Below are 113,731 nucleotides of genomic sequence, written 5' to 3'. Positions count from 1 at the left end.
TCATGCACTCCATGATGCGATTCATCCCGTTGCCGCACATCAGTCCAGGGATGTAACCGTGCCGGGCCGCCGGTCGTCCGCCGGGCCGAGCCGCTCCGCCGCGAGCCCACCCGGCGGATGACCGGGCGGGAGCCCGTCCCGTAGGGGGCGGAAGGCACGGAGGCGGGGGGAGGTGCGGGTGGGGGTTACGTCCCGGCCCCGGCCCCAGCCCCCGGCCCCGGCTCCGCTGGCGCCCCGCGCGGCCGGCCCACGTCCCGGCACCGGCGCGCAACCCCGGCGCGCAGGCCACCGCGCAAGCCGTCACCGTCGCGCCACCGGTCTGTCCGGGCCAGAGTCGGGCCGGGGCTGGAGCCTGGGCCGGGCCGGGCTGGGCCGGGACCAAAGCCGGGCCGGGCCCAACCCCAGGGCCGGCGCCGGGCCGGGGGCCAGGAGCAGCCGGGGAAAAGCGTTCGCGCGCCCGGTCGCCGCTGGCTACAATCGCCGGTCTGCCCGCCTCCCGCAGCGCGTCGCCGCAGCGCTCGCCGCACCGGTTCCGCCGCGCCGGGAGAGCCGCCGCCCGGACGGAAACCGGCCGGTTCCCCCGCTACGTCACCCGCAGCGCCGGAGTGCGCCGCGCCACCGCGCGCTGCCCGTTACGTCTCGTCGTCCCGTCCCGTCCCACCGGAGGCTTCGCCGTGCCCGCGCAACCGTCATCGGCCGATCTCGTCGATCCAGTCGAACCGAGGGACACCCGGGGCCCCGGAGATCCCCCCATTCCGGCAACCCCCGCCCCCCAAAGGGCCGCGCGGCCCGCGGAGCCCGTGGAACCCGTGCGTACCCGGGACACCACCGGCCCCGCGTCGCCCGGGGTCCGCGAAGAGCCCGGCCGGGCGACGGGGCCGGCGAGAGCGGCGGAAACGCCGCAGCCGACGGACGCCACGCCCTCCGCGGACACCACACCCCCCGCAGATGCCGCGCCCTCCGCATGCCCCGCAGACACCGCACTCCCCGCGGACGCCGCGCCCCCCGCGGACCCCGGTGGTCCGCTCCGCCGCGAGCAGGCCCATCTCGCCGCCTCCCGGGCCGCGCTGCGGGCCATGCGCGCGGACGTCGAGGCCCTCGACATCTCCGACGTCACCGCGAACTGGGTCAACGCCGCGGTCCTCCAGTCCCAGATCGACAACCGGATCAAAGCCCTCGCCGACCACGCCGGCACCCCGCTGTTCTTCGGCCGGCTGGACTATCTCCGCGAGCCCGGGCCCGAGCCCCGGCCCCACCACGGGCCGGAGCCCGGACACGAGGCCCGGTCGGAGGCGGAGACCGCGGCGCGAGAGACCGCGGCAGACGGCACGGCGGCATCCGCCGCGGCGGCGGAGACCAGCGCCGGGACGGCGGCCGGCGGCGCGGCGCGCTACTACATCGGCCGCCGCCATGTGCACGACGCCGACGGCGACCCCATGGTCGTCGACTGGCGCGCCCCCGTCTCCCAGCCCTTCTACCGGGCCTCCAAGAAGGAGCCGATGGGGGTCGCACTCCGCCGCCGCTTCGGTTACACCGGCGGCGAGCTGACCGCCTACGAGGACGAGCGGCTCTCCGACCCGGCCGCGGCCGAGACCGTCAGCCGGCTGCTCCAGACGGAGATCGAGCGGCCCCGCGTCGGCCCGATGCGCGACATCGTGGCCACGATCCAGCCCGAGCAGGACGAGATCGTCCGCGCCGGCCTGGGCGGCACCCTGTGCGTGCAGGGCGCGCCCGGCACCGGCAAGACGGCCGTCGGCCTGCACCGGGTCGCGTATCTGCTCTACGCCCACCGGGAACGGCTCTCCCGCGCGGGCACGCTCGTCGTCGGCCCGAACCGGTCCTTCCTCCGCTACATCGAGCAGGTGCTGCCCGCCCTCGGCGAGTTGGAGGTGGCGCAGGCGACCGTCGACGACCTGGTGGCGCACGTCCCGGTGAGCGGTACGGACACTCCCGGGGCGGCCCGGCTCAAGGGCGACGCCCGGATGGCGGAGGTCCTGCGCCGCGCCGTCCGCTCCGGGGTGAATCCGCCCGGGGAGGGGCTGGTCGTCGTCCGCGGTTCCCGGCGCTGGCGGGTGCCCGCCGGTGAACTGCGCCGGATCGTGGACGAGTTGCTCGACCGGGGCATCCGCTACGGCGCCGCCCGCGAGGCCCTGCCGCAGCGGATCGCGCACGCCGTGCTGGTGCGGATGGAGGCCGCGGGCGAGGCCCCGGACGACCGGACGCAGAACGCGGTGGCCCGCGACCGGGCCGTGAAGGCGGCGGTCAAGGCGATCTGGCCGCCGGTCGATCCGGCGAAGCTGGTCCTGCGGCTGCTCTCCGACGCGGCGTTCCTCGCCGAGCAGGCCGAGGGCGTGCTGAGCGCGGACGAGCAGGCGCTGCTGCTCTGGCCGAAGCCGCCGCGGAGCGTGCGGTCGGCGGCGTGGTCGGCGGCCGACGCCGTGCTGATCGACGAGGTGCGGGACCTCGTCGAGCGCACCCAGTCCCTCGGACACGTCGTCCTGGACGAGGCGCAGGACCTCTCCCCCATGCAGTACCGGGCGGTGGGCCGCCGCTGCACCACCGGCTCCGCGACCGTCCTCGGCGACCTCGCCCAGGGCACCACCCCGTGGTCCACCGCGGCCTGGGCCGAGGCCCTGTCGCACCTGGGCAAGCCGGACGGGCGGATCGAGGAGCTGACGGAGGGCTTCCGGGTGCCGCGCGACGTCATCGCGTACGCCTCGCGCTTGCTGCCCGCCATCGCGCCCGGACTGAAGGAGGCCACCTCCGTACGGGAGGCGGCGGGCGCCCTGGAGGTCCGGCGGGTGGGGGCGGCCGGGGCCGGGGGCGGAGCCGCGGGCGAAGCCCGGGCCGGAAACGAAGCCGGAGCCGGAGCCGCGGGGTACGGTCCCCGGCCCGGTCTCGACGCGGCCGTCGCGGAGGCGTGCCGCCAAGCGCTGGAGCACGAGGGTTCCGTGGGCCTGATCGCGGCCGACGCGCGCGTCCCGGCGCTGGCCGGGGCCCTGGCGGCGGCCGGGCTGCCGTACCTGTCACCGGGTGAGGAGACGACGGCGGACGCGCGGCTCACGCTCGTCCCGGCCTCGCTCGCCAAGGGTCTGGAGTACGACTACGTGGTGCTGGACGAGCCGGCCGCGGTCGTCGCCGCCGAGCCCGACCGGCGCACGGGGCTGCGCCGGCTGTACGTGGCCCTCACCCGCGCGGTCTCGGGCCTGACGGTGCTCCACGCGGAGGACCTTCCGCCCGAACTGGCGTGACGACAGGGTGAGTCGGTTCCCCGCGCCGACCGCCACGCGTCACCGTCACCGCCACGCTCCACCGTCACCGTCACCGTCACCGTCGCCACCGCACTCGCCGGCTCGGTCGGCATCAGCCACGCAGGCAGGGCAGGCCGCCCGGCACGGACCGCCAACGGTCCCGTGCGCCCGCCCCGGAGCGGACGGCTGGGCGGGGCCGCGTGATCCGGCGTCCGGCGGGACGCCCCGGGGCGCCTGTGAGGCGCGCCCCGAACAGGGGCGGCATGGCGCGCCGGCGGCGCAGCGGTGCCCGGCGGCACCCGGGCCGGGGCTCGGGGCCGTTGAAGTGCTGTTTCCCCGGCGGTCATTGACGCTCCGCTTGGGGCGCGGCCGATACGGCTCGGCCGGCGCTCAGGGGGCGCCCCTTGGTGGCGTCCGGGGGCTCGCCGCAGGTCCGGCCGGGCTCGCGGTTGGCCCGGCGGGGCCGGATCCCGTACCGCACAATGGGCCCATGCCCGTCCCCCTTCTCGACCGCTGGTCCGAGCTGCTGCGCCGCTGCCAGGAGGGCCCCGGCCCGCTTCCGGACCCGCGTCCGTACGGCGAGAACCTGCTCGCCCGCTGGGCCGAGCCGCAGCGGCACTACCACACCACCGGCCACCTGGCGGCCGTCCTCGACCGGATCGACGAGCTGGCCGGCCACTGTGCGGACCCGGACGCGGTCCGGCTGGCCGCCTGGTTCCACGACGCCGTCTACCGCCCGGACCGCTCGGAGAACGAGGAGCGCAGCGCCCGGCTCGCCGAACTGGCCCTGCCCGAGGCTGGAGTGCCCCCTGCCCGCACGGCGGAGACAGCCCGGCTCGTCCGCCTCACCGTCACCCACGACCCGGCGCCCGGCGACACCAACGGCGAGGTGCTGTGCGACGCGGACCTGGCCGTCCTCGCGGGCCCGCCCGAGGAGTACGCGGCCTACGCGGCGGCGGTCCGCGAGGAGTACGGGTTCGTACCGGACGAGGAGTTCCGCGAGGGGCGTGCCGAGGTGCTGCGGTCGCTGCTCGCACTGCCGCGGCTGTTCCGCACCCCGGGCGGCGAGCGCTGGGAGCGGACCGCCCGGCACAACATGGCCACGGAGCTGAGCCTGCTCACGGGGTGAGGTGTGCGGAGGGCGGCTGGGGGCCCGGGGGCCGAGGCCTCGGGGACCGGGGCCCGGGGTCCGGTGCTTGCGGTCCGGGGCCCGGGGTTGGCCCGGGGGCCGGGGCCACGGTCCGGGATCTCCGGGGCCCGGGGTCCCCGAAGGGCCGGGTCCGGCTGGGCACCCCGGTCCGCAGTCCAGGATGTCCGTGGCCTGAGGCCCCGGCGGGACCGGGGTCGGCCGGGGGTCCGGGGTCGGCCGGGGGTCCGGGGTCGGCCGGGGGTCCGGGGTCGGCCGGGGGTCCGAGCCGGACTTTCCCGGACACCGGCACTCCGCTCCCGTGCCGCCCGCCCCGTTTCCCCCGAGCCCGAGCCCGAGCCCGGAGCCAGAGCCCGGAGCCAGAGCCCCGGGCGCCCAAGGGCACCACGGCTCCGGTTCACCCGCCCGGTACTCCCGAGCCGGGCACCATGCGGCAGGTGCCGCGCCGAAGAAGCCAAGGGAAAGCCTGGTGGAAAGCCGGGGAAAGCCAACCGAGGAGACCTTCGACACCCCGATTCCGGGAATGGCGTGCCCACCGCCGCTGTTGGTCCGAGGCATGCCGACCGATCGCTCCCGCATGCCCCTCGCCGTGTACGTCCTGGGCCTCTCGGTCTTCGCCCTGGGGACGTCCGAGTTCATGCTCACGGGCCTGCTGCCGCCGATCGCGGAGGACATGGACGTCAGCATTCCGAGAGCCGGGCTGCTGATCTCGGCGTTCGCCGTCGGCATGGTCGTCGGCGCCCCGCTGCTCGCCATGGCGACGCTCCGGCTCCCCCGGCGCGCCACGCTCATCGCCCTGATCTCGGTCTTCGGCCTGGGGCAGGTCGCGGGCGCGCTGGCCCCCTCGTACGGATGGCTGTTCGCGTCCCGGGTCGTCAGCGCCCTCGCGTGCGCGGGCTTCTGGGCGCTGGGCGCGGCGGTGGCCGTCGCGATGGTCCCGGTGACCGTACGGGCCCGCGCCATGGCCGTGATGCTCGGCGGGCTCAGCATCGCCAACGTCCTCGGCGTACCGGCCGGGGCGTTCCTCGGCGAACACTTCGGCTGGCGCTCGGCGTTCTGGGCGGTCGGCGCGGCCTCCGCGGTGGCCCTGGCCGGGGTGATCGCGCTGATCCCCCGGATTCCGCGCCCCGCCGAACTGCCGCGGCTCGGCAAGGAGCTGCGCGTCTACCGCGACGGGCAGGTCTGGCTGGCCGTCGTCACCACCGCGCTCGTGGGCGGCGGCGTCTTCTGCTTCTTCAGCTATCTGGCGCCGCTGCTGACGGACGTCGCCGGCCTCGACGCCGGCTGGGTGCCCACGGTGCTCATGCTGTTCGGTTTCGGCGCCCTGCTGGGTACGGCGCTGGGCGGCCGGTTCGCGGACGCCCACCTCTTCGGGGTGCTGCTCAGCGGCGCGGTGGCCTCGGTGGTTCTGCTGGCCGTCGTGGGGCTCACCGCGACCGTGCCGTTCGCCGCGGTGACGCTCTCGTTCCTGCTGGGCGTCTCGGCCTTCTACACGGCGCCCGCCCTCAACGCCCGGATGTTCGAGGTGGCGGGAGCGGCGCCGACGCTGGCCGGTGCCACCGTCACGGCCGCCTTCAACCTCGGCAACACGACGGGCCCGTGGCTCGGCGGAACGGTCATCGACGCGGGCTTCGGCTACACCTCGACGGCGTGGGCGGGGGCCGGGCTGACCCTGCTGGCGATCCCGGCGATCGTCCTCGCGTCCCGGACGCGCCGCCGCGGGCCGAGCGCCGTGGTCGCCGCCTCCGGCCGCACCCAGGAACACGCACACCGCGCGGGTTGACCGGGGCGGGGCGGCAGGGGCGGGGGTTCGGTGATCCGGTGGCCGGTTGGCCCGATGGTTGGTTGGCCCGGTGGGTCCAGTGCCGGTGGCCCGGTGCGCGAGGGCTCAGCGTCTGGTGGGGGTCCGGCTCAGTGTGCCCGGGGCGGAGGCCAGTCGGCCCAGTGAGCCGGTGGCCCGGTACGCGGGGGCTCAGTGCCCGGTGGCGGCTCCGGCTCCGTGTGCCCGGGACAAGGGTCGGCCGGCCCGGTGACCCGGTGGCCCGGTACGCCGGGGCTCAGCGGCCGGTGGGGGCTCCGTGTGCCTGAGGCGGCACCGGGGCGGGCCGCCCCTTGGGGCGGCGCAGCCCTGCGGCCGTGAGCCGCCGCACCAGCTCCTTGGAGCCGATCTCCACGGCCCCGAGCGCCACCGCCGCCCGGTAGCGCTCGGCCGGTACGTCGTAGTGGTCGCGGTCGAAGGCCCGCCGGGGCGAACCCAGTCGCGCGGCGAAGGCGTGCAGCTCCTCGTACGAGACGTCGCTCACCAGGTGCGACCACATCCGCCCGTGCCCCGGCCAGATCGGCGGGTCGATGTAGACGGTCATCGCGTCCTCCCCGCCGCGCCCCGTGCCACCCTCCGCACGGCGCTCCGTAGCGCCCTCCGCGCCGCGCCCCGTGCCCCACCGCATGCCGCCCTCAACGCCGCACGCCGTGCCCCACCGCATGCCTCACCAGGTGCCGAGGTCCGTTCCGGAGCCCCTTCCGCCCCCCGCTCCGCTGGTATCGCCGTCGCCGCCGCCACGCGTCCCGCTCTCCGTACTGTCATGCGTTCCGCCCCTCCGGAGCCCGCGCTCCCCGCCGTCCGGCCGGTCCCGCTTCCGGCCGGTCTCACTTGCCCAGCACCGAGCCGAGCTTGCCGACCGCGGCGACCGAGACCGCCGTCTTGGGGCACACCCAGTGCGGGTCCGTGCCGAGCTCCGGCTCGATGTCGAGGGCATGCGGATCACCGCGCTCCACGCAGACGGGGCAGAGCGGCCACCGTCCGTACCGTTCCAGCAGCGCGTCCTGAACGTCCTGGGCGACCAGCCCGATGACGAACCCGGCGCCCTCCGGCCACTGCTCCACCCACCAGCGCCGGTGCGTCACGGAGTCCTCCACCAGGGAGACGACGTCGGCGTCGGCGACCTCGCCGGACGCCAGGTCGGCGATCACCAGGGCCCGCGCGGCGTGCAGTGCGTGTTCGAGGTCCATGTGGTCCATTCTCCCGCCTTTGGCCGTTCACGCACCGCCACGGCCGACCGCGGCCGTCGCCGGCGGTGGTCGGCGCTCCGGGCGAGCGGTAACGGGCGGGGGGCGCTCCGGGCGAGGGGCAACGGGCGGGTGGGAGGGCCGCACCCGCGCGCAGCGCGGGAAAGAACTCCGGGCAGCACCCGGCCACCCGCGCCGGAGGCGCCCCCGCGCCCCCTGGCCAGGGGTTGACGACGCCGAAGGGCTGAAAATACCTTTCAGGAGTGAGCAGTAGCGTGAAGGAAACTTTCACCACTCCGGAGCCCGCCGGCCCATCCCGGCATGCCCAACCGGCGCGACCCGCGCAACCCGCGCAACCCGCGCAGCCCGGCGGGGCCGTCGGCCCCGTCGGCCCCGCTCCGGCCGCCCTCGCCGCGAAGGTCAGAATGCTCGGGCCGACGATGACTCGTTCCATGCAGCGCGTCGCGGAGGCCGTCGCCGGCGACCCGGCAGGCTGTGCCGCGCTCACCGTCACGGGCCTGGCCGAGCGCACGGGCACCAGCGAGGCCACGGTCGTCCGCACGGCCCGCACCCTCGGCTACCCCGGCTACCGGGACCTGCGGCTGGCCCTCGCGGGCCTCGCCGCCCAGCAGGAGTCCGGTGCCGCCCCGGCCGTGACGGCCGACATCACGGTGGACGACCCGCTGCCGGACGTCATCGCCAAACTGGCCCGCGAGGAGCAGCAGTGCCTCGCCGACACCGCGGCGGGCCTGGACGCGGCGCAGCTCGACGCGGCGGTCACCGCCCTGTCCGGCGCCCGCCGGATCGACGTCTACGGCATCGGGGCGTCCAACCTCGTCGCCCAGGACCTGGCGCAGAAGCTGCTCCGCATCGGCCTGTCGGCACACGCGCACGCCGATCCGCACCTCGCCATGACGGGCGCGGTCCAGCTGCGCACCGGGGACGCCGCCGTGGCCATCAGCCACTCCGGCCGCACGGTCGACGTCATCGAGCCGCTCCGTACGGCCTTCGACCGCGGCGCGACGACCGTCGCCGTCACCGGCCGCCCGGACGGCGCGATCGCCCAGTACGCCGACCACGTGCTGACCACCTCCCCGGCCCGGGAGAGCGAGCTGCGGCCGGCGGCGATGTCGAGCCGCACCAGCCAACTGCTGGTGGTGGACTGCCTGTTCATAGGCGTGGCGCAGCGGACCCACGACACCGCGGCGCCCGCCCTGGCCGCCTCGTACGAGGCCCTGGCCCATCGCCACAACCCCCGCGGCTGACGGCGGCCCGGGCCCCTCGGCCCCGCCGCATCCGCCGCGTCGCCACCACCCACCGCACCGCACCGCCCGCCGGGCCACGCCGACCGCCGGGCCGCACCGGCCGGCCCACACACCAGCTCGCCCCCGAGGAACGCGTTCCACCCCGCCCGACCGATCGCACCGCTCACCCGACCGACCGGCCCGCCGAACGCACCACCCGCCGACCCGGCCCGCACACCACCCCCGGCCCGGCACACTCTCCACCCCGCGCCCTTCCCGACCGCACCGCCCGCCGACCGGTCCACCGACCGCACCACCCGCCACGCCGGCCCGCACACCAACCAATTCACCCCGCGCAACGCCCCGCCCCGCTCCCAACGGCACCATCCGCCGACCGACCGGTCCGCCAACCGCAGCACCCGCCGGCCGAACCACCGCATCGTCCTCCCCGAGAGAGCGGCAGCCATGCCCCCCACCCCCTCGTCCCAGCCGCCCCAGTCGCCAGAGCCGCCCGAGCCACCCCAGTCGCCCGGCCCGCCCGAGCCACCCCAGCGGCCCGAGCCACCCGAACAGCCCGGCTCGACCGGCTCGACCGGCTCCCCCGGCCGACCGCCCACGCGCCCGCCCTCCGAAGACCTCCGCGCCCAGCTCGACACCCTGGCCACGGAGGCGTTCCGCGGCGAACTGGCCGAGATCGACCGGCTGTCCACGCTCGAGATCGCCGAGATCATGAACCGCGAGGACTCCGGTGTCCCCGCCGCCGTGGCCGCGCAACTGCCGCGGATCGCCGCGGCCGTCGACGGCATCGCCGCCCGGATGGCCCGCGGCGGCCGGCTGGTCTACGCGGGCGCGGGCACCGCCGGACGCCTCGGCGTCCTGGACGCCAGTGAGTGCCCGCCGACGTTCAACTCCGCGCCCGGTCAGGTCGTCGGCCTGATCGCGGGCGGCCCGTCCGCCGTGGTGCACTCGGCCGAGGGTGCCGAGGACGACGGGGAACAGGCGGCCGCGGACCTCGACGCCCTCGCCCTGAGCCCGGACGACACGGTGGTCGGCGTCTCCGCCTCCGGCCGCACCCCGTACGCCGTCGCAGCCGTCGAACACGCCCGTTCCCGGGGCGCCCTGACCGTCGGGCTGTCCTGCAACCCGGGCTCGCCCCTCGCGGCCGCCGCCGAGCACGGTATCGAGGTGGTCACCGGCCCGGAGCTGCTGACCGGTTCGACCCGGCTCAAGGCCGGCACGGCGCAGAAGCTGGTCCTCAACATGCTCTCGACGATCACCATGATCCGGCTGGGCAAGACCTACGGGAATCTCATGGTCGACGTGCGGGCCTCGAACGAGAAGCTGCGCGCCCGCTCGCGGCGGATCGTGGCGCTCGCCACCGGCGCCGGCGAGGAGGAAATCGAGGCCGCGCTGGCCGCCGCGGACGGTGAGGTGAAGAACGCCGTCCTGATGCTGCTCGGCGGCGTGGACGCCGCCACGGCGGCCCGTCTGCTGGACGAGGCGGACGGCCGCCTCCGCACGGCCCTGGAGGCGGCCGCCCGGCTCTGACCCGGCCTCACAGCCCCCGGCCGCGGGCCCCGACCCGGCGCACAACGCCCGGAGTACGCCGAGGCCCGGAGAACGCCGAACGGCCCGGAGCACGGCCCGGAAACGCCGAAGGGCGGCACCCCGCGAGGGAGTGCCGCCCTCCGTACCGGAGGATCGACGTGACCGGCCGGGGCCGATCAGAAGTCCATGTCACCGCCGGGCATGCCACCCGGAGCGGCCGCGGCGGCCTTCTCCGGCTTGTCGGCGATGACGGCCTCGGTGGTGAGGAACAGCGCGGCGATCGACGCGGCGTTCTGCAGCGCGGAGCGCGTGACCTTCGCCGGGTCGATGACGCCCTCGGCCATCAGGTCGGTGTACTCACCGGTCGCGGCGTTGAGGCCGTGGCCCGGGGTGAGGTTGCGCACCTTCTCGACCACGACGCCGCCCTCGAGACCGGCGTTGACCGCGATCTGCTTGAGCGGGGCCTCCAGCGCGAGCTTGACGGCCTGCGCACCGGTCGCCTCGTCACCCGAGAGGTCCAGCTTGTCGAAGACGGAGACGGTCTGCAGCAGGGCCACGCCACCACCGGCGACGATGCCCTCCTCGACGGCGGCCTTGGCGTTGCGCACCGCGTCCTCGATGCGGTGCTTGCGCTCCTTCAGCTCGACCTCGGTGGCGGCACCGGCCTTGATGACGGCCACGCCGCCGGCCAGCTTCGCCAGACGCTCCTGGAGCTTCTCGCGGTCGTAGTCCGAGTCGGAGTTCTCGATCTCGGCGCGGATCTGGTTGACGCGGCCCTGGACCTGCTCGCTGTCACCGGCGCCGTCGACGATCGTCGTCTCGTCCTTGGTGATGACGACCTTGCGGGCGCGGCCCAGCAGCTCCAGACCGGCGTTCTCCAGCTTGAGGCCGACCTCCTCGGAGATGACGGTGCCACCGGTGAGGATGGCGATGTCGCCGAGCATGGCCTTGCGGCGGTCACCGAAGCCGGGCGCCTTGACCGCGACGGACTTGAAGGTGCCGCGGATCTTGTTGACGACCAGGGTCGACAGGGCCTCGCCCTCGACGTCCTCGGCGATGATCAGCAGCGGCTTGCCCGACTGCATGACCTTCTCCAGCAGCGGGAGAAGGTCCTTCACCGCGCTGACCTTGGAGTTGACGATCAGGATGTACGGGTCGTCGAGCGCCGCCTCCATCCGCTCCATGTCGGTGGCGAAGTAGGCGGAGATGTAGCCCTTGTCGAAGCGCATGCCCTCGGTGAGCTCCAGCTCCAGCCCGAAGGTCTGCGACTCCTCGACGGTGATGACGCCTTCCTTGCCGACCTTGTCCATGGCCTCGGCGATGAGCTCGCCGATCTGGGGGTCGCCGGCGGAGATGGAGGCCGTGGAGGCGATCTGCTCCTTGGTCTCGACGTCCTTCGCCTGCTCCAGCAGGGCGGCGGAGACGGCCTCGACGGCCTTCTCGATACCGCGCTTCAGAGCCATCGGGTTGGCGCCGGCGGCGACGTTGCGGAGGCCCTCGCGGACCAGCGCCTGGGCCAGGACGGTCGCGGTTGTCGTGCCGTCACCGGCGACGTCGTCGGTCTTCTTCGCGACTTCCTTGACCAGCTCGGCGCCGATCTTCTCGTACGGGTCCTCGAGCTCGATCTCCTTGGCGATGGAGACGCCGTCGTTGGTGATCGTGGGCGCGCCCCACTTCTTCTCGAGGACGACGTTCCGGCCCTTGGGGCCGAGAGTGACCTTGACGGCGTCGGCGAGCTGGTTCATTCCGCGCTCGAGGCCGCGCCGCGCCTCCTCGTCGAACGCGATGGTCTTGGCCATGTGAAGTGGTCCTCCCAGGACTTCGGGGTCCCCCCGGCCTGCGGCTGGGGGAGGATTTCTCCGGACCGCGCTGGCGCCCGCGACGGACGGCCTGCCGGCCTCGCGGTTCCTTGCCCCGCTTGGCCTGCGGGCCTCACCGACCCGGTCCTTCTGTCACTCTCCGGGGGAGAGTGCTAACGCCAATGATTAGCACTCTCCCCCTTCGAGTGCAAGCGCCCACCGGAGCCGCCGGTCCGGCGCGGCCTCCCGCGGCGAGGAGCCGGCGGCGCGGACGGAAGCGGTCCGGATACGGGGTGACGGACACTCGGCGCCGGCGGAGGCGCGAGGGACAGGCGGCGCCGCGCGGGCACGGCGACGGGCACGGCGACGGGCACGGCGAAGGGCCCGCACCCCCGGTGACGAGGATGCGGGCCCCTGGCGAGGTTTCGGCCGGTCGGCGCTCAGCCGGCGACGCGGACCATGTCCGCCTGCGGCCCCTTCTGGCCCTGCGAGATCTCGAACTCCACCCGCTGGCCTTCTTCGAGGGTGCGGTAGCCGTCCATCTGGATCGCGCTGTAGTGCACGAAGACGTCCGCACCACCGTCGACCGCGATGAAGCCGTATCCCTTCTCCGCGTTGAACCACTTGACGGTGCCCTGAGCCATTCCTAACTCCCCTATTACTGGCCCTTGCGCAGGACCGCACTCCGCGGACCCGGGTCAGACCTCACGACCCGGCGATCCCTTGGCCGTCGGCATGGGGGGACCACCGGGAAGTGTGCGCCGGAACGCGTCGACCGCGGCCGAATGTATCTGCCCAACTGCCCTCTGCAACAGGTCAATCGGACGAGAAATCAGCCGCGGCCGCAAAGGAGGTTTCCGGGGATTCACGGAAGATCCGGGGCAATCCGGGCCGGGCATGACGGACCAACGCGACAAATCGCCCTCGTCCTTCGGACACAGGTTGTCGCGTTCTCGTATGCAGTCGGCGGGTGCCGGAAGGGAATCGGACCAACTCTACCGCGCTCAACGACACGGAATTACCCCCTCCGCTTCTTTGACGGAGGGGGCAATCGCGATGACGCAGGGTGGATCCCACCGGGTGATCCGCTTCCGGATCACGGGGCCGGGACGCTCGGCCGGACGGGGGCCGCTCAGCCGCCGCCCGGCCGGACCGGGGCCGTTCAGCCGCCGGCGACCGCCGGGATGATGGAGATGCCCGCGCCGTCCGGCGTGGCCGTCTCCAGGCCCTCGGCGAAGCGGACGTCGTCGTCGTTGACGTAGACGTTGACGAAGCGGCGCAGCTTGCCGGTGTCGTCCAGCACGCGGGCGCCGATGCCCTGGTGGTTCTTCTCCAGGTCGGCGAGCACCTCGGCGAGCGTCGCGCCCTCCGCCTCCACCTCGGCCTTGCCGCCGGTGTAGGTCCGCAGGATGGTCGGGATTCGGACGGTGACGCTCATGCGAGGCCTGCCTCTCGGAACGATGCCAGGGTGGGACGGATGGTGGCGGACGGGCCGGTGGTGGGGGCCACCGCGTCCAGGGTCTTGAGGCCGTCGCCGGTGTTGAGCACGACGGTCTCACCGGCCGGGTCGAGCTGCCCGGTCTCGATGAGCTTCTTCAGCACGCCGACGGTGACACCGCCCGCGGTCTCGGCGAAGACGCCCTCGGTGCGGGCCAGCAGCTTGATGGCGTCGACGATCTGCTCGTCGTTCACGTCCTCGACGGCGCCTCCCGTGCGGCGGGCGATGTCCAGGACGTACGGGCCGTCGGCCGGGTTGCCGATCGCCAGGGACTTGGCGATGGTGTCCGGCTTCACGGGGCGGACCACGTCGTGCCCGTCCTTGAAGGCGCGGGACACCGGGGAGCAGCCCTCGGCCTGGGCGCCGAAGATCTTGTACGGCTTGTCCTCGACCAGGCCGAGCGCGATCAGCTCCTTCAGCCCCTTGTCGATCTTCGTGAGCTGGGAGCCGGAGGCGATGGGGATGACGAGGTTGTCCGGCAGCCGCCAGCCGAGCTGCTCGCAGATCTCGTAGGCCAGGGTCTTGGAGCCCTCGCCGTAGTACGGGCGAAGATTGACGTTGACGAAGCCCCAGCCCTCGCCGATCGGGTCGCCGATCAGCTCCGAGCAGAAGCGGTTCACGTCGTCGTAGGTGCCCTCGATGCCGACGAGGTCGCCGCCGTAGACCGCGGCCATGACGACCTTGCCGGCCTCCAGGTCGTGCGGGATGAAGACGCAGGAGCGGAAGCCCGAGCGGGCCGCCGCGGCGCCCACCGCGCCGGCGAGGTTGCCGGTGGAGGAGCAGGAGAGGGTCGTGAAGCCGAAGGCGCGCGCGGCCTCGACGGCGATGGCGACGACCCGGTCCTTGAAGGAGTGCGTCGGGTTGCCGGAGTCGTCCTTGACGTGCAGGCCGCCGGTGACGCCCAGCTCGCGGGCGAGCCGGTCGGCCTTGATCAGCTTGGTGAAGCCGGGGTTGAGGTTCGGCTTCTCCGCGACGTCCGCCGGGACGGGCAGCAGCGGAGCGTAGCGCCAGATGTTGTCGGGACCCGCCTCGATCCGCTCGCGGAGCGCCTCCGGGTCACCGGCGGGCAGCTCGTAGGCGACCTCCAGCGGGCCGAAACACTCGGCACAGGCGAAGACCGGGCCGAGCGGTGTGCGGTGGCCGCACTCGCGGCAGGAGAGGGCGGCGGCGGGGCCCAGATCGACCTGGCCGGCCCGGCCGTCCTGCTGGGGGTGTCCGGGGTTCCCGGCGGCGGAGCCGGTGTTCTCGGTGGTTTCGGTGGTGTCCGTTTTTCCAACGGTGTGCACAGCCATGCAGGCGAGGCCCTTTCTCCTCATCTTCCTCACGGCGTACCTCGCCGCGAGCCGGAATTGGCACCTTCCCCACCGGGAGCCTCGCTCCGGACGCTGTGCGTCGGAGGACCGAGACCGGCGGGAGGGTTGCCGGGGCTTCAACGGGCCGTTCCCTCTGCCCCTCTGGATGAGCGGTATGGCACCGGGCGGAACCCGGGCGTTTATGGGCGCCGACCACCCCCGAGATGCGGTGGTCACGCGTGTTGTTCAAGACTGTAACCGAAGGCTCGGACTGTGGAGGAAGGCGTCCGAACCGCGAGATGCGGCCGCCGAGGGGCGGTGGTATCCCCGACCAGGCAGGGAGACGATCACGTGCTGGAAGAGGTGGAGCTCTGGCTGGACCGGCACTCCTGGTCCGCCTCCGAACGTCCGCTCGACATGCTTCTCGCCGCGAAACAGGCGGCCGGAACCTCCGGGACGGTCAGCGTCGTTCTCCCCGCCCTCAACGAGGAGGCCACGGTCGGGGAGATCGTCGAGACGATACGCGGCGAACTGATGTCCGGGGAGACCCCGCTCGTCGACGAGCTCGTCGTCATCGACTCCGGGTCCACGGACGACACCTCCCGGGTCGCCGCCGAGGCCGGGGCCCGGGTCGTGCACCGCGACTCCGTCCTGCCGCGGATACCCGTCGCGGCGGGCAAGGGCGAGGTGCTGTGGCGGTCACTGCTGGTGACCGAGGGGGAGATCGTCTGCTTCATCGACGCGGACCTGCGGGAGTTCCGCTCCCGCTTCGTCTCCGGCATCGTCGGGCCGCTGCTGACCGATCCCGGCCTGCACCTGGTCAAGGCGATGTACGACCGGCCGATGAGCAGTGGCGGCGAGCGCGGCGGCCGGGTCACGGAGCTGGTGGCGCGCCCGCTGCTCAATCTGCACTGGCCGCAGCTCGCCGGCTTCGTCCAGCCCCTGGGCGGCGAGTACGCGGCCCGCAGATCGCTGCTGGAGCGGCTGCCGTTCCCCGTCGGCTACGGCGTCGAGCTGGGCATGCTCGTCGACACGCTGGAGCTGGCCGGGCTCGAGGCGCTCGCGCAGGTGGACGTGGGCGTCCGGCACCACCGCAACCAGGACGGCCAGGCGCTCGGGCGGATGGCCGCCACGATCTACAGCACGGCCCAGCGGCGGCTGGACCGCGGCCATCTCGTGCGCCCCGTGCTGACCCAGTTCGACCGCGGCGCGGACCGGCTCTTCAGCCCCACCGTGCACGACGTGGCCACGGAGGAGCGGCCTCCGATGTGCTCGATCCCGGAGTACACGGCCCGGCGCCGCCGGAGGGCGGCGTGAGGCCGGCGCGGGGCGGCACCGGCCGGGCGCGGCCTGGGGCGGCCGGCCTCTCCCCGGCGGTGGCGGCCCGGGCGCCGCGGGACCCGGTGGCGGCGGTCCGGGCGCCCGTGCCCGTGCCGCCCGTGCCGGTGCCGGTGCGGCCGGTGCCGGTTCCCGTGCCGGTGCCGCCGCCCGCCCCGGTGCGGCCCGTGCCCGTGCCGCCGGTGCCCCCGGCCCCGGTGCGGCCGGCTCCGCGACGCTCGGCCCCGTCCGGCCCGGCCCGGGCGGGACGGGCGCCTTTCGGCCGGAGTCCGGCGGGGTACGGAAACGCACGTTTGAGCGGATCAGGTGCGGGCTAGGCTCGCGTCATGGTCGCTGAGCAGGCAGCCCGCATACTCGTCGCGTCCAACCGCGGCCCCGTCTCGTACACCCTCACCGAGCCGGGCCCACCAGGTCACGGCGGTGACGGCGGTGACGGCGGGTCCGGGGCGCAGGGCGCCCCCGCGCTCGTCGCCAAACGCGGCGGCGGCGGTCTCGTCTCCGGGCTCTCGGCGGTCGAGGGCGACGCCGTCTGGGTCTGCGCGGCCCTCGGGGACGGCGACCGCGAGGCCGTGCGCCGCACCGGCGGGCGTCTCGACCCCGCCGACACCGGCGGCCAGACGGTGCGGATGCTGGACATCGACCCGGACGTCTTCGCCACCGCGTACAACGGCGTGGCCAACTCGGTGCTGTGGTTCGTGCACCACATGCTCTACCAGACGCCCCTCGAACCGGTGTTCGACACCGAGTTCCGCCGCCAGTGGGCGGCCTACGAGGCCTACAACGCGGCCTTCGCCGACGCGCTGGCCGAGGAGGCCGCCGAGGGCGCCGCCGTCCTCGTGCAGGACTACCACCTCTGCCTCGTCCCCGGGATGCTCCGCGAGCGCCGGCCCGATCTGCGGATCGGCCACTTCTCGCACACCCCCTGGGCCCCGCCGGAGTACTTCCGGCTGCTGCCCGACGACATCGGGCGGCAGCTGCTGCGCGGCATCCTCGGCGCCGACCGCGCCGCCTTCCTCACCCGCCGCTGGGCCGACGCCTTCACCGCCTGCTGCACCGAGCTCCTCGGCGAACCGCCGGCCACCCGGATCGGGGTGCACGGCCTGGGCGCCGACGCGGACTTCCTGCGCGAGCGCTCACGGAAGCCCGATGTCGACGAGCGGCTCGCGGCCCTGCGCGAACAGATCGGCCCCGGCCGGAAGACGATCGTCCGGGTCGACCGGACCGAGCTGTCGAAGAACATCGTCCGCGGCCTGCTCGCCTACCGCGAGCTGCTGGCCGAGCGCCCGGAGTGGCGAGGGCGCGTGGTGCACGTCGCGTTCGCCTACCCGTCCCGGCAGGATCTGGCCGTCTACCGCGACTACACGGCCGAGGTCGCCCGGGTCGCCGGGGAGATCAACGAAACCTACGGGACGGACGACTGGCGGCCGGTGATCCTCCACGTCGAGGACGACTTCGCCCGCTCGCTGGCCGCGTACCGGCTCGCGGACGTGGCCCTCGTCAACCCGATCCGGGACGGCATGAACCTCGTCGCCAAGGAGATCCCGCTCGTCTCGGACGAGGGCTGCGCACTGGTGCTCTCCCGGGAGGCCGGGGCATACGAGGAGCTCGGCGAGGACGCGGTGACGGTCAACCCGTACGACGTGTCCGGCACGGCGCGGGCGCTGGACACCGCGCTGGGCATGAGCACGGCGGAACGGGCCGAACGCACCAAGCGGCTCGCCGCCGCGGCGTCCGCGCTGCCGCCGCAGCGGTGGTTCCTGGACCAGCTGGGCGCGCTGTAGCGCGGGGCGCGCGGGCGGCGCGGGGTTCCGCGCGGCCCGGGGTGCGCCCGGGCGGGGCCCGGGGTGCGCCGGTACCAGGGCCCGGTGCGCTCCGGCGCGGGTGGCGGTTGTCCGGCGTCCGCGGCGCCGTTGTCCCGCGCTCCGCGCGGGATGCGCGGGGTTCCGCGCGAAGTGCGGTCCGGGTTCACGCGGGTTGCCCGACGTGACGGGCCCGGGGCGCGGGGTGCGCGGGGTACCGGAGCGCGGGGCCTCCGGCCCGGGTGAGGTTGTCCGGCGTCCGCGACGCCGTTGTCCCGCGCTGCGCGCGGGATGCGACCCTCCCACCCGCCCGTTGCTGTCCACCCGTCCGGCAGGGAGGAAACGGAGGCGTGCGGCCCGCGGTCCAGGGCCACCGGTCACCCGTGCCTGCGGCCCGACGCCCGGGACCACCGGTCACCCGCCGACCGGGACGGCGTCAGCCCTGCCGTCGTCCGGTCACCGAAGCGGCCAGGGCGTCGAGGAGGTTCACGACCCCCTCCGGGCCGTCGACCACCACATCGGCCCGCTCCGCCAGTTCCTCGGCGCCCTCGCCGTCGGCGGCTGCGCTGCACACCAGCAGTCCGGGCACGCCGTCGGACCGCAGCTTGTCCACCGCCGCGTAGGCGGCGAGATCCCCGAGGTCGTCCCCGGCGTACAGCACCGCGCCGGCCCCCGTCTCCCGTACGTACTCGGTCAGGGCCACGCCCTTGTCGATGCCCGGCGGGCGCAGCTCCAGCACCATGCGGCCGGGTTCGACGATCAGTCCGTGCCGCTCGGCCAGGGCCGTGAGCGGTTCGCGCAACCGCTCGAAGGCGGCCTGGGGGTCGGCGGCCCGGCGGGTGTGCACCGCCACGGCGCGGCCCTTGTCCTCGACCCAGATGCCGGTCCGGGCCTCGTCGTGTTCGAGCACCGCGGGCAGTTCCGCGCGGACGGCGGCGACGCCCGGATGCGGGTCGGGGGCCGTCACGGTGGCGCTGACGGCGTCCCAGCGCTCGGCACCGTAGTGGCCCAGGACCACGAGGTGCTCCAGACCGGGGACTCCACTGAAACCACCATTCCGTACCGCGACGTCGGCGGGGCGGCCGGTGATCACGGCGACGGAGCGGACGAGCGGCGCGAGCCGGGCGAGCGCCGGTACGGCGCCGGGGTGGGCGCGGGCCTGTTCCGGGTCGGACACGATCGGCGCGAGGGTGCCGTCGAAGTCGAGGGCCACGACGGCCCGTTCGGGCCGTTCCAGGAGCGCGGCGAGGCCGTCGCGCCCGGCATCGGTGACAGGGGCCGGCAGGGGATGCGGATGACTGCCCATGCGGCCGAGCCTACCGGGGCCGGCCCCCGCCCCGACGCCCCGCCTTTCCGGCCATTCCGGCTTCTCGACGACCGCCGTACGGGTCGGGCGCCCGGGGCTCCTCGTCCTCCTCCTCCGGTCCGGCGGACGGTGAGCAGTAACGGGCGGGTGGGAGGGTCGCATCCCGCGCGGAGCGCGGGACAACGGCGCCGCGGACGCCGGACGACCGCCACCCCGGGCCGGGAGGGGACGGACCGGGAAGGCACACCGCCCCCGGGCGGGCGAAGACCTCAGCGCCGCGCGCGCCGCTGATCGCGGAGGCGGCGGAGGCGGTTGACCGTGACCGGGTCGTGGGCCAGCGCCCGCGGATCGTCGATGAGGGCGTTGAGGAACTGGTAGTAGCGGGTCGGGGAGAGCCCGAGCTGCTCCCGGATCGCCCGTTCCTTCGCTCCGGGCCCCCGCCAGGAGCGGCGTTCGACGGCGAGGACGGCCCGGTCGCGGTCGGTCAGCCCCTGGGCACCGCCCTGGTCATCGCCGCCCTCCCGCACCGCCCCGTCGTCTCCGCTCTCGTTCACACCGTCCAACATAACGGCCCCCGCCGACGCCCGGTCCGGCCCGGTCCAGCGGGCCTCACGAGCCCCGCGCGGCGGGCAGGCAGGCCGGTCGTCCGTCCGGCAGGACCACAGACACGCCGGGCCGGAACAGGCAGGAGCAAGGCGGGAACAGGGCCGGGCGGGACCGGGGCCGGACCAGGCCGAGCCGGCAAAGGCCGAGGGCCGGACCAAGCCGGGCCGGGATGACGCCGGGCAGGACCGAGCCGGGCCGGGCAAGGCCGGGGACCCGGGGCCGGGCAAGGCCGGGGACCCGGGGCCGGGCAAGGCCCAGGGCCCCCGGGGCCGGGCCGGGACCGGGACCGGGCCGAGTAGCCGGCCCGGCCCGCCGCGGCGGGGGAACCCTCAGCGGGAGGCGTTCTCCGTGGCGAAGGCGTCGCGCTGGATCCGCGAGAGCACCCCGCCCGGGTCGCCGCCGCGCTCCACCGCCGTGCCGATCTGCTCCTTGATCGCCTTGCTGACGTAGGCCCAGGTCGTCTTGTCCGACGGATAGTGCACGGCCTCCGGCAGCTCGTCGAGGAACTCACGGAGCGGCTCGTGCTTCTCGTCCGCGCGCATCGCCTCCGAGGCGGAGCGGGTGACCGGAAGGATGTCGTACCGGTCCGCGAACTCCAGCACGTTCGGCTCGCTGTACACGTAGTCGAGGAAGTCGCCGATCTCCTTCCGGTGGCCGTTCTTCTTGAAGGCCATCATCCAGTCGTTGACGCCCATCGTCGCCTCGGCCGGGCCGGTCCTGCCGGGGAGGGGCGCCGTCCCGAACTCCACTCCCTCCTTCTCCGCCTGCCGCATCAGGGTGGGATGGCCGTTGAGCATGCCGACCTCTCCCCGGGTGAAGGCGTCGAACGCGTCCTGGCGGTTGAGCGCGGCCGGGTCGCCGGGGCCGGTGAGGCCCTTGGTGACCAGTTCGTCGCGGAGCCACTCGAACGCCCGTATGTTCTCGGGTGCGTCGAGCGTGTACGAGCCGATGCCGTCGGTGAAACCCCCGCCTCCGCTGATGGACCACAGCATCGACTCGGCCTGCGCCTCCTCCGGGCCGAGCGGCAGCGCGTACGGGATCCGCACGCCGGCGTCCTTCAACGCCTCGGCGGCGTCCCGCAGTTCGGCCCAGCTCCGCGGCGGCTCCTCGATGCCGGCCTCGGCGAAGAGGTCCTTGTTGTAGAAGAACAGCCGGGTGCTGGCGGCGAACGGCAGTCCGTACTGCACCCGGCGGAACTCGCCGCCCTCGGCGAGCTTGGGGAGGAAGTCGGCCTGGGTGGGGATGGAGAGGACTTCGTCGGCCCGGTAGAGCTTGTCGCGGTCGGCGTAGTCGGCGTAGGAGCCGATCTGCGCGAGGTCCGGTTCCTCGCCCCGCTTGACCATGGCGGCGACCTTCTTGTCGACCTCCGCCCAGCTGTAGACGCTGACGTCGATCGAGACGCCGGGATGGCTGGACTCGTAGTCCGCCGCGAGCTGATCCCAGTACTTCCGGGAGGTGTTGGCCTCGCTGTCGCCGTAGTCGGCGGCGACGAGGCGGAGGGTGACCTCCTCGCCGGAGCCGCCGCAACCGGAGAGGGTGAGGGCCATGGCCGTCGCGACAGCCGCCGCCAGGGATCCCGAGTACCGCCGTCGCACTACCGATACCGCCTTCTGTCTTGCTTCTCGTTCATTCGCTTCTCGTCCGGTTCCCGCCGGATTCCTGTCCGGTCCCGGCCGGATGCCGGCCGGGTCCTGCCCGGCGCCGTCCAGGGACCGTTCGGCTGCCGGCCCGGTCCACGGCCGGTCCACGGCCGGTTCCGTCCGGTCCTCGCCCGTCCCCGCCGGTCCTCGTACGGGCGCCGCGCCGGGTTTCCCGCTCCGGCCGAGCCGCCCGCCGCGGCTTCGCGCTCCGGATGCCCGTCCGGCGGCGGCCTGCCGGGCTCGCTCGCCCCGCCCGGGATCCGACGGTTCCTCTCCCGTCCCGCCCGCGCCGTTCGCGGCTCTCCCCGCACCCTGCCGGTGGCCTGCCGGTTCTGCCAGATCTCTTCCCGGTGTCCACTCGGTCTCTTCGCACGGTCTTCATGCCGTGCCGATCCGGTGCGCCCCGGCCGTCAGGTCCCTCGCGGGCGGCTGGGGCTTCCGCGCCGACGGACGGACCCGGGCACGGGACACCGCATCGAGGCCCGGACTGAAGCCCTGTGTCCGCTATGCGAACGCTCTTACTCTACGAGAGTAAGTGGACTAGACCTGTCGGGGCCATCCGGGCGAGACTGTAACCGTGAGACATGCCATCGCCCCCGCTCCGCCCGCCACCGGGGCGGAAGCCCCTCCGTCCGGGGCCGGGACCAGGGCCGGGACCGGGACCGGGACGCCGGACCGCGTCCGGGACCGGTCCGGCCGGAGACCGTTCCCCCGTATCGTCCCGGCGGCCCGGGGGAACGCCGCGGGCCGCCCGGATGCGGGCCCGCCCGCCCGCACCCCCCACTCCGCGGAGGTAACCACCTGATGGCAACTCAACAGCACGTACTCACCGGCGCCCGCGTGGTGCTGCCGTCCGGCGTCGTCGAGCACGGCCGGCTGATCGTGGAGGGCACCGTCATCGCCGAACCGGTGACGGCCGCGTCCGCGGAGCCCTTCCCCCAGGGCACCGCGGACGCCGCGCCGGACGGGCCGGTCGGGTCGGTCGGCGGGTCGGTCGGGCGGCACACGCCGCACGCGCCGGACGGCAGCCCCGGCCCCGCCCGCGGCACCTCCGCCCCTGAAAGCGCCCTCGCCGGCCTGGATCTGACCGGGCACTGGATCGTTCCGGGCTTCGTCGACATGCACGTCCACGGCGGCGGCGGTGCCTCCTTCTCCGCCGGCACCGCCGAGGAGGCGCTGGCTGTGGCCGCCACCCACCGGCGGCACGGCACCACCACCATGGCCGCCTCCACCGTCACCGACCGTCTCGACGACCTCGCCCGGCAGGCCGCCGTCCTCTCCGAGCTCGTCGAGCAGGGCGAACTGGCGGGGATTCACTTCGAGGGGCCGTTCATCGCCCCCTGCCGCCGCGGCGCCCACGACGCGGCGCTGCTCCGCGACCCCGACCCGGGGGACGTCAAGCGGCTGATCGACGCCGCCCGCGGCGCCGCCCGGATGGTGACCCTCGCGCCCGAACTGCCGGGCGGCCTGGACTCCGTACGGCTCCTCGCCGACCTGGGCGTGATCGCGGCCGTCGGCCACACCGACGCCGGATACGAGGCGACGGCCGAGGCCGTCGACGCGGGCGCCACCGTGGCCACCCACCTCTTCAACGCCATGCCCGGCCTGCACCACCGCACCCCCGGCCCCGTCGCCGCGCTCCTGGAGGACGAGCGGGTCACCGTCGAACTCGTCAACGACGGCGTCCATCTCCACCCCGCCGTCGTCGACCTCGCCTTCCGGCGGGCGGGCGCCGAGCGCGTCGCCTTCATCACCGACGCCATGGCGGCGGCCGGCAAGGGCGACGGCCGCTACCCGCTCGGCGGGCTGGAGGTCGAGGTACGGGACGGCGTGGCCCGACTGGTGGAGGGCGGCGCGATCGCCGGCTCGACGCTCACCCTCGACACCGCGTTCCGGCGGGCCGTCACCCTCGGCGGCCTTCCCGTCGAGCACGTCGTCCGGGCCCTGTCGGAGAACCCGGCCCGGCTGCTGGGTGTCGCGGACCGCGTGGGCTCCCTGGAGGCCGGGAAGGACGCCGATCTGGTCGTTCTCGACGCGGAGTTCGCGGTGGCCGGCGTCATGCGGCGCGGAGCATGGGTGGTCGAGCCCGAAGTGGGCTGACGACCATTGCTGCTGAGGGCCCGGCACCGCTGACGGCCCGGCACCGTTCACGGCTTCGGCACCGCTGACGGACCGGCACCGTTCACGGCTTCGGCACCGCTGACGGCCCGGCACCGTTCACGGCTTCGGCACCGCTGACGGACCGGCGCCGTTGACGCCCCCGGCACCGTTGACGGCCCGGCATCGGTCGTCCAGGCTGCGGCGAGCGGCTGGGCACACTGGGCCGGCCGCCGCTGTTTTGGCATGATCACCCCCGCACGAGTGAGCGACCGGCTCGACTCGGCCGGCCGGGCCCGCCATCCGCAGCGCGCGTCGGCACCCGGAGAAGAGAAGGGGGACCAGGTGATCGTCACCGTCACGCTCAACACCGCCCTGGACATCACCCACCGCGTCCCCCGCTTCACCCCCCGCACCGCGCACCGGGTCACCGAGACCGTCGAACGCCCCGGCGGCACGGGCGTCACCGTGGCCCGGCTGCTCGCCGCCCTCGGCCACCGCACCGTCGTCACGGGCTTCGCGGGCGGCCCCACCGGCGAGGTCCTGCGCCGGCTGCTCGCGGAGGAGCACGGCCCCGCCCCGTCAACCGGTGGCGGAGCGATCGAGGACGCGCTCACCCCCGTCTCCGGCGCCACCCGCCGCACGATCGGCGTCGTGGACTCCGCCACCGGCGGCATCACCCGCCTCAAGGAAGCCGGCCCGGTCATCACCCGCGCCGAGTGGGACGCCTTCCACGCGACCTTCACCGGACTGCTTCCCGGCGCGGACGCCGTCGCGCTCTGCGGCAGCCTGCCCCCGGGCCTCCCGGTCGGCAGCTACGCCACCCTGGTCCGGGCCGCGCAGGCCGCCGGCGTCCCCGTGCTGCTCGACACGCACGGCGAACCGCTGCGCCGGGGCATCGCCGCACGCCCCGACCTCGTCGCGACGACCGCGGAGGAGCTGACCGGGCTCACCGGCTTCGCCGAACCCGTACGCGCCGCGCACGAGACCCGGCGCCGCGGCGCCCGTGCCGTGGCCGCCTCGCTCGGCGAGGACGGCGTGCTCGTCGTCACGGCGGACAGCGGCTGGCGTGCCGCCCCGCCCCGCCCGCCGGGCGGCGACCCCACGCGCGCCTGCGAGGCGGCCGTGGCCGGGCTGCTCTCCGCCCTCGCCGAAGGACTGCCCTGGCCGGAGCGGCTGACCCGCGCCGTCGCCCTCTCGACGGCGGCCGCGACCGCCCAGGGCCCCGGGGAGTTCGACCACGCCGCGTACACGGGGCTGCTGCCGGACATCGAGGTCACCGAACGCGCCCTGTGACGGGCCTGAGCGGGCCGGAGCGGGCCGGAGCGGGCCGGGCACCGGCCGGCACCGCTCCCAGTCCCGCTACGGTACGGGCCACGGCACCAGCCTTGGTCGGCCCGCACCCGCGCCCGGCAGGGGGCTCCACGTCGGAGTCCCCGTCACGGTGTCCGGCGGTCCGTGTCCGCCGCAGCCCGTCCGCACGTCCCCCGGACACCGCCCGCACACCACACCGGCCGCCCCGGATCGGATTCCGGGACAGCCGGTGCGACGGAAGCCCTGAGAGCCCTGAGACAGGAAGGACGAGCCACGGGGGCGGGCGGCGGAGCGGTCTCAGTCCTTGACCTGACCCTCCTTGAGCTGCACCCAGTCGAGGTTGAACTCGCAGCCCTGGCCCTCACCGCAGGTGAGGTCAATGGTGTTGGTGCCCTTGGTGAGATTGACGTAGGAGTACGTGGTGGTCCACCCCTTGTCCCACTCGCCCTCCTTGGCGTTGGCCCAGTTCTTCAGCTCCTGCTCGCGGTCCTTGCCGTTGACGAGGAGCGTGGCCTTGGTGTCCTTGCCGGGCACGCCGTAGCCGATGAAGAAGGTGTACTCGCCCGCCTTGGGCACGTCGATCCGCCAGGTGGCCGTCGCCCCGGGCTGGTTCATGCCCGCGATGTAGGCCCCGCCCTTGGAGCGGGCGCCCTGCACCTCGTTGGCGACGGTCGCACCGCCGGCGGTCTTCATCCCCACCGCGTCGAACTTGGCGGAGGAGAAGGGCTTGGACTTGTCCTTGTTCTCGCCCTGGTCCTTGCCCTCGTCGGCCGGCTTCTCCTGCTCACCGCCGTCCGCGGGCGCCGACTGGGAGCTGCCCGCCTCCTGCTTGTCCTCGCCGTCCCCGTCGCCGTTGGTCAGCATCGCGATGACGATGCCGATGACGACCACGGCGACCACGGCGATCGCCCCGATCAGCAGCCCCTGGTTGTTGGGGCCCCGGCCACCGCCGCCGCGGCCGCGGCTTCCGTGGCCGGCGGGCGCGGCGCGACGGGGCGGGGCGCCGCCGGGCAGGGTCTCGGGGGCGGCGTAGGAGGTGCTGGGGCTCTGCGCGTAGGCGGCGGCCGGCTGGTCCGCCGGCGCGGCGCCGGGCCCGTACCCGGGCCGCTGAGCGGCCTGCTGGCCGCCGTACTGGCGTTCCCCGACCCGGTGCACCTGGTTGTACGAGGTGCGGGGGACCCCGGGCTGCGCGGGCCGGCCGTACTGCGCGGCACCGCCGTCGCCCGCCGCGCCGTTCGCGCCCCCGTCCCCGCCCTCCGAGCGGTAGAGGTAGGCGAACGGGTCGTCGTTCTCGGGCGTGCCCGCACCGTTGTTGCCGGCCGTCATCCCCTGTCACTCCCCAACTGGTTCCCGGACCACCGGCGCCGCGTCCACAGCGCCTGGACAGCTCCTATCAGCGGCGGGGCGGCCTCGATAAGGCCTGTGCTGTCCGTATGGTCAATGTTCACGATCGCGTTACCTCGGCCCTCGGCCGATCGATCGAGCCTACCCGCTCACCACGGCCGCTGTTCCCGGTCCGCCGCGGCCGGCCGGGGCGCCCCGGAGGGAGCCCCGCAAAAGCCCCGCTCGGGGGCGCGCGATGCCGTCCCGATGTGTCCAGTACCACCCGGACCGGCCCCTTCCGTACCGGCGCGGCGGGACACCGGAAAGCCAGGGGAACGGGGACGGAGCCCGCGGGCCGGGAGCAGGGCAGGGGCTGGGCCGGGGACAGGGACAGGGCCGGAACCGTGCGGACCGGCCGGCCGGCCCCGCCTCCCCCGGATCACCCCGCGCGGCGGTGGGCGCGTCCGGCGGCCCGGGAGCGCTTCTCGACGTACATCCGCTGGTCGGCGGATTGCAGGACTTCCTCGGCGGACATCCCGCAGCCCGCCCAGCCGATGCCGAAGCTCGCCCCGACCCGCACCGCGCGCCCGTCCACCCGGATCGGCGGGATGATCGCGTTGCGCAGCCGGACGGCCAGGTCCTGGGCGTCCGCGCGGCCGAGGCCGTCGGCCAGGACGACGAACTCGTCCCCGCCGAGGCGGGCGACCGTGTCACCGTCCCGCACCCCGTTGGTCAGCCGCCGGGCGACCTCGATGAGGACGGCGTCCCCGGTGTGGTGCCCGAAGCGGTCGTTGATCGACTTGAAGCCGTCGAGGTCGCAGAAGAGCACCGCGAGCCCCTTGGTGCCGTCGTCCGGCCGGTCCTCGGCCGGGGCGACGGTGTGGACGTGGCCGTCGAAGGCGCCGCTCCCCGGCGGGCCGAAGGGGGCGTCGAAGCCGTCGGTCCGGAAGCCGTTCTCGTCCGTCTCGACGCCCGGGGCCGGCCCGTACGCGCTGCTGACCATCCCGTCCGGCGCGCCGGCCTCCCCGTCCCGGGAGGGCGGGCGGTCGCAGAGCCGGGCGGAGAGCCGGCTGCGCAGCTCCGCGCTGTTGGGGAGGCCGGTGAGGGAGTCGTGGCTGGCGCGGTGGGCGAGCTGCAGTTCGTGCCGCTTGCGCTCCTCGATGTCCTCGACGTGGGTGAGCAGGAAGCGCGGCCCGTCGGCGGCGTCGGCGACGACGGAGTTGCGCAGCGAGACCCAGACGTAGCTGTTGTCGCGCCGGGCCAGCCGCAGTTCGGCCCGGCCGCCCTCGGCGGAGGTGCGGAGCAGCAGCCCGAGGTCCTCGGGGTGGACGAGGTCGGAGAAGGAGTAGCGGCGCATGGCGGAGGCGGGGCGGCCCAGCAGCCGGCACAGGGCGTCGTTGGCGCGGAGCAGCCGGCCGTGCTGGTCGCCGCCCATCTCGGCGATGGCCATGCCGCTGGGCGCGTACTCGAACGCCTGCCGGAAGCTCTCCTCGCTGGCGCGCAGGGCCTGCTGTTCCCGCTCCAGCCGGACGAGGGCGCGCTGCATATTGGCGCGCAGCCGGGCGTTGCTGATGGCGATGGCGGCCTGGAAGGCGTACATCTGCAGGGCCTCGCGGCCCCAGGGGCCGGGCCGGCGGCCGTTGCGGGGCCGGTCGACGGCGATGACGCCGAGGAGGTCGTCGCTGGAGGAGTACATCGGGGCGAGCAGCCGGTCGCCGGGGTGCCACTCGTCGGCGAAGCGCGGCTGGGGGCCGCCGCTGTGCCACTGCGGGACGTCGTCGTCGTCGAGGATCCAGCCCTCGGTGTGCGGTATGAACCGCAGCTCGCCCCAGCGGGTGCCCATGGAGAGGCGGCGCTCCCAGGCGGTGCGCGAGCCGACGCGGCCGGCCAGCAGCGCCTCGGCGCCGGCGCTGCCCGCGACGGCGGCGACCACGAGGTCACCGTCGGGCTGTACGAGGTTGACGGCGGCCAGTTCGTAGCCGAGGCCGGTGATGACTCCGTCGGCGACGGACTGCAGGGTGTCGGCCAGACTGCGGGCGGTGTTCAGGTCCGCGACGACACGGTGGAGCTGCCGCAGGGTCGCAAGACGGACGTACGGTTCCGACTCGGCCTCCATCGATTGCACTCCCCGAGACCTCGACAGCAACTCCAGGATCTTGTCGTCTGATTGCCACGGCCACTGAATCACAGCGAGCTGCCCACCCGGTACACAGGGTCAACAATTCCCGGGTGCTGTGACTCAAGTCACAAGATCTTTGGGTGTATTGACGCTTGCGCCGGTGCGGACCGCCTGCCCTGCCGTTTCCTTCCTGAACGCAAATCCCCGGACCGGCTTCCGCCCGGCGACCTAGGTCCCGGACGGTCCCCGCGCCCGATGTGGGCGCCACGGGCGCCCGGATAGCGTGCGCACGTGCAGCAGACTCCTTCATCCCCCGCAGCGATCATCCCCCATCCTGGAAGGGTGAGTGACGACGAGTTCCGTGCGGCCATGGCCCGCCTGGCGGCCGGCGTGGTGCTGGTGACGGCCCGCGACCCGGAGGACGGCCCCCGCGGGGAGGACGTGGGCATGACAGCGACGGCGTTCATGTCGGTGTCACTTGACCCACCGCTCGCGATGGTGAGCGTTCGCAACGACTCACGGATGGAGGAGCTGCTGGACCGGCAGCCGCTCTGGGCGGCGTCCGTGCTCTCCGAGAGCCAGCGGCAGACAGCCGGGCGATTCGCGATGAAAGGCCGCATCAGCGACAAGTTGCTCTTCCGGGACGCGCCGCACACGCGCGGCGAGGCCTCCGGAGCCCTGCTCGTCGACGGCGCGCTGGCCGCCGTGGAGTGCCGTACGGAACAGCGCGTCCGGGCCGGGGACCACACGCTGGTGATCGGCCGGGTGATCGGCACCCGGCTGGGGCCCGACGACGCCGGGCCGCTGACCTATTTCCGGGGACGCTACCGGCGGCTGGGCTGAACGGGGCGGCTTCCCGGCGCGGGGCACGAACCGCGGGTTGCGGCCGGGGAATTCCCCGCGACGCATCGGCACTCTTCGCGGGGGCGGACGACCGGGCCGGAATTCACTGCGGCCGTGGATTTGCGCGCGGAATTCACTCGTCCGGCCGGGCCGGGACGGAAGAGCTGGAAACGCATTCCGGCGTGGACGCCAGGAGAGGCGTCCACGCCGGAATGCGTTATTGCGGGGTTACTACTTGTCACGGCGCCACGGGGGCAACCGGGGTGAGGAGCCCGATCAGCGCGAGCAGGACCTCGTCGCCGGCACCGGTGGTGACGGTCTCGGTCTCGGTCTCCGGGGCGTAGTTGACGGCGATGTTCTCCTCGCCGATCTGGCAGATGGTCTGGTTCTGGCCGGACGTCTGCTCGAAGTCCCCGGGCGGGAACGGAGCCAGCTGCGCGGAGTTGCCGCACTCCTGCGCGAAGGCCACCACGTCCTTGATCTTGTAGCCGTCGTGGCCGCTGTTGGCGGCGGCAGACGTCGCGGAGCCCGCGATCATGGCAGCCGCGGCAAGCGACAGGAACGACAGCTTGGCTGTTGTACGCATATTGTTCTCCACTTTCCGCCTTCCCCGTTGGAAGGGCCGATCGAGTTCTATCACTGCCTCGGCAGCTCTTCCGCTTAACCGACACAGGGAAATTCGACATCGACCGAGGACTTCATGCGGATGGCCGAACGCCTGCCCGGAGGTCCCGCGCCAGGCTTCTTCACCCTTTTCATTCAAGGTATTCAACCACCCTCAACCGGCCTTTATCCGGGCGGAATCAGGGCAGGCGGGCACCCGCGGATCCGCCGATTCCTTCGGCCGATCGGCGGCATACACGGGAATTCCCGGGGTGCGCGTCGCCCCGCGCCGCGCGAGGGTGGGCCCGGCGCTGCCGGGACGGAGGCGGTGCCGCCGGGCGGCGGTGCGAACGGTCCTCGGGCTGCCTCCGGGAACCCATGAGGGCCGCCGCGGACCACGGAGACGGAGGCGGAGGAGGCCGGCCGCGCCGGGGCCGGGGCCGGGCGGACGGCCCGCGGGGTCAGTCCCAGCCGCGGCCGCTGCGGCCGCGCTTCGTGTCGCCGCGCTGCTTCTTGGTGCGCAGCCGGCGCTCGTTGACGCCACGCGGGATCTTCGTCTTCCGGCGCGGCCGGGGCGGGGGCGCGGTGGCCTCGGCGAGGAGGGACGCCATCCGGACGGCCGCGGTCTCCCGGTTGCGCCACTGCGAGCGGTGCTCGGAGGCCCGTACGGTGAGCACGCCGTCCGTCAGGCGGTCGGCGAGGCGCTCCAGGGCCCGCTCCTTCCACACCGGCGGCAGCGCTTCCGTCGCCGCCAGGTCGAAGCGGAGTTCCACCTGGCTGTCGCTGGTGTTCACATGCTGGCCGCCCGGTCCCGAGGAGCGGGAGAAACGCCACTTGAGCTCGGCCTCCGGGAGGGAGACCGAACCGCGGATGACATGGGGCCCGGACATGTGTGCCATGATCCCGCGCCCGGCCGCGGCCGTCACCTCCATTTCGCGCCCCCGCCCGCGGTCTTCCCGTCGCCGGGCGCGGAACCGTAACGAAGCGGGGGCGGATGGAACCCGGCGGGGCCGTCCCCGCGTTGTGGAGGATGACGGTGGCTTCACCTCTGGACGAAGCCCGACATACTTCAAGGAAAGGGACATCCCATGGCTGTAAGCCTGTCCAAGGGCGGCAACGTATCGCTCACCAAGGAGGCACCGGGCCTGACCGCCGTCACGGTCGGCCTCGGCTGGGACGTCCGCACCACGACCGGCACCGACTTCGACCTCGACGCGAGCGCCATCGCGGTCAACGCGGGCGGCCGGGTCGTCTCCGACGGCCACTTCGTGTTCTTCAACAACAAGGCCACGCCGGACCAGACCATCGTCCACACCGGTGACAACCGCACCGGCGCGGGCGAGGGCGACGACGAGCAGATCAACGTCAACCTCGCCGGGCTCCCGGCCGAGGTCGAGAAGATCGTGTTCCCGGTGTCGGTCTACGACGCCGAGGCCCGCAGCCAGAACTTCGGCCAGGTGCGCAACGCCTACATCCGCGTGCTCAACCAGGCCGGCGGCGCCGAGATCGCCCGCTACGACCTGAGCGAGGACGCCGCGACCGAGACCGCCATGGTCTTCGGTGAGCTGTACCGCAACGGCGCCGAGTGGAAGTTCCGTGCCGTCGGCCAGGGTTACGCCTCCGGCCTCACCGGCATCGCGCAGGACTTCGGCGTCAACGTCTGACCGTCCGATCCACTTCCGCGTCCGGCCGCTCCCCGGCCGGCGCCGGTGGCGGGCCCGCCGAAGCGGGCGGACGCGGAGAACGCAGCGGCCCCCGGCCGGGTCACCGGCCCCGGGGGCCGCTTCGCATGCGGCGCACTCCGTTCCGCCGGGCCCGCACCGCGCGCCCCGCACCCACCGCCCCGGCCCCGGCTCGGCTCCGCCCCGGCCCCGGCCCGGCTCCCGTACGGCCGTCCGGCCGGACGCCGTCCGCCGGGCCGTTGGCCGCCCCTGCCGCCGGGTAGGGGTGGAAGGGCGGGGCAGCCGAACGGTGGAGAGAGAGGCGGTTACATGGCTCAGGAAGTGCGCGGCGTCGTGGCTCATGCCAAGGGAGAGCCGGTCCGGGTCGAGACGGTTCTGGTGCCGGACCCGGGGCCCGGCGAGGCGGTGGTGCGGGTGCAGGCCTGCGGGGTCTGCCACACCGATCTGCACTACCGCGACGGCGGCATCAACGACGAGTTCCCGTTCCTCCTCGGGCACGAGGCGGCCGGGATCGTGGAGACGGTGGGCGAGGGCGTCACCGATGTGGCCCCGGGCGACTTCGTGATCCTCAACTGGCGCGCGGTGTGCGGCACCTGCCGGTCCTGCAAGCGCGGCCGGCCCTGGTACTGCTTCAACACCCACACCGCCGCGCAGCCGATGAAGCTCGCCGACGGCACCGTGCTCACGGCCGCGCTGGGCATCGGCTCCTTCGCCGAGAAGACCCTCGTCGCGGCCGGCCAGTGCACCAAGGTCGATCCCGCGGCCTCCCCCGCCGCCGCCGGACTGCTCGGCTGCGGCGTCATGGCGGGCCTCGGCGCCGCCCTCAACACCGGGCAGGTGGGACGCGGCGACACGGTCGCCGTCATCGGCTGCGGCGGGGTCGGCAGCGCCGCCGTCGCGGGGGCCCGGCTGGCCGGCGCCTCGAAGATCATCGCGGTGGACCTGGACGAACGGAAGCTGGAGTGGGCGACCGGCCTCGGCGCCACCCACACCGTGCACGCCGGCACGGCGGATGTCGTCAAGAGCGTCCAGGAGCTGACCGGCGGCTTCGGAGCGGATGTCGTCATCGACGCGGTGGGCCGCCCGGAGACGTACCACCAGGCCTTCTACGCCCGCGATCTGGCCGGGACCGTCGTCCTGGTCGGGGTGCCCACGCCGGAGATGGTGCTGCAACTGCCGCTGCTCGACGTCTTCGGACGCGGCGGCTCCCTCAAGTCGTCCTGGTACGGGGACTGCCTGCCGGAGCGCGACTTCCCGATGCTCATCGATCTCTATCTGCAGGGGCGGCTCGATCTGGACGCGTTCGTCAGCGAGACGATCGGACTGGACGACGTCGAGGCCGCGTTCGACAAGATGCACCGCGGTGACGTGCTGCGCTCGGTGGTGGTGTTCTGATGACCGCTGCCTCCGGTTCCGCCGGTTCCGCCGGTTCTTCCGGTTCCGCTGACGGCGGGGTGCGGATCGGTCACCTCGTGACCTCCGGCACCTTCTCCCTCGACGGCTCCACGTGGGAAGTGGACAACAACGTCTGGCTGGTCGGCGACGACCGCGAGGTGTACGTCATCGACGCGGCGCACGACGCGGAGGCGATCGTGGCCGCGGTCGGCGGCCGCCGCCTGCTCGGGGTGGTCTGCACGCACGGGCACGACGACCACATCGACGCGGCGCCCGAGGTGGCGGACCGCACCGGCGCCCCGGTCCTGCTGCACCCCGACGACCGGGTGCTGTGGGAGATGAGGCACCCGGACCGCCGGCCCGACGGCACCCTGGCCGAGGGGGACACCCTCACCGTCGGCGGCACGGAGTTGCGCGTGCTGCACACCCCGGGGCACAGCCCCGGAGCGGTCTGCCTGTACGCGGCCGGGCTGGGCACCGTCTTCTCCGGCGACACCCTGTTCCGGGGCGGGCCGGGCGCCACCGGGCGCTCGTACTCCTCGTTCCCGGTGATCATCGACTCGATCCGGGAGCGGCTGCTGACCCTGCCGCCGGAGACGGTGGTCCGCACCGGGCACGGCGATTCGACCACCGTGGGGGACGAGGCTCCGCACCTGGAGGAGTGGATCGCGCGCGGCCACTGAGCCGCCGCGCGACTGCGGGCGGCGGGACGCAGGCGCGGCGGGGAGGCAGGAAGCGGGAGACGGGACGGGCCGGGAGGCGGCAGCCGGCTGCGGGCGGGGCCCGTGGTGAGGAACGACGCGGGCGGGGCCCATGGCAGCGGCGAGCGCGAGGCAGGAGCAAGCGCGAGGCGGTGCGGGGCACGCGGGCTGCGCGCGTCGTGCGCGTCCGGGTCCGGCCTCCCGGCCCGGCGGCCGCCGAGGCTTGGCGTCCTACAGGCCGGGCCCGGGGGGCCGGACCCGGGAGGCCGGGCCCGGACGGGCAGGTCCGGCGCCGTGGGACCATCGACCATGTGATCGACCTCGGCTACTCCCTCTCCCGCCGCTTCCCGGACCCCCCGCAGACGGACTACCGCACCGCCGATGTGCGGGCTCTGCGGCACGATCTGTTCTGCGGCGATGTCTACATCGCCGACACCAAGGCGGACCGGGAGCTGTCCACAGCCTGGGGATGGGTGCCCGTGCTGGACTTCGCCTGGGCGCTCTGCGACATCGTCGAGCAGCTCGACCGCGATCCGCGCGGCAGCCGTTCGCACCGCCGTCAGCATGCCGAGCTGGACTTCACCGAGTCCGCGGACCGGCTGCTCTTCGAGCGGCGGTTCGGCTGGGTCGACATCAGCGCCGACTGGCAGCCGGCCGGTGAACCGCCGCTGACCTTCGGCCACTCGGCGTTGCGCCGGGAGGCCCGGGACTTCCTCCAGGACGTCATCGCGGACCTCACGGATCTGCACGAAGGGCTCGCGGACAACCCCGTGGTCTGGGACCTGCTGGCGCGCTTCCCGCGCGTCTGAGCACGCGTCCTCCCGCCCGGCGCCGGGACGGGAGCCGGGTGCGGCGAGGCCGTACCGGGCGCGGTGCGGCCGGGCACGGTACGGCGGACCGGGCGGTACGGCGGACCGGACGCGGACGCGGACGCGGACACGGGCGCGGCCGGGCGCGGCCGCGCGGGGCACCGTCGTCCGGCCGGGCAGGCGCCGGAACCCCCGCGCGGGGCTCGCGCTCGCGGCTCCCCGAGCGCCGCTGGGAGCCGCCGGCAGCGGCGGTGAGCGGCCGGCTCAGCCGGCGGTGCGAGCGACTGCACGCCGCTGCCGCTCACCGCTACGCGTTGACGCCGATCGTCAGCGTCGCCGCGTAGCCCGCGGTCAGCGAGCCGCCGAGCGGGGTGAGCGTGAGGAGGCCGGAGGCCGAGCCGCCACCGTCGTAGACGCCGTCGTCGTACAGGTGCGTCTCGGGGGTGGTGTTCTCCCGGTACGGATCCGCCGACTGCACGCGGTCGTTGATCTCCGGGTCGAAGTAAAGCTGGCCGGTGTGCACGATCTCGCCGCCGGTGTACGAGCCGTCGGCGCGCGTGATGTCCGTGTGCACGCGCAGATGGGCGTGGACGGCGCGGGCTGTGTAGTGGCCGGGCCAGATGGAGACCAGTTCGACCTGGCCGTTCTCATCGGTCACCGCACCGCCGCGGCAGAAGGTGCCGTTGTCCTCGCCGGGGTGGCCGTTGCGGCCGACGAAGCCGGAGTACTCCCCGAGGTGGTCGGCGTGCCAGAGCTCGACCAGGGCGTCCGTGAGCGGGGCGCAGCCGGCGGACTGGTCGACGACGGTGAGCAGATAGTGCACCGGGAAGCCGGGCCTGCCCTCGCCGATGTCCTGGCGGATCAGCGCGCCGGGCAGCGCGTACGGGCCTTCGGTGACCTCCGCGGTGAGCGAGCAGACGCCCAGACCGGAGGCGTCGCCGGCCGCGGTCCCCGCGCCGGTGCCGCCGCCGGTGGCCCCGCCCCCTGCCGAGGCCATACCGGCCAGGCCGAGACCCGTGGCGGCCGCGGCGGCGGAACCACCGATGATGACCCGGCGGCGGCTGACCGGGCTCTTCCGCCGGTGCTTGCCCGTGTTCGCCCGCCGGGGGAACGGGAGTTGAGGGTTGTCTGTCATGGGCACGAAAGTAGAGCACGCCCGTGAGCGGCGTGCACCGTCCCCCCGGCTTGTGGGCAACAGCACGGCCGGACGCGGGCACGGCCGCCGTCGGCCGCCGCGGCAGGACACCGGCTGCGTTGCGCCGGACGGTGCCTGCCGGAGGGGGTGCGGGACGACACTGGCCCCGTCCCGCCGGACGGAGTACGGGACGACGCGAAGCCCTGAGCCGGGCCACGGTTCGCCGACGGGCACGGAGCTGCCGTGCGCCGAAGGGCACGGGCCGCGGGTGCGCCCGGCCCGGGCGGCATGCGCGGGGCCCCGCGGGGCCCGGGACCGGAACACACCGGGATCGGCGCCGGGACGGGCCCGCCGGACGGGTGCGGGATGAGACGGAGAACGCTGAGCAGGGCGACGGTTCACCAGCGGCCGGACTGCGGTCCGCATACGCGCCCGTCCGACGGTTCACCGCAGAACGCGCGCCCCTGCGACCAAACCGTGTTGCGCTCGGCGCCAGGACCGGCCGGCCAGAGGGGGTACGGGACGACCCGGAGCCGTGATCCGGACGACGGTTCGCGACGGGCGTGAGCCGCGGTTCGCCGAGGGGCGGGCGAGAGGCGCCGGCACGGGGCTGCACCTCACGCGCCGGCACGGGGCTGCACCTCACGCGCCGGCACGGGGCTGCACCTCACGCGCCGGCACGGGGCTGCGGTTCACGGGCGGGCACGGACCCTGGCTACCGGACCGGAGCCGGACCGGCGGCGGTGGGCGCGCCGGTCGCGGCCTGTTCGGCGTAGAGGGCGCCGGCCAGCAGGGGCAGGCTTCCGGCGGGGGTCAGCCCGTGCGTACGGAGGTCGGCGTCGAAGGCGGACAGTGCCGCCCGTCCCGCCTCGGCCGCCGTACCGCCCGCTTCCAGGACGGCGCGGGCGCCCGACTGGACGCGGCGCAGGCCGTGCGGGCCGGCCTCGTACAGCACGTGGGTGTCCTGCAGGGTGGACATGACGGTGAGCAGCGCGTCGAGCCGGGCGCCGGCCTCGTCCGCGCCGGCGTTCCGGGCCGTGTGGAGCGCGTCGAGCGCCCGGCGCACATGGGGCAGACCGGCGCGCGCCTCCCCCCGCGCGCCCGCCGCGCCGTAGCGCACCGAAACGGTCGAGCCCCGGGAGGGGCGGAGGGGTGCGGCCCGGTCGCGGTGGGCGGCGAGGCGTTTGACCACGGCGCCGAGTTCGCCGGGCGCGGCCCCCGGCTCCAGCGCCGACGCCGCCACCAGCAGCCCCAGCACCCAGATCGCCCCGTGGTGGGCGCGGGTGCCGCAGGCGGCGCGCCGGACGGTCCACTCCGTGGAGCGGCCGATGGCGCCCAGCTCGGCGCGGAGCTCCGGGGTGGGTTCACCGGTGCGGCGCGCGGCGGCGGCCATGGCCGTGAGCCCGGGTGCGAGGGCCCGGGCGGCCCAGCGGAGGGTGCCCGGGTCCGGGGCGGCGGGGCGGGCACCGGGGGCGCGGACGGCGGACTCCGTCCGGGGAGCGGAGGCACCGGGCGGGGGGCGGCCCGGCGCGGGGTGACCCGGCACGGGGTGACCCGGCACGGGGTGACCCAGCGCGGGGTGACCCAGCGCGGGGTGACCCAGCGCGGGGTGACCCGGCACGGGGTGGCCCGGCACGGGGTGACCCGGCACGGGGTGACCCGACGTGGGTTGGCCCGGCACGGGGCGGCCCGACGTGGGTTGGCCCGGCACGGGGTGGCCCGGCACGGGGCGGCCCGGCACGGGGCGGCCCGGCGCGGGTTGGCCCAACGCGGGTTGCCCCGGTACGGGTTGACCCGGCGCAGGGCGACCCGGCGCAGGGTGACGAGTGTCGGTGAGCCCCGGTTTCGGGGTGAGCTCCGTCACCGCCAGCACCGCCCGGATCGCCGTCTCCGCGAGGCGCGCGTCCAGCGCGTCGGCGAAGCGGCCGCGCCGTCCGCTCGGTCCGCGCCGTCCGCCCGTCGTCCCGGCTGCCGACAACGTCATGCCCCTCCCGCCCCTCGACCCGGCCCGGCGGGCTCCCACCGGTGAAGCGATCTTGGGGTTCGGCGCGCGTCCCGGCAACTCCTGGGCGGAAGAAGCTGCTCGAAGCGACTTGACCTCATCTTTGGTTGAGGTCGAAGAGTGGCCCCGTGGGCACGGCGGAGTCGCCGTTCCCGCCACCGACCCTTCACCGCCGCCGCCGGGAGTGCCCATGCTCGCGATCCGTCAGTACGCCTTCGGCCCCGCCGGAAATCTTCTCCCCGAGCGGGCCCCGGACCCCGCCCCCGGGCCGGGGCAGGTCCGTATCGCCGTCGAGGCCGCCGGGGTCCATCTGCTCGACACCGCGATTCGCTCCGGCGCGCAGGGCGGCCCCTTCCCGCTGCCCGAACTGCCCATGACTCCGGGGCGCGAGGTGGCGGGCACCGTCGACGCCCTGGGTGAGGAGACGGACCCGGACCTGCTCGGCCGCCGGGTCGTCGCGCATCTCGGCCGCTCCTCGGGCGGTTACGCCGAGCTGGCCGTGGCCCCCGCCACGGCGCTGCACACGCTCCCGGACACGCTGACGGCCGAGCGGGCCGTCGCCATGATCGGCACGGGACGTACGGCCATGGGCGTGCTGGAGACAGCCGCACCGACGGCCTCCGACACCGTGCTGATCACCGGCGCCGCGGGCGGTCTCGGCACCCTGCTGGTCCAGGCGGTGCGCCGCCGGGGCGCCACCGTGGCCGGTGTCGCGAGCGGCACCGCCAAGGCCGACGCCGTGCTCGCGGGCGGCGCGGACGCCGCCGCCGACCACACCGCCCCCGGCTGGCCCGAGCGGCTGCGGAAGGAGCTCGGCGATCGCGAGGTGACCCTCGTCCTCGCGGGCACCGGCGGCGAAGTGGGCCGGGCCGCCTTCGAGTTGCTGGGACGCGGCGGCCGGCAGTTCACCTACGGCTGGATGCCGGACGACCCGCTGTACCCGACGCCGGAGGAGCTGGCCGCGCGGGGCGTCACCTCGGAGGCCGCCGTCGGGCCACGGCTGCTGAACCGGCCCGGCGGGCTGCGCCCGCTGGAGACCGCCGCCCTGGAGGCGGCCGCCGCCGGGCACCTCGTGCCGGCCGTCCAGCTCTTCCCGCTCACCGAGGCCGCGGCCGCCCACCGGGCGCTGGAGAACCACGCCACGCTGGGGAAGGTCGTCCTGATTCCGGACGCCGGACGGCCGCGCCGCCCCCGCACCGGCTGAAAGGGGACGGGGTGACGTCGAACGGGGCCGGGGCGGCGAGTGGGTGATGTCCGCGGCCCGGCGCGAGCGGGCGATCCGCCGGGCGCCGAGGCCGGCTTGAGGCCGGCTTCGCTCCAGCGGGGTCCTACGACGCCGCTCCTCGACGGGCCAACGGCGCCTGCCGCGGTACTAGCCGGCTGCCCGGGCCTCCCTGGTCGCCTTCGCCGCGGCCAGGTCGTCCAGAGCGTCGCCGGTCAGGCGGTAGCCCGTCCACTCCCGCATCGGAATCGCGCCCATCGCCTCGTAGAAGTCGATCGACGGTGTGTTCCAGTTCAGTACGGACCACTCCAGGCGGCCGTAACCGCGCTCGGCGCAGATGCGGGCGAGCTCGGCGAGGAGTGCCTTGCCGTGGCCCCGGCCGCGTGCCTCCGGACGGACGTACAGGTCTTCGAGGTAGATCCCGTGCACGCCCTGCCAGGTGGAGAAGTTGAGGAACCACAGCGCGAAGCCCTCCGCCACGCCGTCCGTCTCCGCGATGTGCGCGTAGGCGGCGGGGCGGTCGCCGAAGAGCGCCTCGTGCAGGTGCTTCTCGGTGGCCCGCACCTCGTGCTCCGCCTTCTCGTAGACGGCCAGCTCACGGATCATGGCGGCGATGGCCGGGACGTCGCCGGCCGTGGCGGTACGAATCATGGGAACCAACTTACGGGCCCGGCCGGCGGGTCACCGGTCCGTCGCCCTCCGTCGCCGCCGGGTGAAGGACTTCGGTGCCGCACGCCCCCGGCGGGTTGCGGCCACTCCGGGCCGATCGGCTCCGGGAGAACAGGGCCCGGGGAGAGCGGAGTCCGGGCAGGAACGGGACCGGGAAGAACGGGGGCCCGCTGCGGCACCGGCGGCGGACGGAACCCGAGGCCGGCCAACCACGTCCCACACTGCGTGACTTCTCCCCGGGAGGACGCCGGCGGACGGCGCACCGACGCCGGCCGGGCGCAGCCCGAGTCGGCAGCCGGCACAGCCCACGCCGCGGGCGCCGAACGGAACCTGCCGGCGCAGCGCACGGCATCGGCCGCGCCACGGGCGCCGGACGCACCGGCCGCGCCAACCACCCCGACCGCGCCGGCTTCACCGACCGCACCCGTTCCACCGACCGCGCCGGCCGCGCCGACCGCACGGACCTCACCGACTGCCCCCATCCCACCGGCCACACCGGTGCTCCCCTCCCCGGGGCCCGCGCCACCGCCCGAGCCCTCGTCACCCCCGGCGCCCGGCAGCGGCACCGCCCACGTCACCGCGGAGGCCGCCCCGGCCGGCGCTCCCGCACGCGCCCCCGTCTCCTCCCCCGGCGCCACCGCGCCGCGCGGGCCGGCCCGCGACCTGCGCGTCCGGACGGCGGCGGCCCTGGCCTTCCCGGCCGCCGTGGCCCTGCTGCTCGGCCTCTGGGGCATCCGCCGGGAGAACAGCATGTGGCGGGACGAGTCGGTGACGTACCAGGTCGCCCACCGCGAACTACCCGAGATCTGGAGGCTGCTGGGCGAGGTGGACGCCGTCCACGGCCTGTACTACCTGCTGATGAAGGCCGTGTTCACCGTCTGGGACGGCGGGCTCGTCGCGCTGCGCCTGCCGTCCGTCCTGGCGACGGCCCTCGCCGCCGCCGGTGTCGCCGCGATCGCTCTCCGGCTCGCGGGAGCGCGGGCCGCCGTGTTCTCCGGGACGGCGTTCGCCCTCGTACCGATGGTGCAGCACTACGCGCAGGAGGGCCGTTCCTACGCCCTGGTCTGCGCCGCGGTCGTCTGGGCCTGCCATCTCCTGCTCCGGGGCCTGGAGGGTGGCGGTGCCCGGGTCTGGGCGGCGTACGCGGGCACGGTGCTGGCCGCCGCCTGGCTGCACGAGTTCGCCGTCCTGGTCCTGGCCGCCCACGGCGTGACGCTGCTCCGGTCCGCCGCGCCCCCGGCCGCGCGCCGGGCCTGGCTGCTCGCCTCCCTGGCCGTCGTGGCGGGAGTCCTGCCGCTGGCCGTGGTGAGCGCCGGGCAGGCCGAGCGGCAGCTCGGCTGGCTGGGCCGGCCGGGACTCGGCGCGTGGCTGCTGTTCCTCGCGCTGTCCGCGGTGGGCTGGGCGTGCGCGCGGGCGCTGTCGGTGATGCCGGCGGGCGGCCGCGCACAGCCGGTGCGACGGGAACCGGGGCAGGGGCCGGGGCCGCGGCCGGGGTCGATGCCGGACCCCGGGCCGGGATCGGGATCGGGATCGGGATCGGGATCGGGACAAGGTCTGCCACACCCGGCCCGCCCCGCGCCTGAACGATCAGAACAACCGGCCCGCCCCATGAAGCCGGAGCCGGACCGGCCCCAGGATTCGGAGCAACCGGGGCAACCAGGCCCACCGGAAAGACCCGGGAAACCGCGCCGGCCCCGGGGACCCGGCCGGCCGCCGTTCCCCCTGCGACAGGCACGGGCACCCATCCCCCCACCGCCTCCGCGACCCGCCGTCGGCCCGGCAGCCCTGGCGCTGCCGCTCCTCGTCGTCCCGGCCGGTCTGCTGATGACGGTCTCCCTGATCAAGCCGTGGTACGTCGACCGCTACGTCCTTTACGGCATGGCCGGCCTCGCCCTTCTCCTGGGCCTCTGCCTGGACCGCGCAGCGGACCCGGCGGTCCTCGGCCGGCTGCTCCCCCGGCGCCCCGTCCGGATCACGGTCGTGTGCGGCTGTGCCGCCGGGCTGGCCGCCGCCCTCCTCCCCTGGTCGCTGCTCATCCGCTCCCCGGAGAGCCGCAAGGACGACGCGGTGGCGGTGGCGGAAGCCGTACGGGAGTCGGCGGCCCCCGGTGACGCCGTGCTGTTCATGCCGTCCCGGCGCCGGGAGTGGCTGCTCTCGTTCCCCGGCATCCACGCCGATGTCGAGGACCTGGCGCTGCGGCGGAGCCCCGCCGACTCCGCGACCCTCCAGGGCACGGAGGTCCCGGCCGACGAGATCCGCCGGCGCATCCTGGCCGCGGACCGGGTCATCGCCCTCACCGACCCGGAGGGGCAGCCACTCGACGCGTTCCGCGCTGAGGCCGTGAAGCGCGAGACGCTGAACGCCCACTTCCGCAGGTGCGGTCCGGTCCGGGTGCACGGCGCGCAGGTCGTCGTCTATGTGCGCTCGGGGGCGTGCGGCTCCCGGGACTGACGCGGTGCTCGGGTGCGTGCGGCGCCGCGGACCGACGCGGCGCTCCGGAACCGACGCGGCTCCGGACCGATCCGGCGGAACGCGGCCGCGGAGGATCTCGACGAGGCCGCTGCCGCCCGCCGGGTGGACGGACGGGTGGCCGGACGGGTGTTCCACGTCACTGACGCACGACCGCTGTCCGGGGTATTCAGCTCAGGGGCGCAGCCGCGCTCCCGTCACGCGCGGAGCCCGCCGGGGCCCGTGGACCCGGCCTCGTACCGTGGCCGGCGCACGGGCATGCCGGCCGGGCAGCCCGTTGTCCGGACCCGCCGTCCGGGCTCGCGGGCGGCGGGAAGAGGGGGGCCGGCCGGCGTCGGCCTGCCGGACCCGGCTCTCCCGGAGCTGCCCGGGACGGACCGCCCGGGAGGAGGGTCGTCATGCCGCAACCACCCCAACCACCGCGCCGCCGGCGGGTGGTGAGCCGCGGCGAAGTGGTACGGGGCGCCTGCCACTACTTCCTCCGGCACGGCACCGTGGACATGGACGCGCTGGCGCCCGCCCTCGCCGTCAGCCGGGCGACCCTGTACCGGGTGGCGGGCAGCCGGGACGCGCTTCTCGGCGACGTGCTCTGGCGGCTGGCCGACGGTCTGCTGGCACGGGCCCGCCGGAGCCGGAGGAGCACCGGGGTGGACGGCGTTCTGGAGGTCACCCGCCGCTTCACCGCCGAACTGCGCGGGGCCACGCCCTTCCGGCACTTCCTCCGTACCGACCCGGAGACGGCAACGCGGCTGCTGACCTCGGGCGTTGTGCACCGGCGAGCCGTCCTGGCGCAACGGGCCATCCTGCTGGAAGCGGGCGGCGTCGGCTCTGCGGGCTCACCGGCCGGCCTCGCCGAACTGGACGAACTGGCCTACCTCTACGTGCGGGTGGTGGAGTCCGCCCTGTACGCCGAACTCCTCAGCGGCCGCCCGCCGGACTTCGTCCGCGCGGAGCGCGCGGCCCGCGCGGTGCTGCTGCACGGACGCTGAGCGGGGCGCGGGGGCCGCCGGGAAGCGGTGCCGCAGGGACGCTCATGAGCGGTGCGGCCGTTGACGGGCAGTGCCGCACGGCCCCTGAGCGGCGGTGCGGCACGAGCACGGGGCGGCGGTGCCGCACGGTGCGCGGCCGCCGCAACCGGCCTCTCCAGAGCTGAGACGGCTGTCTCAGAAGCGCTGCCGGGTCTGGTGCGCTCGCGCCGACGGTCGTAGGAAGGGACCGGTCTCACGCAACCCGCCGGTTCGCACAGCCATGCGGGGCAGCGGTGGCGCTCCCGGCTCTCCGGCCTGTTCGCTGTTCGCTTCGCTGTCCCTGTGCGCTGTTCGGCTCGCTGTACGGCTCGCTGTTCGTGTCAGCCTGCGTCCGCTTGCCTGACTTGTCCGCCGTCCCCTGTCCGCGCCCTGCTGTCCTGCCGTCCACCGTCCCGTCCAGCCGGTCCGCCGGCCGGCCTGCCCGCCGGCCCGCACCGAATGACGTACAGGGCGCCGGACATACGGGCCGCGGGGCGCACCCGGCGGCCGTCGCCGCCCGAGGCCGCTGTCACGGCCGGGGCGGCCGGGCACCGCCGGCGGGCGGCGACGGGCGCGGCGACGGGCGGCGGGTCGTGGGGACCGCTGTTCCCGGACGCCGGCCCCGGCTCCGGGCAGAAGACCTCGGAGGTGATCACGGTGGGTTCCGTCCCGTCCAGATCAGCAAAAGCCTTACTACCGACGGCCGTTGCGGCCTTGTGCGCGACGCTCATGGCCCTGCCGGCGCCGGTGCGGGCCGCGGAGGGACCGGCCGGGCCGGAATCCGCGCGGGCGGAGGCAGGAGCGGCGCGGACAGCGCTGCCGGAGCCGGCGCCGCCGGAGGCCGCGGAGGCGGAGAAGACGGCCGAAGCCGCGAAGGCGACGGCAGGGCGATCGAACACCCGGATGATCCCGGTGGTGTTCGTTCACGGTCACGAGGGATCGGCGCAGCAGTGGCAGTCCCAGGCGAAGCGGTTCTCGGGCAACGGCTACCCGGACCGCCTGCTGCACGCGTTCGAGTACAACACCCGCGTGGCGACCGACGACCACGCGATCGCGGGGCTGGAGGAGTTCATCGACGGCGTCCGGTCCCGGACCGGGGCGTCCGAGGTCGACGTCATCGCACACTCGCGCGGGACCCGCGTGCTGCACCGGTACCTCTCCGTCCCCGAACGGGCGGCCGAGGTGCGCAAGTACGTGAACCTGGACGGCGCTTCCAGCGACGAACAGCCCGGCGGCGTCCCCACCCTGGCCATCTGGGGCAGCGCCCAGCCGAACGGATCGATCGGCGGCGCCGTCAACGTCCACGCGGCGGACCTGGGGCACACGGAGACCGCGACGTCCGCCCGCAGCTTCGCCCACATCCACGCGTTCCTCCGCGGCCGGGCGCCGGCCACGGCGAAGGTGCTTCCCGAGCCTCCCAGACGGGTGGAGATCGCGGGGCGGGCCCTGCACTTCCCGCTCAACGCCGGGCTCGAAGGCCGCCTCGAGGTCTGGCGGCTGGACCCGGCCACCGGCGCCCGGGCGGACCGCCACCCGCGGCATGTCGTACGGACGGGAGCGGACGGGGCCTTCGGCCCGCTCGCCGTCAACGGACGCCACGTCTACGAACTGGTGCTCGTCCGCCCCGGTGAGCGCGTGAACCACTTCTACCCCGAGCCGTTCGAACGCAGCGACCGCTTCGTGCGGCTCCTCGTCTCCGCGCCGGGCGGCGTGGCGGACCGGGCCGACGCCTGCCCGGGGCACACGTCCGTCACCGTCGTCCGCAACCGGGAGTGGTGGGCGGACACCACCGCCCCGGACACCGACCGCCTCGAACTGAACGGCGTCCAGGTGCTCAACCCGGCGGTGTCTCCCGCCTTCCGCCAGATCCTGGGCGTCTTCGCGTTCGACCGCGACTGTGACGGGGTCTCGCACACGGAGGCGCCGCCGCCCCCGTTCGACAGGATTCCGTTCCTGACGGCCACGGACCTCCACCTCCCCGCCTCACCGGCAGCCGACGGCACGATCGCCGTCACCCAGACCATGCGCGGGACCGGCGGCGAGACGCGCACCCTCGCCGTCCGGAACTGGCCCTCGGACGGCCACACCGTGTCGGTGCTCTACAAGGACTACGCCGACACTGCGTTCGGAAAGGCCGCTCACCGATGACGCCGACCGGCCGACCGCCCGGCCGCACCCGGCACACCCGGCACACCGGACACCACGCCCCGGACTCGATCCCGCATCCCGGACACACCCCCGGCTCCGTCCTGCATCCCGGGACCACCCGGCGCGGCCTCGCAGCGGCGGCCGGTGCCGTCCTCCTCACCGCCCTTGCCGCCTGCTCCCCCGGCAGGCGGACCCACGGCGGCCCCGCCGCCCCAGCCGGTGGCACCGGCACCCCGAGCCCCGAGGAGCGGGCCGCGCACTGGGGATACGAAGGCGGGGCCGGCCCCGCCCACTGGGATGAACTGGCCCCGGAGAACAGAACGTGCGCCACGGGGCGCCGGCAGTCCCCGATAGACCTCGGCGCGGCCGGAACCCTTCCCACCAGCGGCGGCTTCACGGCCGGCTACCGCCCTTCGAAGATCCGGCTGAGCAACACCGGCCACACCGTCCAGGCCGACTTGGCGGCAGGCTGCGAACTCATCGTCGGCGGCACGCGCTACTCGCTCAAGCAGTTCCACTTCCACCTGCCGAGCGAGCACACCGTGAAGGGGCGCGGGACGGCGATGGAACTCCACCTGGTGCACCGGAGTTCCCGGGGCGACCTGGCCGTTCTCGGCGTCCTCCTCACCGCCGCGGCCCGGGGCGGCTCCCCCCTCGACCGGATACTCGGCGAGGGACTCCCCACCACACCGGGGAGTTCCTCGCCGCGTGTCCTGACCGTCGACCCCGGCACGTTCCTGCCGAGGGCCGGGGGCTTCTACCGTTACCGGGGATCGCTCACCACTCCACCCTGCTCGGAGGACGTGCTGTGGATCGTCCACCGCACTCCGATGCCGGTCTCCGAACGATCGGTCGAGGCCTTCCGCGCCCTGTTCCCCCACAACAACCGCCCCGTGCAACCCCGCAACGGCCGCACCGTCTCCCACTCCCGCTGACACCCGCGGGCACCCCCGCTGACACCCGCGGGCCCCTGCGCGACTACGGCACAGGGGCCCGCGGGCCGGGAGTGGGAGTCCGATGCGGCACTGCGGACTGAGCGACTCCCGACCGGTCCGGAAAGAGGAACTGGCGGTCGCGCCAGGCAAGGGGCACGCCTACCGCTGGACGAGGAGCACGGCACCGGTGATGGCGCATGCGGTGCCCACGATCGCGAAGATCCATCCCACGAGCTTGGTGATAACGCGTCTCGCTTTGCGCGCTTCCGCGCTCGGCGGGCCCCCGAGACCGTAGGCGCTGTGGAAATCCTGCTGCATCTGATCGCCCGCGGCTGCCACCGCCTCGGCATACCCGGTCCTCTTGAGCGCCGAGAACCATCCGATCAGGCCTGCTCCCGTACCCCAGAGCAGTAGGAAGACGGCTTCGCCTTGGGGTGACATGGCCCGGCCGGCCAGATGCGCGAGCACGTGCACAGCAGTTCCCCCTGGTCATGGCCAATGGGCGCGCACCGTACCGCACGGTCGAGGCGGCGACTTCCACCGGGACGGCTTCGGCACGCAGCAGGAAGGGACCAGCCGCGTGTACCACTGCCGAAGCGCGGGGTTGATCGGGGCTGACCGCCCCGGTTGATGTCACCTGTGAATGTCAAACGCCCCGGACGATCAACCGTCCGGGGCGTTCCCGCTGTTCAGGGCTGGAGCCGACTGTCGGGTTCGAACCGACGACCTTCGCTTTACAAGAGCGGTGCTCTACCAGCTGAGCTAAGTCGGCGTTGCGCGTTGCCGCGCGAAAGCGGCTCCACTGTACACAGAGGGCCGCTTCACCGGCCACGCCATTGGGGCGCGGCGGTCGGCCGGCGGGCACCGGCCCGGCAGGCTTTGGCGGCGGTCGCCCGGACCCCGGCCGGGCCTTCGCCGGCCCCGGCGGGCAGTCGTTCGCCGGGGGACGGCTCTCCGGCCGTCGGCCCGCGGCAGTCGGCTCACCGCTCCCGGTGGGTGGTCGGCGCATCGGCGGGTGGCTCGCCGCAGGGGTGGCCCCGCCACGGTGCCGGGGATTTCGCAACCCAATCGATACTGACAAAGGCTGGTCATACGGATAGCGTCAGGCCAGCGGTCCGCAATCTCGCGGGCCCGACATCACCTTTACTCGGATCGTCCGGCACGTTCCTGCCGGTGAAGGGACACATCACCATGGCTACGGTCACGTTCGACAACGCGACGCGCGTCTACCCGGGCTCGGAGAAGCCGGCCGTCGACAAGCTCAACATCGACATCCAGGACGGCGAGTTCCTCGTCCTCGTCGGCCCCTCCGGCTGCGGAAAGTCGACCTCCCTGCGGATGCTGGCCGGCCTGGAGGACGTCAACAGCGGCGCCATCCGCATCGGCGAGCGCGACGTCACCCACCTCCCGCCGAAGGACCGGGACATCGCCATGGTGTTCCAGAACTACGCGCTCTACCCGCACATGACCGTCGCCGACAACATGGGCTTCGCGCTCAAGATCGCGGGCGTCAACAAGACGGAGATCCGCAAGAAGGTCGAGGACGCCGCCAAGATCCTCGACCTCACCGAGTACCTGGGCCGCAAGCCGAAGGCGCTCTCCGGCGGTCAGCGGCAGCGTGTGGCGATGGGCCGCGCCATCGTGCGCGAGCCGCAGGTGTTCCTCATGGACGAGCCGCTGTCGAACCTCGACGCCAAGCTCCGCGTCTCCACCCGCACCCAGATCGCCGGCCTGCAGCGCCGCCTCGGCATCACCACGGTCTACGTCACCCACGACCAGGTCGAGGCCATGACCATGGGCGACCGGGTCGCGGTCCTCAAGGACGGTCTGCTCCAGCAGGTCGACTCCCCGCGCAACATGTACGACCGCCCGGCCAACCTCTTCGTCGCCGGCTTCATCGGCTCCCCCGCCATGAACCTCATCGAGGTGCCCATCACCGACGGCGGCGTCAAGTTCGGCAACAGCGTCGTGCCGGTCTCCCGCGAGGCCCTGAGCGCCGCCTCCGCCCGCGGCGACCGCACGGTGACCGTCGGCGTGCGCCCCGAGCACTTCGACGTCGTCGAGCACAACGGCGGCGCCGCACAGGCGCTCACCAAGGCGTCGGACGCCGCTCCGGCCGGGCTCGCGGTCGACGTGAACGTCGTCGAGGAGACCGGCGCCGACGGCTACATCTACGGCACCGTGGACGTCGGCGGCGAGTCCAAGGACCTCGTCGTCCGGGTCAGCAGCCGCGCGGTCCCGGAGAAGGGCTCCACGGTCCACGTCGTGCCGCGTCCGGGCGAGATCCACGTCTTCGCGACCTCCACCGGCGAGCGCCTCGCCGACTGAGTCCCGCAGCCCGCTGCTTGACGGCGGCGGTGCCGTGGCCCCGGCGAGGGGTGCGGCACCGCCGCCGTTTTCCGGTGTACGGGGCTCCCCGGCTCCGGGGCTTCGGGACTCCGGGACGCCGGAGCACCGGCGGGGCCCGGGAGTTGGCCGGCTCGGGCTGCGGGGGCGACGGGCGCGGCGGGTGCCCGGGGGCGGGGCGCAGCGGTCCCGGGCGTCAACCGGGCGCGGGCGGACTCGCCTGTGCCGTCACTCACCGGAGTGACCGAATGTCGCCATGTCATCACTCGTGGCTACCATCGCAGCGTGAACACCGTAGCTCGCCGAATCGGCCGCAGTCTCGCCCTCGTTCTGCCCGTCGTGCTCGTCCTCTCCGGGACGCTCGCCGTCACGAGCGTCGCCTGGTCGACCCACGAACCGGAGTCCGTGCTCGCCGCCTCCTCGGCGCGGGCGTCCACCGCCGCGGTGCCCCGTCCCGCCCATGAAGCGCTGCGCGACCGGCTCGTCGCCGAACTCCGGGAGGAAGACCCGGGCGTGGCGCTCACCCACCTCCAGGAGGAGGTCAACCGGCGCCCGTCGCTGGCCGCGCACTGCGCCTCCCTCGCGCGGACGCTGGGGCGCGCGGCCGTCGCCAAGTACGGGCCCCGGGAAGCGCAGAAGTTCTCCCGGCCGGTGTGCGACACGGCGTTCGCCTCCGGCGTGGCCCAGCAGGCGCACCGAGGACGCTGACAGGGCGGCGGGGCCCTGCTGCGGACGCCGCTCCGCGTGCGGGCGCGGCCGGGCGCCCCCGCACCTCGCATATCGTGCGCCCATGACTCTCCCCACCCAAGCCGTGGTCCTGGCCGGCGGCCAGGGGACACGGCTGCGTCCGTACACCGACGACCGGCCCAAGCCCATGGTCGAGATCCCCGGCACCGGGACGCCGATCATCGGCCACCAACTCGCCTGGCTCGCCGAGGAGGGCGTCACGGACGTGGTCGTCTCCTGCGGCCATCTCGCCGAGGTCCTCCAGGACTGGCTGGCCGCCTCCGCCGGCCGGCTTCCGCTGCGCGTCACCACCGTCGTCGAGAAGGAGCCGCTCGGCCGCGGCGGCGGGCTCAAGTACGCCGCCGCCTCGCTCCCCCATCCCGACCGGCCCTGGTACGCCGCCAACGCGGACGTCTGGACGCGCTTCCCGCTCCGCGACATGGCCGCCTTCCACCAGGAGCGCGACGCCGAGGCCACCCTCGCGCTGGCCCGGCCGCGCATCCCCTGGGGCGTGGTGGAAACCGACGCGTTCGGACACGTCCTCGACTTCATCGAGGCTCCGCCGTCGCCCTACCCCGTCAACGCCGGGATCTACGTCTTCTCGCCCTCCTTCGCCGCCCTGCTGCCCGACCGGGGCGACCACGAGCGCACCACCTTCCCCCGGCTCGCCCGGCAGCGGCGGCTGGCCGGCTATCCCCTGCCGCAGGGCGTGTACTGGCGCGCCATCGACACGGCGAAGGACCTGGAGAAGGCCGCGGAGGAACTGGCCGCCGTACGCGGGGCCGCCTCCGGCGAGGGTTCCGTCTGACGCCCGGGCCCGCACCGGCGCTTTCATCACCGGTGCCGGGCTCCCGGCAGGGGCACTCCAACTCGGGTGCCCGGCACGCAAGCTCCGGCGCAGAGGCTCTGACCGGGGCGCGCCGCCAGGTCGGGGCATGGCCCCGTACTCCGCTCCGGTCGCCTCGCGCAGCGTGGCCGCCGCGGGCCACACCGCACCGAGTGGCCGACGCGGCGGTGCCGCTCCCCGCGGACCGGCCTCACGGTCCGCCCGCAGCGCGGAGCCGCCCGGCGGGACCCGTGGCACTGCACGGGGCCCTCGCCGGGCCGCACGCGTCGTCCTCCGCCAGGGCAGCGCCGGCCGAGTTCCCGCGGCAGCGCCGCGTCAGCCCAGCAGGCCGCCCAGGGCTCCGCGGCCGCCGCCCGAGGAACCGCCCTCGGACCCGCCGCTCGTCGAGCCACCGCCCGTCGAGCCACCGCCCGCACCGCCGCCGGAGCCGCCCGACGCGTCGCCGCCGGACGGGCCGGCGTCCGGTGCGCCTCCGGCGCCGCCCGTCGTGGACGGGCCCGTCGTCCCGGCCGCCGGGGGTTCCGGAGCGAACGTCGGCTGGGACGGCGCCTGCCCGCCACCCTCCGCCGTTCCCTGCGTCGGCTGCGTGCCGTCGTTCCCGCTCTCGGCCGCGTCGGCCGAGTCCGGCGCCGACGGAGCGGTGGACGGGTCCGTCGACCGCGCGCCCTCCCGCCGGCCCGGGCCCTCCGTCGCCCCGTCCCCGGACGGGCTCTCCGGGTCGGAGCGGTCCGGCAGCGGCGAACCGGGCAGATGATTGCGCGGGGTCTCGCCGGGGCCGCTGGGCACGGTCGTCAGGTCCGTGGACCGCACCGCACCGCCCAGCGCCGCGCCCGTGATCAGCGAACCGCCCACGACGACGGCCGCCATCACCGAACCGCGCCGCAGCACCCGCCTGCGCAGCTCCCGGACCTCCACCCGCGGCCCCAGCCGCCGCCAGGCCTCGCTCGCCAGCCGGCCGTCCAGGGAGTAGACCGGGGCGCCCGCGATGACCAGCGGGCTCCAGGCGGCGAGATACAGCATGTCGGGGGCCTCGTAGCCCACGGCACCGCGCCAGCTGACGGTCAGCAGCAGAGCCGCCGACAGCAGGGCGCCGACGGACGCGGCGAGCCGCTGCCACAGCCCGCAGACGGTGAGCACCCCCACCACGATCTGCAGGAACGCCACCGTGAGCCCGGAGCCGACCGGGTGCGCCAGCGCGAAGTCGTGCAGCGGGGCCGCGACGCCCGAAGGCTCCAGCTTGCGCAGCCAGTTGACGAGGGAGCCGCGCTCACCGCCGTCGAAGTAGACCGGATCGCAGAGCTTGCCCATCCCCGCGTAGACGGAGATGAAGCCGAGCAGGATGCGCAGCGGGAGCAGGACGACGCCCAGGTTCATCCGGCGGCCGGGGTAGTACGCGTGCCGCACCGCGTCGGCGCCGCCCGGCCGGTGCCCCTCGCACGGCTCCTCCTCGCCGGGGGCGTGGTGCTCGTCCTCGTACGGTCCGGCCGTGCCGTACGGGTCGGTGTTCTCGCCGTACGGGTCGGTGCTCTCGTAGGCGAGGGTGGTCCTGTCCCGGGAGCCGTACGGGCCCTGCGGGTGGTAGGGGCCGTGCGGGCTGTGCGGGGTGTTCGCGTCGTGCGAGGCGTCGTCCCGGCCGTGCGCGTCGTCCGGGCCCTCCGGGGGGCGGTGGCCGTACGGCAGCGGGTACGGCGGTGTCGGCGGCGTGGGGGCGAAGGCGCCGCGCGCCGGCTCGGCTCCGCCCGGCGGCCCGCCCGGCAGCCGGGGGGTGCGCTGCCCGTGGACGGCCGGTTGGGGCCCTGTGCCGTCCCCGGGACGGACCCCGGGAATGAGCTGGGTCGTGTCCTCGGGACGGGCCCCGTGCAGGAGTTGGGTCGTGTCCCCGGAACGGACCCCGGGGACGAGCTGGGTCGTGTCCTCGGGACGGGCCCCGTGGAGAAGCCGGGTGGCCTCGGGACGGGCCCCGGGCATGAGCTGGGTCGTGTCCTCGGGGCCGGTCCGGGCCCGCGGGCCGGGACCGGCCCCGCGCGGGACGCTCCGGGCGCCCGGGGCCTCGCCGCCGCGCGGGTCGCGCCCCGTCGCGTCGAGGGGGCGTGTGACCGCCCCGCCCGCGTAGTGGTGGCCCGTGAGACCGGTGCCTCCGAACTCGGCCGCAGCAGGCTTGCCTGCCCGGGGACGACGCCCTCCGGGACGCTCCGCCGGCTGCTCGGTGGTGCGGCCGTCCCACACCGTCGGGGCCCGGCCGCCCGCCGCGGGAACGGGGACGGGGCCGGGGCCGGCAGCGGGGACCGGCGTCACCCGCGTGAAGCGGGCCGGGGCCGGAGCCCGCAGACGGGTCGGCGGCGCGGCGAGCTGCACCCGGAAGCTGGCCTGGTTGACGGCGACCCGAGCCGGGTCGGACGGCACCTTCACCGTGTTCCACGGCGACTCTTCGTCGAACCCCTGCGAGCGTCCCCCGGGAGGGCGGTGTGTTGTGGTCTCCACACTCATCTAACCGAGTGACAGCCGGTTAAGACACTGCCGCCCTCGCCCCGCCCCGATCCGTCCGGGGCCGGTCGGGGTCCGCACCGCCCCGCGGGGCCGGTGGGGTGTTCAACTGGCCCCGCCCGGCGAGCAGTCGGCTCCGGTCCGGACCCGTAGGCCGCACCCCGTTCCGGTCCGCAGGCGATACCCCGCTCAGGCCCGGCGGCTCGCCGCCTCGTAGAGGACCACACCGGCCGCCACACCGGCGTTGAGGGATTCCGCGCCGCCCGGCATCGGGATGCGCACCAGCAGGTCGCAGGTCTCGCCGACCAGCCGCGACAGGCCCTTCCCCTCGCTGCCGATCACGATCACGACCGGGCCGTCGAGGGCCTCGACCTCGCCGAGTTCCGTGTCGCCGTCACCGGCCAGGCCGACGACCATGAGCCCGGCCTTCTGGTACGACTCCAGCACTCGCGTCATGTTCGCGGCGCGCGCCACGGGCGTACGGGCCGCGGTCCCCGCCGACGTCTTCCAGGCCCCGGCGGTCATCCCGGCCGCGCGCCGCTCCGGCACGACGACGCCGTGGCCGCCGAAGGCGGAGACCGAGCGGACGATGGCGCCCAGGTTGCGCGGGTCGGTGATGCCGTCGAGGACGACGATCAGCGGGTCCTCACCGGCGTCGTGCGCCGCGGCGATCAGGTCGTCCGGATGCGCGTAGTCGTACGGCGGGACCTGGAGGACGAGACCCTGGTGGTTGAGGCCGTTCGTCATCCGGTCGAGCTCGGGGCGCGGCGCCTCCATGAGGTTCATGCCGCCCTCGGTGGCGAGCTGGATCGCCTCGCGCACGCGCTCGTCGCTGTCGATGTACTGCTGGACGTAGAGCGTGTTGGCGGGGACCCCCTCGCGCAGCGCCTCGGCGACCGAGTTGCGGCCGACGACCAGCTCATTGGTGCCCTTGGGGCCACCGCGCCGGGGCGCGGGGCGGCGGGCGGACTGCTTGGCCTTGGCGTTGGCGATGCGGTTCTTCACATGCCCCTTGCGGGCGGAGGCGGGCGGGGTCGGGCCCCTGCCCTCCAGCCCCTTGCGGCGCTGGCCTCCGCTGCCGACCTGCTGGCCCTTCTTGTTGCTGGTACGACGGTTCCTGCGCTGGCTGTTGCCGGCCATGGTTCACCTGGTCTTTCCTCGGCCGTCCTGGCGACTGCCTGCTCGGATCGTGTGTACGTGAGTACGCGGGTGTGGTGCGTGGTGCTGCGTGCGTGGTGCTGCGTCTGTGGTGCGTGTGTGCGGGGCGTTGTGCCCGCGGGGTGGTGCCTGGTGTCTCGTACGGGGTGAGCCGACGAGGCGGGCGCGGGCGGGCGTCCCCCGTCAAGCATGCCAAGAGCCGCGCGAAGCGCCCCCGGCGGTCCGGGTCCGGGGCGGCCCGGCTCAGCGGCCCAGCCGATCCGGACCGCGTCCCCCGCCCGTACGGACCGGCGGCCCGTGCGGCCGCACACGCGTCCGCCGGGCCGTCCCCGGCCACCCCGTGCCGGACGCCCGGGCTCCCCTCAGCGGGAGCCGAGGCTCCAGCGGGGGCCCGACGGGGTGTCCTCGATGCTGAGGCCGGACTCCTGGAGCCGGTCCCGGATGGCGTCGGCGGTCGCGTAGTCCTTGCGGGACCGGGCTGCCTGCCGCTGTTCGAGCACGAGGTGGACGAGGGAGTCCACCACGCCGTGCAGATCGGCGGCCGACTCACCGGCGCCGCCCGCGCCCGCCCCGGACCACCGGGGATCCAGCGGGTCGAGGCCCAGCACACCGAGCATCGCACGGAGCTCGGCGAGCCGGGCGGCCACCGCCTCCTTGTCCCCGTCCGCCAGCGCTGTGTTCCCGTTGCGGACGGTGGTGTGGACGATGGCCATGGCCTGCGGCACGCCCAGGTCGTCGTCCATGGCCTCGGCGAAGTCCCGCGGCACCTCGGCGGCCGGCTCGACCGGGCCGCCCGCCAGCTCCACCGCCCGCTGCACGAAGCCCTCGATCCGCCCGAAGGCCGACTCGGCCTCCCGCAGCGCCTCGTCGGCGTACTCGATGGTGGAGCGGTAGTGCGGGGTGCCGAGGTAGTAGCGGAGCACGATGGGGCGCCAGCGCTTGACCATCTCGGAGACCAGCACCGAATTGCCCAGCGACTTGGCCATCTTCTCGCCGCTGATCGTCACCCAGGCGTTGTGGGCCCAGTACCCGGCGAACTCGTCGCCGTACGCCTTGGCCTGGGCGATCTCGTTCTCGTGGTGCGGGAAGACGAGGTCGACGCCGCCGCCGTGGATGTCGAAGGCCGCGCCGAGGTACTTGTGCGCCATGGCCGAGCACTCCAGGTGCCAGCCGGGCCTGCCGCGGCCCCACGGGGTCTCCCAGCTCGGCTCACCGGGCTTGACGGCCTTCCACATGGCGAAGTCACGCGGGTCCCGCTTGCCGGTCTCGCCCTCGCCGGAGGGCTGGAGGAGGTTGTCCAACTGCTGGTTGGAGAGCGTGAGATAGCCCTCGAAGCTGCGGACGTCGAAGTAGACGTTGCCGTCGGCGGCGTAGGCGTGGCCCCGGTCGATGAGGCCGCGCATCATCTCGATCATCTCGGGGATGTGACCGGTGGCGCGGGGCTCGTAGGTCGGGGGGAGGCAGCCGAGGGCGTCGTACGCGGCGTTGAAGGCGCGCTCGTTGCGGTAGCCGATCGCCCACCAGGGCTCGCCGGACTCCGCCGCCTTCGCGATGATCTTGTCGTCGATGTCGGTGACGTTGCGGACGAACGTCACCTCGTAGCCGCGGTACTCCAGCCACCGGCGCATGATGTCGAAATTGAGCCCCGAGCGGATGTGCCCGATGTGCGGGGGCGCCTGCACGGTCGCGCCGCACAGGTAGATCGAAACCCGGCCCGGACTGAGCGGGGTGAAGTCACGGATCTGCCGGGCGCCGGTGTCGTACAGCCGAATAGTCACCCGCCCAGGGTACTGAGTTTTGCGGGCCCTTCCGGACAGGTTTCCGCGGGCCGCGGGACGGTTCCGCGGCCCGCGGTTCCCCCGGCGCGCCGCGCGGGTGCGGGGCGGGGGAGGCCGGTGAGCCGGGGAGCCCCGGGCCTCCGCCTCCGGCCGTCGGCCGGGCGGCCTGTCCGGGCGGCGCGCCCGGAAGCTCAGAGCCGGCCGGCGACCTTGCGGGGTGTGACGCGGACGACGACCCGGGGTGCGTCCTCGCCGGCCCGGGGGTTGAACTCGGCGTACGTCTTGCCGGTGTACTTGAGCGACAGCTCGTCGATCAGCTCCTGGCCGCCCTCCTCCGTGATGGTCACCTCGCCGCGGATCTCGCCGTAGAGGTACGGGTCCTCGGGGTGGGTGACCAGCACGCTGACCCGCGGGTCGCGGCGGAGGTTCTTCTCCTTGCGGCGGCCGACGGTGGTCGAGATCAGCACGTCCTCGCCGTCGCGCTTCACCCAGACCACCGAGACCTGCGGGCTGCCGTCGGGCTGGACCGTGGCCACGGAGGCGAAGACCGGGGAGTCGAGGACCTGCTTGAGTTCGTCGGAGAGTGCGGTCGGCACCGGGTTTCCTTCCCTCGGGACGTACGGATGGACGGACGGGCGGGGTGTGCGCCCCGGCCCGGCCCGGCCCGGCCGAGAGACCGTTGCGAGATGCCTACGGGCCTGCCGGACTACGGCCATGCGGGGCGCACAGGTGTACGGGGCGTAGGCGGCAAGGGTCGCCGCCACTGCCGTTGATCCCGCCCGGTGATCCCTTCCCTCGCGCGCAACCGGGACACCTGACGGCCCGGGAGAGGCATCCGTCCGGCGGCCCGGCCGAGTGCGGCGGGCCGTGCCGGCGCAGGGCGCGACGGGCGGCCGGAGCGGACGGACCGGGGCGGGCGACGGCCCGGCGGAGGCAGAGGAGAGACGAAGACGAGAGGCGGGAGGCAGCGCGGCGTGACGAGAGGGGGGCGACGGGCGGCCGGGGCGGACGGCCCGGAGCGGGGCGGGCGGCGGCCCGGCGAAGGCAGAGGGAGAGGCGAGGACGACAGGCGGGAGGCGCGGGGAGCGGGGACGGGGAGGCGGCCCGGCGGTCGACGGCCGGCCGCCTCCCCCGGTCAGCCCGCGTCCGGGTGCGCGTCCGGGTGCGCGTCCGTGCCGGGGTACGCGTCCGCGTCCGGGAACACCAGGGCCGTCGCCAGGGCGGCCAGCCCCTCGGCGCGCCCCGTCAGCCCGAGCCCGTCCGTCGTCGTACCGGAGACGGAGACCGGCGCGCCGACCGCCGCGGAGAGCACCTTCTGGGCCTCCTCGCGCCGCTTGCCGATCTTCGGCCGTACGCCGATGACCTGGATCGCCACATTGCCGATGCCGAAGCCCGCCTCCCGGACGATCCGGGCCGCCTCGCCCAGCAGCGTCAGACCGGAGGCGCCGGACCACTCGGGCCGGCCGGTGCCGAAGTGGGCTCCGAGATCGCCGAGTCCGGCCGCCGAGAAGAGGGCATCGCAGGCCGCGTGGGCGGCGACGTCGCCGTCGGAGTGCCCGGCGAGGCCGTCTCCGGCGTCCTCCCAGAGCAGGCCGGCGCACCACAGCTCGCGGCCGGCCTCGAAGGCGTGCACATCGGTGCCCACGCCGACCAGCGGCAGCCGGAAGGCGGGGGTCCCCGGCGGCACGGGCGGCAGGGGATCAGAAGCCATCGGTGGCCCTCCTGCGGGCGAGTACGGCCTCGGCGAGGACGAGGTCCAGCGGGCGGGTCACCTTGAACGCCTCCTCGTGGCCCGGCACGACCACGACCGGCAGCCCGAGCCGTTCGACGAGCCCGGCGTCGTCCGTCGCGCCCTCCCCCTCGGGCGCGCTCTTCTCGTGCGCCCGGGCGAGGGTCTCGCGGTCGAAGCCCTGCGGGGTCTGCACGGCGCGCAGCCGGGCGCGCTCGGGCGTGCCGAGGACGGTCTCCGGGCCGCCGTCGGTGCGGGGCTCGACCTCCTTGACGGTGTCGGCGAGCGGCAGCGCCGGTACGACGGCGGGCGCGCCGCCCCGTACGGCGGCCGCGACGGCGTCGACGGTCTCCACGGGCACGAGCGGGCGCGCCGCGTCGTGGACGAGGACGGCGGTGATGTCGGCGGGCAGGGCGGCGAGGCCGAGGCTCACGGACTCCTGGCGGGTGGCGCCGCCCGGGACGACCGCGACCTCGGTGGCGGTGGGCAGCGCGTGGTCGTCGAGGAGGGTGCGGACCTCGGCGGCGCCGTCCGGCGGTGCCACCACGACGACCAGCGAGACGGCGCGCGAGCGGGCCATGGCGCGGACGGCGTGGACGAGCATCGGCGTGCCGCCCAGGGTCCGCAGCGCCTTGGGGGCACCGGGCCCGAGGCGTACGCCGCGGCCTGCCGCGGGAATGACCGCGGCGGTGCGGTGCGCGGGCCGCGGGGGCCCGGTCTCGGGGCGCGGGTCCGGGCCCGGCCGGAATGGGGTGGCGGGAGAAGTCGTTGAAGAGGACATCGGATTGGCGTTCAGGTTTGCTTCCTCGGCCGACGTGGGTATGGCCACAGCGTGCCAGGCTCGATGCCTCGGTCGGTCCCTTCCGTGACAACCGATCGGGGAAGCCGCCCGGGCCCGGCACGCCTTGAGCGGTCCGGTGGCGTCAACGCCCGGCGATCGCGTCGGCGGCACGGTGGGGATTCTTTTTTCGGGCTGTGAGGCCTGTCGTGGCTGTGGGGTTGCTGTGCGCCCCGGGTTGCTGAGCGGTTATTGAGCTGCTGCGCGGGCGCCGTGGCTGTACGGTACGGGAACCGTGTGAGCCCGGGGCAGAGGGCGCGGGGGCGGGCATGCCGCAGCGCCCGGCGACGGACATACGTCACTCGGGCACCACGGCATTGCTGTTCCGCCGTTGCCGGACGGATGCGCATCACCGGCTGATGCGTTCCGATCCCGGCGGGGGCGGCCCCGTTTCAGGACGCGAGGACCTCGTCGAGCAGAGCCTCGGCCTTGTCCTCGTTCGTGTTCTCCGCGAGAGCGAGCTCGCTCACCAGGATCTGGCGGGCCTTGGCGAGCATCCTCTTCTCACCGGCGGAGAGTCCGCGCTCACGCTCACGGCGCCAGAGGTCGCGAACGACCTCGGCGACCTTGATCACATCGCCGGACGCGAGCTTCTCGAGATTTGCCTTGTAGCGCCGGGACCAGTTGGTCGGTTCTTCCGCGTAAGGTGCGCGCAGCACCTCGAAGACCCGGTCCAGCCCGTCCTGGCCGACCACGTCGCGGACACCGACGAACTCCGCGTTGTCCGCCGGAACGCGGACCGTCAGATCACCCTGGGCGACCTTCAGCACCAAGTAGGTCTTGTCCACGCCTTTGATCTGGCGAGTTTCGATGGCCTCGATCAGCGCGGCCCCGTGATGGGGATAGACCACGGTGTCGCCAACCTTGAACGTCATGTGACAGGTACCCCTTCCGTGGCTATCCAGAGTAACACGGGAACGAGGTGTTCTGAATGGCGTTTTCGCAGGTCAGGGCGCATCTCGGGGCTTGACAACACCGGCCGGGACGTGCTGCGGAGGGCCCGGAAAAGCGGGTATTCGCAGGTCGGGACGGCTCTCCGGGCGGCGCGAAACCCGCCGGCCGCACGCCCCCGAAGTTCTGCACACCCGGCAGAACATCCCGAAATGTCGGAATCCAGGTGGAGGATTTCCGCTACTCCGTTCGGCTCTGGGGGAGCTGATCCCGGCCGGTTTCGGAATTGATCAACACGGCGTGCCCGGCGGCCGCGCCGCGCCGGGGGCCGCCGGAATTCCGGACCCCCGCACATTCCCCGCCGATAACCGCGGCGGCGGGTGCCGGACCGGTATTCCGCGGCACCGCAGGTGACCACCGGTTCCGGACGGCGCGGCCCCTGAAGCGGGTCGGGTGCGGAAGCGAAGGGGCGGATCGGTAATCTGGCCCCGCTGACACACCCCGGGTGGCCCCGCCGGCCGCCTCCGCCGTCCATCCGCGTCCGGGCGAAGCCGTTCGGCCGCCGTAGCTCGTCCTAGGAGAAGCCGCCGCCGTGAGCCGCAGCCTTCGACGCGGCATCCTCGCCGCCACCGCCGTCGCGTTCTCGCTCCTCACCGTCTCCGCGTGCGGAGCCGGGAACGAGGCCGACACCAACAAAGTCAGGCCCGACAACGCCGGCGCGTCCGTCGGCGAGATCAAGATCCAGAACGTCAACGTGATCACCCAGGCGGAGGGCGCCGAGGGGCCGGCCGTCGTCTCGGCCAAGATCTTCAACACCGGCGGCACCGCCCAGACCCTGGAGTCCGTCACGGTCTCCGAGGAAGGCGTCAAGGCCGAACTGTCCCCCGCCAAGGGCTCCGGTCCGGTGACCATCCCGGCCCACGGCTCGGTGATCCTCGCGGGCAAGGGCAACGCCGCCGCGGAGCTCGAGAGCCCCGAGGTCGAGGAAGGCGGCGTCACCCCGGTCGTCTTCACCCTCAGCGGCACCGGCGAGATCGAGGTCAACGCCTTGGTCATGCCCGCGGACGGCTACTACGAGCGCTTCGGCCCGAGCTCGCAGCCGTCGCAGTCGCCCACGGCCTCGCCGAGCAAGTCGCCGGAGGACACGGAGAGCCCGTCGGCCTCCGAGACCGCCATGGAGTCCCCGGCCGGCGACGAGGAGGCCGAGGACGGCGCTCTGGAGGACGTGTCGAACGGCGACGAGGAGCCGGAGGGCGCCGCGGGTCATTGACCCGTACGGCCGGGCGGCCGGGCGGCACGGGTTCCGGCCACACCGGCCGGAACGGCCGCACCCGCCGCACCGGGCTTCCGCGAACGACACCGCCGCCGTTCTCGCGTCGCGACGGGCAGCGGGCGGTGGTCTACCGGGGGGCGTCTACGGCTCGAACTTGTAGCCGAGGCCTCTCACGGTCACGAGATAGCGCGGAGCCCCCGGGTCGGGCTCGATCTTGGCGCGCAGCCGCTTGACGTGGACGTCGAGGGTCTTGGTGTCCCCCACGTAGTCCGCGCCCCAGACGCGGTCGATGAGCTGCATGCGGGTGAGGACGCGGCCGGCGTTCCGCAGGAGCATCTCCAGCAGGTCGAACTCCTTGAGCGGCAGGTCGACCTTGGCGCCGGAGACCGTGACCACGTGCCGGTCGACGTCCATCCGTACCGGCCCGGCCTCCAGGGCCGCCGGGACGACCTCCTCCGGCTCCCCGCGGCGGCGCAGCACGGCCCGGATGCGGGCGACCAGTTCGCGGGAGGAGAAGGGCTTCGTGACGTAGTCGTCGGCTCCTATCTCCAGGCCGACGACCTTGTCGATCTCGCTGTCCTTGGCGGTCACCATGATGACCGGGACGTTGGAGCGCCCGCGCAGCTGGCGGCAGACCTCGGTACCGGGGAGCCCGGGCAGCATCAGGTCGAGCAGCACCAGGTCGGCGCCGTTGCGCTCGAACTCGTCCAGCCCGTCGGGCCCGGTGGCCGCGACGGCGACCTCGAAGCCCTCCTTGCGGAGCATGTAGGACAACGCGTCGCTGAACGATTCCTCGTCCTCGACGACGAGCACTCGGGTCACGAAGGGACCTCCGGTCTGTTCTGCGAGCGGCGCTGCTCGGCGCCACTCCGGCTTGGGTCGGCTCCCCCGCGTCGGGCGGGGGTGCGGGGGGTTGGCGCGGCCCCGGGGCACACGGCCCCGGGGGCAGCGGTGGTGTGGGTGTCGGTGGTGTCAGGGGGGTCGGCGGTGGCTGCGGTGCCGGGCCGGGGAAGGCCGGCCGGGGTCACGGGAGGGTCTCCGGGGCGGAGAACGAGGCCCGTGTGAAGGGCTGGAAGGAGGCGTCGTCCTCGTCGAGGTCGTCCTCCGGCTCGGTGAAGGGCCGGTCCGGGGCATGGGGAGCGCGGGAGGTGCCGTGCGCGCCGGGGGCGTGCGCGTCGGGCTCCGGCGCGCCGGGGCCGTCCCCGTCGCGCACGGGCTCCCCAAGCCCGGCCTCGCCGCGGTCCCTGCCGTGCCCGGCCTCGGGGAGCCGGAGGGTGAAGGTGGAGCCCTGGCCCTCGGCGCTCCACACCGTCACCTCCCCGCCGTGGGAGGCGGCCACGTGCTTGACGATGGCCAGGCCGAGGCCCGTCCCGCCGGTGGCGCGCGAGCGCGCCGGGTCGACGCGGTAGAAGCGCTCGAAGATGCGTTCCCGGTCCTTCTCGGAGATCCCGATGCCCTGGTCGGTGACGGCTATCTCGATCATGTCCCCGCCGGTGCCGGCGATGCGCCGGGCGGCGATGCCGACCCGGGTGTGCGCCGCGCTGTAGTTGACGGCGTTCTCCACGAGGTTGCCGAGGGCCGCGGCGAGCTGGCCGCGGTTGCCCCAGATGGCGAGGTGGGCGGTGCCGCCCGAGGCGATGGTGATCTGCTTGGTGCCCGCTTGGTGGCGGCAGCGGTCGATGGCCTCGGCGACCAGCTCGTCCACCCGTACCGGCTCGGCGTCCTCCAGCGGGTTGTCGTTCTGCACCCGGGAGAGGTCGATCAGCTCCTGGACGAGGTTGGTGAGACGGGTGGCCTCCTTCTGCATCCGCCCGGCGAAGCGGACGACCGCCTCGGGGTCGTCGGAGGCGTCCATGACGGCCTCCGACAGCAGGGAGAGGGCTCCGACCGGGGTCTTGAGCTCATGGCTGACGTTGGCCACGAAGTCGCGGCGGACGGCCTCTATCCGGCGCGCCTCGGTGAGGTCCTCCACCAGCAGCAGCACGAGCCGGGAGCCGAGGGGGGCCACTCTGGCGGAGACGGCGAGGGCCTCGCCGCGACCGGTGCCGCGCCGGGGCAGATCCAGCTCGACCTGGCGTATCTCGCCGTCCCGGCGGGTGTCCCTGGCCATCTTCAGCATGGGTTCCACGGCGAGCTTCCCGCCCCGCACGAGTCCGAGGGCGTAGGCGGCGGAGCTGGCCTTGACGACGCTGTCGGCCTCGTCGAGCACGACGGCCGAGGAGCGGAGCACAGAGAGGACGGTGTCCACGCCCGGTGGCAGCACGGCCTCGGTGTGGAGGGAGGTGCGGGTGGGTTTGGCCTGCTCCCGCTCGCTCCAGCGGAACGCGAGCATGGCGATGACACCGGTACAGACCCCGGCGATCGCTGCCGTGGCGGCTACCGCCGCGTTCACGTCCATGAGTCCAGATTAAGCGGGTCCGGAGACACCTCCACAGCCGTCCGGGGACCGTCTCGGACACTGGTCGCCGAGAGTTCACCGGCACGTCGGCACCGGTTCATTCCGGCGGACCGGCCGGCGTCGCGCGAGGTGGGACGGGGGCGCGCGGCGAACCGTACGCGCTGTAGCCGGTTCCGCACGCCGCCCCCCGGGGGCGGTTCCGGGCCGCGGGACCGGGGGCGGCGCGGAAACGAGCCGTTGCCGAGAGTTCACCCCGGCGCCCACGGTGGTTCATCCGGGATGCCGGAAGCCGACGCGTGGGCCCACCAGCGTGGCACCGTGGGGGCCGGCAGCTCTCGCCGGGACGGACGAGTGGTCCGGACCGGCGGACGGCCCGACGCGGGATATACACAGGATTCGCAGGTATCGCAGGATTTCGATGGAAGGAAAGCGCGATGCGGGACGCATACCACGAGGAACTGGACTCGATCGGTGACGACCTGGTGGAGATGGCCCGGCTCGTCGGCTCCGCGATCGGCCGGGCCACGACGGCCATCCTCGACGCCGACCTCAAGCTCGCCGAGAGCGTGATCGCCGCCGACGAGAAAGTCGACACGCTCCAGCACGAGCTGGAGGCGAAGGCGATCACCCTGCTCGCGCGCCAGCAGCCGGTCGCCACCGATCTGCGGATCGTCGTCACCAGTCTGCGGATGAGCGCGGACCTGGAGCGCTCCGGCGACCTGGCGCAGCACGTGGCCAAGCTGGCCAGGCTGCGGTTCCCGGAGACCGCCGTGCCGCGTGACCTGCACTCCACGATCCTGGAGATGGGGCAGCTGGCGCAGCGGCTGATGGCCAAGGCCGCCGAGGTCATCATCACCAAGGACGTGGACCTGGCCCTCCAGCTGGAGCAGGACGACGACGCGATGGACCTCTACCACCGCAGCCTCTTCCAGCACCTGATGGACGACCGCTGGAAGCACGGCATCGAGACGGCCGTCGACGTGACGCTGCTCGGCCGCTACTACGAGCGGTTCGCCGACCACGCGGTGTCGGTCGCGAAGCGCGTCGTCTACCTGGTCACCGGAGAGCACGCGGACGAGCTCACGGCGGAGACGCAGGACGAGGGGGCGTAAGGGCCCGACGGCACCGGCCGGGGGCCGGGCGCTGAGTCCCTCGGACGGGGGCCGGGCGCTGGCTCCCGTCCGGGGGCCGGGGGCTCGGCGCCGGGTCCCCCGGACGGGTGCCGGGCGAGGCCGTCCCTGGGTGTGGCCCGCCGCCTGCGGGACGACTGGCCGGGAGAAGGCAAGGGGGCGTGCGGGGCGGCCGCGGACGGCGCGAGGGCATCGCGCGGGGCGCCCGTGCTCCGGAGGCGGCGCGAGTGCTCTCACGCGCCGTTGCCGCGCCCGTCGCGGCGGGTGTCCAGTGGTCGGTGCAGGACCGCCGCGGGTCCGCCGCGGACCCGCCGCGGGGCAGGTCCAGCGCCGTCGAGGAAGGGTACTCATGGCCGATTTCCCGACCACACCGTCACCGTCACCGACCGTTCGCGAGCCACGCGTCACCGAGATCCCGCTGCCACTGCTGGGAGCCTGCGGCTGCGGCTCCGGGTGCAGCTGCGGCTGCCAGAGCGGCGGCTCCTGCCAGTGCGGCGGCAGCTGCGGCTGAGCGTCCCGGACGCCCCGCCGTACCCCTGTGAACCCCCGCGCGCCGGGGCCTCCCGGCGACCGCAGCGATGGGTCGCGCGCGGTCGCAGAAAGGGACGGCCGTGTCGCGCGGGCCCTCGCCGGACCGCGACGCGCGGACACGCCTCCTTGAGTCCGTGACGCGCGGACCCCCGGCGAACACCGGGCAGGCACGGGTGCGCGAGCACACGGCGCGGGTCCCGGCCGGAGGAGGAACCGGCCGGGGCCCGCGCCTGGACGGGAGCCCCCTCAGCCGGTCCGCACCGCCTCCGTTCCCGTGGTCCGGCCGGCGCGGCCCAGTATCAGCCCCGACGTTCCGGCGACCAGCAGCCCGAGCAGCATCGCCAGCAGTGACAGGGCGGGCCCGGAGGCCCAGTCCACCGGGCCCGGCCGGATCGCGAGCACGAGACCGGCGGCCAGTGCCACCCCGGGCACCGACAGCACGGCGGCGCGGCTGCGCCGCAGGTCGTTCTCGGCCAGCGTGCCCAGGACGCCCACTCCGAGGGTGAGCGCCCACACCCCGAGCGCCTGTGCGTCCGCCCGGTTCACCTCCCAGGGCACGAAGCCGCCGCAGTAGCCGGGCAGGAAGAGCAGCCCCGCGCCGACGCCGGACCAGGAGAAGCCGAGCACCGCCAGCAGCGGCTTGGACCAGCCCGGCACCGGCACCCGTTCCCCGTCCGGGAGCTGCCGCGGCTGCCGCGGCTGCCGTACGGCGCAGGCGACGGCCCACAGTGCCAGCGCGGTGGTCACCAGGAGCCAGCCGGGGGAGTACAGGAAGCTGACGATGTTCCCGCCCCGGTTCATCACCAGGGAATCCCAGTTGAGGAACGTCACCGCGCTGAGGCCGGCCAGGGCCACGACGGCCGGCCACACCATGGTGCGCGCCTCCTCCCAGGTGTGGCACCGGGCCAGGGCGAACAGCCCGGGCGCGGTGCCGAGCATCACCGCCCCCACCATGCCCTGGCCGAGCGGTTCGGGGGACACCCAGGGGCCCAGCAGGTTGCCGGTCGCGTTGACGGCGGCCAGCAGCAGCCCGTTCAGCAGGCTCACCACCCCCACCACAGTGCCCAGCAGTGCGGTGCCGGGACTCAGTTCGCGTGTGCCGCCCGCGCCTCGAACGGTGCTCATGCGGGTTGCCTCTCCCGTGTGGTGGGTGCGGCGGCAGGGCTGCCGGCCGCTGTCCTTCGGGTCGTCTCGCGGGCGAGCATCACCCGCACGGTGACCGTCAGCACACCGGCGAACGCGGTCATGCCGCAGCTCACCGCGATCCCGGCGGTCAGCGCGACGGACCGGTCCAGCCCCAGCGCGGTGGAGAACAGCGGCGTGAGCCCCACCGCCAGCACCGGAGCCGCGCACAGGGCGACCAGATGGATGCGCCACTCCTCCCGCGGCCAGCCCCGCGTGGCGGTCGCCCTGTGCAGCAGCACCGCGTACACGAGGGCGAACGGGAGAAGGAGGCCGAGCAGGAGACGTGTCCGGGTGTCGCCCCACGCGGAGGAGTGCGAGACGATCCACGTGAGCGCGGCCGCACCCGCCAGGTGGGCCGCCGCGAGCACCGGCCAGGGCGCCCAGCTGCCCCGCAGCCCGCCGATCCGGCTCCGCCGGTCCATGGCGCGGGAGGCCAGCAGTGCCCCGAACGCGACGACCATGCCCAGGTGCATGATGGCGACCCGGTTGACCTCGGCCAGCGACGCCCCGGGCATCAGCGCGGGCAGGACGCTCCACTCCAGACGCAGCAGCGGCGCGGTCATCAGGAAGCCGTAGCCGAGCAGCAGCCACCGCTGGTGGAGGTCGGGAAAGCCGCCGAGCACGGCCATCACGCCGAACGTCACGCTCAGCACCGTGCCGACCAGGATGGTGGCGAGCACGAGCCAGAACGCCGGCCCGCTGAACGCGTCGGCGGGAGCGGTCCGGGCCAGATAGACCCCGGCGCCCGCCATGGACCCGTAGACGGTGAGGACGTAGAGGACGCCGAGCCCCCGGTGCAGCCCGGTCCGCCGGCGCACCGCGGTGAGCAGCTGCGCGGGGCCGAGCAGCATCAGCAGTCCGCCGAGCACGGAGTGCACGATCATCGCGACGAGGCTGCGGCCGTAGGGGCCGAGCCGGGTGGCGAAGGCGTCGGCCACGTACGACGGAGAGACCGTCGCGGCCAGCAGCCGCTTGCCAATCGCCGGGGCGTCGGGGTCCGCGTAGGGCCAGAGCTCGGTCATCGCGAGGGGTGCGTAGGCCACGGAGGCCGTGATCACCGTGATCAGGGCGGCGCGCCGCCAGGGACGTACTCGGTCACGGGGCATGGGGCCTCCAGCGGGATCGTCTCCCATAGTCCACTTTGGACTATGGGGAAGGTAGTGGCGACCCCACGCCGCGTCAACGGGCGGCGCGCAGATAGGATTTGGGGGCTATTCCTTCCGGATGCCGGGGTCGGAGCCGAGGCCGGGATCGGAGCTGGGGCCGGGGTCGGGGCCGGGGCCGGAGCCGGGGTGGGGGCCGCCTCCGTCGTCATTTCCGCCGTCGGCCGGGCGGGCGCCGCTCTCCACCCACTCCCAGAACTCGGTCATCATCCGCTCGTAGCGAATGCCGTACTCGAGCGCCTGACGCTGGCCCAGCGTCAGCAGCGCCCCCACGTCGGCGGCGAGCGTCAGGTACTCCTCCAGGGTGCGGCGGTGTTCCCGAACCTGGGTCGGGGCGACGAGGTCGTGCCGGGCGCCGAACCACAGTTTCAGAATGTTGCGTTCACGGGCCTCGACGGGCACGAAGGCGTCGTCGGCCAGCCACCGGCCGAGGGCTTCCCGGCCGGTCTCGGTCAGCCGCATAACCCGGCGGTTGCGCCCTCCGTCCTGCCGGGTCTGGGAGAGCAGGCCGGCCGCGAGCAGCCGGTCGCACTGCGCGTACACCTGCGCGTGCGGCACCTGCCAGAACGGCGCCACCGTCCGGGACGCCTCCACCTTCACGTCGTAGGGACTGGCCTCGCCCAACTGCCCGATGATTCCGAGGACGAGGTACGAGGTGGACGTCAGGCGTGTCTCCGGCATGGGCCCGACGGTATAGCGAGGCGCGCATGCGGTGAAACGGCCCGGTGCGGCGGCAACCGGCCCCCGCGCGCATACGCCGCGCTCCGACCCGCACGGGCCGGGTGTACGGGCCCCCGGTCCTCCCGCCCGGCGTAGAACCGGCGTTGCTGTACCCGCCGCCCGCGTCGTCCAGGTAGTACGGGTTGATCGAGGAAGGCGAACGGCGCACGCAGCAGGTGATCGACAACGAGCCCGTGCTGTCGTTCATGCTGCGTCTGCGCGATCAACCGGAGCCACGAGGTCTACCGGGGTCGACGGCGCACATTCCCGTCCCCGCAGCGAAACGAACGCACAGCTTACGAGCGGACATTGGTCTGGGGGTGTGTCCAAGGAGATCGCTTCAGCGACGATCCCCCAGATCCCCTCGCCTCGCTGCTGGCCAAGGTCAACAACGGGGACACATTCCGACTCCTGGAGACAACGCGGGCGGCGAAGACCGCCACCCCCACGACGAGGAATGGCGGGAACATGATCGCCACGGCCCTTATGCGCAGGGGCGTCGCCGGAGGAACTAACCCACAGAGCGGAGTCCCGGTCTGCGGCAGCGCAGGCGGGGACTTGCCGTGAGGGCTGCTCACGCGAGCTGGAGCGGGGCGGCTTGCGAATCGACGAGCAGACAGCGCGCGCGCCGACCGACAGCTCGCCGCTGTACGGGCACCCGTGGCCGGACTGTCTCAACGCGGTGGCCGACCCTTGCGACGTGACACGTCACTTCATGCTCGCGCGACGGAGGAACGTGGAGCTCGCCGGACTGCTGCGCGGGCTGTTCGATCAGTGCGCGCTCGAAGTGGTGGCCCGCGCCGGCGATCTTCTGGAGGGAGTACCCAATGTGTACGGCCCGCCTGGGCAGTCCCAGACGGGCCATCACGAAACACCCTCTGAATAGGCGTTTCCCTTGGGCCCCGGCAGGATTCAAACCTGCGGCACCCGCTTTGGGAGTGATGTAGGGCGTCGTTGGCGTGGCTTGCGTGCCTGCTACCTGAGCCGTGGTTCGCTCCGCGCCCGCTGTTCGCCTCGATTCGCCGTGGTTTCGCTCTCGTTCAGGCAGGAGGAGGCGGCATACGGAGGGTTGTCCGACCAGGTTGGTGTAGCGACTTCGGGCTGGAGCCGGCATGGGGTGAGAGATCGGGGACCCGTAAGCTTCCCGTGACTCGGGCAGTTCCCAGCCTGCCCGCAGTGGCCCAAGGTGGTCCCCCGATCTTCGAGGCTCGTCTCATGGTGGCTGCTTGAAGTCGTGGAGCCGGCCGGCCCTCGCCGGCGCCTTCCTCTCTTCCGGCCCGCGTCCGCGCGCGGGCCGGCGGCCGGGCCGGAGCGGGAGGTGCGACCGTTCGTGGATGCGAAGTGCCGGAGTGCTTCAGGCCTTCGGCTGGGTGAAGCGGATGCGGTTGCCGAAGGGGTCACGCAGACCGCAGTCGATCCCGTACGGACGCTCGGTGGGCTCCTCGGTGAACTCCACCCCCTTCTCGAGCAGCGTCTCGTAGGTCTTGCGGCAGTCATCCGTGGTGAGGACGAGCCAGCCGCCCATGGCCCCCTTGGTCACCAGCTCGCGCACCTGTTCCGCCGTCTCCTCCGACATCGCCGGCGCACCCGGCTTCTCCAGAAGAATCTGTCGCTCGGGGTGACCCGGTACACCGACGGTCAGCCAGCGCATGAAACCCAGGTCGACGTCTGCGGTGATCTCCAGGCCCAGCTTGCCGACGTAGAAGTCGATGGCCTCGTTCTGGTCGAGGACGTATATCTGTGACTGCGTGATGGCGTTGAACATGACACTGACACTAGCTATCAGCCAGGACGAAAACTTATCCAAAACTGCTCAGCGGACAAGACGTTCTGTCGGCCGGTCAGGCATGCGGTCGAGTCCACGCCATCGTGAAGCACGTCGGCACGCCCACAGCAACCGCTTCTTTGCGGTACGCCCGGGGCGACCGGCCGACGATGTCGCGGAACGTTCGGCTGAAGGTGCCCGGGCTGGTGAAGCCGACCTCATAACTGATGTCCGTCACGCTGCGGTCGGTCTCCCGTAGCAGGAACATCGCCCGTTCCACGCGGCGACGCTGCAGGTAGCGGTGCGGTGTCTCACCGAACGTGGCCCGGAAGGTACGCGTGAAGTGGGCCTGCGACACGTGTGCGACGCGGGCCAGGGCGGGGACGTCCAGCAGCTGCGCGTAGTCGCGGTCCATCACGTCACGCGCTCGAAGCATACGGCGGTTGGTCTCTTCTGCAGCGCGGCTCACGGCACCATCTCACCACGGTCCGCCCGGACAGGACCCGGGACGGCGGACCTTCCAGGACTTGCCAGGCCACCACTCACCCCATCTCCCGTCTCGTCTGCCGTCGACCCACACATCGTGGAACAGGTACGGTGCCGGGCGTCCGGGTGTAGCGCGCCACTATACGAACGACCTGGACGCCCGGTGCCGTGTCTGCTCGGCTCTGCCTGAGTCGTCGGCAGGCGGGATAGAAGCCCCCCGCGCTCGTCACCTTCGGCCGGCACTCGCCCGCGGCGCCCCCGCCATCTCGGAGCCCGCCCCCACCGGAGGCATGTCCTTCACCGCGGCCCGGGTCGTGCGGTACTCGCCTCACAGTCCCGGCCCCATCTCCTCGTGGGCGCGCGTCGGCGGAGCGGAGCGCAGCCGGGCTTGAAACCCGTGGAGAAGGCTGCAACTCAGTCGTCGGCCGTGGGTCCGAAAAGCCAAGCGCAGTGGGCGGCAGGTTGGCCCGCAAGCCCCCTGCTCACGGAGAAACCGCAGGCAGGGGGCTTGATCGCGTCCTGGGACTACTTCTTGCCCTGGTTCTTGACCGCCTCGATGGCCGCCTTCGCGGCGTCCGGGTCGAGGTAGGTGCCGCCCGGGTTGAGGGGGCGGAAGTCGGCGTCCAGCTCGTAGGAGAGCGGGATGCCCGTCGGGATGTTGAGGCCGGCGATGTCGGCGTCCGAGATGCCGTCGAGGTGCTTGACCAGGGCCCGCAGGCTGTTGCCGTGCGCGGCGACAAGGACGGTGCGGCCGGTCAGCAGGTCCGGGACGATGCCGTCGTACCAGTACGGCAGCATGCGGAGGACGACGTCCTTGAGGCACTCGGTGCGCGGGCGGATCTCGCTCGGGATCATCGCGTAGCGCGGGTCGTCGCTCTGCGACCACTCGGAGCCGTCCTCCAGGACGGGCGGCGGGGTGTCGTAGGAGCGGCGCCAGAGCATGAACTGCTCCTCGCCGAACTCCGCGCGGACCTGGGCCTTGTCCTTGCCCTGCAGGGCGCCGTAGTGGCGCTCGTTGAGCCGCCAGGAGCGCTTGACCGGGATCCAGAGGCGGTCGGCGGCCTCCAGGGAGATCTGCGCGGTGCGGATGGCGCGCTTCTGCACGGAGGTGTGCACGATGTCGGGGAGCAGGCCGGCGGCAGTCATCAGCTCGCCGCCGCGCTGCGCCTCCTTCTCGCCCTTCTCGGTGAGGTTGACGTCAACCCAGCCGGTGAAGAGGTTCTTCGCGTTCCACTCACTCTCGCCGTGGCGGAGCAGGATCAGCTTGTACGGTGCGGTGGCCATGGCCCCGAGCCTAATCGACCCCTGTGCTGCCACGAACCCCGTTCCCCGGCCGTCTCGGACCCCGGACGGCCGGGGGACGGAGTCCGGGCCGGAGGTCCGGATCGGTGAGCCCCGGTGACGCTCGGGCGGCTTACGGCTTACGGCTTACGGCGGCGAGGGCCGGCCGTGTCGCCCGGCCGCCTCAGCCCGCGGCGTCTCCGGACGCACCGCCGGACGTATCCGCGGCCGCGCCGCCGGTCCCGCTGCCCGAACCGCCCCCGGTCGGCGCCGTCAGGTGGGCGAAGGCCTCGAGGTTGCGGGTGGACTCGCCGCGGGCGACGCGCCACTCGTACTCCTTGCGGATCGCGGTGGAGAAGCCCATCTCCAGCAGGGTGTTGAAGCTGCCGTCCGCGTTCTCCAGCACGGTGCCGAGCAGCCGGTCCAGCTCCTCCGAGGTGACGGCGGCCAGCGGCAGCTTGCCGGCGAGGTAGATGTCGCCGTGCCGGTCGATGGCATAACTCATGCCGTAAAGCTTGGTGTTGCGCTCCAGCAGCCAGCGGTGGACGGCCGCCTCGTTCTCGTCCGGGTGCCGGACGACGAAGGCGTTGACGGACAGGGAGTGCCTGCCGACGACCAGCGAGCAGGTCGTGGAGAGCTTCCGGACACCGGGGAGCTTGACGACGTAGTGGCCGTCGGACGGGCAGTCCCATTCGAGGTCCGCCTCGTCCAGCGTTCGTTCGACTGTCTCGATCACATGCGGGTCAAGGTCGGCCATGCAGTGATCGTAGGCGACGCCGCTGGTGCATCTGGTGCATGGCCGCCGCGTAGACGTCGGCCGTTGCCGAGGCGGTGGTGTCCCAGCCGAACGACTGTGCGTGGCGGGCCGCCGCGGCGCCCATCCGGCCGGTGAGCTCCGGCCCGTCCAGGAAGCGGCCGAGCACCCGGGCGTAGTCGGCCGGGTCGTGTCCCTCGACGAGGAAGCCGCTCTCCCCGTCGCGCACGGCCACCGGCAGGCCGCCGACCGCGGCGGCGACGACCGGCGTGCCGCACGCCTGCGCCTCCACCGCCACCAGCCCGAACGACTCGCTGTACGAGGGCATGACGAGCACGGAGGCCGCCCGGTACCAGTCGGCCAGCCGGTCCTGGTCCACCGGCGGATGGAACCGCACGACGTCGCAGATGCCCAGCTTCGCCGCCAGCTTCTGCAGACCCTCCGGCTTGGCGAGACCGCTGCCGCTGGGCCCGCCGACCACCGGCACCACGATCCGCTCGCGCAGCTCCGGCCGCTCGTCCAGCAGCACGGCCACGGCGCGCAGCAGGATGTCGGGGGCCTTCAGCGGCTGTATGCGGCCGGCGAAGAGGGGTATCAGCGCGTCCTGCGGGAGGCCGAGGCGGGCGCGGGCGGCGGCGCGTCCGTCGGCGGGACGGAAGCGCCCCAGATCGACGCCCGGGTGGACGATCTCCACCTCGGCGGGGTCGGCGTCGTAGTGCTCGACGAGCTCGTCGGCCTCGCCCGCGGTGTTGGCGACGAGGCGGTCGGCAGCGTGCACGATCTGCGTCTCGCCGATGACACGGGCAGCGGGCTCGGGGTTGTCACCGGCCGCCAGGGAGGCGTTCTTGACCTTCGCCATGGTGTGCATGGCGTGCACGAGCGGTACGCCCCAGCGCTCGGCGGCCAGCCAGCCGACGTGGCCGGAGAGCCAGTAGTGCGAGTGCACGAGGTCGTAGTGGCCGTGGCGCTGCTCGGCCCACGCCTGCATCACGCCGTGCGTGAAGGCGCACAGCTGTGCGGGGAGCTCCTCCTTCGCCAGGCCCTCGTACGGGCCGGCGTCCACATGCCGTACGAGCACGCCGGGCGCCAGTTCGACGGCGGGCGGGAGGGAGGCGGCGGTGGCCCGGGTGAAGATCTCCACCTCGATGTCGATGGCGGCCAGCTGCTTGGCCAGCTCGACGATGTAGACGTTCATGCCGCCCGCGTCGCCCGTGCCGGGCTGGTGGAGCGGTGAGGTGTGCACGCTGAGCATGGCGACCCGGCGCGGCCGCCGGGTGCCGCCGAGGCCGCCGAAGCGCATGGGGGGACGGCCGCGCCGGTCGTTCCTCGGCTGCTGGGCGCCCCGCTGCTTGGGCAGGGCCGATCCCAGCCAGGGCACGTGATGGCTCACCGCGCGAGACCTCCTAAGTCGGGGCACGGGCCGCCCCTCCTCCGTGGTGCAACCGGTGGGGGAAACACTTCATTCCGCGCGGGCGGGGGTTGCCGCCGAGCAGGGGTTCGCTTCGGGCAGTGGTTCCCTTGCGGGCGGGGAGCGGGTGCGGCGATGGCGTGCTCCTGCGGGCGGGCCGCCGCGCACCGGCGGCGGCCGGGGGCGGCGGGGGTGACCGGGACCGGTCGAGGGCGGCGGAGGCGCTCCGGGGGGTGACCGGGGCCGGTCGGGGCCGCCCCGGGCCGCATAGGCTCGGGGCATGGCAGGCCGCGTCCCCCCGAGCTCCCGGCCCGTCGGGACGGCGACCCGCGGGACCACCAACCCCAACCGGCTGCGGCGCATGGACCGCTGGATCATCGCCGTCCACGCCCCCGCGCTGCTGCGGGCCGCCGGACCGCCCGTCGCCGTGGACCTCGGCTACGGGGCCGCGCCCTGGACCGCCGTCGAACTGCTGGCCCGGCTGCGCCGGGTCCGCCCCGACAGCCGGGTGGTCGGCGTCGAGATCGACCCGGCCCGGGTCGAGGCCGCACGCCCGTACGAGCGGGAGGGGCTGAGCTTCCGGCACGGCGGCTTCGAGGTGCCGCTGCCCGGCGGGGCACGCCCGCTGCTGATCCGGGCGGCGAACGTCCTGCGCCAGTACGAGGAGGACGAGGTGCGGGCCGTCTGGGAACGGCTGTGCGGGCGGCTCGCCGCGCCGGACGGGCTGCTGGTCGAAGGCACGTGCGACGAGATCGGCCGGCGCCACGTCTGGGTCGCGCTCGGCCCGGAGGGTCCGCGCACGGTGACGTTCGCCACCCGGCTCGGCTCGCTCTCCGCCCCGTCCGACCTGGCGGAACGGCTGCCGAAGGCCCTGATCCACCGCAATGTGCCCGGCGAGCCCGTGCACGCCTTCCTCCGCGACTTCGACCGCGCGTGGGCCGCCGCCGCCCCGTACGCCTCGCTGGGCGCCCGGCAGCGCTGGATGCACGCCGTGCGCTCGCTGGCCGGCGGCTGGCCGGTCACGGACGGGCCGCGGCGCTGGCGGCAGGGCGAGGTCACGGTGCGCTGGGAGGCGCTGGCCCCGCGCTGAGGGACGGCGGCTGAGGGAACCAGGACGCCGGGAACCGCGGGCCGCGCGGGGCGCGTGCTACTCCCGGGGCGGTGATCCGTCGAGCACGCAGCGCCACCGCTCCCCCGGGTGGTCTCCGGGTCTTCGGCTCGCGGCTCGATCCATTCGGTCCGGCCGGATCTCCGTTGCGGCCGGGGAGTCGGGTTGGTACGGATGTTGAGCCCGGCGGCGAGGTCACGGGGCGGACGGCCTCGGGCGGACGGCTGCCGGGGCCGCGGAATGTCAGTGGCGCGGGGGAGGATGCGGAATGCCGGTCATGGACCGGTTACGGGGTGGAGCGCATCAAGCCGAAGGGGGACGAATGACCCACGGGCCACAGCGGAGATCCGGTACGGGCCGATGAGGCCGTGCGAGCGACGCCGATGGCCGCCGGTGATCGCCGGTGGCGCCGCTTGCGCCGAGGAGGGCGGACCTGAACTGGCCGCGCAGCCAACGTTGTTGACCGCGACCAGAGGCGGCGTCGGTCGACGGAGGCGGCGGCCGGAGCGACGGCCGGTCCGGCAGCGGCCGGAAACAGGGACGACTGACGGGGGTTGGTTGACATGACGGGCTGGGACATCACGCCCAGCGGGGTGGAGTCGGTGCTGTCGCAGGTGCGCACGGCGGCCGGCGATCTGAGCGAGGACATCGCGGGCTACGGCGAGAGCGTGCGGAGCGCGGCGACGTCGGCGGGCACGATCAGCGGACCGTACTGCGGTGAGGCGCCCGCCGGACCGGTGGGTGCCGCGGTGGTGAACTTCGTCGGCGACACCCAGTCGCAGATCGTCTTCATGGCCGCGCGGACCAAGAAGACGATGGACGGCACCGTCAAGGCCGTCACCGAATACTTGGAGGGCGACCTGGAGATGGCGGCCCGCGCCCAGCGCGAGGCGGCCAAGGCGCCCACCCCGGCCGAGCTCCGCGCCGTCACGGCGAAGAACGGCAAGGAGTAGCCGCCGTGATCGAACCGGGGATGATCCCACAGTACACCGGCGACTGGGGGCAGTTGGAGAAGGACATCGCCGCGCTGCGCAGACAGGCCGGCGGTATCCGGGGCGCGGGCGGCGACGTGCACTCCCGTTTCCAGGGCGTGTCCGCCCACTACCAGGCGCCCGAGGCGGGGCAGTTGCTCTCCTCCACGCTGCCGGTCAAGACCACCGCCGACGAGTTCGCCGACGACATCGAGGCGCTCGCCAAGGCCCTGGAGACGTTCGCCTCCGAGGCCAAGCCGCACGCCGACCGCCTCAAGCAGTTCAAGCAGAAGGCGTTCGCCTTCGTCGACAGCGTCGCGGGCGACGACGACTGGACCGACGACCAGGACAAGGTCGACGCGCACCAGGCGCTGATGGACGGCGTGGCGGCGGCCCGTGAGGGCTTCCAGGAGGCCGAGCGCAAGGCGGCCAACACCATCAACGCGATCAGCCCGGCGATGTGCCGCCCGAAGTGGGTCGAGGACGACGGCAGCCACAAGCCCGGCATGTACGGCCAGAGTGCCGAGATGCTCGCAGGCATGGAGGACCTCCCCTGGGGCAGCCCGGAGGGGCGCACCTACGAGCGCTGGAGCCTGGAGTGGTGGGGTCACGGCGCCAAGAGCTGGGTGTGGGACGGCATCGTCGTCGACAGCATCTGGGGCGGCGTCCAGAGCATCGGCACCCTGCTCGGCTACGACGGCGCGGAGGCCGCGGGACAGGCGTGGGACGGCCTGCGGCGCACCTTCGTCGGCGCGTACGCGTACGGCATGGACTGGGCGGGGCAGGAGGAGCACCTCTCCGACTGGCAGAAGGAGAGCAGGGCTTACACCAAGGAATTCGGGAAGGCGTTCATCGCGTACGACATGTGGGAGGAGGACCCGGCCCGGGCGCACGCCACGGTCTTCTTCAACATCATCACGCTGGGCGCCGGGCCGCTCGGCGCGGCGGCGAAGCTCGGCAAGGGAGGCACGTTCGCGAAGGCGGCCGGCACGGTGGCGAAGATCGGCGACGCGCTGGACCCGCTGTCGGGCGGGCTCCGGGCGGCCCGGGCGCTCTCGGACCTGCCGAGGATGTCGCAGGTCGTGGCCAACGTCAGCGACAACCTGAACCTCCCGAAGTCGAACTTCCCGGACGGTGCCCTGGACGATCTCGACAACCGCTACCGGGTCGACAAGGACGGCAACCTCATCCCCCTCGACCAGCAGGGCAGGCCGGACACCCGTCCGGCTCCGCGGGAGCTGGCCGCGGCTGACCGCGTCCCGGACCTGTCCGTCAACCGGCCGGACCGGCTGGACCGGTCGGCCGGAACAGACGGGCCGGACGGGCCGGACGCGCCGGACGGTCCGGACGACGGGCCCGGCCGGCCGGGCGAGCGGGAACTGGTCGGCGCGGGCGCCCGCCCCGGCGAGGGCACGGCCCGCGCGGGCGAGGGCGTACCACCGCCGAGGGCGAGCCACGAATCGCCCAGGCCGGTGGGCGGCGACCGGGGCGGTCCGGGTGGCGGCCCGGGCAACGCCCCGGACGCGGGCGGAGGCGGTGCCGGTCGCACAGACCCGGGCGGCTACGGCAACGGTCCGGAAAGCGGCACGGGTAGCCCTGGGCCCGGAAGCGGCGACCCGGGCTACGGCAGGTCACCGTCCGGAGGCGGCTCACCGGAGGCCCCGCACGGGGACACCCCGGGCGACGGCAGCGGTCCAGGCAGGGGCACAACACCAGGCGACGGAACCCCCGGGAACGACGTTCCGGGCGACGGCATTCCGGACGGGGGCACCCCGTCCGGTGAGACACCTCCCTCCGATGTCCTGCCCGGCATCGAACCGGACCGGTACACCAGGACGGATGGCGACATCGCCCAGGCGAAGACCGGGCCGTTGAAGCCGGAGCAGGAGGCCGGTCTTCTCGCCGAGCTCACTCGCGCGAGGATGCCGGCCGCCGATCAGCAGAAGGTGATCCAATCCCTGCGCAAGGACCCCTACGGAGCGGGCGTCGCCGAACTCATCAACCGCGGGCATCTGCGTGACGTCGAGAACTACGACGGCATCCTGAACATGTGCAAGAACGGGCCCAGCAGAAGCGACCCGAGCAGCATGGTCCCGGCCGCCTACATGGCCCTCACTCACGCCACCGAACTTCAGAACCGAGGGATCGCCCGCCTGGGCTTCGAACTTGGCGATGGGAACACACCGTGGGACCTCAACGTGTACATACGCAATGAGGACGGTTCAATTGACTACGGATACCAACTCAAAGATGTTCAGAACTCCAAGAATATCGCCAAAATCGCTAACGGAGCCGCGAAGCAACTCGAATACGAACCAATGGGCCCGCGCGTGGCCATCCTGGACATCCACCAACACATGTCGAGAATGGATGCGCGAACTTTCGCCAAAGTCGAAAGATGGGCCGAGAAATCCAGAGCAACATTTCTTCTCCGTTTCGAGGACGGGTCCATAACTGTCCCGCCCAATGGATCAGTCTTTCCATGAGGAGCTCCATGTCGACCCTGATGCGAGCACCAAGAGCATGCGGCTCCTGGTACTGGGATCTCGAAAATGTAACGTCTCCAGGTCTCGAATCCGCCCTTATTGTCACCGGAAAGATGACCGAAGTGTTGAGAAGATTCGATCTTCTGACCCCGGTGATGCTCGAATACGGGTGGTATATGCATGGTTTGGGAACCGTCGGAGTGATCAGCAGACTGATTCTCAACGCACCGATTGACGACCCGAGCATTCCCGGCAGAGTGCTCGGGAGTCGACCCTCAGCGTTCCCGGAGGCGCAGGTGAACCATTTCGACGTCATCGGATCCGGCAAGTGGTTCGACGCTGCGGGGAAATCGCGAAAGGATCAGCTGGTCGAAATCTCTGTGAGCCCGGACGATCTCGGAATGTCAGCGACTCTCTCCGTACACCACGACATCTGGAAATGGTTCGACTTCACCGGACGGCCGCATCCGGAGGTCTACAACCGCAACGCCCCCCGGCTCGCCGAGGCGCTGCGAGAACTCAATTCGGTACTCGGCGTGGAACTGGAACCCGGGGAACCGACCTACTACGGCACCCCGATGGAATCGGGCATCGTCACCCCCGATCCGGACGAGAACGGCATGGGGCTGGATGTCACGGACCTGATGTGATCACCACCGATCCCACGGGCGACTGGAGCTGGGACATCACCCCGGTCTCCGGTGCAGCCCGGCCCCGCCCAACCGTAGAGATCGCAGGAGCGATCCGCGATGTTCTGGCCGACCACGATCTCTCATCCTCACCGGAGAGGGCTGATTTCACCGTGCGCCCTCTCAGCGAAATGCGGGATGTTCGGGTCGACGGCAGGAACGTGGTACTGGAGGCCGACCCGCTGAAGCCGGGAACGGCTCTCTCGGCGGCTGTCGCACAAGCGGAGTCGCTCGACGGAGAGTTCCTGGTCAGTCTTCGGGCGCGATGCCCGGGATTCTGGTGGGAGGCCGGTGTGAGACACCGCGCCGAACAGTTGTTTGCCATCCAGGTCCAGATGTGGGGCGCTGATCTCATCGACGTGACACTGGAGACGTACTCGGATGCCTGGCTCACGCAGGACACTCGTGGCCGCGAGCAGGCCGCCGTGCACGCGGACAATGCCCCGAGACTGGCCGCGGCATTGAAGGAGATCTCAACTCTGCTGGGCACCGTTCCGGTCCCAGGAGATCCGAATCGCTACACGACCCCTACCGAGACGGGCTTCGAGGACCCGAGGACCGACGGGCCGGCGTTCGACGACCCATGGGGCACATTCGAGGGCGCCGCGCGATCCCGGCGGCTCCGCTCCATGATCGCGCCCAGCGAGGACGAGTACGAGGACATCACGGATCACCCGGTGCGCTACTTCGCAGTGCGGGGCAGCGGTCAAGTACTCGGCTACGTCTGGGCGTCCTTCGGCGACAACGCCGCCGGCTACACGCCCCGGACACCCGCCGGAGACGCCGCCTTCGAGGCCGGGGGCCAGTGGCTGCTGCGGCTGCGAGAGGCACACGGTGAGGGTCTCACGGCGCTCAACGCGCTGGACTGGGTCGCCGAACATCCGCCGCTCCCGGAGTGGGGCTCCATCGCGGAGACGGAGCCCGCGGAAGCACCTTCACTCGACGCCTTGGAGGAACTGTCCGGCCGCTACTGAGCACACCGGAACACCGAACATGCCGATCCGCCCGCAGATCGACGCAGAGACCGACCAAGGCAGTTATGTCCACCCTGATGCGCGCGCCGAAAGAATGCGGTTCCTGGTTCTGGGACCTCGAAGAGACCGCCCCGCCGGGTCTGGAATCCGCCATGGAGACCGCAGATAAGATGGCGGGAGTGCTGAAAAAGCAAGGACTACTATTTCCCTATAAACTCGAATACGGCTGGTACGTTCTCAACTCGGGTTACACCGGCATGAGAAGCACACTTTCCGTTTCGGCTCCACTGGACGCCCCGGATATTCTCGCGAGGCTGCGAGGCAGTCGGCCCATCGCGTTTCCCGACGCACAGGTCGACGACGTGTATGTCGTGGGTTCGGGAACCTGGATCGACGCAACGGGAAACCCTCGCAGGGAACCGCGACTAGTCGAACTCTCAGTCTGTTCGCAGCCCATTGGACTGTCAGCCACGCTTGCCGTGCACCACGACATCTGGAAGTGGTACGACTTCTCCGGACGTCCACACCCCGAGGTGTACAGCCGAAACGCCCCTCGGCTCGCAGAAGCGTTGCGTGAGCTCAACTCCGTCCTCGGCGTGTACCCCGAAACGGGTGAACCGACCATCTTCGGCGTCGCCACGGAGCTCGGCATCGATACGCCGGATCCTTACGACGACGGTTCCGGACCCGACGTCATGGACAGTCTGTGATCGCTGCTGAGTCCATCGAGGACGGCTTCAGCGGATCGCTCCGGGCAGCAAGGAGAGCCTGGTCAGACGGGCTTCCGGCCGGTCCGCCCTCCTGTTCCCTTCTCACGGAAAGCACCCGATGACTCAGGACGTCATTGCCCTCACCCCCCGGATGCCGGACGTCAAGACGCTGCTGGCCGGGCTGTACGCCGGTGGGCCCGATCTGCGCGTGAACCGGGCGGCGGGTGGGTCCGTCGTGCAGTTGTGCTCGGACGACGGTCGGGTGCTGGTGTCGTTGGAGGCGCCTCGCTATGTGCAGGTGCCGGGTGAGGCCGGGAGGTTGCTCGGCGTGGAGGCGTCCGCCGACGGTCCCGTGTGGTGGACGGAGGTGCGGGCGGTCAGCACGTCCGGGGAGGCCGGGCGACTGGCCGGGTCCGTGGCCGGGCGGCTGACCGCCGTGCTCGGTGGTACGACCTGGCCGCGGGAGGCCGCGCACACCGGAGTCGTGGCCGTGCCCGCGCAGCCTTCCGCCCCGTCCGCCGGCGAGGGTTCGGCGGACGAGGTGACGGTGGACGGCTCCGGCGGCGCCGCCGGGGTCGACGTGCTCACCGCGCGGGCCGCCGTCGTGATCCAGGACCGGCCCGTCGTGGCCGCGACCACCTGGCTCACCGATGTGCTGGGCACGGCCGCCCGGGCCGAGCGCGAGGTGCAGATCCTCACCCCGCCCGGCAGCCGGCTCACCCTGGCCGCCCGCACCCTGCTGGCCCGGATGCCCGCGCGCTGGGTCGTACGGGACGAGGACTGCGGCTACTACGACGGGCTCTCCGGGACCGTGCTGAGCTGGCGGGACGGCGGGGAGGGCCCGGGCGGCGGGGACGGCCGCTTCGCCCCGGTGACGTCCGGTCCGGACGACCGGCCCCGTATCGCCCGCGCCTTCGCGGCCCCGGCCCGGGCCGGTTCGGTCTCCGCGAGCGTTCCCTGTGACGGCCCCGGCGGCGGCACGGCGCAAGCCGGGGACGGTGAGCGGCAGTTGCTGCTGTCCCTGCGGACCGTCCACCCCGCCACCGGGGAACTCCTCCTCGGCGGCGCCCTGGAAACGGCTTGGCAGGTGCTCACCGGGGCGCCGCCCGCCGGGTGGTCCACCGCCGAGCCGGTCAATCTGCCGTGGTCGCGGAGGCAGTTGACGGAACTGGCGCGCGGGCGGGCCAGGGAAGGACTGCCCAGCTGGATCACCGCCGTCGGTCATCCCGACCGCCCCGCCCTGGCGACCGTGCGCGTCAGCCACTCCCCCCTCGGCGTCGAGGAGCACATCACGCTCGCCCTGGGATATGCCGCCGGGGAGGTAGCGCCCGTGGACGCCCTCGGCGAGCTGGCGAAGGCCCTCGCCACCCGGCACCACCTCGCCACGATGCTCGTGCAGCTCCGTGCGGCTCGCGCCGATCTGGCCACCCCGGCGCACTTCGAGCCGGCGCCGGTGCCGGTGTCGTTCACGCTCGGCGCGGACGCCGTTCACGAACTGGGGCTCGACCGCGCCCTCCACGCACCCGCCCCCGCGCCGCCCGTCCGGCTCGGGCCCTCGGTCCGTCCGGCGCTGCACTACGTCCTCGGTGACGGCGATGATCCGGCGGTCGGTGGCGAGGCGCTGCAGCGGCTGTACCGACATCTCAAGACCGTGTGAGTCGCTGTCCTCGGCCGCTCCGGGGCCGGGGCACCGCACGCCGGCTTCCGCGTACGGCCGTCGTGCGCACCGGCGCGGCTCGTGCCGTGCGGGTCGTCGCATGGGCACGGCGGTGGTTACGCATCCGGCCGTCGGCAGGACGGGGCCGGGGCGTCCGGGAGTCTCCGTCAGACCGGGTCGAGCGTCTTGAGCAGGGCGTCGACCAGGGCGCGGTCGTGTTCGTGGGTGAGGCGGGGGCGGGCGGCGTCGGGCCTGAGCCAGAGGAGGCGGTCAACTTCCGGGTTCGGGACGAAGCGTTCGCCCGGTCCCACCTCCGCCGCCCAGTAGCGGACCTCCTTGGGGCGGCCCTTGACCGTGTAGCGCACGGTGGGCAGCGCGGGGCCGGGCTCGCAGCGCATACCCGTCTCCTCGGCGACCTCGCGCAGCGCGGCGGTCAGGGCCGATTCGCCCGGATCGAGTTTGCCCTTGGCGTGCGACCAGTCGTCGTACTTGGGGCGGTGGACCAGGGCGAGCTCGATGCCGCCCTCCGGTGCGCGCCGCCACAGCACGCAGCCGGCGGCACGGATGGTGCCACCGGGCCGTTTGTGCCCCGCCTCGGGCTCGTGTCCGGGTTCGAGTGCTCGCTCGACGGGTCGGCCCGGCTCCGGCTCGCGCGGGTGTTCGTCCGCGTGCCCGCGTGCCCGTCGGCGGCGCGTGCCGTCGTGGTTCTCGTTGCCGCTCATAACGCGTCCGTCGCCAGTCGCTGCCAGATACGGCCGAAGACTAGACGAGCCGCTTCCACTTCGTGCCGCTGGTCCGCGTGGAGGACCCCCAGCGCGTAGGCGGTGGCCGGGGCGATGCGCGGGGTGCGGGCCGCGGCGGCCGCGGCGGCCGCGGCCTCGGCGGCGTCGCGGTGCTGCTCCAGCGCCTGCTCCGCGCTCAGCAGGGCCGACGCCACGGGGTGCGCGCCGGGGTGCGGCGGCACCTCGTACGCCCCTGCCCGGTCGAGGACCTCCTGCGCGTACCGGCAGAGCCGCACCAGCAGCCGTACCCGGTGCCACCGGGCGTCCTGCCGTTCGGCGGCGGGCGGTGCGTCGGCCGAGCCGGTCGCAGCCAGCGCGTGGGTGAGCGCCTCCGCGTTGTACGGGTGGGACGCGCGGCTCAGCGGCAGCGCGTCGACGGCCTCGCCGAGCCGCCGGTACGCCTCCTCGGCCAGGGACGGCAGCACCTCGTGGGCCGGCCGCCCGGCGGTGCCCGGGGCGAGCGGCACCTCCGAGGCCAGCAGCGCTATGGCGTCGGCGACCGCGTGGAAGCGCGAGGAGCCGAGGGCCTGGAGCGCGGCGGAGTGCGCGCGGGTCCGGGCCAGCGTCAACTGCCGTTCCAGCAGTGCCCCGGCGCGGGCGGCGCCCATGGTGAGCGTGGAGCGCGCGGAGGGGCCGGACGACGCACCGCTGCCGTTTCCGTTGCCGCTTCTTCCGCTTCCGCGCTGTGGTCCGACGAGGGGCACGGCCGCGTCGTCCCCGCCGGCCGTACCGGCACCGGACCCGTCGGCCCCCGCGCTGTAGGCGCCCCCCGCTTCCGCGTCGTTCCCGTACGCCGCGACGGAGCCTCGGCCGGTCCCGCGCGCTTCCCTGCCCTCCGGGCCCGCCCCCGTCACGGCGTCCACGTCCGTCCCCGCGGCCCGTCCGGCCCCGGCCGGGGCCGACCCGCCCTCGTCGTCCCCCGCGCCGCCGGACAACCGGTGCAGGGCGCCGCGCAGCCGTTCCAGCCGCTCGGCGTAGCCGTGTTCGCGGGCCAGCGTCGTCGACAGCCAGGTCAGTTCCGCGGCCAGCGGGTCGGCCCACTCGGTGTCGGTGAGGGCGCGGTAGGTGTGCAGCGCGCCCCCGATGCGCCGTGCCGAGCGACGCATCAGGAGCAGCGCCTCGACGGCGTCCTCCGCGTCGGAGCCGCTCTCTCGGTGCAGCCGCAGGCTGCGCAGGAAATCCGCCGCCTGGGCGTGCAGATGGGCCGCCAGCACCTCGCCGGCCGTGCGGTCGGTGAGCCCCTGCCCGGTGAGTGCCCGGCCGGTGGGCCCGCCGCCGGTGAGGCCGCTGCCGGCCGTGATCACGGCCGGCCCTCCCGGCGCGGGGAACCCGGCCGCGGAGGGGGGCCCGGACGGGCCGTGGGCGCGGGTGGTGCCACCCGTGGGGTCATGTCGCTGGGCCACGCCGGCGCCTCCGGGCGTCGATGAGCATCTCCTGTACGTTCCGCAGCGGCTGTCCCTCCGAGTCCACCGCGTGCCGGGTCCAGTTGCCGTCCGGGCCGAGGTGCCAGGAGGCGGTGTCGTCGGACACGCCGGTCTCCAGCAGCCGGCTGAGCGACTCGCGGTGCCCCGGGTCGGTCACCCGCACCAGGGCCTCGATCCGCCGGTCGAGGTTGCGGTGCATCATGTCGGCGCTGCCGATCCAGACCTCCGGGTCGCCCCCGTTGCCGAAGACGAAGACCCGGGAGTGTTCGAGGAAGCGGCCGAGGACGCTGCGCACCCGGATGTTCTCCGACAGCCCGGCGACGCCCGGCCGCACCGCGCAGATGCCGCGCACCCAGACGTCGACCGGCACGCCCGCCCGGGCGGCCCGGTAGAGGGAGTCGATGAGCACCTCGTCGACGATCGAGTTGACCTTGAGCCGGACGCAGGCGGGCCGTCCGGCCCGGTGGTGCGCGATCTCCCGGTTGACGCGCTGCACGAGGCCGTCGCGGAGCGAGGTGGGCGCGACGAGCAGCCGCCGGTAGGTGGACCGGCGGGAGTAGCCGGAGAGCCGGTTGAAGAGGTCCGAGAGGTCGGCGCCGACGTCCGGGTCGGCGGTGAGCAGCCCGAGGTCCTCGTAGAGCCGGGCCGTCTTGGGGTGGTAGTTGCCGGTGCCGACGTGCGAGTAGCGGCGCAGGCCGTCGCCCTCCTGGCGGACCACCAGGGAGAGCTTGCAGTGCGTCTTCAGCCCGACGAGGCCGTAGACGACGTGGCAGCCGGCCTCCTCCAGCTTCCGCGCCCATTTGATGTTGGCCTGCTCGTCGAAGCGCGCCTTGATCTCGACGAGGACGAGCACCTGCTTGCCGGCCTCGGCGGCGTCCGCGAGGGCGTTGACGATCGGCGAGTCGCCCGAGGTGCGGTAGAGCGTCTGCTTGATCGCGAGAACGTCCGGGTCCTCGGCCGCCTGTTCAAGGAAGGCCTGCACGGAGGTGGAGAAGGAGTCGTACGGGTGGTGCAGCAGGACGTCCCGCTCGCGCAGCGCCCCGAAGATGTCGGGCGCGGACGCCGACTCCACCTCGGCCAGGTCGCGGTGGGTGCCGGCCACGAACTTGGGGTACTTCAGCTCCGGCTTGTCCAGGGCGGCTATCCCGAAGAGCCCCGTCAGGTCCAGCGGGCCGGGCAGCGGGTGCACCTCGGCCTCGCTGATCTTCAGCTCGCGGATCAGCCGGTCGAGCACGTCGGGAGCCATCGACTCCTCGACCTCCAGCCGCACCGGCGGGCCGAAGCGGCGCCGCATGAGCTCCTTCTCCAGCGCCTTCAGGAGGTTCTCGGCGTCGTCCTCCTCCACCTCCAGGTCCTCGTTGCGCGTGACCCGGAACATGTGGTGGGAGAGGACCTCCATGCCCGGGAAGAGCTCCTCCAGATGGGCCGCGATCACGTCCTCCAGCGGCACGTACCGCTGCGGCGAGACCTCCTGGAAGCGGGAGAGCAGCGGCGGCACCTTGACCCGCGCGAAGTGCTCGTGGCCGCTGACCGGGTTGCGCACGACGACGGCCAGGTTGAGGGAGAGGCCGGAGATGTACGGGAAGGGGTGCGCGGGGTCGACGGCGAGCGGGGTCAGCACCGGGAAGATCCGCTGCCGGAAGAGGGTGAGCAGCCGGGCCTGCTCGGCCTCGGTCAGCTCGCGCCAGCGGATGAGGTGGATGCCCTCGTCGGCGAGGGCGGGGAGCACGTCCTGCTGGAAGCAGGCGGCGTGCCGGGCCATGAGCTCGCGGGAGCGGGTCCAGATGAGGTCCAGCACCTCGCGCGGCTGGAGGCCGGACGCGGAGCGGGTGGCGACGCCGGTGGCGATACGGCGCTTGAGGCCGGCGACCCGGACCATGAAGAACTCGTCCAGGTTGGAGGCGAAGATCGCCAGGAAGTTCGCCCGTTCGAGCAGCGGGGTGGCCGGGTCCTCGGCGAGTTCCAGCACCCGCTCGTTGAAGGCGAGCCAGCTCCGCTCGCGGTCCAGGAAGCGGCCCTGCGGGAGTTCGGCGGCCGCCTCGTCGTCCTCCTCCCAGGTGTCCGGGTCGCCGTCGAGGTCCGGGTCGAGGTCGGAGGCGGAGGCGGGGACGACGGCGGTCGGGCGGTGCGCGGCGATGGAGCCCACGGACGGCTGGGGGCGCGGCTGCGGCCGCGGCCGCGGTTCGGCGGCGGGCTGTCCGTCCGTGACGTCCGGGGCGGATGATGCCGGGGCGGTCCGGGCCGGTTCCTGGGCGCTGGAGTCGTTCATGTCCCCATTGTTCCGCGACGCGGTGGGGACCGGCTCGCCGGAAGGCGGTCGGGCGGCGCGGGAAGGCCGCCGGTGGGGGGCCGTCGGGACAGCGGGCTGCATTCGGCGATGCTCGCAAGCGAGTTTGAATCATCGGTAACGGCCACATGGCGGACAGGCAAGCGGGGACCCTCACGGAGATGGCCGCGGCCCCCCTGCCGATGGGAGGCCGCGGCCGGACGGATCACCGGAGCGGATCCGGAAGGGCCCGGGCCCGGCCGGCCGGGCGCGCGGGCTCCGTCCGCGCCGGTCAGGTCTCCGTGCGGTACATCAGGTCGGTCTCGTGGACGGTGAACCCGAGGCCCTCGTAGACGCCGACGGCCGCGGTGTTGTCGGCGTCGACGTAGAGCAGCACGGCGGGCAGCCCGCGGGCCGCCAGATACCGCAGGCCGGTCAGGGTGAGGGCCTTGCCGAGGCCGCCGCCCTGTGCGTCGGGCGCGACGCCGACGACGTACACCTCGCCGAGCTCCTCCTCCCGGTGGATCTTCGTCCAGTGGAAGCCGATGATCCGGCCGTCGCGCTCGGCGAGGAAGAAGCCCTCCGGGTCGAACCAGTCCTCGCTCTTGCGGTCGTCGAGGTCCCGCTGGGTGAGCGAGCCCTGCTCGGGGTGGTGGGCGAAGGCGGCCGCGTTGACCGCCAGCCAGGCGCCGTCGTCCTCGCCCGGCCGGAAGGTGCGGACGGTCACGCCCTCCGGCAGCCGCGGCTCGGGGAGCGGCTCGCCGGCCAACGGGCGCCGCATCTGGCGGAGTTCGCGGAAAAGGGTCAGGCCCAGGGCCTGCGCGAGATGGCGGGCGGCGGGATGGCCGCCGTGCGCCCAGACGCGCAGCCGCTGCCCGGTCGCCGTCAGCAGCGCCCGGCCCAGGGCCCGGCCGTGGCCCTGCAACCGGTGGCCCGGGTGGATCACCAGTTCGGCGGCGGGCGCCTCCACCGGGTCGGTGCCGTCCAGTTGGGCGTAGCCCGCGAGCGTGCCGCCGTCGGTCTCGCGGAGCAGGAAGTGCCGGACGCCCTCGCGCCGGCCCCCGCGCAGATTGAGCCGGCCCTGTTCGGACACCGCCTGGCGGCCGTCCTCGAGCGCCGCCCCGTCGATCAGTTCCCGTACCTCGGTGAGCAGTCCGGACGGCACCTCGTCGAGGATGTCGATCGTGCGGCCCGCGCCCACACCGTTCATCACGTCGCTCATGGCGCCGAGCCTACGACGCGGCGCACCGGCCCGCCGCGACAGCCGCACGCGCCCGCCGCACGCCGGGCCGCCGACCGGGCCGCCGCGGGCCCGCGGCACCGGCCCGCACCGCGCCGCACCCGTCCGCAACCCGCTCGTTACCCGACCGGCCCTGACACGCTACGCGCGTTGACCGTAGGCTGCGACGCACCGCATCGGTCTTTGCAAGCCTGTGAAGGGGAACTCATGCCAGCCTCATCCCAACGGCGCCGCCGTGTGCGCCGGTTGACCGCAGGGACGGCCGTCCTGGCCGCCACGGCCGGGGTGCTGTCCGCCGCCGTGCCGGCCGGCGCCCACAGCGGCGACCGCGACCGGACCGGTCACGGCAGGACCGTTGACGTCCAGCTGCTCTCGTTCAACGACTTCCACGGCAACCTTCAGCCGCCGACGGGCTCCTCCGGACAGGTCACGCACGTTCACGAGGACGGCACGACGGAGAAGATCGACGCGGGCGGTGTCGAGTACCTCGCCACCTCGCTGCGCGAGGCCCGCAAGGGCAACCGCTACAGCGTGACGGCCGCCGCCGGCGACATGGTGGGCGCCAGCCCGCTGCTCTCCGGCCTGTTCCACGACGAGCCGACGATCGAGGCGATGAACAAGGTCGGCCTGGACGTCGCCGGCGTCGGCAACCACGAGTTCGACGAGGGCCGCGCCGAACTGGCCCGGCTCCAGAACGGCGGCTGCCACCCGGAGGAGGGCTGCTTCGAGGACGGCAAGGTGTTCGAGGGCGCCGACTTCCCGTACCTCGCGGCGAACGTGACGGACGAGAAGACCCGCAAGCCGGTCCTCAAGCCGTACACGATCTGGAAGCGCGGGGACGTCCGGATCGGCTTCATCGGCGTGACCCTGGAGGGCACCCCGGACATCGTGTCGGCGGAGGGCGTCAAGGGCCTGAAGTTCCACGACGAGGCCGAGACCGTCAACAAGTACGCCCGGATCCTGGAGCGCAAGGGCGTCAAGTCGGTCGTCGCGCTCATCCACGAGGGCGGTTCCCCGGCGAGCCCGGCGTACAACTACGACTGCGACAGCCCCGGTCCGGGCGACGGCATCTCCGGGCCGATCGCCGAGATCGCCGGGAAGATCACCTCGCGGGTGGACGCGCTGGTCACCGGCCACACCCACCAGGCGTACGCCTGTACGATCCCCGACCCGTCCGGCAAGCCGCGCACGGTCACCTCGGCCTCCTCGTTCGGCAAGCTCTACACCGACACGACGCTGACGTACGACCGTCGCACCCGCGACATTGTGCGCACCCGCGTCAGCTCCGCCAACCACGTCGTCCGGCGCGACCAGCCCAAGGCGGCCGATATGACGGCGCTCATCGAGCGCTGGAACGCGATCGCCGCCCCGGTCGCGAACCGGCCCGTCGGCCACATCGCCGCCGACATCCCCGGCCGCGGCGCCGGCACGCCCGAACTGCCGCTCGGCGACCTGATCGCGGACGCCCAGCTGGAGGCCATGGCCCCCGAGGACAAGGGCGGCGCGGAGCTCGCGCTGATGAACCCGGGCGGCATCCGCTCCGACCTGGCGTACGCCGCCTCCGGGAGCGAGGGCGACGGCGTGGTGACCTACGGCGAGGCCTTCACGGTGCAGCCGTTCACCAACATGCTCACGGCGGTGAACCTGACCGGCGAGCAGCTGCTGACCGCGCTGCGCCAGCAGGTCAGCGGCTCCAACGAGGCCTCCCCGAAGATCCTCCAGGTCTCGGAGGGCCTCACCTACACCCTCGACCTGACGAAGTCGGGCGCCGACCGGATCGTCGCGGACTCGGTGCGGCTGAACGGCGAGCCGATCGACCCGCAGCGCACCTACCGGGTCGCGATGAACGAGTTCCTGGCCGGAGGCGGCGACGGTTTCGCGGTCTTCAAGGAGGCCACGGACAAGTACGTCGGCAACTCCGACCTGGACGCCTTCACGGCGTACCTGGGCGCGCACTCCTCGACGGAGGCGCCCATCGCGCCGCCGAAGGCGGACCGGATCACGGTCGTGCAGTAAGGCGGTAACGCGGCAGGCCGCGCACGCCCAAGGTGCGCGGCCTGCCGGAGACCCGCGGGACACGGCGCGTGCACGGCACGACGCGAGCGGCGGGTGGCCTGCGCGGCGGGTGGTGGGCGGTGGTCTGGGCGGCGGGGGGCGCCGCTGCCCCGCACCACCGCCGTCGACAGCCACAGCCGCACCCACAGCCGCAGCCGGGGAGCCGGGCGGGAACCATCCCGCCCGGCTCTCCGCGTTCCGGCACCCGGCTCGCCGCTCCGGAGCGGAGCCCGGTCAGTCCGCCGCCGTCCCCGGCGGTGGGTGCGGGGCGCCCGGCAGCCGTACGGCCGCCACCGTGCCGCCGCCCGGCGCCGGCCGCAGCAGCACCTCGCCGCCGGACTGCCGGACGGACCGGTCGACGATCGACAGCCCGAGTCCCGAACCGGGCAGCCCGCGCGCCGAGGGCGAGCGCCAGAACCGTTCGAACACGTACGGCAGTTCCTCGGCCGGCACGCCCGGGCCGTGGTCGCGCACCGTCAGCTCGCCGTCCGTCAGCGCCACCTCCACCTCGCCGCCCGGCGGGCTGAACTTCACCGCGTTGTCGAGCAGGTTGACGACCGCGCGCTCCAGCGCGGCCGGCTCCGCCCGGACGTACCAGGGCGCCAGGTCCGTGACGATCGCGATGCCGGAGCCGCGCAGCCGCGCCCGTTCCACCGCCCGTCCGGCGATCTCGTGCAGCCCCACCACCTCCGGCGGGCCGCTGCCGGCGGCGGCGTCCGGCCGGGCCAGCTCCTGGAGATCGCCGATGAGCGCCCCGAGCTCCGTCATCTGGGCGCGCACGGAGGCCAGCAGGGCGCGCCGGTCGTCCTCGGGGAGGGCACGGCCGGTCTCCTCGCTCCGTACGAGCAGGTCGACATTGGTGCGCAGGGAGGTCAGCGGGGTGCGCAGCTCGTGTCCGGCGTCGGCGATGAGCTGCTGCTGCCGGTCGCGGGAGGAGGCGAGGGCCGCGGTCATCGCGTTGAAGGAGCGCGACAGCCGGGCGATCTCGTCCCCGCCCTCCACCGGGATGCGGACCGCCAAGTCCTCCGTCCTGGCCACGTGTTCGACCGCGCCGGTGAGCCGGTCCACCGGCTTGAGGCCGGTGCGCGCGATCCACAGCCCGGCCGTGGCCGCGCCGAGGACGCCGATCCCGGCCACGGCGGCGAGCAGCAGCGCGAGGGTGTCCAGCGGCTCCTCGATCTCGCTCAGCGGCCGGGAGACGGTGACCGCGTAGCCGGTGACGCGGTCCCCGGGGCCGGGCCGCCTGGTCAGCACCCGTACGGGCTCGCCGCTCTCCGTCACGCCGTCCCGCAGGACCTCGTCCCGGGTGCCGGCGGCGACCTCGGCGTCCTCGGGCTCGACGCCCACGGGGCGGGAGTTGAACCCCACGCAGCGGCGGCCGTCGTCCGTGACGACCTGGCCGTAGGCGATGCCGGGGAGCGTCTGTTCGCTGGTCGGGGGGTCGGTGGATGCGCAGTCGCGCACGGTCTGGGCGATGTAGGTGGGCGGGACGTTGACGTTGCGCAGGGACGCGTCGAGCTGGGAGCGGAGCTGGTCCCGGGTGAGGAACCAGCACGCGAAGGCGGAGGCGGCGACGGCGACGGCCACCGCGGCCGCCGTCAGCAGCGTCAGCCGGGCGCGCAGGGGGAGCCGGCGGGCGGCGCGCCCCGGACGCCGCGCGGGCGGTACGGGCGGCGGCGCGGAAGGCTCGGGAGGCGCGGGAGGCGCGGGAGGCTCGGGAGGCTCGACGGGCCGCCGCGGACCGCCGGGGGGCGACGACGAGTGCGGAGGCACCGCGGCGTGCCGGGCGGCGGCATCCGCGGCCCCCGAGTGCCGCCGCGTACGGCCCGGGTCCCGGTCCCGTGGGGCGTCCGGGCCCTGCGGGGTGTCCGGCGACGGGCACGGGCTCTGCGGGCCCGGGGCACGGGCCGTGCCCCGCTGGTCCTGGGCCCGGGAGTCGTCCGGTTCCCGTGGGGTGCCCGGCGGGTGCGGCCCGTCCGACGTACTCATGACGCTCCGTTGTCGCCGCGCAGGACGTAGCCGACGCCGCGCACGGTGTGGACGAGCCGCGGCTCGCCGGCCGCCTCCGTCTTGCGCCGCAGGTACATCACGTACACGTCCAGGGAGTTGGACCCGGGCTCGAAGTCGAACCCCCAGACGGCCTTGAGGATCTGCTCCCGGGTGAGCACCTGCCGGGGGTGCGCGAGGAACATCTCCAGCAGCGTGAACTCGGTGCGCGTCAGCTCGACCGGCCGCCCGCCGCGGGTCACCTCGCGGGTGCCGAGATCCATCCGGAGGTCGCCGAAGGCCAGGACGCCGGACGGCTCCTCCCCCGCCCCGGCCGCGGCGGCCGCGTACGAACTGCGGCGCAGCAGGGCCCGGACGCGGGCCAGCAGTTCGTCCAGCTCGAACGGTTTGACGAGGTAGTCGTCGGCGCCCGCGTCGAGACCGGTGACGCGGTCGCCCACCGTGTCCCGGGCCGTCAGCATCAGGATCGGCACCGTGCTGCCGGAGGCGCGGAGGCGGCGGGCGGCGGTCAGGCCGTCCATGCGCGGCATGAGGACGTCGAGCAGCACCAGGTCCGGCTCGTACGCCCCGGCCTTGGCGAGGGCGTCGAGACCGTCGGCGGCCGTTTCCGTGCCGTACCCCTCGAAGGCGAGGCTGCGGCGGAGCGCGTCGCGCACGGCGGGCTCGTCGTCGACGATCAGGATGCGGTGGCCGCCTTCGGCGGGGCTCATCGGTGCGCTACCTCACGGGGATGTACGGGCAGGGGGACGTACGGGCAGGGTGCGCGCTCACGGGCGAGTACGGGCAGGGGGGTGTGCGGCACGGTCTCAGACTCGCACGGCGGGCGCCGTGCGGCAGGGCGCGCCGCCCCCCGGAGTCCGTCAGCCCCCGGAGCCGGACCTCAGGTCGTCCATGATCTGCTTCACCTCGTTGACCGGGATGGCGAAGCCCAGGCCCACACTGCCCGCCCCGCCCGAGGCTCCGGCGGCCGTGCTCGGCGCGTACATCGCCGAGTTGATGCCGATGATCCGGCCGTCCATGCCGATGAGCGCCCCGCCGGAGTTGCCCGGGTTGAGCGAGGCGTCCGTCTGCAGCGCCTTGTACGTCGTGGCGTCGGAGCCGACCTCGCCGTTGTACTCGCCACCGCCGAACTCGAACGGCCACCGCTTGCCCCCGCCGTACGGCTGCTGCTGCCCGCCGTCGTCCCGCCGCACCGTGACCTCGCGGTCCAGGGCGGAGACGATGCCGCTGGTCACCGTGCCGGTGAGCCCTTCCGGGGAACCGATGGCGACGACCTGGTCACCGACCTTCACCCCGTCGGAGTCGCCCAGCCGCGCCGCCCGCAGCCCGCTGACGTCCCGCGCCTTCAGCAGCGCCATGTCCAGGTCCGGGTCGGTGCCGACGACCTCGGCGGCGGCCGTCTTCCCGTCGCTGAACACCACCTCGACGGACGAGGCGCCGGAGATCACGTGGTTGTTGGTGAGGATCTCGCCGTCGGAGGTCGTGACGACCCCGGAGCCGGTGGACTCCCCGGAGCGGGAGGTGGCGCGGACCTCGACGACGCTCGGCCGGACGGCGGCGGCGACGGAGGCCACGGTGCCGTCGACGGCCTTGGAGGCGTTGGTCCCGGCGACGGCCGTGGTGCCGGAGCTCCCGCCGCCGTCCGCCAGCTCACCGGCCGCCCATCCCGTGCCGCCGCCGATCACGCCGGCCACGACGGCGACTGCGGCGAGGAGTCCGACGGGGCCGCGGGCACGGCGCCGCCGGTGCCCGGCCCGGGGCGCGGGCCCGGGCTCCGGCTCGCCGCCCGGGACGGACGGGGCGGGCGCGGCGGACGGGCCGGAGGAGGCTGCCGGAGCGGGCGGAACCGCCGGTGCGGGCGGAGGGGGCGCCCCCGAGTCTCCGTGGCCGCCGCCACCGCCGCTGCCGGAGGGCCACACGGTGGCGCCGTCCGGGGTGACGAAGGGCGCGTGGGAGGGCCGCTCCGGGACGGGTGCGCCCCCAAACGCGGGCTCGGGCCCGGCCGGAGGCGGAGGCGGGAACTGCGGCTGCTCCGGGTGCTGCTGCGGCTGCTGCGGGTGGGTACGGATGTCGTCCATGCCTTCGACGGTGCGCCGCGAAGATGAGAATCCGATGAGTACGTCCTGAGAAGTCCGGCAGAAGCGCGTATGCCCGACATAAAGGCCTCGGCCCGGCAGCCGTCCGGCGCGCCGTCCCGTCCCGGCCGGCCGCCCGTCCACTCCGCCCGCCCCGCCGGCGCGGCGGCGTTTCCCGCGCTACTCGCCGCAGCCGCAGGAGCGCCGGACGACCAGCCGGGACGGGAACTGCCGCAGCCGCTCCCGCCGCGAGCCCGCGACGCGCAGCCCGTCGTCCAGCACGAGATCGACCGCCGCCCGTGCCATCGCCTGCCGGTCCGAGGCGACGGTCGTCAGCGGCGGATCGGTGAGCGCGGCTTCCTTCACGTCGTCGAAGCCCGCGACGGCCAGTTCGCCCGGCACGTCGATCCGCAGTTCGCGCGCCGCCCGCAGCACGCCGATCGCCTGGTCGTCGACGGCGCAGATGATGGCGGGCGGCCGGCCGGGGCCGGCCAGCAGCTCCAGGGCCACCTTGTACGCGTCGTAGCGGTTGTACGGGGCCTGGAAGAGCCGGCCCTCGGTGGAGCGGCCGGCCTCGGCCATGGCCCGCCGCCAGCCCTCGACGTGGTCGGTGACCGGGTCGCCGACCACCGGCGTCGTCTCGACCCCGCCGAGGCAGGCGACGTACGGATGGCCGTGTTCCAGCAGGTGCCGGGTGGCGAGCTGGGCGCCGCCCACGTCGTCGGTGACGACGGCCACGTCGTCGATGGCGTCCGGCCGGCGGTGCATCAGCACCACCCGGGCGTCCCAGGCGTCGATTTCCGCGGCCGCGTGCTCGCTGGGGCCCTGGCTGATGAGGATCAGCCCGGACACCCGCATGCCGAGGAAGGCGCGGAGGTAGTGCACCTCGCGCTCGTCCAGGTAGTCGGAGTTGCCGACCAGGACCATCTTTCCGCGCTCGGCCGCCGCCTGCTCCACCGCGTGTGCCATCTCCGCGAAGAACGGCTGCCGGGCGTCGGGCACGATGAGCCCTATGAGGTCGGTACGGCGGCTGGCCATCGCCTGGGCGACGCGGTCCGGCCGGTAGCCGAGCTCCTTGATGGCCGCGAGGACCCGCTCGCGCGTGGCCGGGGCGACCGGTCTCGGACCGTTGTTGATGACGTAGCTGACCACCGCGGTCGAGGTCCCCGCCAGTCTTGCCACATCGTCACGCGTCACCTTGGCCACGCGCGGCAGTCTACGCGGGCCACGTCACCCCTTGGCCGCCCCGGCGGAACGGGAACCCGCGGCACCGGCGGCACCCGCCGCCCCGGCGCCGCCCGTGGCGGCCTCCGGCTTCGCCCCGGCCCCCGTCTTGACCTTGGCTTCCGCCTTGGCCTTGGCCTCCTCGGCAGCGCGTTCGACCTTCTCCGGGACGACGAAGCGGTAGCCGACGTTGCGCACGGTGCCGATCAGGGACTCGTGCTCCGGACCGAGCTTGGCGCGCAGCCGCCGCACGTGCACGTCGACGGTGCGGGTGCCGCCGAAGTAGTCGTAGCCCCAGACCTCCTGCAGGAGCTGGGCGCGGGTGAAGACCCGCCCCGGGTGCTGGGCGAGGTACTTGAGCAGCTCGAACTCCTTGAAGGTCAGGTCGAGGACCCGCCCCTTGAGCTTGGCGCTGTACGTCGCCTCGTCGACGGAGAGGTCGCCGTTGCGGATCTCCATCGGGCTGTCGTCGCCGGTGAGCTGCTGGCGGCCGGTGGCCAGCCGCAGCCGGGCCTCCACCTCGGCGGGGCCGGCGGTGTCGAGCAGCACGTCGTCGACACCCCACTCGGCCGTGACGGCGGCGAGCCCGCCCTCCGTCACCACCAGGATCAGCGGGCAGCCGGGGCCGGTGGAGCGGAGGAGCTGGCAGAGAGAGCGAACCTGGGGAAGATCGCGCCGCCCGTCGATGAGGATCACGTCGGCGCCGGGGGTGTCCACGAGGGCGGGGCCCTCGGCGGGCGCGACGCGTACGTGGTGCAGCAGCAGACCGAGGGCGGGGAGCACCTCCGCGGACGGCTGGAGCGCGTTGGTCAGCAGCAGGAGAGAACTCATCGCCTGCCCCCTTCGCACGGGGTGGTCATTGCTGTCGTCGTCATTGCTGTCGTCGCGGCCCGAGCGGCCGCGGTGGCCGGAACGGCCGGGGTGTCGGTGGCCGGAACGGCCTGGATATGGTGCCCGGCCGAGCGGGCTTTCCGGTTCCGCGATGTGCGCTTGCCCATGACGTCGGTTCCTCCTCGGTCCCTGCGAGGACGTGAGCGGCACTGCTCTGTACTGGTACGTACTTCCTGCGTACTGCTGCGTACTGCTGTGCGCCGCGCTGCACTGCTGCGTACTGCCGGTGCTCGTTTCGCACCGGGCCGCTCGCCGCGGCAACGCTCCGTACGCCCCCGCCTCCCGTCTCCTGCCGGGCACGGGGCCGGGGAGCTCCGTGCCGGACGTGTCCGCGTGCACTGTCCGAACACACTGTCCGAATGCACAAAAGGATCCGGGGGCGTCGCTGCCCGGATCCTTCCTGCCCAGCAGAATAGCCCACATGACGGCAGAACCGGAGGCCTCCTTCGTACGAATCGGTGTCGCCCCGATCACCTCGCGTGGTGGGCGGGGCCCTGTCCAGGGGCTTCGCCGGGCCACGCTGCTGACCGACGACGGGGTGCCGATCGAGGCCGCGTACCGGCCCGCCCGGCGGCCCGCGCACCGGCCGCCCGGGTCCGCGGGCGGGTCCGCGGGGGAGTCCGCGGGCGGGGTCGGGGACGGTGCCGGAAGCGGGCCCGGGGAGCGGAGCGCGGACGGGCCGGTGATCGTCGTCGCACACGGGTTCACCGGCTCCCTCGGCCGTCCCGCCGTCCAGCGGGTGGCGGACGTCTTCGCGGAGCACGCGGCCGTGGTCACCTTCTCCTTCCGGGGGCACGGCCGCTCCGGCGGGCGCTCCACCGTCGGGGACCGCGAGGTGCTGGACCTGGCCGCGGCCGTGCGCTGGGCCCGCTCCTTCGGCCACCGCCGGGTGGCCACGGTCGGCTTCTCGATGGGCGGCTCGGTGGTCATCCGGCACGCCGCGCTGTACGGACCGAACGCACCGGCGGACGGCGCCGTACCGGGACTCGGGGGTGCCGTACCGGAACTCGGGGACGCCGTATCGGGACGCGGGGGTGCCTCGGGCGCAGGGGATTCCAGGGGCCCCGGGGACCTCCCCGCTCCTCCCGCTCCTCCGGGCGCCGCCGACGGGGGGCGCGCGGAAGCGCGCACGGATGCGGTCGTCGCCGTGAGCGCCCCCGCCCGCTGGTACTACCGGGGCACCGCGCCCATGCGCCGTCTCCACTGGGTGGTGACCCGCCCGGCGGGCCGTCTCGTCGGCCGCTACGGGCTGCGCACCCGGATCGACACCCGGGAATGGGATCCGGTGCCGCTGTCCCCGGTCGGCTCCGTACCGCTCATCGCGCCGGTGCCGCTGCTGGTCGTGCACGGGGACCGCGATCCGTACTTCCCGGTGGACCACCCCCGCTCCCTGCTGGCGGCGGCCCCCTCCGCGGACGCGGTGGAGCTCTGGCTCGAACCCGGGATGGGCCACGCGGAGAACGCCGTCGCGCCTCCCCTGCTGCACCGCATCGCGGACTGGCTCGACGGACGCTGAGCCGGCCCGGGGCAGCGGGAGGCCAGCAGCGGGAGGCCGCCCGAGGGGGTGCGCCCGGCCGGTGCGGAGTTCTCCTCGCTTAGATTTGACGGACGGCACCGGGCAGGCGGCCCGGCGCCGTCCGGGAGACGGAAGGAGCGAGCCGTCATGGCCGCAGCAGGGACGATCCGCTACTGGGCGGCGGCGAAGTCCGCCGCGGGCACCGCCGAGGAACCGTACGAGGCGGCCACTCTCGCGGAGGCCCTGGAGGCCGCGCGGGAACGGCACAGCGCCCGGCCGGAGTTCGCGCGGGTCCTGCGCGGCTGCTCGTTCCTGGTGGACGGCAGCCCGGTTGGCCTCCGCGGCCACGACACGGTCACACTGACCACGGGCGGCACGGTCGAGGTGCTCCCACCGTTCGCAGGAGGGTGAGCACACCGGCATGACCGACCAGCCCCAGAGCCCGTACGACCCGTACGGCCCCCACGCCCCGCACGGCGCCGGCCCCCGGCCGACGGGCCCGTACGCAGACGCCGCCCCGTACCCGGGCGGCCCGCACGGCACGGGCCCGCACACGGGCGCCCCGTACCCGGGCGACCCCTACGCCGCCGGCGCCGTCCCCGGTCCCCTGCCGGGCCCCGGCGCCGGCGCCCCCGCGGGCCCCCCGCCCGGCCCGCTTCCCGCGCAGGCGCCCGCCGGCCGGCCCGAGCCCGCCCAGGCCGCCGGCCGGCCCGAGCCCGCGCTCACACCCGCCCAGCGCGCCCGCGCCGAGGGCAGGTCGCCGATCATCGCCCCCGGTCTCCAGCCCGCCCTGATCACCGCCGCTCTCGCCGCGCTGATCGCGCTGACCGCGCCGCTCGCCCGGCCGGCGCTCGCCGTCCCTGTCGTCCTGCTCCAGGCCGTGACGGCGGCGGGCTGGTACCGCCTGAACGGCATGTGGCCGGCCCGCCAGGGCATCGCCCTCGCCTTCGCGGGCGGCCTGACGGCCGATGTGGCGCTGCTCGCCACGGACCGCGGTGACGCCGCGACCGTCGCCCTCGGCACGCTCGGCGTCTGGTTCCTCTTCGTCCTCGTGCTCCAGCTGCGCAACCACAGTTCGCCCGACGAGCGGCTGTACGCGCTGACCGCCGGGGTGGCGTCGAGCGCGCTCGCCGTCCTCGCCGGCGGCTATCTGGCCGCGGCCGCGTACTCCGGTGACGTGGTCGTCACCGGCGCGGTGGCGGTGGCCGCCGCGACGGTCGTCCGGGCACTGCCGCTGCCCTCCGTGCTCTCCCTCGCTGCCTCCTTGGCCACGGCCGCCGGGGCGGGCTTCGGCGCGGGCCAGTGGGCGGGTGACGGGGCGGCCGGTGCCGTGCTCGGCGCCGTCGCCGGTCTCTGCGCGCTGATCGGGCTGCGGGTGGCGAGCTATGACTACCCGTCCCGGTTCGTGCACATGACCGCCGGTGTCGCGCTCCCGCTCGCCGCCGCGGCTCCCGCCGTGTACGTGCTGAGCCGGACGCTCGGTTGACCCCCTTGTCCCCCGCGTTAGGCTCGCGCGGAGCGGGTGGATCTCTCTATTGGGGTGGAAACGGATGCGCGCACTGCGAATACTGCTGATTCTCACGGTGGTTCTCGGCGGTCTCTTCGTGGCCGCCGACCGGCTCGCGGTCAACCTCGCGGAGTCGGAGGCCGCGGCGAAGATCAAGAGCAGCCAGGGCCTCACCGGGGAACCCCGGGTCTCCATCGAGGGGTTCCCCTTCCTGACGCAGGTCGTGGGCAAGGAACTCGACGAGGTCGAGGTCACCATGGACGGCCTGACGGCCGAGGCGAACGGCCAGTCCGTGCGGCTCACCACCATGACCGCGAACCTGCGCGACGTGGCCCTGGAGAACAACTTCTCCTCGGCCACGGCCGCCACCGCCTCCGGTGCCGCGTCCATCAGCTACGCGGATCTCTCCAAGCTGGCCGAGGAGGGCATCACCGTCGCCTACGGCGGCAAGGGCGACGCCGGTGAGCCCCAGGTGAAGGTCACGGCGAGCCTGCAACTGCCCACCGGGCAGTCGTTCGACCGCAGCGTGGTGAGCACCGTCTCCGTCGCCGGCGGCGACACCATCAAGCTGCGCGCCGAGGAGATCGCCACCGACGGGCTGCCCGGGGTGGAGCAACTGGTGCGCAGCCGGATCGACATGGAGCGGAAGATCAGCGGGCTGCCGCAGGGCCTGGAGCTGGAGTCCGTCGAGCCGACCGAGCAGGGCATCGACATCACGTTCAAGGGCAGCCGGGTGGCGCTCGCCGGCTGACGCCGGCCGGCGCAGGCCGGCGCCCGGACCGTTGCCACCGCGCCGTCGTGCGACCGGCCGTCCCGGGGCGCCAATCCCCCCTTCCCGCACGGATGTTCACCCGCCGTCCCGACAGTCGAGACGGCGGCGTCCCGAGCCCCGGAAAACCGGGAGCCACCGGACCCCGCCCCGCCCCGACGGGCACTCACCGGCACACACCATCCCACATGGCAGACTTTTGCGTCTCGCCATATGACACACCGGTGACACGACCGGCCCTCGCTCCCTACGATCGGGGCCATGAAGCGACAGGCGGATCTCACGAAGCGGCGGGCAGTCGACCTGTGCCGTGTCGCCGCCATGCTGTGTCGCTCTTTCTGAGCGGGTGACCACTCCCGTTTCCCCGGCCCCGCGGGCCTTCCCTCCCCCTGAGGCGCAGGCCCGTGCGCGCCGCCCGGCCGCCGGACGCCCTTGAGCGGGCGCCGGTCCCGCCCTCCGCAGACCGCGAACGAGCGAACCAGCGCCACCCGGACGTCCGCAACCGCCCGGAGCCCACCAGCCCCGGGCCGCCGTGAACACCCGCACCGCCGCATCACCCGAACCACCCCGAACTGCCCCGAACTGCCCCGGAGGAGAAGACATATGAGCCGCAACGACGTTCTGGTGGACGCCGATTGGGTCGAGGCCCACCTCGATGACCCCAAGGTCGCCATCGTCGAGGTCGACGAGGACACCTCGGCGTACGAGAAGAACCACATCCGGAACGCCATTCGGATCGACTGGAAGACGGAGCTCCAGGACCCGGTCCGCCGCGACTTCGTCGACCAGGCCGGCTTCGAGAAGCTGCTCTCCGCCAAGGGCATCGCGAACGACCACACGGTCGTCCTCTACGGCGGCAACAACAACTGGTTCGCGTCCTACGCCTACTGGTACTTCAAGCTCTACGGCCACCAGGACGTCCGTCTGCTCGACGGCGGCCGCAAGAAGTGGGAGCTGGACTCCCGCGACCTGGTCGCCGAGGTCCCGCAGCGCCCGGCCACCGACTACAAGGCCAAGCCGCAGGACACCTCGATCCGCGCCTTCCGCGACGACGTCGTGGCCGCGATCGGCGCCAAGAACCTGGTCGACGTCCGCTCCCCCGACGAGTTCAGCGGCAAGCTGCTCGCCCCGGCCCACCTGCCGCAGGAGCAGTCGCAGCGCCCCGGCCACGTGCCGAGCGCCCGTAACATCCCGTGGTCGAAGAACGCCAACGACGACGGCACCTTCAAGTCGGACGAGGAGCTGAAGGCGCTCTACGAGACCGAGCAGGTGGACCTCTCCCAGGACACCATCGCCTACTGCCGCATCGGTGAGCGCTCCGCCCTCACCTGGTTCGTGCTGCACGAGCTGCTGGGCCAGGAGAACGTCAAGAACTACGACGGTTCCTGGACGGAGTACGGCTCGCTCGTCGGCGTGCCGATCGAGCTCGGCCCCGCCAAGTAATCCCCCCGGCCCTTCCCCCGGCCCCTCGGGTCCGGCACCCCGGGGCCCGGCACAGCACCCATCGACCAGAGGAACAGCACATGTGTGGAGCACAGCCCGGCGGCCCGGACGCGTCGGCCGTCAAGCCCGGTGAGACGACGATCCAGGGCCAGGTGACCCGCGACGGCGAGCCGGTCACCGGCTACGTCCGGCTGCTGGACAGCACCGGCGAGTTCACCGCCGAGGTCCCCACCTCGGCCACCGGACAGTTCCGCTTCTACGCCGCCGAGGGCACCTGGACGCTGCGCGCCCTCGTGCCCGGCGGCACGGCCGACCGCAAGGTCGTCGCCCAGAAGGGCGGCCTCGCCGAGGTCTCCATCGCCGTCTGACGGCGGTACGGGCGGTACGGGCGCGGGGGCCGCGCGAGCGGTACGGGCGGTCGCTCGCGCGCCCCGGCGCACCGAACCCCGCCGCACCCGCGGGTGCCGGCAGGCCGACACGTTCGGCAGGTTCGGCAGGCCGCCCACAACACCACAGCACGGCACGGCTCCGCGGAGGGCCGCGCCCCGCTCATCGCGGGGAGCGGCCCTCCGCGCCGTGCGCACCGCGAACGCTTCGGCGCGCCCCGGGACCCGGGCCCCGGCGGGAGCCGGGCGGGCATTCCGGTCGTACGCTGGAGAGATGTACGCGCGACGCCGGCGCACCTACTTCATCCTCATGGGCGCGTGCCTGACCCTCTTCGTCCTGGCCTGGTCCGTGGTCCGCCTGTGGTCGGTGGCGGCCGCGATCGCCATGTGCGTGGTCGCCGCGGCCATCCCGCCGGTCGCCGCGATCGTCGCCAACCGTCGCGGTCCCGAGGACCGCTGGTGGGACGAGTCCGGTGACCCGGAGTCGGACCGCTGGTGGCGGGAGATCGACCGCCACGACCGCGGCTGATTCGCACACGCACGCGGGCATCCGGACGGATGCCCGCGGGGGAGATCAGTAGACGAGCGCCTGCGTGCCGTCCGCCATGGCCTCGCTGACGAAGACCTGCGCACCCGCGATCCGCACACCCTCCAGGGTGTCCGCCTCCCCGATGCCGCGCCGGGCCGCGCACTGCGTGCACAGCGTGACGCGGCCGCCCGCGAGCAGCGCGTCGAGCAGGTCCGGCAGCGGGGCCGCGTGCGGGAGTTCGAACTCGGCCGCCTTCCCGGGCAGCGCGAACCAGGCGGACTCCCCCGTCAGCCACAGCGAGACCTCCACCCCGCTGGCAACGGCGACCGCCGCCACCGTGAACGCCTGCGAGCACCGCTCGGGCGCGTCCGCCCCGGCCGTCACCTTGATCACGAGCTTCTTCGCCATGCGGTCACTCTAGAACCACGCTTCCCGTACAACCCTTTGACCCCGGCGCTTGTCAGGGCCCGTACAACACTTCCAGAGGGGTGGGCCCTTCGGACCGGGTCCGTGCGCGCGCTTCCACCCCCGTATGCGAGGGGCTCGTGCCACCTACTCCACCCACCGGACCATCCGTCGAACCGCCCGCAGGTCCCCCCACGGAACCGCCGGCCGCGCCCGCCACGGCGCCACCGGCGCCACCGGCGGAACCCGCGGTGGAAGCAACGGAGGAGACCCGCGCGGAGCCGCGGCCGGAGGCCGCACCCGCCGGGCCGTCCCGGCCACGGGGCCGTACCGCGGCGCTGATCGCCGGGGCGGCGGTGCTCGGCGTGCTCACCGGCGTCGTCACCGGGTACGCCGTCCAGTACGACCGGCCGCCGACGCCGCTCCCGCCGCTCTCCCAGTCCGTACCGCGCGCACCGGAGCCGCCCTCCGCCGCAGCCGGAGACAAGGACGGCCCCGAGCCGCTGTCGGCCCGCGAGGACCGGATCGTGCGCACCGGCGGTGATCTGCGCAAGCTGCTGCTCAAGAAGCCCAAGGGCGCCCAGATCCCGCCCGGCGCACCGGACGGGGACTGGATGACGGCGGCCGAGTACGCGGAGAACTTCGAGCACCCCGCGGGCATGTTCGAAGGGCTCACCGAGGAGACGTTCCGCCGCGCCGCGGTCATCGACTGGGAGGAGGGCGACGGCACCTTCGTCTCCGTCCGGCTCGTCCAGTTCCGCGAAACCCAGAATGTGTACTCCGCGGAATTCCTCGATGGCCAGCAGTGGTACATGAGCGAGGACAAGCACGCCGGCAACGACGGTGAACCGATCCCGGGCACGGCCGCGGGCCGCGTCTACGTCTACGACCGGCCGCAGACCGAGCCCGGATATCTGCCGGTGTATACGGCGCGGGCCCTCGCCCGCCGCGGCGACATCGTGATGGAGATCTTCGTCCACGGCCAGAAGGCCGTCAGCCGCGGCACGATCATGTCCCTCGCCGAACGGCAACTGGAGCGCTTGTGAACGACGCCGTGACCCCGCCCGGCCCCATGCCCCCCGCCGAACCGGCACCGGCCGCCGTCCCGCCGCCCGCCGCGCACACCGCGGAACTCCCGCCCTCCGCCCCGTCGGGCCGCTCGCGCCGCCGGACGCTCACCACCGGCCTGGCCGTCCTCCTGTGCCTCGGCGCGGTCGGGGGCGGCACCGTCTACGCCGTCCAGAAGCTCGACGCCGCCGACCGGACCGCGCCCACCGTGGTGTGGGCCGACTCCGACGAGCCCGCATCCGAGCCGGACGGTGCGGAGAAGGCGGAGGGGAAGAGCGCGAAGGACGGATCCCGAGCCGGCGCGCCCGACGGCGTCCGCGCCCTCGCCGGCCGGCTGCTGCCCATGCCGCCCGACCACGCCCCGGGCCCGGACATCGGCGAGTTCGGCAACGACTACGCCCTGACCGGTGCGGACGCCCGTGCGGTGATCAAGGAGTACGGGCGGGACCTCCCCGCGAAGCAGCGGCGCGAGCGCGAACGGGCGCTGGACAAGCTGCGCATCGAGGGCCTGGCCGGACGCACGTACCACTCCGAGGACCACGGCACCGTCGCCCAGATCCAGATCATGCGCATGAAGAACCGCGCGGGCGCGCGGGAGTTGACCAGGACCTATGTTCGGCTCTACGAGATGCTGGGCGTCTTCCGCGACGGACCGAAGGTCAAGGGCCACAAGAACGCCACCTGCCTCCTCGCGCCCAAGCCCGAGAAGAACGGCCTGACCGGCATGAACTGCATGGCGCAGGCGGACGACCTCCTGGTGACGCTGACCGTCACCGGCGGGGAGCCGCTCCCCGCCAAGGACATGGCCGGGCTGATGAAGGACCAGCTCGACCACATCACCGCCCCCGGGGAGTACGTGTGACCGAGACCCAGGCAACGGAGACCCCGGCAACGGAGACCCCGGGAAGCGAGGCTCGGACAAGCGAAGCCCGGGCGACCGGGACCGGGCAGCCCGCCCTCGTCACCCCGGCCCTCGCCCCGGCCCCGGCCCCCCGTCCCGGGCGCCGCGCCCTCCGCGCCTTCCTGCGCTGGACCGCCGCCGTCGTCGTCTTCGCCGGCCTCGCCGGGGGCGTCGGCTACGGACTGTCGCAGGCCGAGCGCACCGACCTGCCCGGACTGGGCACCGAGCACGACGGCCGCTGGGACTACGGGACGCAGAAGCCGGCGGCCCTGCCCGCCGGCGCCCCGGGCCCGTACGACGAGGACAACCCCGGCGCGGTGCACCACGCCGACGCCCGGGACCTCCTCCTCCGGCCCCCCGCCGGGGCGAAGCCCGACCGGACGCTGCCCGTCGAGGACGGCTGGCTGGCGACGAAGGACTTCCTCGGGCAGTACGACGAGAACTACCGCCGGGGTATCCGCGAACAGCTCACCGAGAACTCCCTCCGCCACATCGCCGCCCGCGGCTGGACCATGCCGGACGGCACCCGGACCCGGATCCATCTGCTCCAGTTCAATACGGAGGGCCTCGCCGACCACGTCCACAGCGAGGTGTTCACGTCGGCCGGACTCTTCGCCAAGGCCGATCTGGTGGAGGCCCGGCAGTCCGCCCTCAACAGCGACTGGCCGTCGAGCGTCCGCGACGGGGACAGCAGCCAGTACGTCTACGACGAGACCGAGCCCTACGGCAAGCGGCAGGTCCGGCACGCGTACATCACGGCGGGCGACACCATCGCCCTGGTCGTCCAGTCGAGCCCCGGGGAGACCCCGGAGGTGCCGTTCCAGCAGACGGTGGTCCTCCAGACCCGGCTGCTCGGCTGAGCGGCTGCCCGGCCGAGCCGCCGAACCGCTGAGCGGCCGAGCGGCCTCGCCGGTACGGCGGACGCACCCGGTCCGGCCGGTTCCGGGGCGGCGGTGGACCTCACACCGCCGCCCCGGGCGGCGCCGACTAGACTCGGGGAAGGTCCGTCGTTCCCCCTTCCGAGAGGCGCGCTCCCGTGCTTGAGGCATTCTTCACCGTGCTGCTGGTCCTGGTCGTCGTCGGCGTGCTCGCGTTCGGCGCTCTGACCTGGAAGAAGCTGTACCAGGGACAGCGCTGACCGGCCGCCTCCGCACCGACCGCACCACACCGCACCCCACAGATCGCCAGGGCCTGAACTCATGATCGAGATCCCGTCCGACCTGCACCCGGACCTCGTCCCGCTCGCCTTCCTCCTCGGCAACTGGGAGGGGGCCGGCGTCCACGACTTCCCGGGCGCGGAGAAGTGCAACTTCGGCCAGGAGGTCACCTTCGGCCACGACGGCCGGGACTTCCTGGAGTACACCTCGCACACCTGGGAGCTCGACGCGGAGGGGAAGAAGGTCCGGCCGCTGGAGTCCGAGAAGGGCTTCTGGCGCATCGACAAGGAGCGCAAGGTCGAGGTCGTCATGGTCCGGCAGGACGGCGTCGTCGAGGTCTGGTACGGCGAACTGGCGGACCAGAAGCCGCAGATCGACCTGGTCACCGACGCCGTGGCCCGCACCGCGGCCTCCGGCCCGTACTCCGGCGGCAAGCGGCTCTACGGCTATGTGAAGAGCGACCTGATGTGGGTCGGCGAGAAGGCCACCCCGGAGGTCGAGCTGCGCCCGTACATGTCGGCGCACCTCAAGAAGGTCGTGGACCCGAGCGAATGGGCCAAGGACCTGAAGGACCTCCCGGACGACGGCATCGCCTTCTTCAAGTAGGCCGCCGCCTCCTCGGGCAAGCCGCCGCCTCTTCGAGCAGCGCGCCTCGAACAGCGCGCCTCTTCAAGCGGCCCGCCGCGCCGTCACGCGCCCGCCCGCCCCGGGTCCAGGAGCAGCACCCAGACCTCCTTGCCGGTCGGCGTCCGCTCGGCGCCCCAGCGGTCGGCGGTGCGGCTGAGCAGGAACAGGCCGCGCCCGCGCTCCGCGTTCCAGTCCGGCTCCTCGTCGGCGACGGGCAGGGCGGGAGAGCGGTCGCTGACGGAGATCCGCACTCCCTCGGGCAGCGCCTGGAGCGTCAGACCGCACTCGTGCGAGCTCACGTGCCGGTGGACGTTGGCCAGCAGTTCCGTGAGGCACATGGCGGCGGAGTCGATCAGGCCGTCGTAGCCCCAGAGCCGCAGCTGCGCGCCGACGGACTTGCGGGCCACGGCGAAGCGCTGCGGCACCGCGACCAGCCTCGTGCGGTACGTCCGCAGCTCCGCGTCGTCCGCCACGTCCAGTGACGAAGCCTGCTTCATGGGGCCCACCTCCCGGGCCGGGGGAAGCCCCTCGGCCAGACCTACAGCTCTACGGATCCGCGGATCCACGAAAAACGGATGCGCTCAGTGACGGCTGAGCACCGGCCGGTGGGGGGAGGTCGGCACAAACCGAAAGACAAAGCATCCGTAACCCTCCAGATGTTCGACTCGCGGGTCAACCCCCTGGGAGGGGATGGTTCCGGATCACACGGTGGGAGCCGGGTGCGGAGGCCGGCCGCGCCCGGCCCGTCGAACGCCGTCCGGACGCGCGGCCCCGCGGGGCTCCTACACTGGGCTCGTGGTGACCACCGACTGGCAGAGCGATCTACGGAAGCGCGGCTACCGGCTGACCCCGCAGCGCCAGCTCGTGCTGGAGGCCGTGGACAAGCTGGAGCACGCGACACCGGACGAGATCCTGACCGAGGTGCGCCGCACCGCCGGGGGCGTCAACATCTCCACCGTCTACCGCACGCTGGAGCTCCTGGAGGAGCTGGGCCTGGTCAGCCACGCCCACCTCGGGCACGGCGCTCCGACGTACCACCTCGCCGACCGGCACCACCATCTGCATCTGGTCTGCCGGGACTGCTCGGAGGTGATCGAGGCCGATCTCTCCGTCGCGGACGCCTTCACCGCGCGGCTGCGGGAGACCTTCGGCTTCGACACCGATATGAAGCACTTCGCCATCTTCGGCCGGTGCGCGGCCTGTTCGGCGCGGGCGGCCGGCCCGGCCGGGGACGCCCGCTCCGCCACCACCGGCGACGCCCCCGCCACCACCACCGCGGACGACTCCGCCGGCACCCCCGCGGACGACTCCTCCGGCACCCCCGCGCGATACGCCGCCCACCGCGGGGCGGACGCGGCGGAGGCCGGGTCGTAGGCTGGTCCTATGGAGCAGCCACACCACCGAGCCAGCCCCCTGCTGTCGCTGCCCGGCGCCGTCGCCGCCGAGGCGCCCGACGAGGGGGTCGCCGCGCACTACGGCGATCTGTTCCGGGAGCAGCGCGCGCTCGCCGACGGCACCGGCTTCGTCGACCTGTCGCACCGCGGAGTCGTCACGGTCACCGGTGACGACCGGCTCGGCTGGCTGCATCTGCTGCTCACCCAGCACGTCAGCGAACTGCCGCCGGGCCAAGCCACCGACGCGCTGATCCTCTCGGCCCACGGCCACATCGAGCACGCGCTCTACCTCGTGGACGACGGCGCGACCACGTGGGCTCATGTGGAGCCCGGCACCGAGGCCGCGCTGATCGCCTACCTGGAGAGCATGAAGTTCTTCTACCGGGTGGAGGTCGCGGACGCGACGGACGGCTACGCGGTCGTCCACCTCCCGGCCGGTTCGATCGCCGAGGCCCCCGAGGGCGTCGTCGTCCGGGAGACCCCGTACGGGCGCGACCTGTTCCTGCCGCGCGCGGATCTGGAGGCGTTCGCCGCGTCCCACGGACCCGCCGTCGGCACGCTCGCGCTGGAGGCGCTGCGCGTCGAGGCGCACCGGCCGCGCTTCGGGATGGAGACGGACCACCGCACGATCCCGCACGAGCTGGGCTGGCTGGACACGGCGGTGCATCTGCAGAAGGGCTGCTACCGCGGCCAGGAGACGGTCGCGCGGGTCCACAACCTGGGGCGCCCGCCGCGCCGGCTGGTCTTCCTCCACCTGGACGGCAGCGAGGTCAAGCTGCCGGGGCACGGCGCCCCGGTGCGGCTGGCTTCGGACGGTCCGGACGGGCGGCAGCTCGGTTTCGTCACCACCTCCGCCCGCCACCACGAGCTCGGGCCGATCGCGCTCGCCCTGGTGAAGCGGAACGTCCCGGTGGACGCCACTCTGCTGGCCGACGGCACGGCCGCTTCCCAGGAAGTCGTCGTCGAGCCGTAGGGCGGCTCGTACGGCCGGTCCGGAGGCCGGTGACGGGGCCGGATGGCGCAGCGGAGCCGCCCGCGGCGTGAAGGCGCCCGCGATCGGTGGGATATTTGCCGCATACGGCCGCAGACCGACAGCCGGGCGTCTCAGCGGAGGCAGGCCGAGCCGCCGGGCACGTCCTCCGGGAATGGCGATGACAGGTTCCGACAGCATGGTGCCCGCGACACCGGCCCTGGACCTGTTCGACCCGGCGCCGGTGGCGGTGGCCCTCTTCATGGGCCCGCGCCTTCTACTCGTCTACACCAACGCCGAGTACAAGGAGCTCTACGGGGACCGGCCGCTGGGGGTGCCCGCCCGGGAGGCGCTGCCGGACCTGGAGCAGGCGGTCGCCTTCGACTGGGCGGACCGGGTGCTGGCGACCGGCGAGCCGTTCCGCGTCACCTCCGAGGACCCGGTGCGGATCAGGGACAAGCACGGCCGGCTGCGGGACCGGTACTTCACCATCAGCATGTCCCGGGCCACCCCACGGGACGGCGGGGGCCGCCCGGAGGATCAGGGCGTCCTCTTCGTCGCCCTGGAGATCACCGCGGAGGTCACCGCCCGGAAGGAGATCCGGCTGCTCGCCGAGAAGCGCCGCCGGGCCCTCCAGCGCTACGAGAGCCTGGTCACGGCCGGCACGCAGATGGTGTGGGTGTCCGATCCGGCGGGTCTGATCACCGAGAGCAGTCCGTCCTGGGAGGAGGTCACCGGCCTGAGCGAGCGGGAGATCCTCGGGGAAGGCTGGCTGGGCACCGCCCATCCCGAGGACCGGCGGGGCCTGGCCGCGGCCTGGGAACGGGCGGTCGAGGAGATCCCGGAGCTGTTCCGGCACACCTACCGGCTGCGGCACGCGGACGGCTCGTACCGCCACTACGAGCTGCGCGGGGTGCCGGTCCGGGAGGGCGGCCGGGTCGTGGAGTGGGTGGGAGCCTGCGCCGACGTCGAGGACCGCTGGCAGCGGGACCGCCGGAAGGATCTGCTGGCCCTGGTGTCCTCGGCGGTCACCGAGTCCACCCGCGTGGAGGACGCCCTGGCCGCGCTCGGGGAGGCGATCGTCCCCGAACTGGCCGACGGATGCGGCCTCTACCTCTTCGCCCAGCCCAGGGAGCCGGTCACCGACGAGCCGCTCGTCATCAACCGGGTCGCCGTCTCCGTCCGCGACGGACTGGTGCGGGAGGGCATGACCCCGGTCCAGCCGCGCACCGAGCGGGTGGAACGCGGTTCGGCCTTCGACCGGGCGGTCCGTGAACGGCGGCCGGTCCGCCGGCGTCTGCGGCCCGGCGCCGCCGAGCCCGGCGACGTACCGCCCGGCACGCTGGCGTGGGCCAACGCGGTGGGCGTCCACGACCTCGTGATGATCCCGATCACGGTCGGCGAGGTCGTGGTGTCCGTGCTCACGGCCTACGCCTCCGGTGACCGGCCGCCGCTGGGCCCGGCCGAACTGGCGCTGATCCGGGACCTGATCGAGCAGTCGAAACCCTCGCTCGGCCACATCCTCGAATACCGCCGGACCCAGCGGATCGCCCTGGACCTGCAGCGCAGCCTGCTCACCGAGCCGCCCCGGCTCGACGATCTGGAGATCGTCGCCCGCTACGAGCCGAGCCCGATGGCCGACGAGGTCGGCGGCGACTGGTACGACTCCTTCGTCCTGCCCGACGGCGCCGTGACGCTGATCATCGGCGATGTCGCCGGTCACGACCTCCCGGCGGCCATCACCATGGGCAAGATGCGCAATATGCTGCGCGGCCTCGTCGTGGACCGGCAGGAACCGCCGGGGGACATCCTGCGCCGGCTGGACCTCGGTACGCAGATCCTCAACCCCGAGGAGACGACGACCACCTGCGTGCTGGCCCGGGTCGAACACGCGCCCGGCGGGCGGCGGCAGTTGCACTACAGCGTCGCCGGCCATCCTCCGCCGCTGCTCGTCGGCCCCGAGGGCACCGCCCGCTATCTCGACCGGGCGCAGGACGTGCTGCTCGGCGGGCTCGCCACCGACCTGGTGCGCAGCAGTTCGGTCGAACCGCTGCCGCCGGGCTCCACCGTCTTCCTCTACACCGACGGTCTGATCGAACGTCCGGGGCAGGACATCGACTCCGGCCTGGCGTGGCTGCGCAGGAAGGCGGCCGGGCTCGCGACCGTGCCGCTGGCCGACTTCTGCCGCGAACTGGTCGCGGGCGTCGTGGCGGAGAGCAACGACGACATCGCCGTGGTCGCCGTCCGGGTACCGGAGGACGACGGCGGGGGTGACGGCGGCAGTGACGGCGCGGGTGACGGCGACGGCGGCGGGGGTGCCCCGGTCCCCGGACCGGTGTCCGGACCGGTGTCCGGAAGCCCGTGACGGCGGCCGCGGGGTCAGACTTCGAGCAGCACCGTGAAGGGCCCGTCGTTCGTCAGCGACACCTTCATGTCCGCGCCGAACCGCCCGGTCTCCACCCGCGCGCCCAGCGAGCGCAGCACGGCCACCACCTCGTCCACCAGCGGTTCGGCGAGTTCGCCGGGAGCGGCCGCGTTCCAGGTGGGGCGGCGCCCCTTGCGCGCGTCACCGTAGAGAGTGAACTGGGAGATCACCATCAGCGGGGCGCCGAGGTCGGAACAGGACTTCTCCGACCCGGGTCCCCCGCCCTCCGCGCCGTCACCGCCGTCTCCGTCGCCGTCACCGCCGCCGTCGAAGAGGCGTACGGTCCACAGCTTCCGCGCCAGCCGCTCCGCCTTCTCCTTCGTGTCGTCGTGCGTGACCCCGACCAGCACGCACAGACCGCGCTCCCGGAACTCGCCGACCGTCTCGCCGTCCACGACGACGCTCGCACCGCTGACTCTCTGTACCACCGCACGCATACGGACCATCATGCCCTGCGGCCAACCGGGTTCGATCGGGTGCGCTGGCCATGCACGTGCAGCACTCACAGTGGCACGATGCAGACACACGGTACGAGTTCCGCGGATACGGGGCCGTACCGAACGGAGGGGACACAGATGAGTACAACCAGCGCCGGACAGACACCCGGGCACGGACCGGCCGGCCCGCCGCACGCCGGCGCCCCGGCCGCCACCGCCGGCACAGCTTTCACCGCCGGCACAGCCGTCACCGCAGCACCTCGCTTCGATCCGTCTCGTCCCGAGGATGGGCCCATGCTCCACCAGGCCGACGCCCTTCAGCCGCGCCCGCCGCTCCAGCGCACGGCGTCGCCCCCCGGCTCCGCCGCGCACGACCTCGCCCTGCTGACCCTGCCGGAGCTGCGCTCGCTGCGGCAGCGGGCCCGGCGCGAGGAGGCCGACCTCAGCTATGTGCGGCGGCTGCTCCAGGGCCGGATCGACATCCTCCGCGCCGAGCTGGCCCGCCGCGCGGCGCCCGACTCGGGGGACGCGAGCCGGCTGGACCTGCGGCGGCTGTCGCGGATCCTGGCGGACGAGCCGTCGCCGGTGCGCTCCTCCGCCCGCCATGTGACGCTGAGCACACCGCACTGCGAGGAGTACCGGCGGCTCGCGGAGGACATGCTGTCCGAGGTCGGCCTCTCCGATCTCCACGCCCGTACGGACTCCGAACTGCGCTCCGGCATCGGCCGGTTGATGCGCTGCGAGCAGGAGGTGTCGGTGCGGCGGCGGGTGACGCAGCAGACGGCCGACGACTGCAGCGCCGAGATCGCCCGCCGCTACCGGGAGGGCGAGGCGCAGGTGGACGATCTGCTCGCCTGAGCGACCGCCGCGGGGCGGACCCCCGCGTTCCCCCGGGAGAGACGTCGCATGCCCCCCACGGACACCCGCCGCCCCCCAACCGCCGCCCCGACCGCCGCCGATCCCGCCGCGGCGCCCGGCACCGGGCCCCGTGCGGCCGCCTCCGATCCCGGACCGGCCGCCCCGCCGGTGCTCGCGGAGGTGGTCCGGTCCGGCTTCACGGAGAGCCGGCACCGCGGCTCCCTGGTGCTGCTGGCGGCCGACGGCAGCGAACTGCTGGCGCTCGGCGACGTGACCGGACCCGTCTACCCCCGTTCCGCCGCCAAGCCGATGCAGGCGGCGGCGATGCTCCGCGCGGGCGCCCGGCTCTCCGGCGAGCGGCTGGCCCTGGCCGCGGGCAGCCACTCCGGTGAACCGTTCCATCTCGACCTGGTGGCCGCCGTGCTGGCGGACGCCGGGCTGTCCGAGGCCGATCTGTGCACCCCGCCCGCGCTACCGCTCGACCCGGCCGAGGCCGAGACATTGCTGGCCTCCGGCGGCGGCCGGAGCCGGTTGGCGATGGACTGCTCCGGCAAGCACGCCGGGATGCTCACCGCCTGCGTCACCGCCGGCTGGCCCACGGACGGCTATCTCTCCCCCGAGCACCCGATGCAGCGGCTCGTCCGCGAGGAGATCGAGAGCGCGACCGGCGAACGCGTGGCGCACACCGGCACCGACGGCTGCGGTGCCCCGCTGATGGCCGTCTCGCTGACCGGCCTGGCCCGCGCCTACCGCCGTTACGTCCTGGCCGCACCGGGCTCTCCGGAACGGCTGGTGGCGGACGCCATGCGCGCCCACCCCGAGTACGTCGCGGGAACCCGCCGGCACGACACCTGGCTGATGCGGGAGGTGCCGGGCGCCCTGGCCAAGGTGGGCGCCGAGGCGGTGCAGGCCGTCGCGCTGGCGGACGGCCGGGCGCTGGCCCTGAAGGTGGAGGACGGCGGCGGGCGGGCCGTCGGCCCGGTGCTGCGGCGCGCGCTGCGGCTGCTGGGCGTGGACGGTTCACTGCCGGAACGGTTGGGGGACGCCCCGGTGCTCGGCGGCGGACTCCGGGTGGGAGAAATTCGCGCGAGCTTCTGACCGGGCGGCGGCTAGCGTGGCGGGCATGAGCCCCGAGATCCGCACGGTCACCGACGCCGAGTTCCCCGACTGGATCCGCACCCTGCACACCGGGTTCCTGCGGCCGCCGGAGACGTCCGAGGAGGAGATCGAGGCGCGCCGGGGCTCGACCGACATGCGGCGGGTGCGCGGCGCCTTCGACGGCGGCCGCTGCGTGGGCACGCTGCGCAGCTTCGCGCAGGAGCTGACGGTGGTCGGCGGCGCGGCGGTCGCGGCCGACGCGATCAGCAACGCCACCGTCGCCGCCACGCACCGGCGGCGCGGTCTGCTCAGCCGGATGATGGCCGCCGATCTCGCGGAGGCCCGGGAGCGCGGTGACGTTGTCGCCACCCTCATCGCCGCCGAGTACCCGATCTACGGCCGCTTCGGCTTCGGCCCCGCCACCTGGACCGCCGAGTGGCGGGTGGACGTCCCCCGGACCGGCCTGGACCCGCGGTGGTCCGGCCCGGAGTGCGGCGGCCGGACCGACTTCACGGACGGCGCCGGCGTGCGGAAGCTGGGGCCGGAGCTGCACGAGCGCCTCAGGGCCCGCCGGCCCGGCTTCGTCAGCCGGGGCGAGCACGTCTGGCGCCTGGCCACGGGCGATCTGCGCTACCCGTCCATGGGCCCGTGGACGGAACCGTTCCACGCCGTGTACCGCTCGCCGGGCGGCGAGGTCGAGGGGCTGCTCACGTATACGACGGACAGCACATGGCAAGCCGCACAGCCGCAGATCAAGGCGACGGTCCACGAGCTGCTCGGCCTCACGCCCGCCGCCGAACGGGCCCTGTGGCACTTCCTGTTGTCGGTGGACTGGGTGATGAGC

At 73.9% G+C, this 113,731-nt stretch carries 98 protein-coding genes, 1 tRNA gene and 1 riboswitch (2 of these 100 running past the window's edge); of the genes, 51 read left to right on the top strand and 48 right to left on the bottom strand.

The features are described from left to right. Nucleotides 1-4 carry the 5' end (the start) of a hypothetical protein gene (locus IF83_RS30470; protein ID WP_158711074.1) on the bottom strand. 311 nt of this gene lie to the left of the window's left edge, so only the first 4 of its 315 coding nucleotides appear in the window; the start codon lies at nt 2-4; the stop codon falls past the left edge of the window. Between the two features lie 796 nt (nt 5-800). Here IF83_RS30470 and IF83_RS0120330 point away from each other — a divergent pair. The 3 genes from IF83_RS0120330 to IF83_RS0120320 all read left to right on the top strand — a co-directional run bounded on the left by IF83_RS0120330 (nt 801) and on the right by IF83_RS0120320 (nt 6,181). Further along, nucleotides 801-3,251, top strand: coding sequence for a HelD family protein (locus IF83_RS0120330; RefSeq protein ID WP_463607031.1), 2,451 nt, complete (start codon nt 801-803; stop codon nt 3,249-3,251). 490 nt (nt 3,252-3,741) lie between these two features. Then, nucleotides 3,742-4,380, top strand: a complete 639-nt coding sequence (locus IF83_RS0120325) for an HD domain-containing protein (protein ID WP_037680593.1) — start codon at nt 3,742-3,744, stop codon at nt 4,378-4,380. A gap of 595 nt (nt 4,381-4,975) precedes the next feature. Then, nucleotides 4,976-6,181 carry a Cmx/CmrA family chloramphenicol efflux MFS transporter gene (locus tag IF83_RS0120320; RefSeq protein ID WP_030546163.1) on the top strand — a complete coding sequence of 402 codons (1,206 nt, stop codon included), beginning with the start codon at nt 4,976-4,978 and terminating at the stop codon, nt 6,179-6,181. A gap of 274 nt (nt 6,182-6,455) precedes the next feature. Here the strand turns inward: IF83_RS0120320 and IF83_RS0120315 are convergent, their stop codons facing one another. After that, nucleotides 6,456-6,761: a DUF4031 domain-containing protein gene (locus IF83_RS0120315; RefSeq protein ID WP_030546161.1), complete on the bottom strand. Its 306-nt coding sequence runs from the start codon at nt 6,759-6,761 to the stop codon at nt 6,456-6,458. 283 nt (nt 6,762-7,044) lie between these two features. After that, nucleotides 7,045-7,407 (bottom strand): hypothetical protein, encoded by a 363-nt coding sequence (locus IF83_RS0120310; RefSeq protein WP_394297354.1) that lies wholly within the window; start codon nt 7,405-7,407, stop codon nt 7,045-7,047. Between the two features lie 260 nt (nt 7,408-7,667). Here IF83_RS0120310 and IF83_RS0120305 point away from each other — a divergent pair, with 260 nt between their 5' ends. Together IF83_RS0120305 and murQ are read left to right on the top strand one after the other, a co-directional pair. Beyond that, nucleotides 7,668-8,669 (top strand): MurR/RpiR family transcriptional regulator, encoded by a 1,002-nt coding sequence (locus tag IF83_RS0120305; RefSeq protein ID WP_078843652.1) that lies wholly within the window; start codon nt 7,668-7,670, stop codon nt 8,667-8,669. Between the two features lie 444 nt (nt 8,670-9,113). Continuing rightward, on the top strand, nt 9,114-10,196 hold the full coding sequence (gene murQ / locus IF83_RS0120300) for an N-acetylmuramic acid 6-phosphate etherase (protein WP_078843651.1): 1,083 nt from the start codon (nt 9,114-9,116) through the stop codon (nt 10,194-10,196). Between the two features lie 176 nt (nt 10,197-10,372). Here the strand turns inward: murQ and groL are convergent, their stop codons facing one another. From groL to thrC, 4 genes are all read right to left on the bottom strand, one after another. Then, nucleotides 10,373-11,995 carry a chaperonin GroEL gene (gene groL, locus IF83_RS0120295; protein ID WP_030546154.1) on the bottom strand — a complete coding sequence of 541 codons (1,623 nt, stop codon included), beginning with the start codon at nt 11,993-11,995 and terminating at the stop codon, nt 10,373-10,375. A 440-nt stretch (nt 11,996-12,435) separates the two neighbouring features. Next, complete coding sequence (locus IF83_RS0120290) at nt 12,436-12,639, bottom strand: cold-shock protein (RefSeq protein WP_003986833.1); 204 nt, start codon at nt 12,637-12,639, stop codon at nt 12,436-12,438. Between the two features lie 518 nt (nt 12,640-13,157). Next, the gene (locus IF83_RS0120285) at nt 13,158-13,433 is read right to left on the bottom strand and encodes a MoaD/ThiS family protein (RefSeq protein ID WP_030546151.1); all 276 of its coding nucleotides are present in this window, start codon (nt 13,431-13,433) and stop codon (nt 13,158-13,160) included. After that, a complete protein-coding gene (gene thrC, locus IF83_RS0120280; protein ID WP_037680591.1) occupies nt 13,430-14,785 on the bottom strand; it encodes a threonine synthase in 1,356 nt (451 codons plus the stop codon). Before thrC ends, IF83_RS0120285 begins: the two co-directional genes overlap by 4 nt. A gap of 17 nt (nt 14,786-14,802) precedes the next feature. Next, a riboswitch (SAM riboswitch) is annotated at nt 14,803-14,958 on the bottom strand. A 178-nt stretch (nt 14,959-15,136) separates the two neighbouring features. Here thrC and IF83_RS0120275 point away from each other — a divergent pair. Together IF83_RS0120275 and IF83_RS0120270 are read left to right on the top strand one after the other, a co-directional pair. Further along, a complete protein-coding gene (locus IF83_RS0120275) occupies nt 15,137-16,102 on the top strand; it encodes a glucosyl-3-phosphoglycerate synthase (protein WP_030546147.1) in 966 nt (321 codons plus the stop codon). 347 nt (nt 16,103-16,449) lie between these two features. Then, nucleotides 16,450-17,904, top strand: a complete 1,455-nt coding sequence (locus IF83_RS0120270; RefSeq protein ID WP_030546145.1) for an alpha,alpha-trehalose-phosphate synthase (UDP-forming) — start codon at nt 16,450-16,452, stop codon at nt 17,902-17,904. 454 nt (nt 17,905-18,358) lie between these two features. Here IF83_RS0120270 and otsB read toward each other — a convergent pair whose 3' ends face one another. The 3 genes from otsB to IF83_RS0120255 form a co-directional block, all read right to left on the bottom strand. Further along, nucleotides 18,359-19,228, bottom strand: coding sequence for a trehalose-phosphatase (gene otsB / locus IF83_RS0120265; protein WP_030546143.1), 870 nt, complete (start codon nt 19,226-19,228; stop codon nt 18,359-18,361). A gap of 269 nt (nt 19,229-19,497) precedes the next feature. After that, the gene (locus IF83_RS0120260; RefSeq protein WP_051723002.1) at nt 19,498-19,794 is read right to left on the bottom strand and encodes a DUF3263 domain-containing protein; all 297 of its coding nucleotides are present in this window, start codon (nt 19,792-19,794) and stop codon (nt 19,498-19,500) included. Nucleotides 19,795-20,163: 369 nt separating this feature from the next. Beyond that, nucleotides 20,164-21,381 carry an extracellular solute-binding protein gene (locus IF83_RS0120255; protein ID WP_078843650.1) on the bottom strand — a complete coding sequence of 406 codons (1,218 nt, stop codon included), beginning with the start codon at nt 21,379-21,381 and terminating at the stop codon, nt 20,164-20,166. An 897-nt stretch (nt 21,382-22,278) separates the two neighbouring features. Between IF83_RS0120255 and nagA the strand changes: the two genes are divergently transcribed. Continuing rightward, on the top strand, nt 22,279-23,574 hold the full coding sequence (gene nagA, locus IF83_RS0120250) for an N-acetylglucosamine-6-phosphate deacetylase (protein ID WP_030546137.1): 1,296 nt from the start codon (nt 22,279-22,281) through the stop codon (nt 23,572-23,574). 342 nt (nt 23,575-23,916) lie between these two features. Continuing rightward, nucleotides 23,917-24,867 carry a 1-phosphofructokinase family hexose kinase gene (locus tag IF83_RS0120245; RefSeq protein ID WP_030546135.1) on the top strand — a complete coding sequence of 317 codons (951 nt, stop codon included), beginning with the start codon at nt 23,917-23,919 and terminating at the stop codon, nt 24,865-24,867. 315 nt (nt 24,868-25,182) lie between these two features. Here the strand turns inward: IF83_RS0120245 and IF83_RS0120240 are convergent, their stop codons facing one another. Beyond that, entirely contained in the window at nt 25,183-26,211 is a 1,029-nt protein-coding gene (locus IF83_RS0120240; protein ID WP_030546133.1) for a carbohydrate-binding protein, read from the bottom strand. Between the two features lie 436 nt (nt 26,212-26,647). Beyond that, entirely contained in the window at nt 26,648-28,324 is a 1,677-nt protein-coding gene (gene cdgB / locus IF83_RS0120235) for a diguanylate cyclase CdgB (RefSeq protein WP_030546131.1), read from the bottom strand. A 294-nt stretch (nt 28,325-28,618) separates the two neighbouring features. Here cdgB and IF83_RS0120230 point away from each other — a divergent pair, with 294 nt between their 5' ends. Beyond that, nucleotides 28,619-29,170 (top strand): flavin reductase family protein, encoded by a 552-nt coding sequence (locus tag IF83_RS0120230; protein WP_394297352.1) that lies wholly within the window; start codon nt 28,619-28,621, stop codon nt 29,168-29,170. A gap of 238 nt (nt 29,171-29,408) precedes the next feature. Here IF83_RS0120230 and IF83_RS0120225 read toward each other — a convergent pair whose 3' ends face one another. After that, entirely contained in the window at nt 29,409-29,756 is a 348-nt protein-coding gene (locus tag IF83_RS0120225; protein WP_158711073.1) for a hypothetical protein, read from the bottom strand. 478 nt (nt 29,757-30,234) lie between these two features. Further along, nucleotides 30,235-30,672, bottom strand: coding sequence for an alternative ribosome rescue aminoacyl-tRNA hydrolase ArfB (gene arfB, locus IF83_RS0120220; protein WP_030546125.1), 438 nt, complete (start codon nt 30,670-30,672; stop codon nt 30,235-30,237). A gap of 189 nt (nt 30,673-30,861) precedes the next feature. Here arfB and IF83_RS0120215 point away from each other — a divergent pair, with 189 nt between their 5' ends. The 4 genes from IF83_RS0120215 to IF83_RS0120200 all read left to right on the top strand — a co-directional run bounded on the left by IF83_RS0120215 (nt 30,862) and on the right by IF83_RS0120200 (nt 34,360). Next, nucleotides 30,862-31,437, top strand: coding sequence for a TerD family protein (locus IF83_RS0120215; RefSeq protein WP_030546123.1), 576 nt, complete (start codon nt 30,862-30,864; stop codon nt 31,435-31,437). A gap of 327 nt (nt 31,438-31,764) precedes the next feature. Next, nucleotides 31,765-32,850 (top strand): S-(hydroxymethyl)mycothiol dehydrogenase, encoded by a 1,086-nt coding sequence (locus IF83_RS0120210; RefSeq protein WP_030546121.1) that lies wholly within the window; start codon nt 31,765-31,767, stop codon nt 32,848-32,850. Continuing rightward, nucleotides 32,850-33,533 (top strand): MBL fold metallo-hydrolase, encoded by a 684-nt coding sequence (locus IF83_RS0120205; protein ID WP_051723000.1) that lies wholly within the window; start codon nt 32,850-32,852, stop codon nt 33,531-33,533. Before IF83_RS0120210 ends, IF83_RS0120205 begins: the two co-directional genes overlap by 1 nt. Before the next feature lie 329 nt (nt 33,534-33,862). Next, nucleotides 33,863-34,360, top strand: coding sequence for a hypothetical protein (locus IF83_RS0120200; RefSeq protein ID WP_030546118.1), 498 nt, complete (start codon nt 33,863-33,865; stop codon nt 34,358-34,360). 307 nt (nt 34,361-34,667) lie between these two features. Here IF83_RS0120200 and IF83_RS0120195 read toward each other — a convergent pair whose 3' ends face one another. Then, nucleotides 34,668-35,495, bottom strand: a complete 828-nt coding sequence (locus tag IF83_RS0120195) for an intradiol ring-cleavage dioxygenase (RefSeq protein ID WP_030546116.1) — start codon at nt 35,493-35,495, stop codon at nt 34,668-34,670. A gap of 715 nt (nt 35,496-36,210) precedes the next feature. Continuing rightward, on the bottom strand, nt 36,211-37,068 hold the full coding sequence (locus IF83_RS0120190) for a triphosphoribosyl-dephospho-CoA synthase (RefSeq protein ID WP_158711077.1): 858 nt from the start codon (nt 37,066-37,068) through the stop codon (nt 36,211-36,213). A gap of 619 nt (nt 37,069-37,687) precedes the next feature. On the opposite strand from IF83_RS0120190, the gene IF83_RS0120185 reads away from it, so the two are divergent. Continuing rightward, the gene (locus IF83_RS0120185; RefSeq protein WP_030546112.1) at nt 37,688-38,701 is read left to right on the top strand and encodes an alcohol dehydrogenase catalytic domain-containing protein; all 1,014 of its coding nucleotides are present in this window, start codon (nt 37,688-37,690) and stop codon (nt 38,699-38,701) included. A 168-nt stretch (nt 38,702-38,869) separates the two neighbouring features. Here IF83_RS0120185 and IF83_RS0120180 read toward each other — a convergent pair whose 3' ends face one another. Further along, nucleotides 38,870-39,370 carry a GNAT family N-acetyltransferase gene (locus IF83_RS0120180; protein ID WP_030546110.1) on the bottom strand — a complete coding sequence of 167 codons (501 nt, stop codon included), beginning with the start codon at nt 39,368-39,370 and terminating at the stop codon, nt 38,870-38,872. Between the two features lie 516 nt (nt 39,371-39,886). Between IF83_RS0120180 and IF83_RS34890 the strand changes: the two genes are divergently transcribed. From IF83_RS34890 to IF83_RS0120155, 4 genes are all read left to right on the top strand, one after another. Continuing rightward, nucleotides 39,887-41,839, top strand: a complete 1,953-nt coding sequence (locus tag IF83_RS34890) for a glycosyltransferase family 39 protein (protein WP_051722999.1) — start codon at nt 39,887-39,889, stop codon at nt 41,837-41,839. Nucleotides 41,840-42,255: 416 nt separating this feature from the next. Further along, nucleotides 42,256-42,846: a QsdR family transcriptional regulator gene (locus IF83_RS33805; RefSeq protein WP_030546108.1), complete on the top strand. Its 591-nt coding sequence runs from the start codon at nt 42,256-42,258 to the stop codon at nt 42,844-42,846. Nucleotides 42,847-43,779: 933 nt separating this feature from the next. Further along, entirely contained in the window at nt 43,780-45,012 is a 1,233-nt protein-coding gene (locus tag IF83_RS0120160; protein ID WP_158711072.1) for an alpha/beta hydrolase, read from the top strand. After that, entirely contained in the window at nt 45,009-45,947 is a 939-nt protein-coding gene (locus IF83_RS0120155; protein ID WP_051722995.1) for a carbonic anhydrase, read from the top strand. Before IF83_RS0120160 ends, IF83_RS0120155 begins: the two co-directional genes overlap by 4 nt. A 159-nt stretch (nt 45,948-46,106) precedes the next feature. Here the strand turns inward: IF83_RS0120155 and IF83_RS0120150 are convergent, their stop codons facing one another. Next, nucleotides 46,107-46,415 (bottom strand): hypothetical protein, encoded by a 309-nt coding sequence (locus IF83_RS0120150; RefSeq protein ID WP_158711071.1) that lies wholly within the window; start codon nt 46,413-46,415, stop codon nt 46,107-46,109. A gap of 228 nt (nt 46,416-46,643) precedes the next feature. Then, a tRNA-Thr gene (locus IF83_RS0120145) sits at nt 46,644-46,719 on the bottom strand. A gap of 419 nt (nt 46,720-47,138) precedes the next feature. Here IF83_RS0120145 and IF83_RS0120140 point away from each other — a divergent pair. The 3 genes from IF83_RS0120140 to IF83_RS0120130 all read left to right on the top strand — a co-directional run bounded on the left by IF83_RS0120140 (nt 47,139) and on the right by IF83_RS0120130 (nt 49,827). Continuing rightward, entirely contained in the window at nt 47,139-48,275 is a 1,137-nt protein-coding gene (locus tag IF83_RS0120140; protein ID WP_030546099.1) for an ABC transporter ATP-binding protein, read from the top strand. Between the two features lie 303 nt (nt 48,276-48,578). Next, complete coding sequence (locus IF83_RS0120135; RefSeq protein ID WP_030546098.1) at nt 48,579-49,001, top strand: hypothetical protein; 423 nt, start codon at nt 48,579-48,581, stop codon at nt 48,999-49,001. Between the two features lie 82 nt (nt 49,002-49,083). Beyond that, nucleotides 49,084-49,827 carry a nucleotidyltransferase family protein gene (locus tag IF83_RS0120130; RefSeq protein ID WP_030546096.1) on the top strand — a complete coding sequence of 248 codons (744 nt, stop codon included), beginning with the start codon at nt 49,084-49,086 and terminating at the stop codon, nt 49,825-49,827. Between the two features lie 354 nt (nt 49,828-50,181). Here the strand turns inward: IF83_RS0120130 and IF83_RS0120125 are convergent, their stop codons facing one another. The 7 genes from IF83_RS0120125 to IF83_RS0120095 form a co-directional block, all read right to left on the bottom strand. Continuing rightward, the gene (locus IF83_RS0120125; RefSeq protein ID WP_078843646.1) at nt 50,182-52,353 is read right to left on the bottom strand and encodes a DoxX family membrane protein; all 2,172 of its coding nucleotides are present in this window, start codon (nt 52,351-52,353) and stop codon (nt 50,182-50,184) included. Nucleotides 52,354-52,539: 186 nt separating this feature from the next. After that, the gene (rlmB, locus tag IF83_RS0120120) at nt 52,540-53,490 is read right to left on the bottom strand and encodes a 23S rRNA (guanosine(2251)-2'-O)-methyltransferase RlmB (RefSeq protein ID WP_030546092.1); all 951 of its coding nucleotides are present in this window, start codon (nt 53,488-53,490) and stop codon (nt 52,540-52,542) included. Nucleotides 53,491-53,870: 380 nt separating this feature from the next. Beyond that, nucleotides 53,871-55,286 carry a cysteine--tRNA ligase gene (gene cysS / locus IF83_RS0120115; protein WP_030546090.1) on the bottom strand — a complete coding sequence of 472 codons (1,416 nt, stop codon included), beginning with the start codon at nt 55,284-55,286 and terminating at the stop codon, nt 53,871-53,873. Between the two features lie 191 nt (nt 55,287-55,477). Then, complete coding sequence (locus IF83_RS0120110; RefSeq protein WP_030546088.1) at nt 55,478-55,882, bottom strand: PPOX class F420-dependent oxidoreductase; 405 nt, start codon at nt 55,880-55,882, stop codon at nt 55,478-55,480. A 539-nt stretch (nt 55,883-56,421) separates the two neighbouring features. Beyond that, nucleotides 56,422-56,997 (bottom strand): 2-C-methyl-D-erythritol 2,4-cyclodiphosphate synthase, encoded by a 576-nt coding sequence (ispF, locus tag IF83_RS0120105; RefSeq protein WP_051722993.1) that lies wholly within the window; start codon nt 56,995-56,997, stop codon nt 56,422-56,424. After that, on the bottom strand, nt 56,987-57,796 hold the full coding sequence (ispD, locus tag IF83_RS0120100; RefSeq protein ID WP_078843645.1) for a 2-C-methyl-D-erythritol 4-phosphate cytidylyltransferase: 810 nt from the start codon (nt 57,794-57,796) through the stop codon (nt 56,987-56,989). The genes ispF and ispD overlap by 11 nt, the downstream gene beginning before the upstream one ends. 449 nt (nt 57,797-58,245) lie before the next feature. Continuing rightward, complete coding sequence (locus IF83_RS0120095) at nt 58,246-58,728, bottom strand: CarD family transcriptional regulator (RefSeq protein ID WP_003953493.1); 483 nt, start codon at nt 58,726-58,728, stop codon at nt 58,246-58,248. Between the two features lie 608 nt (nt 58,729-59,336). On the opposite strand from IF83_RS0120095, the gene IF83_RS0120090 reads away from it, so the two are divergent. Further along, on the top strand, nt 59,337-60,014 hold the full coding sequence (locus IF83_RS0120090; RefSeq protein WP_030546081.1) for a copper chaperone PCu(A)C: 678 nt from the start codon (nt 59,337-59,339) through the stop codon (nt 60,012-60,014). Nucleotides 60,015-60,158: 144 nt separating this feature from the next. Here IF83_RS0120090 and IF83_RS0120085 read toward each other — a convergent pair whose 3' ends face one another. Next, nucleotides 60,159-60,839 (bottom strand): two-component system response regulator PhoP, encoded by a 681-nt coding sequence (locus IF83_RS0120085; protein ID WP_030546079.1) that lies wholly within the window; start codon nt 60,837-60,839, stop codon nt 60,159-60,161. Between the two features lie 202 nt (nt 60,840-61,041). Then, nucleotides 61,042-62,415 carry a two-component system sensor histidine kinase PhoR gene (locus IF83_RS0120080; protein WP_037680585.1) on the bottom strand — a complete coding sequence of 458 codons (1,374 nt, stop codon included), beginning with the start codon at nt 62,413-62,415 and terminating at the stop codon, nt 61,042-61,044. Nucleotides 62,416-62,849: 434 nt separating this feature from the next. Between IF83_RS0120080 and phoU the strand changes: the two genes are divergently transcribed. Continuing rightward, nucleotides 62,850-63,527: a phosphate signaling complex protein PhoU gene (gene phoU / locus IF83_RS0120075; RefSeq protein WP_030546074.1), complete on the top strand. Its 678-nt coding sequence runs from the start codon at nt 62,850-62,852 to the stop codon at nt 63,525-63,527. A gap of 795 nt (nt 63,528-64,322) precedes the next feature. Here phoU and IF83_RS0120070 read toward each other — a convergent pair. The 3 genes from IF83_RS0120070 to IF83_RS0120060 all read right to left on the bottom strand — a co-directional run bounded on the left by IF83_RS0120070 (nt 64,323) and on the right by IF83_RS0120060 (nt 67,105). Then, nucleotides 64,323-65,201 carry a hypothetical protein gene (locus tag IF83_RS0120070; RefSeq protein WP_030546072.1) on the bottom strand — a complete coding sequence of 293 codons (879 nt, stop codon included), beginning with the start codon at nt 65,199-65,201 and terminating at the stop codon, nt 64,323-64,325. Next, nucleotides 65,198-66,367: a DUF2306 domain-containing protein gene (locus IF83_RS0120065; protein ID WP_030546070.1), complete on the bottom strand. Its 1,170-nt coding sequence runs from the start codon at nt 66,365-66,367 to the stop codon at nt 65,198-65,200. The genes IF83_RS0120070 and IF83_RS0120065 overlap by 4 nt, the downstream gene beginning before the upstream one ends. A 105-nt stretch (nt 66,368-66,472) precedes the next feature. Further along, nucleotides 66,473-67,105, bottom strand: coding sequence for a PadR family transcriptional regulator (locus IF83_RS0120060; RefSeq protein ID WP_078843644.1), 633 nt, complete (start codon nt 67,103-67,105; stop codon nt 66,473-66,475). Between the two features lie 637 nt (nt 67,106-67,742). On the opposite strand from IF83_RS0120060, the gene IF83_RS33800 reads away from it, so the two are divergent. Next, on the top strand, nt 67,743-68,030 hold the full coding sequence (locus IF83_RS33800; RefSeq protein ID WP_158711070.1) for a hypothetical protein: 288 nt from the start codon (nt 67,743-67,745) through the stop codon (nt 68,028-68,030). Nucleotides 68,031-68,498: 468 nt separating this feature from the next. Here the strand turns inward: IF83_RS33800 and IF83_RS0120055 are convergent, their stop codons facing one another. The 5 genes from IF83_RS0120055 to mshA all read right to left on the bottom strand — a co-directional run bounded on the left by IF83_RS0120055 (nt 68,499) and on the right by mshA (nt 72,730). Next, on the bottom strand, nt 68,499-68,909 hold the full coding sequence (locus tag IF83_RS0120055) for a VOC family protein (RefSeq protein WP_030546066.1): 411 nt from the start codon (nt 68,907-68,909) through the stop codon (nt 68,499-68,501). A 76-nt stretch (nt 68,910-68,985) separates the two neighbouring features. Beyond that, nucleotides 68,986-69,345 (bottom strand): helix-turn-helix domain-containing protein, encoded by a 360-nt coding sequence (locus tag IF83_RS0120050; protein WP_030546064.1) that lies wholly within the window; start codon nt 69,343-69,345, stop codon nt 68,986-68,988. Between the two features lie 575 nt (nt 69,346-69,920). Then, the gene (locus IF83_RS0120040; protein WP_030546062.1) at nt 69,921-70,679 is read right to left on the bottom strand and encodes a phosphoglyceromutase; all 759 of its coding nucleotides are present in this window, start codon (nt 70,677-70,679) and stop codon (nt 69,921-69,923) included. A 181-nt stretch (nt 70,680-70,860) separates the two neighbouring features. Beyond that, nucleotides 70,861-71,433 (bottom strand): type III secretion system chaperone family protein, encoded by a 573-nt coding sequence (locus tag IF83_RS0120035; RefSeq protein ID WP_078843643.1) that lies wholly within the window; start codon nt 71,431-71,433, stop codon nt 70,861-70,863. Beyond that, a complete protein-coding gene (mshA, locus tag IF83_RS0120030) occupies nt 71,420-72,730 on the bottom strand; it encodes a D-inositol-3-phosphate glycosyltransferase (RefSeq protein ID WP_037680580.1) in 1,311 nt (436 codons plus the stop codon). Before mshA ends, IF83_RS0120035 begins: the two co-directional genes overlap by 14 nt. Before the next feature lie 388 nt (nt 72,731-73,118). Between mshA and IF83_RS0120025 the strand changes: the two genes are divergently transcribed. From IF83_RS0120025 to IF83_RS0119995, 7 genes are all read left to right on the top strand, one after another. Beyond that, the gene (locus IF83_RS0120025; RefSeq protein WP_030546056.1) at nt 73,119-73,928 is read left to right on the top strand and encodes a class I SAM-dependent methyltransferase; all 810 of its coding nucleotides are present in this window, start codon (nt 73,119-73,121) and stop codon (nt 73,926-73,928) included. A gap of 581 nt (nt 73,929-74,509) precedes the next feature. Next, nucleotides 74,510-74,899, top strand: coding sequence for a DUF6507 family protein (locus IF83_RS0120020; RefSeq protein ID WP_030546054.1), 390 nt, complete (start codon nt 74,510-74,512; stop codon nt 74,897-74,899). A 5-nt stretch (nt 74,900-74,904) separates the two neighbouring features. After that, the gene (locus IF83_RS0120015; protein ID WP_030546052.1) at nt 74,905-77,403 is read left to right on the top strand and encodes a hypothetical protein; all 2,499 of its coding nucleotides are present in this window, start codon (nt 74,905-74,907) and stop codon (nt 77,401-77,403) included. An 8-nt stretch (nt 77,404-77,411) separates the two neighbouring features. Beyond that, the gene (locus IF83_RS0120010; RefSeq protein ID WP_051723019.1) at nt 77,412-78,053 is read left to right on the top strand and encodes a hypothetical protein; all 642 of its coding nucleotides are present in this window, start codon (nt 77,412-77,414) and stop codon (nt 78,051-78,053) included. Further along, nucleotides 78,050-79,066 (top strand): hypothetical protein, encoded by a 1,017-nt coding sequence (locus tag IF83_RS0120005; protein WP_030546048.1) that lies wholly within the window; start codon nt 78,050-78,052, stop codon nt 79,064-79,066. The genes IF83_RS0120010 and IF83_RS0120005 overlap by 4 nt, the downstream gene beginning before the upstream one ends. A gap of 65 nt (nt 79,067-79,131) precedes the next feature. After that, nucleotides 79,132-79,776: a hypothetical protein gene (locus tag IF83_RS0120000; RefSeq protein WP_030546046.1), complete on the top strand. Its 645-nt coding sequence runs from the start codon at nt 79,132-79,134 to the stop codon at nt 79,774-79,776. 118 nt (nt 79,777-79,894) lie between these two features. Beyond that, nucleotides 79,895-81,433 (top strand): DUF6177 family protein, encoded by a 1,539-nt coding sequence (locus tag IF83_RS0119995; protein WP_030546044.1) that lies wholly within the window; start codon nt 79,895-79,897, stop codon nt 81,431-81,433. Between the two features lie 167 nt (nt 81,434-81,600). On the opposite strand, the gene IF83_RS0119990 is transcribed toward IF83_RS0119995, so the two are convergent. From IF83_RS0119990 to mshD, 4 genes are all read right to left on the bottom strand, one after another. Then, nucleotides 81,601-81,999 carry an NUDIX hydrolase gene (locus tag IF83_RS0119990; RefSeq protein WP_030546042.1) on the bottom strand — a complete coding sequence of 133 codons (399 nt, stop codon included), beginning with the start codon at nt 81,997-81,999 and terminating at the stop codon, nt 81,601-81,603. A 152-nt stretch (nt 82,000-82,151) separates the two neighbouring features. After that, nucleotides 82,152-83,519, bottom strand: a complete 1,368-nt coding sequence (locus IF83_RS0119985) for a CHAD domain-containing protein (RefSeq protein WP_244177135.1) — start codon at nt 83,517-83,519, stop codon at nt 82,152-82,154. Between the two features lie 82 nt (nt 83,520-83,601). Further along, nucleotides 83,602-86,010, bottom strand: coding sequence for an RNA degradosome polyphosphate kinase (locus IF83_RS0119980; RefSeq protein ID WP_394297351.1), 2,409 nt, complete (start codon nt 86,008-86,010; stop codon nt 83,602-83,604). A 187-nt stretch (nt 86,011-86,197) separates the two neighbouring features. After that, a complete protein-coding gene (gene mshD / locus IF83_RS0119975) occupies nt 86,198-87,127 on the bottom strand; it encodes a mycothiol synthase (RefSeq protein WP_030546036.1) in 930 nt (309 codons plus the stop codon). A gap of 225 nt (nt 87,128-87,352) precedes the next feature. Between mshD and IF83_RS0119970 the strand changes: the two genes are divergently transcribed. Next, nucleotides 87,353-89,161, top strand: coding sequence for a bifunctional metallophosphatase/5'-nucleotidase (locus tag IF83_RS0119970; RefSeq protein WP_030546034.1), 1,809 nt, complete (start codon nt 87,353-87,355; stop codon nt 89,159-89,161). 273 nt (nt 89,162-89,434) lie between these two features. Here the strand turns inward: IF83_RS0119970 and IF83_RS0119965 are convergent, their stop codons facing one another. The 5 genes from IF83_RS0119965 to IF83_RS0119945 all read right to left on the bottom strand — a co-directional run bounded on the left by IF83_RS0119965 (nt 89,435) and on the right by IF83_RS0119945 (nt 95,337). Further along, complete coding sequence (locus IF83_RS0119965; protein WP_394297350.1) at nt 89,435-90,787, bottom strand: HAMP domain-containing sensor histidine kinase; 1,353 nt, start codon at nt 90,785-90,787, stop codon at nt 89,435-89,437. Between the two features lie 398 nt (nt 90,788-91,185). Then, nucleotides 91,186-91,917 (bottom strand): response regulator transcription factor, encoded by a 732-nt coding sequence (locus IF83_RS0119960; protein ID WP_030546030.1) that lies wholly within the window; start codon nt 91,915-91,917, stop codon nt 91,186-91,188. A gap of 150 nt (nt 91,918-92,067) precedes the next feature. After that, nucleotides 92,068-93,285 (bottom strand): S1C family serine protease, encoded by a 1,218-nt coding sequence (locus IF83_RS0119955; RefSeq protein ID WP_030546028.1) that lies wholly within the window; start codon nt 93,283-93,285, stop codon nt 92,068-92,070. A 177-nt stretch (nt 93,286-93,462) separates the two neighbouring features. After that, complete coding sequence (locus IF83_RS0119950; protein WP_030546026.1) at nt 93,463-94,488, bottom strand: LacI family DNA-binding transcriptional regulator; 1,026 nt, start codon at nt 94,486-94,488, stop codon at nt 93,463-93,465. Nucleotides 94,489-94,512: 24 nt separating this feature from the next. Beyond that, nucleotides 94,513-95,337 carry a response regulator transcription factor gene (locus IF83_RS0119945; RefSeq protein ID WP_030546024.1) on the bottom strand — a complete coding sequence of 275 codons (825 nt, stop codon included), beginning with the start codon at nt 95,335-95,337 and terminating at the stop codon, nt 94,513-94,515. Between the two features lie 481 nt (nt 95,338-95,818). On the opposite strand from IF83_RS0119945, the gene IF83_RS0119940 reads away from it, so the two are divergent. The 8 genes from IF83_RS0119940 to IF83_RS0119910 all read left to right on the top strand — a co-directional run bounded on the left by IF83_RS0119940 (nt 95,819) and on the right by IF83_RS0119910 (nt 101,547). Beyond that, nucleotides 95,819-96,913 (top strand): alpha/beta fold hydrolase, encoded by a 1,095-nt coding sequence (locus tag IF83_RS0119940; RefSeq protein WP_078843640.1) that lies wholly within the window; start codon nt 95,819-95,821, stop codon nt 96,911-96,913. Between the two features lie 147 nt (nt 96,914-97,060). Then, complete coding sequence (locus IF83_RS0119935) at nt 97,061-97,324, top strand: MoaD/ThiS family protein (RefSeq protein WP_030546020.1); 264 nt, start codon at nt 97,061-97,063, stop codon at nt 97,322-97,324. A 10-nt stretch (nt 97,325-97,334) separates the two neighbouring features. Continuing rightward, nucleotides 97,335-98,399: a hypothetical protein gene (locus IF83_RS0119930; RefSeq protein ID WP_030546018.1), complete on the top strand. Its 1,065-nt coding sequence runs from the start codon at nt 97,335-97,337 to the stop codon at nt 98,397-98,399. 64 nt (nt 98,400-98,463) lie between these two features. Next, nucleotides 98,464-99,171: an LmeA family phospholipid-binding protein gene (locus IF83_RS0119925; protein WP_030546016.1), complete on the top strand. Its 708-nt coding sequence runs from the start codon at nt 98,464-98,466 to the stop codon at nt 99,169-99,171. A gap of 279 nt (nt 99,172-99,450) precedes the next feature. Continuing rightward, nucleotides 99,451-99,531 (top strand): putative leader peptide, encoded by an 81-nt coding sequence (locus IF83_RS35580; protein ID WP_351515640.1) that lies wholly within the window; start codon nt 99,451-99,453, stop codon nt 99,529-99,531. 261 nt (nt 99,532-99,792) lie between these two features. Beyond that, nucleotides 99,793-100,632 carry a sulfurtransferase gene (locus tag IF83_RS0119920; protein ID WP_030546014.1) on the top strand — a complete coding sequence of 280 codons (840 nt, stop codon included), beginning with the start codon at nt 99,793-99,795 and terminating at the stop codon, nt 100,630-100,632. Between the two features lie 80 nt (nt 100,633-100,712). Then, nucleotides 100,713-101,000, top strand: coding sequence for a DUF1416 domain-containing protein (locus IF83_RS0119915; protein ID WP_019707088.1), 288 nt, complete (start codon nt 100,713-100,715; stop codon nt 100,998-101,000). A gap of 208 nt (nt 101,001-101,208) precedes the next feature. Continuing rightward, nucleotides 101,209-101,547, top strand: coding sequence for a DUF3099 domain-containing protein (locus IF83_RS0119910; RefSeq protein ID WP_394297349.1), 339 nt, complete (start codon nt 101,209-101,211; stop codon nt 101,545-101,547). Nucleotides 101,548-101,592: 45 nt separating this feature from the next. Here IF83_RS0119910 and IF83_RS0119905 read toward each other — a convergent pair whose 3' ends face one another. Continuing rightward, a complete protein-coding gene (locus IF83_RS0119905; protein WP_030546009.1) occupies nt 101,593-101,955 on the bottom strand; it encodes a DsrE family protein in 363 nt (120 codons plus the stop codon). 248 nt (nt 101,956-102,203) lie between these two features. Between IF83_RS0119905 and IF83_RS0119900 the strand changes: the two genes are divergently transcribed. The 4 genes from IF83_RS0119900 to IF83_RS0119880 all read left to right on the top strand — a co-directional run bounded on the left by IF83_RS0119900 (nt 102,204) and on the right by IF83_RS0119880 (nt 105,684). Further along, nucleotides 102,204-102,998: a hypothetical protein gene (locus IF83_RS0119900; protein WP_051722990.1), complete on the top strand. Its 795-nt coding sequence runs from the start codon at nt 102,204-102,206 to the stop codon at nt 102,996-102,998. Then, nucleotides 102,995-103,882 carry a hypothetical protein gene (locus IF83_RS0119895; RefSeq protein ID WP_030546005.1) on the top strand — a complete coding sequence of 296 codons (888 nt, stop codon included), beginning with the start codon at nt 102,995-102,997 and terminating at the stop codon, nt 103,880-103,882. The genes IF83_RS0119900 and IF83_RS0119895 overlap by 4 nt, the downstream gene beginning before the upstream one ends. Beyond that, nucleotides 103,879-104,781 carry a hypothetical protein gene (locus tag IF83_RS0119890; protein WP_208605916.1) on the top strand — a complete coding sequence of 301 codons (903 nt, stop codon included), beginning with the start codon at nt 103,879-103,881 and terminating at the stop codon, nt 104,779-104,781. The genes IF83_RS0119895 and IF83_RS0119890 overlap by 4 nt, the downstream gene beginning before the upstream one ends. 339 nt (nt 104,782-105,120) lie before the next feature. After that, nucleotides 105,121-105,684, top strand: coding sequence for a heme-binding beta-barrel domain-containing protein (locus IF83_RS0119880; RefSeq protein WP_030545999.1), 564 nt, complete (start codon nt 105,121-105,123; stop codon nt 105,682-105,684). Between the two features lie 83 nt (nt 105,685-105,767). Here IF83_RS0119880 and IF83_RS0119875 read toward each other — a convergent pair whose 3' ends face one another. Continuing rightward, nucleotides 105,768-106,202, bottom strand: a complete 435-nt coding sequence (locus IF83_RS0119875; RefSeq protein WP_030545997.1) for an ATP-binding protein — start codon at nt 106,200-106,202, stop codon at nt 105,768-105,770. 298 nt (nt 106,203-106,500) lie between these two features. Between IF83_RS0119875 and IF83_RS0119870 the strand changes: the two genes are divergently transcribed. From IF83_RS0119870 to IF83_RS0119860, 3 genes are all read left to right on the top strand, one after another. Then, the gene (locus tag IF83_RS0119870) at nt 106,501-107,079 is read left to right on the top strand and encodes a Fur family transcriptional regulator (RefSeq protein ID WP_078843639.1); all 579 of its coding nucleotides are present in this window, start codon (nt 106,501-106,503) and stop codon (nt 107,077-107,079) included. Between the two features lie 9 nt (nt 107,080-107,088). Continuing rightward, nucleotides 107,089-108,072, top strand: coding sequence for a CAF17-like 4Fe-4S cluster assembly/insertion protein YgfZ (gene ygfZ / locus IF83_RS0119865; RefSeq protein WP_030545993.1), 984 nt, complete (start codon nt 107,089-107,091; stop codon nt 108,070-108,072). Nucleotides 108,073-108,250: 178 nt separating this feature from the next. Further along, nucleotides 108,251-110,434: a SpoIIE family protein phosphatase gene (locus IF83_RS0119860; protein WP_078843663.1), complete on the top strand. Its 2,184-nt coding sequence runs from the start codon at nt 108,251-108,253 to the stop codon at nt 110,432-110,434. Between the two features lie 14 nt (nt 110,435-110,448). Here IF83_RS0119860 and dtd read toward each other — a convergent pair whose 3' ends face one another. Continuing rightward, nucleotides 110,449-110,931, bottom strand: a complete 483-nt coding sequence (gene dtd, locus IF83_RS0119855) for a D-aminoacyl-tRNA deacylase (RefSeq protein WP_030545989.1) — start codon at nt 110,929-110,931, stop codon at nt 110,449-110,451. Nucleotides 110,932-111,225: 294 nt separating this feature from the next. Here dtd and IF83_RS0119850 point away from each other — a divergent pair, with 294 nt between their 5' ends. The 3 genes in view from IF83_RS0119850 to IF83_RS0119840 are tightly spaced (at most 48 nt apart) and all read left to right on the top strand, a layout consistent with a single transcriptional unit that may run on beyond the window. Next, a complete protein-coding gene (locus IF83_RS0119850) occupies nt 111,226-111,789 on the top strand; it encodes an RsiG family protein (protein ID WP_030545987.1) in 564 nt (187 codons plus the stop codon). Nucleotides 111,790-111,837: 48 nt separating this feature from the next. Beyond that, entirely contained in the window at nt 111,838-112,887 is a 1,050-nt protein-coding gene (locus IF83_RS0119845; RefSeq protein WP_030545985.1) for an asparaginase, read from the top strand. Nucleotides 112,888-112,912: 25 nt separating this feature from the next. Continuing rightward, nucleotides 112,913-113,731, top strand: the 5' portion of a protein-coding gene (locus IF83_RS0119840) for a GNAT family N-acetyltransferase (RefSeq protein WP_030545983.1). It continues 444 nt past the right edge of the window; 819 of the gene's 1,263 nt are visible here — the first part of the coding sequence; the start codon lies at nt 112,913-112,915; its stop codon lies off the right edge, out of view.

Source organism: Streptomyces albus subsp. albus, from assembly GCF_000719865.1.
GTDB lineage: Bacteria > Actinomycetota > Actinomycetes > Streptomycetales > Streptomycetaceae > Streptomyces > Streptomyces albus_E.
This window is presented reverse-complemented; position numbering and strand designations above follow the sequence as displayed.

Bases quoted from the DNA above. Each gene is read 5' to 3' on its own strand.
- IF83_RS0120325 (WP_037680593.1), top strand. From the start codon at position 3,742: ATGCCCGTCCCCCTTCTCGACCGCTGGTCCGAGCTGCTGCGCCGCTGC.
- IF83_RS0120320 (WP_030546163.1), top strand. From the start codon at position 4,976: ATGCCCCTCGCCGTGTACGTCCTGGGCCTCTCGGTCTTCGCCCTGGGG.
- IF83_RS0120315 (WP_030546161.1), bottom strand. From the start codon at position 6,761: ATGACCGTCTACATCGACCCGCCGATCTGGCCGGGGCACGGGCGGATG.
- IF83_RS0120310 (WP_394297354.1), bottom strand. From the start codon at position 7,407: ATGGACCTCGAACACGCACTGCACGCCGCGCGGGCCCTGGTGATCGCC.
- murQ (WP_078843651.1), top strand. From the start codon at position 9,114: ATGCCCCCCACCCCCTCGTCCCAGCCGCCCCAGTCGCCAGAGCCGCCC.
- groL (WP_030546154.1), bottom strand. From the start codon at position 11,995: ATGGCCAAGACCATCGCGTTCGACGAGGAGGCGCGGCGCGGCCTCGAG.
- IF83_RS0120290 (WP_003986833.1), bottom strand. From the start codon at position 12,639: ATGGCTCAGGGCACCGTCAAGTGGTTCAACGCGGAGAAGGGATACGGC.
- IF83_RS0120285 (WP_030546151.1), bottom strand. From the start codon at position 13,433: ATGAGCGTCACCGTCCGAATCCCGACCATCCTGCGGACCTACACCGGC.
- thrC (WP_037680591.1), bottom strand. From the start codon at position 14,785: ATGGCTGTGCACACCGTTGGAAAAACGGACACCACCGAAACCACCGAG.
- IF83_RS0120270 (WP_030546145.1), top strand. From the start codon at position 16,450: ATGGTCGCTGAGCAGGCAGCCCGCATACTCGTCGCGTCCAACCGCGGC.
- otsB (WP_030546143.1), bottom strand. From the start codon at position 19,228: ATGGGCAGTCATCCGCATCCCCTGCCGGCCCCTGTCACCGATGCCGGG.
- IF83_RS0120260 (WP_051723002.1), bottom strand. From the start codon at position 19,794: ATGTTGGACGGTGTGAACGAGAGCGGAGACGACGGGGCGGTGCGGGAG.
- IF83_RS0120255 (WP_078843650.1), bottom strand. From the start codon at position 21,381: ATGGCCCTCACCCTCTCCGGTTGCGGCGGCTCCGGCGAGGAGGTCACC.
- nagA (WP_030546137.1), top strand. From the start codon at position 22,279: ATGGCAACTCAACAGCACGTACTCACCGGCGCCCGCGTGGTGCTGCCG.
- IF83_RS0120240 (WP_030546133.1), bottom strand. From the start codon at position 26,211: ATGACGGCCGGCAACAACGGTGCGGGCACGCCCGAGAACGACGACCCG.
- cdgB (WP_030546131.1), bottom strand. From the start codon at position 28,324: ATGGAGGCCGAGTCGGAACCGTACGTCCGTCTTGCGACCCTGCGGCAG.
- IF83_RS0120225 (WP_158711073.1), bottom strand. From the start codon at position 29,756: ATGCGTACAACAGCCAAGCTGTCGTTCCTGTCGCTTGCCGCGGCTGCC.
- arfB (WP_030546125.1), bottom strand. From the start codon at position 30,672: ATGGCACACATGTCCGGGCCCCATGTCATCCGCGGTTCGGTCTCCCTC.
- IF83_RS0120215 (WP_030546123.1), top strand. From the start codon at position 30,862: ATGGCTGTAAGCCTGTCCAAGGGCGGCAACGTATCGCTCACCAAGGAG.
- IF83_RS0120210 (WP_030546121.1), top strand. From the start codon at position 31,765: ATGGCTCAGGAAGTGCGCGGCGTCGTGGCTCATGCCAAGGGAGAGCCG.
- IF83_RS0120205 (WP_051723000.1), top strand. From the start codon at position 32,850: ATGACCGCTGCCTCCGGTTCCGCCGGTTCCGCCGGTTCTTCCGGTTCC.
- IF83_RS0120195 (WP_030546116.1), bottom strand. From the start codon at position 35,495: ATGACAGACAACCCTCAACTCCCGTTCCCCCGGCGGGCGAACACGGGC.
- IF83_RS0120185 (WP_030546112.1), top strand. From the start codon at position 37,688: ATGCTCGCGATCCGTCAGTACGCCTTCGGCCCCGCCGGAAATCTTCTC.
- IF83_RS0120180 (WP_030546110.1), bottom strand. From the start codon at position 39,370: ATGATTCGTACCGCCACGGCCGGCGACGTCCCGGCCATCGCCGCCATG.
- IF83_RS33805 (WP_030546108.1), top strand. From the start codon at position 42,256: ATGCCGCAACCACCCCAACCACCGCGCCGCCGGCGGGTGGTGAGCCGC.
- IF83_RS0120155 (WP_051722995.1), top strand. From the start codon at position 45,009: ATGACGCCGACCGGCCGACCGCCCGGCCGCACCCGGCACACCCGGCAC.
- IF83_RS0120140 (WP_030546099.1), top strand. From the start codon at position 47,139: ATGGCTACGGTCACGTTCGACAACGCGACGCGCGTCTACCCGGGCTCG.
- IF83_RS0120130 (WP_030546096.1), top strand. From the start codon at position 49,084: ATGACTCTCCCCACCCAAGCCGTGGTCCTGGCCGGCGGCCAGGGGACA.
- IF83_RS0120125 (WP_078843646.1), bottom strand. From the start codon at position 52,353: ATGAGTGTGGAGACCACAACACACCGCCCTCCCGGGGGACGCTCGCAG.
- rlmB (WP_030546092.1), bottom strand. From the start codon at position 53,490: ATGGCCGGCAACAGCCAGCGCAGGAACCGTCGTACCAGCAACAAGAAG.
- ispF (WP_051722993.1), bottom strand. From the start codon at position 56,997: ATGGCTTCTGATCCCCTGCCGCCCGTGCCGCCGGGGACCCCCGCCTTC.
- ispD (WP_078843645.1), bottom strand. From the start codon at position 57,796: ATGTCCTCTTCAACGACTTCTCCCGCCACCCCATTCCGGCCGGGCCCG.
- IF83_RS0120095 (WP_003953493.1), bottom strand. From the start codon at position 58,728: ATGACGTTCAAGGTTGGCGACACCGTGGTCTATCCCCATCACGGGGCC.
- IF83_RS0120080 (WP_037680585.1), bottom strand. From the start codon at position 62,415: ATGGACGTGAACGCGGCGGTAGCCGCCACGGCAGCGATCGCCGGGGTC.
- phoU (WP_030546074.1), top strand. From the start codon at position 62,850: ATGCGGGACGCATACCACGAGGAACTGGACTCGATCGGTGACGACCTG.
- IF83_RS0120070 (WP_030546072.1), bottom strand. From the start codon at position 65,201: ATGAGCACCGTTCGAGGCGCGGGCGGCACACGCGAACTGAGTCCCGGC.
- IF83_RS0120065 (WP_030546070.1), bottom strand. From the start codon at position 66,367: ATGCCCCGTGACCGAGTACGTCCCTGGCGGCGCGCCGCCCTGATCACG.
- IF83_RS0120060 (WP_078843644.1), bottom strand. From the start codon at position 67,105: ATGCCGGAGACACGCCTGACGTCCACCTCGTACCTCGTCCTCGGAATC.
- IF83_RS0120055 (WP_030546066.1), bottom strand. From the start codon at position 68,909: ATGTTCAACGCCATCACGCAGTCACAGATATACGTCCTCGACCAGAAC.
- IF83_RS0120050 (WP_030546064.1), bottom strand. From the start codon at position 69,345: ATGCTTCGAGCGCGTGACGTGATGGACCGCGACTACGCGCAGCTGCTG.
- IF83_RS0120040 (WP_030546062.1), bottom strand. From the start codon at position 70,679: ATGGCCACCGCACCGTACAAGCTGATCCTGCTCCGCCACGGCGAGAGT.
- IF83_RS0120035 (WP_078843643.1), bottom strand. From the start codon at position 71,433: ATGGCCGACCTTGACCCGCATGTGATCGAGACAGTCGAACGAACGCTG.
- mshA (WP_037680580.1), bottom strand. From the start codon at position 72,730: ATGCGCTTCGGCGGCCTCGGCGGCACCCGGCGGCCGCGCCGGGTCGCC.
- IF83_RS0120025 (WP_030546056.1), top strand. From the start codon at position 73,119: ATGGCAGGCCGCGTCCCCCCGAGCTCCCGGCCCGTCGGGACGGCGACC.
- IF83_RS0120020 (WP_030546054.1), top strand. From the start codon at position 74,510: ATGACGGGCTGGGACATCACGCCCAGCGGGGTGGAGTCGGTGCTGTCG.
- IF83_RS0120010 (WP_051723019.1), top strand. From the start codon at position 77,412: ATGTCGACCCTGATGCGAGCACCAAGAGCATGCGGCTCCTGGTACTGG.
- IF83_RS0120000 (WP_030546046.1), top strand. From the start codon at position 79,132: ATGTCCACCCTGATGCGCGCGCCGAAAGAATGCGGTTCCTGGTTCTGG.
- IF83_RS0119995 (WP_030546044.1), top strand. From the start codon at position 79,895: ATGACTCAGGACGTCATTGCCCTCACCCCCCGGATGCCGGACGTCAAG.
- IF83_RS0119980 (WP_394297351.1), bottom strand. From the start codon at position 86,010: ATGCAGCCCGCTGTCCCGACGGCCCCCCACCGGCGGCCTTCCCGCGCC.
- mshD (WP_030546036.1), bottom strand. From the start codon at position 87,127: ATGAGCGACGTGATGAACGGTGTGGGCGCGGGCCGCACGATCGACATC.
- IF83_RS0119970 (WP_030546034.1), top strand. From the start codon at position 87,353: ATGCCAGCCTCATCCCAACGGCGCCGCCGTGTGCGCCGGTTGACCGCA.
- IF83_RS0119960 (WP_030546030.1), bottom strand. From the start codon at position 91,917: ATGAGCCCCGCCGAAGGCGGCCACCGCATCCTGATCGTCGACGACGAG.
- IF83_RS0119955 (WP_030546028.1), bottom strand. From the start codon at position 93,285: ATGGACGACATCCGTACCCACCCGCAGCAGCCGCAGCAGCACCCGGAG.
- IF83_RS0119945 (WP_030546024.1), bottom strand. From the start codon at position 95,337: ATGAGTTCTCTCCTGCTGCTGACCAACGCGCTCCAGCCGTCCGCGGAG.
- IF83_RS0119940 (WP_078843640.1), top strand. From the start codon at position 95,819: ATGACGGCAGAACCGGAGGCCTCCTTCGTACGAATCGGTGTCGCCCCG.
- IF83_RS0119935 (WP_030546020.1), top strand. From the start codon at position 97,061: ATGGCCGCAGCAGGGACGATCCGCTACTGGGCGGCGGCGAAGTCCGCC.
- IF83_RS0119930 (WP_030546018.1), top strand. From the start codon at position 97,335: ATGACCGACCAGCCCCAGAGCCCGTACGACCCGTACGGCCCCCACGCC.
- IF83_RS0119925 (WP_030546016.1), top strand. From the start codon at position 98,464: ATGCGCGCACTGCGAATACTGCTGATTCTCACGGTGGTTCTCGGCGGT.
- IF83_RS35580 (WP_351515640.1), top strand. From the start codon at position 99,451: ATGAAGCGACAGGCGGATCTCACGAAGCGGCGGGCAGTCGACCTGTGC.
- IF83_RS0119920 (WP_030546014.1), top strand. From the start codon at position 99,793: ATGAGCCGCAACGACGTTCTGGTGGACGCCGATTGGGTCGAGGCCCAC.
- IF83_RS0119915 (WP_019707088.1), top strand. From the start codon at position 100,713: ATGTGTGGAGCACAGCCCGGCGGCCCGGACGCGTCGGCCGTCAAGCCC.
- IF83_RS0119905 (WP_030546009.1), bottom strand. From the start codon at position 101,955: ATGGCGAAGAAGCTCGTGATCAAGGTGACGGCCGGGGCGGACGCGCCC.
- IF83_RS0119880 (WP_030545999.1), top strand. From the start codon at position 105,121: ATGATCGAGATCCCGTCCGACCTGCACCCGGACCTCGTCCCGCTCGCC.
- IF83_RS0119875 (WP_030545997.1), bottom strand. From the start codon at position 106,202: ATGAAGCAGGCTTCGTCACTGGACGTGGCGGACGACGCGGAGCTGCGG.
- ygfZ (WP_030545993.1), top strand. From the start codon at position 107,089: ATGGAGCAGCCACACCACCGAGCCAGCCCCCTGCTGTCGCTGCCCGGC.
- IF83_RS0119860 (WP_078843663.1), top strand. From the start codon at position 108,251: ATGACAGGTTCCGACAGCATGGTGCCCGCGACACCGGCCCTGGACCTG.
- dtd (WP_030545989.1), bottom strand. From the start codon at position 110,931: ATGCGTGCGGTGGTACAGAGAGTCAGCGGTGCGAGCGTCGTCGTGGAC.
- IF83_RS0119850 (WP_030545987.1), top strand. From the start codon at position 111,226: ATGCTCCACCAGGCCGACGCCCTTCAGCCGCGCCCGCCGCTCCAGCGC.
- IF83_RS0119845 (WP_030545985.1), top strand. From the start codon at position 111,838: ATGCCCCCCACGGACACCCGCCGCCCCCCAACCGCCGCCCCGACCGCC.